Consider the following 115,343-nt stretch of genomic DNA (forward strand, 5'->3'; position numbering starts at 1 on the left):
GTGGGATAGTCGCGTCGTTGCAGAGGGTTGAGCCACTGCAGGCCCACGACCTGTGCCCGGAAGGGAACGTGAGCCGTGGTTGTTGGGAGGCCGTCTTCTTTCTGCGCCGGCTTCACGGCGCAGGCTGTCAATAGCGCAAACATGGAGCTGGCGGCCAGCATGGGCAGCGCGAGGAACTGTTTCATGAAGTCTCCAGGTGAATGGACATGCTGGTGATCGGCATAGCCCGACCAGATGGACCAACATGCCAGGAAAATGACGAAGAGAAATGTGGCGAGGGCCCAGGCCAGTCGCTGGCGCGGCGTGGCAATGAATTTATGCACCGTCAGTCCTCGGCGCAAAGTTGGTGGATGCAGGAAGGTGGTGGCGTTGCGCTTGGGATTGAGGAAACCGTCATCCGTCAATTCGCGCGCGTAGGTGGCGGCCTGCATCTGTCCGGCCGCCGGGCCCGGGATCGCCAGATCCTCGTCGCGGCGTTTCAGGCGCGCATTTAGGCCGGCGCACAGCCCTTGTTCGGCCTGCTCATACCATTCGCCGTCAGAATTGACGCCATGCACGAAGATGACGATGCCGGGACGGGGCAGGCGCGTGACGGCCTGGAGCAGCGCATGGCTGAACAAGGTCGTGCCTTCGGCTTCGGCGAGCAGGATGCAATTGCCAGCTAGCGTAGGGTCGGGCGACATGCGGGCGCTCCGTCAACGTGAAAGATGAAAAGCGGCGCCCAAGCGAACTCAGGCAATCTGCACTGTATGCGGATTGCCTGAGGTGGGACTTGCGTGGTGTCAAGAAAGGAAGCGCGGCGGGCGGGGAATGCCGGGGGAATCAGATCGCGTTCAGCGGTATTTTGAGGTAGCGCACGCCGTTGTCTTCCGGCTCGGGCAGCTTGCCCGCGTTGATGTTGACCTGGATGGCGGGCAGGATCAATGTCGGCATGTCCAGGGTGGCGTCGCGGCTGGTGCGCATGGCCACGAATTGTTCTTCCGTGATGCCGTCGCGCAAGTGAATGTTGCCGGCGCGCTGTTCGGCCACCGTCACTTCCCAGCGCGCCTCGCGGCCGTTGGGCGGGTAGTCGTGGCACATGAACAGCCGGGTCTGCGGCGGCAGCGACAGCAGGCGCTGCGCGGAGCGATACAGCAGCGCAGCGGAGCCGCCGGGGAAGTCGCAGCGGGCCGAGCCCACGTCCGGCATGAACAGGGTGTCGCCGACAAACACGGCGTCGCCGATCTGGTACGCCAGGTCGGCCGGCGTGTGGCCGGGCACATGCAGCGCGCGCACTTCCAATGCGCCGATATGGAATACCTGGTCGGGCGCGAACAGCTGGTCGAACTGCGAGCCGTCGGCCTTGGCCTCGCCCTGGTGGTAGACGGCGGCGAAGGCCTGCTGCACCGTCTGGATGGCGGCGCCGATGGCCACGTCGCCGCCCAACTGCTGCTGCAGGTAGGGCGCGGCGGACAGGTGATCCGCATGCGCATGGGTTTCCAGCAGCCAGCGGCACTGCAAGCCGTGCTCGCGCACGAAGGCGATCACCTTGTCGGCCGAGGCGGTCGAGGTGCGGCCCGCCTTGGGATCGTAGTCGAGCACGGAATCGATGATGGCGCAGTCCCGCCCGTCGGCCTCATACACGATATAGGTGACGGTGGCGGTGGCGGGGTCGAAGAAAGCTTGGATTTGTGGAGTCATCACGGCGGCAAGGGAGGGCAATGGGCGGACAGGGAATGGCATTATATCGCCAGAGTTCGCTAAAAAAATGTTGTAAATTCACATTTAACATGCGAAAAACAAATAAGGGAGCAGGCATGCGGCCGTCACAGCCGTGCGCACCCCGGCGCTTGCAGCATGGTAACCTCATTCTTCCAAGGAGGAATTCATGAACGATATCACTGCACGCAGCGAACAGTACCGCGGTTTTACGATTTCCGTGACCCCGCAAAAGGATAACGACGATTTATGGGATTTTACCTACCGCCTGCAGCGCGAAGGCGAGCCGGAAGCGCAGGCGATCACGCGCAGCCGCACCCTGGGCGGCTACGCGGCCCCCGAAACGGCTTGCACGGCGGGCCTGCAAGTGGCCAGGACGGAAGTCGATAATCTGCTGCGCCCTTGAGCCAGCGTAAATCGTTTAGCCCGAAAGTGAGCCTGACCAAGGCTGGCGCGTGAAACACGTCGCTGCCAGCCGCGCTTCATGCTACGATTTCCACTATTGAGTCAGTCACGAAGGAGGCACCCATGGATAGCAGTTCTAAAATTCACTATAAAGGCTGGGAAATCGTTCCCTTGGCCGTGCCCACCACCGACGGCAAATGGTCGGCCAGTTGCGACATCGAGCGCGCCACGGCCGAAGGCCTGGAAGTATTCGAAGGCTCGACCATGCAATTCGTGCGCGACGACGAGGAGGGCGCCATTGCCGCCGCCTGCGAAGAAGCCGTGCGCCAGATCGACAACATCATCGCCAATCCGCTGGTGCGGCTGGCCTAGTTCTTTATTTTTTTAGTCATCGTGTTCCCGCAGCCGGCATCCGCCGGCTGTTTTTTTTGCGCGCTACCGGCGGCGCGTGTGCCTGTCCCCATCTTTTCAGCCAGCGTTGTTGCATGTTTCAATGTAATGTTTCAAAATGAAATTATGAAACGATAATGAAACATCGTACGGGACAAACGTGACATCGTTGTTCCCTGGCGTGACAGCCCCGGAGCAGCGCTGGCTGGCCCCTTGTCGCCTGTTTTCACTCTGCCGTCACGTGTTGTTCGCCGCGCCGCGCCGGCCTGGCACGGCATTTGCAATACTGATGTTCATAGCCACTCCGTGAAACATTCGGGACCATCCGAAACCCATAAGGTGAACACATGACTCAATACTCCGCAGGTGCCGCATTCCGCAAGGCCGTCCAGGAAGAATCCCCGTTGCAAGTCGTCGGCGCCATCAACGCCAACCACGCCTTGCTGGCCAAGCGCGCCGGCTATAAAGCCATCTACCTGTCCGGCGGCGGCGTCGCGGCAGGCTCGCTGGGCTTGCCCGACCTGGGCATTTCCAGCCTGGACGACGTGCTGACCGACATCCGCCGCATCACCGACGTGTGCGACCTGCCGCTGCTGGTCGACGCCGACACGGGCTTCGGTTCGTCCGCCTTCAACGTGGCGCGCACGGTGAAATCGATGATCAAGTTCGGCGCGGCCGGCCTGCACATCGAAGACCAGGTGGGCGCCAAGCGCTGCGGTCACCGTCCGGGCAAGGAAATCGTGAGCAAGGAAGAAATGGTCGACCGCATCAAGGCGGCCGTCGACGCGCGTACGGACCCGAACTTCGTCATCATGGCGCGCACCGATGCGCTGGCCGTCGATGGCCTGGAAGCGGCGCTGGAACGCGCCGTCGCCTGCGTCGAAGCGGGCGCCGACATGATCTTCCCGGAAGCCATCACGGACCTGGACATGTACGCCACGTTCGCCAAGGCCGTCAACGTGCCGATTTTGGCCAACATCACGGAATTCGGCTCCACGCCGCTGTTCACCTTGGACGAACTGCGCAGCGCCCACGTGGGCCTGGCCCTGTATCCGCTGTCGGCCTTCCGCGCCATGAACAAGGCGGCGGAAAACGTCTATCAGGCGCTGCGCCGCGACGGCACGCAAAAGAACGTCGTCGACACCATGCAGACGCGCATGGAGCTGTATGAATCGATCAATTATCACGATTTCGAGCAAAAGCTCGATGCGCTGTTCGCCGCGCAAAAGAAATAAGTAAAGAAAAGTAAAGAAGCAGGGGCCGCATGCCGGCCCCGCAGTGACGCAACCGAGACTAGTCAATTTTTGGAGAAATCAATGAACGCACCGCAAGCCGCCACTTTCAAGCCTAAAAAATCCGTCGCCCTGTCCGGCGTCACCGCCGGCAATACGGCGCTGTGCTCGGTCGGCAAGACCGGCAACGATTTGCACTATCGCGGCTATGACATCCTGGACGTGGCCGACAGCTGCGAGTTCGAGGAAATCGCCTACCTGCTGGTGCACGGCAAGCTGCCGACAGCCGCTGAACTGAAAGGCTACAAGGCCAAGTTGAAATCCCTGCGCGGCTTGCCGTCGGCAGTGAAACTGGCGCTGGAAGCGCTGCCGGCCGCCGCCCACCCGATGGACGTGATGCGCACGGGCGTGTCCGTGCTGGGCTGCACCCTGCCGGAGAAGGACGACCATAACGCCCCGGGCGCGCGCGACATCGCCGACCGTCTGATGGCGTCGTTCGGCTCCATGCTGCTGTACTGGTACCACTACAGCCATAACGGCAAGCGCATCGAAGTGGAAACGGACGACGACTCGATCGGCGGCCACTTCCTGCACCTGCTGCACGGCGAAAAACCATCGGCGTCGTGGGAAAAAGCCATGCACACGTCGCTGATCCTGTACGCGGAACATGAATTCAATGCATCGACCTTCACCAGCCGGGTCATTGCCGGCACGGGTTCGGACATTCATTCCGCCATCACGGGCGCCATCGGCGCGCTGCGCGGTCCGAAACACGGCGGCGCGAACGAAGTGGCGCTGGATATCCAGAAACGCTACGACAACGCCGATGAAGCGGAAGCGGACATCCGCGAACGCGTGGCCAACAAGGAAGTGGTGATCGGCTTCGGCCACCCCGTCTACACGATTTCGGACCCGCGCAATAAAGTCATCAAGGAAGTGGCCCGTTCGCTGTCGCAGGAAGCCGGTTCCACGAAAATGTTCGACATCGCCGAGCGCCTGGAATCGGTCATGTGGGAAATCAAGAGCATGTTCCCGAACCTGGACTGGTTCTCGGCCGTGTCGTACCACATGATGGGCGTGCCGACGGCGATGTTTACGCCGCTGTTCGTCATCTCGCGTACCTCGGGCTGGGCTGCCCACATCATCGAGCAGCGTATCGACAACAAGATCATCCGCCCGAGCGCCAACTACGTGGGTCCGGAAGACCTGGAATTCGTCCCGATCAAGGACCGTAAATAATGAACGCCAACATGAATACGCTTTACCGCAAGCCCTTGCCGGGCACCCAGCTAGACTACTTCGACACGCGTGCCGCCGTCGATGCGATCCAGCCAGGCGCCTACGCCACCTTGCCCTACACCTCGCGCGTGCTGGCGGAAAACCTCGTGCGCCGTTGCGACCCGGCGACCTTGAACGCTTCGCTGAGCCAATTCATCGAACGCCGCCGCGACCTGGACTTCCCATGGTTCCCCGCGCGCGTCGTCTGCCATGACATCCTGGGCCAGACGGCCCTGGTCGACCTGGCCGGCCTGCGCGACGCCATCGCGGCCCAGGGCGGCGACCCGGCCCTCGTCAACCCCGTCGTGCCGACGCAGCTGGTGGTGGACCACTCGCTGGCCGTCGAATGCGGCGGTTTCGACCCCGACGCCTTCGCCAAGAACCGCGCCATCGAAGACCGCCGCAACGAAGACCGTTTCGACTTCATCGACTGGACCAAGAAGGCCTTCAAGAACGTCGATGTGATTCCGCCGGGCAACGGCATCTTGCACCAGATCAATCTTGAGCGCATGTCGCCCGTGATCCAGGTGCAAAATGGTGTAGCCTATCCCGATACGCTGGTGGGCACGGATTCGCACACGCCGATGGTCGATGCGCTGGGCGTGATCGCCATCGGCGTGGGCGGCCTGGAAGCGGAAAGCGTGATGCTGGGCCGCGCCTCGTGGATGCGCCTGCCGGACATCATCGGCGTCAAGCTGACGGGAAAACCGCAGCCGGGCATCACGGCCACCGATACCGTGCTGGCGCTGACGGAATTCTTGCGCAAGCAGAAGGTCGTCTCGTCCTACCTGGAATTCTTTGGCGAAGGCGCTGCGCACCTGACCCTGGGCGACCGCGCCACGATTTCCAACATGGCGCCGGAGTTCGGCGCCACGGCCGCCATGTTCTACATCGACGCGCAAACCATCAAGTACCTGAAATTGACGGGCCGCGACGACGAACTGGTGAAACTGGTGGAGCTGTACGCCAAAGAGACGGGCCTGTGGGCCGACAGCCTGGTGGACGCGCAGTACGAGCGCGTCTTGAGCTTCGACCTGTCGTCCGTCGTGCGCAATATCGCCGGTCCGTCGAATCCGCACAACCGCGTGCCGACGTCGGAGCTGGCCGCGCGCGGGATTTCCGGCATGGTGGAAAACGAACCGGGCAAGATGCCGGACGGCGCCGTCATCATCGCGGCCATCACCAGCTGCACCAACACGAACAACCCGCGCAACATGATCGCCGCCGGTTTGATCGCGCGCAATGCGAACCGCCTGGGCCTGACCCGCAAGCCGTGGGTGAAATCGTCGCTGGCTCCCGGCTCGAAAACCGTGGAACTGTATCTGCAGGAAGCGGGCCTGATGCCGGAGCTTGAAAACTTGGGCTTTGGCGTCGTGGCGTTTGCCTGCACCTCGTGCAACGGCATGTCGGGCGCGCTCGACCCCGTGATCCAGGATGAAGTGGTGTCGCGCGACCTGTACGCCACGGCCGTCTTGTCGGGCAACCGCAACTTCGACGGACGCATCCACCCGTACGCGAAACAGGCGTTCCTCGCCTCGCCGCCGCTGGTGGTAGCTTACGCGATCGCCGGCACCATCCGCTTCGATATCGAGAAGGATGTGCTGGGCCATGATGCGGATGGCAAGCCGATTCTGCTCAAGGATATCTGGCCGTCGGACGAGGAAATCGACGCCATCGTCGCTTCCAGCGTCAAGCCGGAGCAGTTCCGCAAGGTGTACATTCCGATGTTCGCCGCGCAGGCGGATGACGGCATCAAGGTCAGCCCCCTGTACGACTGGCGTCCGCAGACGACATACATCCGCCGTCCGCCGTACTGGGAAGGCGCGCTGGCTGGCGCGCGTCCCTTGAAAGGCATGCGTCCGCTGGCCGTCCTGGGCGACAACATCACCACCGACCACCTGTCGCCGTCGAACGCCATCATGCTCGATAGCGCGGCCGGCGAATACCTGGCGAAGATGGGCTTGCCCGAGGAAGACTTCAACTCTTACGCCACGCACCGGGGCGACCATCTGACGGCGCAGCGCGCCACGTTTGCCAACCCGACCCTGAAGAACGAGATGGTCATCGAGGATGGCAAAGTGAAAGCGGGTTCGCTCACGCGCATCGAGCCGGAAGGAAAAATCTCGCGCATGTGGGAAGCCATCGAGGTGTATATGGAGCGCAAGCAGCCATTGATCATCATCGCCGGTGCCGACTATGGCCAGGGCTCCTCGCGCGACTGGGCCGCCAAGGGCGTGCGCCTGGCCGGCGTGGAAGCCATCGTGGCCGAAGGTTTCGAACGCATCCACCGCACCAACCTGGTGGGCATGGGCGTGTTGCCGCTGGAATTTTTGGCTGGCGTGAACCGCAAGACCCTGGGCCTGGACGGCAGCGAAACCTATGACGTCGTCGGCGAGCGCACGCCGCGTTCCACCTTGACCTTGGTCATCCACCGCAAGAACGGCGAAACGGTCGAAGTGCCCGTCACCTGCCGTCTCGATACGGCGGAAGAGGTGTCGATCTACGAGGCGGGCGGCGTTCTTCAGCGCTTCGCGCAGGATTTCCTCGAGTCGTCCAAGGCAGCGTAAGCAGTTCGTCATTCACCGGGTGGCGCGCAGGCGCGCGCTGCCCGGCTTTCCAGGAAACCCTATGACCCACGTACCCCAAATCAAAATCCCCGCCACCTACATGCGCGGCGGCACCAGCAAGGGCGTGTTCTTCCGCCTGCAGGATTTGCCGGCCAGTGCGCAAGTGCCGGGCGCCGCGCGCGATGCGCTGCTGCTGCGCGTGATCGGCAGCCCCGACCCCTACGGCAAGCAGATCGACGGCATGGGCGGCGCCACGTCCAGCACCAGCAAGACGGTGATCCTGGCAAAAAGCGCCAAGCTTGACCACGACGTCGACTACCTGTTCGGCCAGGTCTCCATCGACAAGCCTTTCGTCGACTGGAGCGGCAATTGCGGCAACCTGTCGGCCGCCGTCGGCTCGTTCGCCATCGCCAGCGGCCTGGTGGACGCCGCGCGCGTGCCTGCAAACGGCATCGCCACGGTGCGCATCTGGCAAGCCAATATCGGCAAGACCATCATTGCCCACGTGCCCATGACGCATGGCGAAGTGCAGGAAACGGGCGACTTCGAACTCGATGGCGTGACTTTCCCGGCCGCCGAAGTGAAACTGGAATTCCTCGATCCGGCGGCAGACGAGGAGGGCGGCGATGGGGCCAGCTCGGCTATGTTTCCTACCGGCAACCTTGTCGACGACCTGGACGTACCCGGCATCGGTGTTTTAAAGGTCACGATGATCAACGCCGGCATCCCGACGATTTTTGTCGATGCGGACGCCATCGGCTACATGGGCACGGAACTGCAGGACGCCATCAATGGCGATCCGGTGGCGCTGGCCCGCTTCGAAACCATCCGCGCGCATGGTGCCTTGCGCATGGGACTCATCGCGCATCTCGATGAAGCGGCGAAACGCCAGCACACGCCGAAAGTGGCATTTGTCGCCAGGCCTGCCGGCTATGTCTCGTCCAGCGGCAAGCAGGTGGCAGCGGGCGAGATCGACTTGCTGGTGCGCGCCATGTCGATGGGTAAATTACATCATGCCATGATGGGCACGGCCGCTGTCGCCATCGGCACGGCGGCAGCCATTCCCGGCACCCTGGTCAACCTGGCGGCCGGTGGCGGTCCCCGCAACTCGGTGCGCTTCGGCCACCCGTCCGGCACCCTGATGGTGGGGGCGGAAGCGGCGCTCGTCGATGGCGTGTGGAACGTCACCAAGGCCATCATGAGCCGCAGCGCGCGCGTGCTGATGGAAGGGGCCGTGCGCGTTCCCGGCGACGCATTCTAGTCCGCGCAGTACGCACCTGGACTCGGCCTGACCGTGCACCTGCCGATAGATAGATACTTTTGCTGGTAAAAAAACTGAGCGGCAAGGAAAATGGCAGGGCGCCAGCCGCGATGCGCGTTAGCGTGTCGCGGATGTTGGCGGCCTCCCATGCTTCCTGACCGGTGAACAGATGTTATTTAACTCCTACGTCTTCCTTTTTGCTTTTCTACCCATCACGGTGGCGGGATTCTTCATCCTGGGTAGACGCAGCCAACTGGGGGCCGCCGTGTGGCTGGCGGGAGCGTCGCTGTTCTTCTACGGCTATTGGGATTACCGCTACCTGCCGCTGCTGCTGGGCTCTATCCTCTTCAACTACGGTTGTGCGGCCTTGCTCGGCGCCAGCCCGCCATCGGGCCGAAAATGGCTCGTCACCGCCGCCATCGGCGCCAATCTGGGCTTGCTCGCCTATTACAAGTACGCGGGATTCTTTGTCGCCAGCCTGGCGGAATTGACGGCGCAACCGATGCCCGTCCTGCACGTGGTGCTGCCGATCGGGATATCGTTTTTCACGTTTACCCAGATCGCTTTTCTGGTCGACACCTATCAGGGCAAGGCGCAGGAAAACCGCTTTGTCCACTATCTGCTGTTTGTCACGTATTTCCCCCATCTGATCGCCGGCCCCGTATTGCACCACAAGGAGATGATGCCGCAGTTTGCGGACAAGCGCATTTTCCGTCTCTCGGCCAGGAACGTCGCTATCGGCTCGACGATTTTCTTCATCGGCCTGGCCAAGAAAGTACTGATCGCCGACAGCATCGCCCCGTATGCGGCGCCGTTGTTCGACAACCCGGCCGCGCCCTCGCTGCTGGTCGCTTGGGGCGGGGTATTGGCGTATGCCTTCCAGCTGTACTTCGATTTTTCCGGCTATTCCGACATGGCCATTGGCTTGTCGCGCCTGTTCGGCGTGCGCCTTCCCCTGAATTTCGACTCGCCCTATAAATCGCGCAATATCGCGCAATTCTGGCGCCGCTGGCACATGACGCTATCGCGCTTCCTGCGCGATTACCTGTATATCCCGCTGGGCGGCAACCGCTGCGGGCCCGCGCGGCGCTACCTGAACCTGATGATCACGATGGTGCTGGGCGGCTTGTGGCATGGCGCTGGCTGGAATTTCATCGTCTGGGGCTTTTTGCACGGCGCCTACCTGGCCATCCACAAGGCCTGGAGCGCGGTGGCGCAGCGCTTGCGCCTGCCGCTCGATAGCCGCGTCTGGAAAGTCGTGGCCACCCTCGTCACTTTTGCCTCCGTCTGCATTGCCTGGGTCTTTTTCCGCGCGCCGGACATGGCAACGTCGTGGCAGATACTGCAGGGCATGGCGGGCGCCCATGGCGTCGCGGCACCCGACGTGCTGGCCAGCCGTGTGCCGCCGCTGCAGCACCTGCTGGAGGCGACGGGGATGACGTTTTATCTGGGCGGTGGACGCCTGTTCGTCGAAACCTGGACGTGGATCGCCATCGCGGCGCTGCTGGCCTTTGCTTTCCCGAATACGCAGCAGATCATGCGTCGCTGTGGGCCTGCGCTGGACTTCCAGCGTGCCCACCCTGCAGGAATAACAGGCCCTGGCATGACGAGGCTGCTGACTTGGCGCGCTTCACCGGCGTGGGCTGCCGCCATCGCGCTACTGGCACTGGCGAGCATCCTGGCCCTGAACCGGCCCGCCGAATTCTTGTATTTTCAGTTCTAGTGGAGAAGGAAAATGACAAGACCGTCCTATAGGCGCTATCTGTCCACCCTGGTGCTGGTGCTGCTTTCCTGCGCATGCCTGGTCTGCGCCTTCGTGTACATTGTCGACCCCTATAATCTGTATGGCGCGGTCAGGCGCGAAAACTTTAACGCCGTCAAGCCTGGCCTGAGCCGCTACCAGAGCCAGATCAAGCACGCACACGCGCTGCGTCTGCAGCCAAGCTTCATCATCCTGGGTAACTCGCGCGCCGAGATGGGTTTCGATCCGCGTGCCGCCGCATTTGGCGCAATGCAGGGTGATGGCTATAACATGGGGATACCAGGCACTGCGATGGCCACGGCCATCAGCCAGTTCGCCCAACTGACCCAGGCCGGTATCAAGCCGGGGACGGTGATCGTGGGAATTGAGTTCATTGATTTCCTGAAGCCGGCTGTCGCACCTCCGGTGCGCACAGAGGCGTCATCAGGCCATGTTCCGGGATTCTGGCGTTTCGATGCCTTGTTTTCTCTGGCCTCGGTGAAAGACGCCGTGAAGACCCCGTTCATCCAACATGACAGGGCGGCATTCACTATCGCGCCGAGCGGCCTCAATCCCGCGCTCGACTATGGCGCCCATGCGGTCCGCGATGGGTATTACAAGGTATTCAAGCATCGGGCGCAGAAAAGTGCCGCCAGATTTGTGAAAATGTCGAAGGCCGATTTTGCTGACGGCGATTTTCAGGCGATGCATGACTTTTTGGTGGCGATGTCGGCCACGCAAGCCGATATCAAGCTGGTGATCTATCCGTATCACGCACAGATGCTTACCCTGTTCGAAGGGGCTGGCCTGTGGCCCCTGTTCGAGGAGTGGAAACAGCAGGTCGTGCTGGAAGTGGCCTCCGTCAAGAAACAATATCCATCGGCCCGCATCAGCGTGACCGATTTCAGCGGCTTTGGCCTTTACAACTGCGAGCCGATTCCTACCCAACAACAACGCCATGCCAGTACGCGCTGGTACTGGGAAGCAGGACACTTCAAGAGGGCACTGGGCGACATCGTCATGCAGCGTGTGATGACGCAAAAGGATGGGGTGCCGGTGGACGGCCAGTTCGGCATGCTCCTGACCGGTGCCACGCTGGCGGCGAATCGCGACAGGATCGCAGCCGAGCGCAGCGCCTGCGTGGCAGCGCAGCCGGAGATGTTCCTTTTCTCCCAAAAACTGTTCGCAAGACCTTTGGAGGATGCACCAACAGATAACTAATAGTCAGCAGTACGCAAGCAGATAGTCCACATATCAAGGCCGGGCCAGTTCGCCCAAGCCGGAGACAGATTGCACGCACACCGGAGGAGACATGAATTTCGCAGCATTTTATCAACGCTCGATCGACACGCCTGACGCTTTCTGGCGCGAGGAAGCTGGCAAGATAGCCTGGCATGCCCCGTTTTCGCAAGTGCTCGATTATTCGCGGCCGCCGTTCGCCAAGTGGTTCGTTGGCGGTACCACCAATTTGTGCCACAACGCCGTCGACCGCTGGGTCGATAGCCAGGGCGATGCACCCGCCCTGATCGCCATTTCCACCGAAACGAATACGGAGCGCAGCTACAGCTTTCGCGAACTGCAGCGCGAAGTGGAGCGCTGCGCCGCCATCCTGCTGTCGCTGGGCGTGGTCAAGGGAGACCGCGTCCTGATCTACATGCCGATGATCGCCGAGGCGGCGTTCGCCATGCTCGCGTGCGCGCGCATCGGCGCCGTGCATTCCGTGGTGTTCGGCGGCTTTGCGGCCAACAGCCTGGCCAGCCGCATCGACGATGCGCGGCCAAAACTGGTGTTTTCCGCCGATGCCGGTTCGCGCAACGGCAAGGCGATTGCCTACAAGCCGCTGCTCGACGAAGCCATCCGCATCGCCGCGCACAAGCCGCAGCGGGTGCTGCTGGTCGACCGCCAGCTGGTGCCGATGGAACTGACGCCGGGCCGCGACGTCGATTACGCTGTCCTGCGCGAGCAGCACCTGGATGCGCAGGTGCCCGTCACCTGGCTCGAGTCGAACGAACCGTCGTACGTGCTGTACACCTCGGGCACGACGGGCAAGCCGAAGGGCGTGCAGCGCGACGTGGGCGGCTATGCGGTGGCGCTGGCGTCGTCGATGCAGTACACATTTTGCGGCAAGCCCGGCGAAACCTTCTTTGCCACCTCGGATATCGGCTGGGTGGTGGGCCATTCCTACATCGTGTATGGCCCGCTGATCGCCGGCATGGCCACCATCCTGTACGAGGGCTTGCCTATCTGTCCCGATGCGGGCATCTGGTGGAGCATCGTCGAAAAATACAAGGTCACGCGCATGTTCTCGGCGCCGACGGCCATCCGCGTGCTGCGCAAGCACCCGGTGGAACTGATGCGCAAATACGACCTGTCGTCATTGAAGGCGCTGTACCTGGCGGGCGAGCCGCTCGATGAAACCACGTCGCAATGGATCGCCGATGAACTGAAAGTGGACATCATCGACAATTACTGGCAGACGGAGACGGGCTGGCCGATCCTCTCGGTGGCCAAGGGTGTTGCCAACACGCCCACGCGCCTGGGCAGCCCCGGCCTGGCCATGTACGGTTACCAGGTCAAGCTGTTCAACGAGGCGACGGGCGAGGAGTGCGGCGCCAACGAGAAGGGCGTGCTGGTGCTGGAAGGCCCGCTGCCGCCCGGCTGCATGCAAACGGTGTACGGCGACGATGCGCGCTTCGTCGACACCTACTGGTCCACGTTCAGCGGCCGGCAAGTGTATTCGACGTTCGACTGGGGCGTGCGCGATGCGGATGGCTATTACTTCATCCTGGGACGCACCGATGACGTGATCAACGTGGCCGGCCACCGCCTGGGCACGCGCGAAATCGAGGAAAGCATCACCAGCCATCCGAACGTGTCGGAAGTGGCGGTGGTCGGCGTGGAAGACAAGCTCAAAGGCCAGGTGGCGATGGCTTTCGTGATCCTGAAGGACCCGCGGGGCTTCGACAGCGTCGAGGCGAAAGCGCTGCTGGAGCGCGAAGTGATGGCCGTCGTCGACCGCCAGCTGGGCGCCGTGGCACGGCCGGCGCGCGTGCTGTTCGTGCCGCAACTGCCGAAAACGCGCTCGGGCAAGCTGCTGCGTCGCTCGATCCAGGCCATCTGCGAAGGCCGCAGCCCGGGCGACCTGACGTCGATGGACGATCCGGCATCGCTGCAGCAGATCCAGGCGGCGCTGGCGTAAGCACCATGTTGCGAGCGAAGTTTATCAAACGATAAACTTCGCTTTCAAATCCGGTCGCTTTCCTTGCGCACGACCCTGCCCACGATCAGGCATTCATTGCCGCGGCACAGCTTGCGGTGGTATTTGCGCTGGTCCGGGTTGTCCGACGTCAGCCACCATTCGCCGATATCGCGCGCCATGCGCTTGACCACCGGCTCGCCTTCATAATTGATGGCAAACACGATGCCATCGGCCGGCCGGTTGTCTGCCGTATTGATGATCACCACGTCGTCCTCGTACAGGGCCGGCTCCATGCTCTCGCCCTTGACCTTGATCGCCACCAGTTTTTCCGGGTGGTAGCCATTGCGCTCGACCCAGCTGCGCGGCACGCTGATGGTGCTGCCGTCGTGCGTTTCCGGTTCGATGGCAAAGCCCGTGATGCCGGCCGACAGGCGCAGTTTCACCTTGCGGATCGGGTAAAAGCGTTCATCTTCGCCATCTTCCACGACCACCGGCTGCACGCCGGCCAGCGCGCGTGCCGTCAGTGCCGCCTGATCGGGCGCCGCGCCCTGGTCGAAATACATGCCGTCCAGTTGCAGATCCGCTTCCAGCTTGCGCGCGATCTTTTCGCTGAAAGCGCGCCCCTCGCGGTAGGTGGGCGAGAGGATTTGCGAGATGCGCGCCTCGCTCCAGCCGCTGACGTCGGAAATTTTCTTGCGTGTGTTGTCGTAGTGCTCGCGGATCAGGGCCAGCAGGCGGTCGCGTCTGTATTGATACATATTCATCTCCACATTAAACCTGAAATTTACCGTTTGATAAATTACCAAATGCTTGACTTTAACATTAGCGATTGATAAAGTCCACTCGTTGCCTGTCGCAAACGCACTACAGCGTTTGCCTGCGGGCAGCACCACGGGAGGTCAGGCAGATGTTGAACAGCAGTCAATTGGTGGAAAGCAGGACGGCGCCACGGCAGGGGCGCCAGTTACAGGGGCGCAGCAAGAAGTCGCAGCTGCATATCGCCCGCATCGCGCAGTACATCCGCGAGCAGGGCCAGGCCAGCGCGGCGCAATTGTCCGCCTTGCTGGGACTCGATGCGGGCACCATGAGCCGCTATCTGCGCCACATGTGCGGCCTGGGACAGATCCACCTGGCGCAGCGCCATTGCACGGAACCGGGGCGCCAGCGGCCCGCCCTGTACGCGCTGGGGGAGCAGGACGACGACGTCGATGGCTGGGCCGAACTGCCGCCGCAAGTGCGCCGCACGGCCAGCTGGGTACGCGGCGCGGCGCGCCGCGATCCGCTGGTGGCGGCCCTGTTTGGCCCGGCGGGTAACTGAAACAAGAATCAACGAGGAGAAATCATGGGATTTGCAGAAAAATTCATCGCATCGCTGTCGTCGCAGAACCTGCGCGACGATGCCGTCCACCACGACCTGGACGTGATCGCGGCCGCCGCGCTGGCCGGCGACATGGGCGCCTTGCTATGCCGCGTCAAGTACGCGGACGGCACCGTCAGCCGCCTGTTCGAAGGCAATGCGGGCAACCTGGCCCAATTGCTGCGCGCCTGGACGGCGGCCGTGACGCAGAAGGGCCGCGCGCGGCGCTGGGTCAAAGCGCAGACGGCCTGGGATGCGCAGGCGGCCAACACCTTGTATCGCCGCGTGGCCGAAGCGTCGCTCGCGCATTGGCTCGACAGCAAATGCAAGGTCTGCCACGGCACTGGCGTCGTCGCTGCCATGCAGGCCGGTGCACCCGTTGTCTGCCAGGCGTGCCACGGCGCCGGCGAAGCGGCCATCAGCTGCTCCGGCGGCTTCGAGCTCGAACGCATCAAGGATATGGTCAGCGAACTGGAAGCCATCTTCCAGTCGCACGGCGCCCGCGCCATGCGCCGCCTCGGCCACTGAAAATTTTTTGCAATATGCCTGGCGCTGAAAAAAAACCCCCTACAATAGAGTCTCGATCACGCAGCAACGGCAACACAGCTAACACCCGCAGTACACCACATGCTTCTCCACTCGTAATAGACGCGCTTTCGGCGCGACACCGATAGGGGAAATCAGCGCAGCGAACGGCCTTCATGGCCCCTTCGCCCACCTTCCGTCCGGCATGGCCCCGCGCCATCCGGACGCCAGCCCGCCGCCTCACCGCGTGCGGGCTTTTTATTTTCCTGGTTATCGGCAGTTCCCCCTCAAGACCGCAGATGCGGTCTTTTTTTCATCCCACGAAAGGTATTACTTATGGCATCGACAGCAAACGGCATCGACAGCTTGATCGTTATCAGCAAACAAAGCGCCGAAGGCAGCAAGGCTGCCGCCGGCGGCGGCCAGATTTATCCCCGCGTCACGGCCACTTTCGACACGGAAGCGGACAAGTACGCAAGCGCCGAAATCGACGCCAGCCAGCAGCAGGGCGATACCCGCCTGGGTAACTTCCGCACCACGGGCGCCATCAAGGCCGAAGCGGCGTGCGGCACGTATGCGCCGCTGATGGCTGCGCTGCTGCGCCGCGACTTCACGGCAGGCGGCGTGGCTGCCGCGCAAACCACGATCGCCGCCGCCGCCACCGGCCTGACACGCAGCGCCGGCTCCTGGCTGGCGGAAGGTTTCCGTGCCGGCAGCGTGGTGCGCATCACGGGCATGACGGCGCCGGCCGCCGCCAACAATGCGAAGAATTTCTTCGTCACGTCGGTGACGGCCACCAACCTGAATGGCCAGTTCATGGACGGTTCGGCCATGATCGTCAAGGCGGCCGGCGATTCCGTCGGCGTGGCGGCGGTGGGCAAGCGCAGTTTCACCCCGTTGACGGGCCACACCACCGACTGGTTCACGGCCGAAGTGCAGGACCCGAAGATCGGCGTGCACCGCAGCTTCGTCGACCAGCTGGTCAGCAAGATGGATATCGCCGTGCAGCCGAATGGCATCACCAGCCTGGACTTCACCCTGATGGGCAAGGCGGAAGGCCCGACCACGGCCGTGCCGTACTTCCCCACGCCGCTGGCCGCGCCGGGCACCGGTAAATTCTCGGGCGCCACGGCGATGCTGTCCGTGAACGGCATCCCGTCGCAGATCTGCACCGGCATGTCCGTCTCGCTCGACGGCCAGGTCAAGGTCGATCCGGTGATCGGCTCGAAATACGCCACGGCTGCCTCGCGCGGCAAGGTGATGGGTTCGGGCCAGTTCACGGTGCTGCTGCAGGACGCCACCTACCTCGACTACTTCAAGTCCGAGACGGAAATCCCGCTGGCCTACGCCATGGCGTCGGGCACGGCGCCGACCGCCGACGTGCTGGCGTTGGCCATGGGCCGCATCAAGATCACCTCGGCCAAGATCGACGACGGCGAGAAGAACAAGATCGTCACCTGCGCCTTCGACGTCCTGCGCTACAAGGGCGCCGACGCGCAGCACGAAGCGACCACCTTGAGCATCCAGGACAGCGCACTGTAAGCGGCTAGCGCCTGCACCGGGGCCGCCGTGATGGCGGCCCTTTTACTTTTACCCCAATCAAGAAAGAAAAATACATATGAACAACGCACAAATGATCGCCTCGGCTGGTTTCGATATCTCCCTGTTGAATGATGGCAACAAGGCTGTGGACCAGGTTCACCTGGTGTCGGTGTTGTTTGACGAAGACGGCGCGCACAAGGCGGGCTTTGACATCGTCAGCAAAAATTCTGACCAGTATCGTGCCGTGATTCGCGAAACGTCGGTGGTGGCGATCAAACGCTCGGTGCAAAAAAGCAAGCAGATCGATGCGAAGACCGATGAAGGCGCGGCGGAACTGTATGACCTGGCGGAAAACCGCAACATGAAGATCGCCATCGCGGTGGTGGTGGGCATGCCGGGTTTCGTCGACAAAGGCGTCCCGGTACAGCCTTCCCCGGCTTTGCTGAAGGCGATTTTTGAAAAAATGCCGTCCTGGCAGGAAAAAGTGCTGGCTGCACTTGAGGCGGACGGCAATTTTTTGACGGTCTAGCCGCTGCCTTGCTGCTCTTTGCCGACGAACAGTTCGAGCGTTCGGCAAAGGCGGCCGATGGCAATGCGAAAGGCGAGCACCTGGATGCCGCCAAGCGCCATCCACTCTACCGGGAGCCGCAGGCTCCCGTTCGCGCGCAACTGCCGTTTGAACTGGCACATGTGTGGCAGTTTTTCGTGCAGATGAGTCGCAAGCGGCAAAACGGCATGGCGGTCAATCCCTTGAGCAGCCTGGATATCCTGGCATGGCAACTGCGGCATCGTGTCCGTCTGACGGCATGGGAAGAGGAGCTGGTCGATCAGCTCGACGCTGCCTATATCTCCCATCAAAACAGTTCGCTTTAGCCCTGGTTTTGCCCTGATTTTTACAGCAGAGGTGACACGGAAAACACAACAGCCGTCGCGAAGGTGGCCTCGATTGCATGGTCACCTTTGCGGTGGCTTTTTTTATGGGTAAATTATGACCGTTGAAATTGAAACATTACAGATACGCATCGATACGCTCAATGTGCGTATCGCGGCAGATGACCTGGAACGCATGCGCGAGGCCAGCGAGCGGGCTGCCAAGTCGACTTTCAAACTCGAAGATGTCACGAAAAAATACACGGAGATACTCTCCAACCTGGGTATTTCCAACAATATCGGCCAGATCGTCAAACTGTCTGATGAATATACGAAACTGACAGCGCAACTGCGCATGTCGACGAGCACCACACAGGAATATGGCGAGGCGTACGACAATGTCAAGCGCATTGCCGCCTCGGGGCAGACGGACCTTGCCGCTACGGCGGGTCTGTATGCCCAAATGAACGATGCGACCAAGAAACTGGGTATCAGCCAGGCCGAAGTGGCCGGCATCACCGAGGCGCTCAATCTTGGCGTCAAGATCAGCGGCGCCTCGGCGGCCGATTCCGCTACCGCCTTCAAGGGGCTGTCCAACGCCTTCGCCGATGGCGCCCTGAGCAGCCAGCAATTTAACGATGTCAGCCAGGCCGCCCCCGAAGTCATGGCGGCCATGGCCGCCGGCCTGGGCGTGTCGAAAGAAGCGCTCGCCGGGCTTGCTGGCGCAGGATTGATCACTGCCGACGTGATGGCCGTTGCACTGCCGAACGCGCTGGGCGAGTTGCGCAAGGAAGCTGTGCAGTTCGAAACCATCGGTGGCAGCTTTACAGTCCTGAGCAATAACGTGATGGAGTTCACGGCGAGACAGGCGGAGTCGACCGGCGCCGTGCGCCTGATGACGAGCGGCCTCGAATTTCTGTCGAATAACCTGACCCTGGTCGTTGGCGTGCTCGAAACGCTGACCACCGCGAAATTTGGCTCTTGGGCTGCCGGCGTCGTCGTGGCTACGTATAGCAAGGTCACGGCCAACCGGGCCTTGCTGGCATCCACCCTGGCGGCGGCGAATGCCGACGTGACGGCGACCGCCGCCACCTCCGCACTGGCGACCGCACGTGTTGCTGAATTACAAGCGACGATACGCGCCAGCCAGGCCGACGTGGCGCTGGCGCTGACCACCAATGGTCTGATCCCAGCCCAGGCTCGTGCCACAGTTGCCGCCGAAGCCCATGCCGCTGCATTGGTGGCGCAAACGACCGCAACGCGCGCCGCATCGGTGGCTGCAGGAGTGCTGAAGGGCGCCTTGGCATTCATGGGCGGTTATATCGGTTTGCTGGTGACTGTCGTAGGGTTAGGTGTTACTGCCTGGAATATGTGGGGGAGTTCGTCGAAGGACAACGCGGAGAAAGCCGTAGAACCCATGCGCAAGAGCACCAAGGAAATCGTTGCTGAACTCGACAAGCAGATGGTCCAGCTCGCAAAGCGCAATGAGCTGGCAAAGCTGGGCGTGTCGGAGAAAGGACTGAATACCCCGGCTGGCGAACGCATGCTGGAGATTTCGACGGAAATGGATGCCGTGCGCAATCGCACGGGAAAATATCAGTCCCTGGACAAGGCCGGGGTGGACAGCAACCTGGCAAGGCTGCAGGGCGAACTGGATATGGTGCACGGCAAGCTCAAGCAGCTTGAGCAGCAAGAAGCGCCCGGCAAACCGAAGAACGGGTCCGCTACAGGCATGCCGGCGCTTCCCGCTCCGCCCACGCCTTTCGAATCCATGATGAAAGAGATGCACGGCAAGGCCCGCGACCTGAAGCGCGAAGCTGCCGGTTATGCCGAGATGAACGAGGCGCAAAAGTTCGATTTTCAGTTGAAGGAACTCCGCGAGAGTCAGACGAAAAAACTGACTGCGTCGGAGCAGGCGGGATTCGAGGTTGCGCGTAAGGTGCTTCAGGCCCGCGTCGATGAGATCGAGGTGGGCAAGCAAGCCAAGGCTGTGACCGAGCAGGCGCTGGCAGACGCGAAAGCGCTGTCCGATACACGGACACAGGCCGTCGCCGATGCCGTCAAGGAAGCCGAGGCTGGCGAAAAGCTGGTAGCGGTGTATGGCATGAGCAAGACCGCCATCGCGCAAAACGAAATGGCGCTGCTGAAGGAACAGCGCGCCGCGCTGGCGGTGGGCAAGGAAAATGCGGCGCAGATCGAGTATTTGAATGCCTTGATCGATGCCAAGCAGCGCAGCATGACGGCGACGGAAGAATTGGCCGCCAAGGAGGCGTCTGCCGCGGCGGCCAAGAAGGCTTCCGATGACTGGGCCGCCAGCGCCAAGGACATCGAAAAGTCGCTGACTGACGCCTTCATGAACGGCTTCGAAGGCGGCAAGAACCTGGCGACCATGTTCAGGGACAAGTTGAAGAGCATGTTCAACAACCTCGTGCTGCAACCGATCATGTCGCCCATCGCAGCTGGCTTTGCCTCGTTCCTGAATCCGGGCGCGGCGCAGGCGCAGGGCAGTTTGGCCAACGGTGGCGGCATCCAGTCGCTCCTGAGTTCGGCGAAGGGCATCTACGATTCGCTGTCCAGCGGACTTTCCGGTATTGGTACTTCGGTGGCCAATGGCGTGCAGCGTGGCATGAGCATGCTGCAAGGTACCCCATACACGGCCGGGGCCAACGGTGCATTCGCCACCGGTGCGGGCGCGGCGGCAAGCGTTGCCGCCGGCGTCATGGGCGGCGTGTATGGCGGCAAGATGATTTCAGGGGAATATGGCCGTAATGGCATCGTTAATGCTGGCACGGCGATCGGGGCTGTCGTTGGCAGCGTTTTCCCAGTGGTAGGTACTGCCGTGGGTGCGCTGGTGGGCGGCCTGCTGGGCGGCGCGGCGAACCGCCTGTTCGGCATGGGCGAGAAAAAGGTCAGCAGCGCCGGCATTTCCGGCAGCCTCGGTGCCGATGGCTTTACGGGCGAGAGTTATTCGAACTGGACCCAGAAAGGCGGCCTTTTCCGCAAGAATAAGAAAGGTACGGACCGCTCTGAAGTCGATGCTGAGCTGGCGGCATCGCTAGGCGATACGTATGCGCAGATGAAGGCGGTGACGGGCGCCTTCGCCAGCACCTTGGGCGTCAACACGGATAGCCTGGCCACGCGCACGCAGTCGCTCAATATCGTCATGACCAAGGACGACGCGGCGAACCAGAAAGCGATTGCCGATTTCTTTACGGGCGTCGGTGATGCCATGGCAAAGGAACTGGTGCCATCGCTGTCGCAACTGAGCATGAAGGGCGAGTCGGCGAGCGCTGCGCTGCAGCGCCTGGCAGGCCACTACGCTGTCGTTGATGGCGTGCTGGCTACCCTGGGCAGCACCTCGCAGCAGGCATTCGGCGCCGTTGGCGTGGCCTCCCTGGCGGCACGTGAACAGTTGGTCAAGGCTGCCGGTGGCGTTGAAGCACTGGGCAATCGGTCTGCATTCTTTGCCGAAAACTACCTGACCGAAGCCGAGCGCCTGGCGCCCGTGCAAAAACACGTGACGGAACAGATGGCGGCCCTTGGCTATGCGAGCGTGACCACGCGCGCGCAGTTCAAGGATACGGTATTGCAACTGGTCAATTCCGGCGCATTGGCCACCAAGACGGGGGCTGACCAGTATGCGGGCCTGATGGCATTGGCCGATGCGTTTGCGAAGACGCATGCGGCGACGGAAGACTTGACCAAATCGGAGCAGGGCATTGCCGACGAGCGCAAGGGCATCCAGGAAAAGCTCGACCAGATGACGATGACTTCGGCGCAATTGCGTGCCAAGGAGCGTACTGCCGTCGATGCCACCAACCTGGCCTTGTATGACCAGTTGCAGGCGCGGCAGGACATTGCCAGTGCCTATGAAACGGAGTCTTCGGCCCTCAAGTCCACCATCGATCGCCTGAAATCGTTTGGCGACGGCATCCGCTCGTTCAAGGATTCTTTGTTGTTGGGCAGCCTGTCGACGCTGACGCCGATGCAGAAGATGGCCGAGGCGCAGCGTCAGTATGAAGAGACGCTGGCGAAGGCGAAGACGGGCGATGCTGCGGCACAGTCGGCGCTGACAGGTACGGCCACCGCGTATTTGACGGCGAGCCAGGTCGTGAACGCTGCAAGCGCGAGCTATGCGGCCGATGCGGCCAGGGTCCAGGCCGAGCTGGCTGCGCTGGCGGCGATCACGGGCACGCAGTTGAATGACGCGCAAAAGCAGCTGACGGCACTCGATACGCAGGTGGGGCAGTTGATTAACCTGAACAAGACGGCGGTCGGTATCGAGCAAGCGGTCGCTGCGCTGGGTGCGGCGTTGCGGGCAGGCGGGCAGACCGATATCACGGGCGGCCTGCGGTTTTCGCCTGCTGCTGGCATGTCTGTCGCCGCCTCTTTAAGAGAAGCCGCGGTGGAAGCGCCGGCCGTCTTCGACCCCGTGCGCTACTCGTCGGCTGCGAACGTCGGTTCCGACGTCCTGGTCGCCGAAATCCGCGGCCTGCGCGAAGACAACCAGGCCATGCGAGCCGAATTGGAAGGCTTGCGCGCCGACCAGCGGGCGCAGACGGGCGCCACCATCCAGGCCACCTTTGAATCGAACGCCAACGCCGCCAGGACGGTGGTCGATGGCGTGGATAAATCGTCGAGGGCATCCGCCTGGGCCAATGCAGTGAAAGGAGAATACGCATGACCGATGCGCAATTTCAGGAATGGCTGCAAAGCTCGTCGGCCATCCGCATGGTGCTGATCGAGGCGCAGGTGAATGTGGACGGCAGCGAGGTGACGCGGTATATCTCCTCCCGGCCCTACGTCACCGGGCCGGTTGAGGTGCCGGCAAATACTGCGTACCAGCCGCTGGCCAAGGGCGGCCTGGCCTTCACGGAACAGGTCAGCCTGTCCGGCGAGGCGGGGCTGTCGGGCGGCGACATCGAACTCGATAACGCCGACGGGACTCTCGATGGCTGGCTGGATGACGTCTGGATGAACCGGCCGATCAAGGCCTGGGCCGGCGATGCATCGTGGCCGCGCGCCGATTTCCAGCTGGTCTTCGACGGCATCATCGCCGACGTGGCCAGTGCGGGGCGCGAGTCGATCAACCTGGTACTGCGCGACAAGCTGCAGCGCCTGAATACGCCGATCTCCGAAGCCAAGCTGGGGGGGGCGACGTCGAACAAGGACAGCATCCTGCCGATACCGTTTGGCGAGTGCCACAACGTGGCGCCCTTGCTGACCAATCCGGCCACCCTGGAGTACGGTTTTCTCGGCGCGGTCGAATCGACGTTCGAGGTGCGCACCAACGGCAAGCCGATCGCCGTGGCCTTGAATGACCAGGCGGGCCGCTTCAACCTGACCACCGATCCGTTTTCCACGACGATCACGGCCAGCGTGCAGGGTGACAAGGGTGGCGGCTACGCGCCGCGCATCGCCCCGCTGGTGCAGCGCATCGCCACCGCCTATGGCAAGGCGGCCGACCGTTTTACCCTGGCCGACCTGGACCTGGACAACCTGGCCGCCTTCGATGCGGCCCACCCGCAACCGGTGGGACTGTATGTTGCGGACCGCACGAACCAGGCGCAGGCCATCCAGCAACTGGCGGCCAGCGTGGGCGCCCAGGCGATCATGTCGCGCACCGGGCAGCTGCGCCTGGTGCAGATCGCGCTGCCGGCCGCCGGCGTGCCGATGGAAATCGGTCCGGAACAGATGCGCGAGCGCTCACTGCGTCCCGCGCAGCGTGTGCCCGTGACGGCGGCCGTGAAGATCGGCTTCGACCGCAACTACACGCTGCAGGCAGCCCTGACGACCAGCATTCCGCCCGCGCATGCGGATTTGTACGCCACGGAATGGCTGACGGAGACGGTGGTTGAAGAGGCGGTGCGCGCACGCTATCGCCTGAGCGACGACCCGGTGCAGATCGATACGTGCCTCAAGACTCGGGCCGACGCCCGCGCGGAAGCGCAGCGGCGCCTGGCCTTGAACAAGGTGTCGCGCACCATTTATGAATTCGATGGAGAACCCGAGATGATGATGCTGGAACTGGGACAGCCCGTACAACTGCGCGCTGAACGCTTTGGCTTGCAGGGTGGCGTACCGGGCGTGGTGGTGATGCTGTCGCGCTTCTGGCTGACGGGCAGAGTGACGGTGGGGGTGCTCGTATGAGCGCCATAGTGGGGGAGCGCGACAGGCTGCTGCAGGCAACGGCAGAGCGTTTCAGTACCGTTGCCGATGGCAAGGCGATCCTGATGTCCGCCAGCACGCCCGTCTTTCGCGTCAATAGCGCCGGCGAGGGAGCACCCGGCTCGATTGCCATTACCGCCAAGCCGGTCAATGTGGTGGGCGATATCGTGTTTTCCGTATCCGCCGGCACAGCCTTGCAGGTGAACGGCAACGTGGCCACGGTCGATTTTGCCAACATGACCACCGATACGGCGCTGGTGCAGGCACGTATCCGTGAATTCGGCGTCGATTACCTCGCCAATTACATGGTCAGCAAGGTCTTCGACGGCGCCGCCGGCGAGACGGGCCTGGCGGGATTGAACACGGGCCAGGCCTTCGCTTACAAGCGTGCCGCCGCTGCGCCAGCCGATACGCCGGGCGACGTGATCTTTACCTTTGCCACGGCGGCCATCACGACGCCGGCCGGCAACGACCTGGCCAATGGCTGGTCGAAGAATATCCCGGCCGGCACGGCGCCGCTGTACGTGCGCGTGGCAGCCGCCAGTTCGCGCAATACGACGGACAAGATCGCCGCCAATGAGTGGGCGGCGGCGGTGCAACTGGCCAAGGATGGCGTCGACGGTTTGAACGTGATTTCCGTGCCCATCTATCAGCGTGGCGCGACCAATATTGCGCCGCCGCTGCCCACGGCCGTCTGCACGTTTACGTTTGCCACGGGCAAATTGGCGGGACTGAACAATGGCTGGTCGACCCAGGTGCCGTCGGCGGGCGGCGCCTATCTGTTCATGTCCGGCGCCACGGCCGTTTCAAGCGTGGCGACCGATGACATCGCTCCCGGCGAATGGGCCGCTGCTGCGCGCCTGGCCGCCGATGGCGCCCCCGGCCAGCGCGGCACGGTGACGGTGACGGCACCTGGCTATTCCATCTGGTCGGATGCGTCGGCCGTGTACGAGCTGGGGCGTGCAGGCTATGGCGCACCGATCAACCGCGACGTGGTCACCTTGTACGACGCGACGCATGCGGTGACGAAGTTCTACGTTGATGGCGCCTGGATGGTGCTGGGCACGGTGTTGAACGGCAGCTTGCTGGTCGACGGGACTGTGGCGGCGAAGGCGATTGTGGGCGACACGCTTGGCGCCATCAGGGCGAACCTGGGGAGTGTGGTTGCTGGCGATTTGTACGGCACGACGCTGCACGGCGGGCCCGGCTATCCGACCAATTCTTACGCCTGGCCCAGCAATGGAGGTATGGGTTTTCACCTAAGCGAGCAGGGGCTTTTGATTGGAAACCTGCATACCGGTCGCTATGTCCAGATCGCCAGTAGTGGGTATGTGGAAATGCCTGGTCTGGTCGTCAATGAAGGAAAAGCCGAGTTTTCAGGCGAACTTAAGTCGGTGAAGGGAACCTTTTCCGGCGACCTCTCGTCGGCGCGCGTATCAGTCGGCACAACAGACAAAGCAACCGCGTTTTTCGAGCCGGAGTTTCCATCTGTCTCGCTGCAGTCGTCCGCATCCGGGGTATACATCGAGGCTTCGTCGCTCAATTCCGCGGCTGTATTTAGCACGCCGGAAGTACTGTTCAAGCACAACGCGCCAGGGTGGCCTGCCGCGCGCCGTATTCGCTCCGGTCCGGTGTTTTTCTCGATCATTTGTACAGCGGTGGTCGACGATCAGCTGAGCATCTGGTACCGCGTCAATGACGGGGAGTGGATGTGGATGAGTGGTGTTGAGGAACGGCAGGGAGGCGATGCTCCTGCTGCGACTGGCTACGGGCTTACGTTGAATATTGGAGTCGGTGGCACGGTCCAGTTCGGCGTTTCCGCTACCAATGCATCGCTCAGAGCTGCGGACATGAGGAAGCTTTATCTTAAACAATGTCAGGCGACTGTGATCGCAAGGAACTTTTAATGGAAACAATCATCGTTAACAGTGACGGCACTCACACAAACGAGCGCACAGGAAACACGATACCGCCCCAACCCAGCGAGCATCACGAATACGATGCGGTGGCAGACATGTGGATAGATGCAAGAACGCTCGATGGCGTCAAAGTGCGCACTTGGGAGCGCATCAAGGCGGCACGCAGCTTGGCTGAAACCGCAGATTTCATGTGCGGTGGCGTCTTGTACCAAGCGGACAAGGACCGTATCGTGGGGGCCACGCAACTGGCTTTGATGGCGCAGGCTGCCGGCCAGCCATACAGCATCGACTGGACCCTGTCGGATAACACCCATTTGACGCTCGATGCTGCCGGCATGATCGGCGTCGGGGCCGCGCTGGGGGCACACGTTGCCGAGGCGTTCGCTATCGCCCTTCACTTGCGGGGGCAGATCGCCGCCGCCACCTCGTTTGACGCGCTTGACGCCATCGTTTGGCCAGCGCAGGGGGATGCATGAGCAACTTGCGCATTATCTATGACAACGCCGCCGACCGTGCAGTGTTGACGGCATCGAGCCAGGCCGGCACCTTGGGGCCGGCCAATCTGCAGCGCGAGGGAAAGTCTCTGGTAGTGCGCTCAACCGGCGCTGCGCTGACTATCACGGCAACGTGGCCGTCACCGGAAATTGTCGGCGGCGTGGCCCTGCCGTTTTGCAACCTGACTCCAGGGGCGACCATCCGCGCACGCGGCTACATCGAGCCTGGCCACACTGCGCCTGCATTCGATACGGGCCTCATGCCAGCGTGCGAGTATGCGCGGCTGGGCATGTGGGACTGGGGCGCATTGCCGCTGGGCTTGAATGCCTACAGTTACGGCGGCGGTACGTACGCCCGCTGCTGGTTCCAGATGCGCAGCATCAGGAAGCTGGTGATCGACCTGGCCGACCCCGATAATCCAGCCGGCTACATCGAGGCCGCGCGCCTGGTGGCTGGCCCTTACTGGAGTCCCGAGCAGAACGCGTCGTATGGCGCCGGTATCACGCCAATCGATACCAGCAGCCAGTACCGCAACGGCGCAGGCGAACAGAAGGTGGAGCGGGGCGTGATGTACCGCAAGCTGTCGCTGGCGCTTGATCACATGACGCCGCTGGACCGCGCCGAGCTGTGGCGCATCGTGCGCGGCAACGGCCTGTCGCGCCCGCTTTTTGTCAGCCTGTATCCGGATAGCGACGATGTCGAGCTGGAGCAGGCGCACCAGGTGTATGGGCGACTGGCCAACCTGGCCGCCATCACCGCGCCATCTTTCCAGGCATATGCCACCAACATTGAAATTGAGGAGTTGTAATGAGCGATTTTTTTTACTATGGCCAGAAAGACACGATCCAGCGCTTGAATGAACTGGCTGGACGGGGCGCCGTGGTGGCGTCGTATGCGCCAAAGGTGGGCATGTCGCCTCTCGCTGGGCCGAATGGCTATATGAATCCGGCATGGCTTGATCCTGCGATTCCTATCAGATCAGGCGCACCTATCGGTGCTGGAACGACTGCCAAGTATGGCTTTAACTTTTTATCGCAAGGAACTGCGACCACTCGCTGGCTCCTTATCGCCACAATTAACGAAGAAGGTGAAGGGGCATATGCGAATCTTCTTATTCGCGGCGTATTCAATAATCTCTGGGCGGCGTCTACCTCAACCCCATTTACCATATTTATGGGCGTGCGAGGCGGTTTCTACGTGGACTGGCATATTGAAGGTCCGGTAATTTGGCAATCTCGGATTATGGTTGTGCGACGCGCCGATGGAAAACATGATGTTTATGCCTTTTTTGATGGTGGTGTATTTTCAACTATTTCATTCGATTTGACTGGGATAAATACAACAACGTATGCAGTACCTGTTGAGACTAACTCGACGCCAATTGGAACAATAGTATTCGATTCAGCAACACAGCCAGGAAACCCGGTTTACATTGCACCACGGTGGAAGGGCGCAACTAACGGCAAGGGGCTGCAAGTTAGTGAGCAGATTGCGGTAGGTGACGGGTCGATTACTACATCGTTCTTATCTCCGGGTGGCGTTGGTATGGCGGCCGCACAGGCTCGCGATAGCTTACGAATTGGAGTTGGTGGAGTAGCAGGAACTACTTACCCTGGCTGTTTCAGCTGGTTTACATCCGCTGGTAATAACAATGGAACACCAAACAACCTGTACAAAACCAGTTACAGGATGGCTCTAAAGGCATATGACACGGAGTCAAATTACTGGAGTAATGATCTAATATCGGTACTTGGGACAGGTGCAGTATACATTCCATTACTTAAGGCAGGATCGGCTGATACTGGCGGTACACATGTCATTGATCTTGGTGGTGTTCAAAATTCTGATATTTTTACTATCAATACTTCGGTTGGGTTTAGAAAGTGTTCCGGTGATTGGGGCAATACATCTGGTGCGGCGATGATCGTAATGGCTAATACTATTACTGGGCGTAGTAGTAATAACAAGGGCACTGTCAATACAATGGGCAATGACTATGCCGAATACATTTTCAAAAGCTCAATTTGTGGCATCATCGCCCCTGGTCAAATAGTCGGCATCACCGCCGACAATAAAGTCACCGACCAATGGTCCGATGCCGTCATGTTCTCGATCAAATCGACAGCGCCCTCGTTCGTCGGTGGTGATTCCTGGGCCAACGACGTAGGGTCGCGCCCATCGCCCCAGGCAGGGCCAGCACCAAGCCAACCGCTGCGCCGCGAAGACGTGATCACGCAGCAGCCCGTGCCCGGCACCAACCCACCGGAATATGAGGACGTGGTAACCGAACCAGGCGACACCGACGACGAGTGGGCCCAAAAGCAGGCCACCTACACCGCCGCACTGGCCGCCTACAACATCGCCGTGCAGCAGGACGCCGAGGCCATGGCCACCTTCGACGCGGCGCTGGAAGTCGAGCGTCAGAAGGTCGACCGCATCGCCATCGCCGGCCGCGTGCCGGTGAACGTGTTGGGCACGCTGCCGGGCGACTACATCGTGCCGGTGCAGGACGGCGCCGGCATCAAGGGCATCGCCGTGCACGAGGACGATCTCAGCATGAAGCAGTACCTGCATGCAGTCGGCCGCGTGATCTCGATCGAGCCGGACGGCCGGGCTTATGTGATGGTCAAGGCCGTGTGACCAGGCAGTAATCCCTCTCAAACCCGCTTCGGCGGGTTTTTTTATTTCCTTCACCAGTACCGAGATAGTCGAGGCGATGCTGTCGAAGCGGCGCTGGGAATTTGCCGACACCGAGCCTATCGGCGTTGCCACTGGGTTTATTTCACCAATCACTTACCTCATTCTGGAAGGGGCATTGCTGCCATGAGCAATCTTCGCATCATCTACGACAACGCCGCTGACCGCGCGGTGCTGACTGCATCGAGCCAAACCGGCGAACTGGGTCCGGCCAACCTGCAGCGCGACAGCAAGAATGCCGTGCTGCGCGCCAGCGGCACTGCACAGACCATCACCGCCACCTGGCCGACGCAGGAGTCCATCGCCTGCGTAGCGCTGATCTCCACCAACATGACCAGCAGCGCGCGCATGCGCGTGCGCGGCTATGCCCAGCCAGGCGACGCCGTGCCGGTATTCGACACAGGCAGCATCTTCCCGTGCCCGGCTGCCGTGCATGGCTCCTATCCCTGGGGCGTTCTGCCGCTCGGCTGGAACGCCTATCAGTGGGGCGGTGTAAACACTTGGCCGTGCGGCGGCGGCTCCGACGGCGTGACATGGTTTGCCCCTGTGCGCGTGCGCCAGATAGTGATCGACGTGTCTGCGCGACAAAGCCCGGAAGGCTACCTGGAAATCTCGCGGCTGGTGGTGGGCAACTACTGGTCACCGCTATACAACGCCGAGTATGGCGCCCAGTTGCAGGCGCAGGATAGCAGTGAAAATTACCGCACGGGTGCAGGCAACCTGAAAACTGCGCTGGGCGCGAGCAGCGACAAGCTGAGCATCAATCTGGCGCACCTGACACCGATGGACCGCGCGCGCTTCATGCGCATCCTGCGCGAGAACGGCAAGGGCAAGGCGATGCTGTTCAGTTTGTTTCCGGAAAACCCGGATCCGCTGCTGGAGCAGGACTACATGCTGTATGGCAAAGCCAGCAATAGCGATGCGGTAACTACGCCGTACTTTGACACTTATTCTGCACCACTACAAATTGAAGGAATTTAAATGGCTGACAAATTTTATGACGGCATGCCCAACGTCAACGAGAAATTGAATGAAATGGATCGGGCGTTTGCGGCGGGGCCGTACAACGCACTGCCTTTAACTGGCGGCACCATGTCGGGACCGATCACGACGCCGAGCTTCATTACCATGGCGGTGCGTGGTCCTGGTCAGCAACAGAATGTTGGTCTAAGCAATGGCTGGTGGCGTATTGCCAAATTCAATGTGGCCGCCTTGAGCGGCGAAGCCACTATCCGGATTTCCGGCGCGACCTCGTATTCATCCTACGAAGGTTCTTCCAATGGCATCGAAACGGTGATTTTGTTGCGCTGTGATAATGACGGTAAGATTCGCGGCTCCTGGTATAGCACCGGCGATGGCAAGCATGCCGATATCCAGGGAGTAAAGATAGGCAGCGATGGCGTCATTTATGTGGGCGCGGTGCAGTTTTCCACGCTGTCCTGCTATATCGATTCAAATATGTGGTTTCAGCAAAAACTGGAATTCCTTGGTACCGAGCTGCCCAAGGATTCGTGGGATGCCATCGCAGTATATGCGCTGAGCGTTGGCGGCGCACCAGCCATGACAGTAAGGCCGGGAGCCGTCGAATTACAGACTAATTCGACGTTGAATGGCCCTAAAACCATTCATGTAGGTCTACGCGGCGGACAGCAAAGTAGCCTGCTGGTGCCAAACGGCGGCAATCCATTGTTGCCCAACACATATTACGAAGTGGGCGCGTTGGGTGTCGGCGGCATAGCCGGCGCTGCGTTTCCCGGTCGCTTCCTTTGGTCAACTTCCGCAGGAACCGGTAGTCTTTACTATCAAGGCTACAAGATGAATCTGCGGGCCTATGACGAAAGCAGCGGGAATCTCTCCGCACCCTTGCTGGGCGTTACCGGCACGGGCCAGGTGGCGTGGCCGGGCAATATGCGGTGCGGCCCCGCTTCCACGGGCGCGGCGGCGCGTGATCTCCATACGATTTACAAGGATACGATGCCGGCGGGGGAGATACTGTACGTGGGCCGCACTGGCGAACCGGCGACGGCCACCCTGGCGGTGCTGGCTGGCGCCGGTACCGCATCATGGGCAGGGAGCACCGCCGTGCTGTATGTGGGCCTCCAGACCACCGGCCGCAGCATCAATGCCGCCGGCACGATCAATGCCAGTGGCGCCGACTATGCCGAATACATGTTGAAGTCTCCTGCATGCGGCATCGTCGTCGCAGGACAGGTGATAGGCATCGGCGCAGATGGCAAGCTTACCGATCGCTGGGCTGATGCCATCTCGTTTGCCGTGAAATCCACCGATCCCTGCATGGTGGGTGGCGACAAATGGTCGCAGCGGCTCGGTCCCCGTCCGCCATCCGTGACGCGTGTACCCGATAGCGTCGAATCGCAGCTGGTCAGCGAGGCGCAACCTGCTGTCGAAGCCGTCTACGATGGCCTGACCCTGCTCACGCCAGCGATTCCCGCCAAGGCTGCCGTATACCGCGAGGTGCCGCTGGCAGGCGATACGGATGAAGAGTGGGCTGTTCGGCAGGCTCCCGGGCTTGCCTTCGATGCAGCACTCGAAGCGCTGCGCCAGACGGTCGACCGCATCGCTTTCGCCGGTCAGGTGCCATGCAACGTCCTGGGAGCCACTTCCGGACAGTTCATCTTGCCGGTACAGCAAGGCGAGGGCATTGCGGGCATTGCCATCAATGAGGAAGATATGACGCTCCAGCAATACATGCGTGCCATCGGCAAGGTCATCGCCATCGAAGATGATGGACGCGCCCGTGTCATCGTGAAAGTGGCATAAAGATTGCGCTTGCAACATCCCAACCCGCTTCGGCGGGTTTTTTCATTTCCACCACCTGAAAGGCAATCATGGCCCTCGAAACCACCGCCGCCGGCGGCGCATTGATCAAACTGTTTGGCGTGCCCGTGCTGGCCGGCGCCGCCGCCACGTCGCTGGGCTTCATGTTCATGTGGCCCCAGTCCACCAAGGAGGCATTCATTCGTTTTTGTTCCAGCATCATCATTTCCACCTTTCTCGGTCCCGTGCTCGTGGCCGCCGTGCTGTCGTGGTGGCCCAGCCTGTTCGACAGCGCGAAGACCGTGGCGGGCCTGTATGGCGGCGACCCGGCCACGGGGTTTTTGTTCATCGCCGCGCCGCTGATGGTGGCGGCCGGCTTGCCTGCCTGGTGGGTGCTGGGCGCCTGCGTGCGCTGGTTCGACAAGCGGCGCGGCAAGGATATCGGCGAACTGGCGGCCGATGCGGCCGCTACCGTCAAGGATGTGCGGGGCATGCTGTGACAGGCGCCCAATTGATGCAGATCATGCCGTTGGCCGGCCGCCGCGCTATGCTGTTCTTGGCGCCCTTGAATGCGGCGATGGCCGAATTCGGTATTGATACGCCGCTGCGCCAGGCAGCGTTCCTGGCACAGGTGGGCCACGAATCGGGACAGCTGCGCTATGTGCGCGAGCTGGCCAGCGGCGCGGCTTATGAGGGGAGGGCGGATCTGGGCAATGTGATTGCCGGCGATGGCGTGCGCTTCAAGGGGCGCGGCTTGCTGCAGGTGACGGGGCGCGCCAATTATGCGGCGTGCGGCGTGTCGCTGGGCCTGGACTTGCTTGCGGCGCCACAGTTGCTGGAGCAAACGATGTTCGCGTGTCGCTCGGCGGGCTGGTTCTGGCAATCGCGCGGCTTGAACCGCCTGGCCGACGCGGGCGACCAGGAAAGGGTGACGCGCCGCATCAACGGCGGCGTGAACGGCCTGGCCGAACGTCTGGCCTTGTATGCAGCAGCGCGCAAGGTGCTGGCATGAAGCCGTCGTTGAGCATTATGGCCATGCTGCTGTTGTTGGGGGCAGCCGTGTTTTGCGCCCAGCGCTGGGGCCGCGAAGCTGGCCGTGCCGCGTGCGCGGCGCAAGTGCAGGAGGTGCAGGGCCTGTTGGGGCGCCAGACCCAGGCGCTGAATGCGATACGGGAAGAGGGCGCACGCCGGTCGGCACGGGTGCGGCAGGCGCTGGCCACGGCGCAGGCCGGGCAGGCAGATGCGCAAGCGGCAGCGGCGCGCATCCTGGCGCTGCAGCCCGAAGGTGACGCCTGTCGTGCCGCCGAGGCGCTGATCGCCGGCGAAATGCCATGAGGCCGCCGCGTGCGAGTGCGGGGTGGAGTGCGGGGTGGCGGGCCGGGAGGAAGGCAGGGGGGCGGAGTGCCGAGTGCGCCGCCGTGCTGTTGCTGGTGAGTTTATTGACCGGCTGTGCGGCATTGGCGCCGGCATCAAAGGTGGAGACTTGGCCGGTGAGCGTGCCATGCATTGCCACGCGCCCCGCCGCTCCTGCCTTGCCGGCGGTGCCATCCCACGGCATCTTCGAGCAAGTGCAAGCCTTGCTGGCGCGCGAGCAATTGCGTGCCGCCCATGTGCGCCAGCTGGAAACGCTGCTTGATGCCTGCTCTGGTGGCTAAGCGCCTATCCCGGTAGGGAGCGTCTTCTTCCGGCAGCGCATCAGGAGCGCGGACAATACGTGAGGGGGGCGCGTGGCGAGCCACGCGACGAAGATCAATGCAGTCTTCGTTTCCGAGAGGCGCCAGCAGGGGATGTATGCATCTACTGGGATAGGCTCTCAGCACCAGTCGCCAGGTTCCAGCTTCAGACTCCAGCTCCAGCTCCAGCTCCAACTCCAACTCCAACTCGAGCCACTGTGGCCTGCCAGCCCCGTCGCCTTGTGCCGCCTTGTGGTGCAGGCGGGTGGCGGCATGCGAGAAAACGGTGCATCCATCGTCAAATTGCCTGATCTCTGGCGATTTTCGGCACGATTCCTGTATACAATCGGTGCTGGCACGATGCGTGCATGGCATACCTTGGTCGTCCCATCCAAGGAGCTTCGTATGCCTCATCCGCCGCCAGTGTCTTCCTGTCGTCCCGTTTCTCTCTTGCTTTTCCCTTTCAACTGCGTCCATCCGGGCCGCGGTAACCCAGGAAATGGAGCGTAAATGGCCACTCCCCGTCTGAAATCCATCCACCGCAGCGTGCCCGGCACCGTGCCTGCCGCGCCATCGCCCGTCGATGAAATCCTGCCGACCGGCAAACTGTTTACGCTGGGCTTGCAGCACGTGCTCGTCATGTATGCGGGCGCCATCGCCGTCCCGCTGATCGTCGGCCGCGCCCTCAAGCTGCCGCCCGAGCAGGTGGCGGCATTGATCAGTGCCGACCTGTTCTGCTGCGGCCTCGTCACCCTGATCCAGTCCTTGGGAATAGGCAAGTACTTCGGTATCCGCCTGCCCGTCATGATGGGCGTCACCTTTGCCGCCGTCAGTCCCATGCTGGCCATGGCGAACAATCCCGCCCTGGGCATCACCGGCATCTTTGGCTCCGTGATAGGCGCCGGCGTCGTTTCCATGCTGATCGCTCCCTTCATCAGCCGCCTGCTGGCCCTGTTTCCACCCGTGGTCACCGGCAGCATCATCGCCGTGATCGGCGTGTCGCTGATGCGCGTGGGCGTCAACTGGACCATGGGCGGGCCGCCCGCCATGGCGCAGATTGCCGATCCCGCCTTCCTCAAGATGGCCGCTGCCGCCACGGCGGCCGGCTTGCCCGCGCCAGCCGGTCCCGCGCCCCTGATCGCCAATCCCGGCTACGGGGCGCTGGATAACATGGGCATCGCCTTCTTCGTGCTGGCCGTCATCTTGCTGGTGGCCAAATATGGCCGCGGTTTCCTGTCGAATATCGCAGTATTGATCGGCATCATCGCCGGCACGGCCCTGTCGTTTGCGCTGGGCAAGGCCGATTTCGCCAAGGTGGCCGGCGCCAAGGCCTTTGCCATCGTCACGCCGTTCCAGTTCGGCATGCCGACCTTCGACGTGGTCGCCATCGTTACCATGAGCCTGGTGATGATCGTCGTCATGATTGAGTCCTTGGGCATGTTTCTGGCGCTGGGAGAGATGACGGACAAGCGCATCACGCAGGACGACATCAGCCGCGGCTTGCGCGTCGATGGCCTGGGCACCCTGATCGGCGGCATCTTCAATACCTTTCCCTACACCTCGTTTTCGCAAAACGTGGGCCTGGTGGGCGTGACGGGCGTGCGCAGCCGCTGGGTCTGCGTAGCGGCCGGCCTTATCCTGCTCGTCATGGGCGTGATTCCGAAGATCGCGCAGACGGCCGAAGCCGTGCCGGCGTTCGTGCTGGGCGGGGCAGGGCTGGTGATGTTCGGCATGGTCGCCGCCACCGGCATCCGCATCCTGGCCGGCGTCGATTACAAGAGCAACCGCAACAACCTGTTCATCGTGGCCCTGTCTATCGGCTTCGGCATGCTGCCGCTGGTGGCGGAACAGTACGCGCAGCACATGCCGAAGGCCCTGTCACCGCTGCTGCACAGCGGCATATTGCTGGCCGCCATCGTCGCCGTGCTGCTCAATCTGTTCTTCAACGGCTTGGCATCGCAGGAAAAGGCGCGGGAGCAGGCGCGCGAGCACACCCATGGCAGCGAGTGAAGCGCCGTCAGCGCCGTGAAAAAAGGGCGGGTGCCGCATGCGGGTCAGCCAGGCGGCAGAATCCTCAGCACCACGCAATTGCGCCCCGCATCCTTGGCCTGGTACAGCGCGGCATCGGCCAGCCGCAACAGGGCGTCAGGATCGGCGGCGCCCGGTGCCGACTGGACCGCGATGCCGACGCTGATCGTCACCTGCTGCGCTTCCGTACTCGCGTGGACGATGCCCAGGTCTTCGATGGCGCGCCGCAGCGCTTCGCCGATCTGGCGCGCTTCGTCCGCGCCCGTGTTCGGCAACACGATCGAAAACTCTTCGCCGCCGTAACGCGCCGTCAGGTCGCCTGCGCGCCGCATGCCGGCCGCCAGCGCCTGCGCGACCCGGATCAGGCATGCGTCACCGGCCTGGTGGCCGTGGCGGTCGTTAAAGAGCTTGAAGTAGTCGACATCGAGCATGACGACGGCAAGCGGCTGGCCGACGCGCGTGGCACGCGCGCATTCGGTGCGCAGCACGTCGTCGAAATGGCGCCGGTTCGACAGGCCCGTCAGGCCGTCGGTGATGGACAGGGTCGCCAGCTTGCGGTTGGCGTCTTCCAGTTGCCCGGTGCGTTCGGCAACGCGCCGTTCCAGGCTGTCATGCAGTCTGGCGCTGGAGATCGAGATCATCGCCTGCGCGCCAAGCATGCGCAGGAATGCGACGCGTTCCTCCGTAAACGAGGCGTCGGCCAGCCGGTTCTCGAAGTACAGGATGCCGTCGATCCGGCCGCCGTGCCGGATCGGCAGGCACATGACGGCGCGCGGCAGGTGCAGCTGCACGTACGGGTCGGCGGCAAAGCGCGAGGCGCCCGTGATGCAGTCTTCGATCACCTCCGCGCCAGTGCGGATGACGTAGCGCAGCAGCGACAGCGGGAATTGCGGGTCGCTGGCGGCGTTCAGGTCGAGCGGGCGCGCCTGCAGGACGGTGACGCCATCGCCATCGATATTGGCCTCCAGCTGGTAGCTGCCTTCGGACAGCAGCAGCAGGCGCGCTACCTGCCCGCCGGCGTTTTCGCACACGATGGCAATGAGGCGTGTCAGCACGTTGCGCAGGCCGACTTCGTTCGACAGGATTTGTGCCGCCTTCAGCAGCGACACCAGGTCGAGCGCGGAACTGCCGTGCGTGTGGGAGACGGAATGCCGCTGCGTGCCGCGGCCATCCATTCTTGACAGCAGCGCGGCATGGCGCTCCCGCAGCTGCGCCACTTTGCCCTCCGCGCCCCACTGGCCATAATGCGCGATGGCGTCCCCGATGAAGACGGCTGCCACGCGCGGCTGCCCCTGGTCGCACCAGCATTCGCCGCACAGTTCATTGCCCAGCGCTTGCATGTTGACGTAGCCTGCCAGGCCAGCCGCGTCGATCGCCTGCTGGTAAAGGCGCGTGGCCAGCTGCAGATCGTCCCGGTAGCGTGCCATCTCGGCCATCACCAGCAGGTGCTTGGCCGCGCTGTTGTCCGAGCCTTGCCTGGCCCACTCGGCGAGACTCGCTTGCAGCGTGCCGATCACGGCGCACAGATCGCCCGCATCGGCGCGCGCGGGAGCGCGCCGCAAGGCGCGGATCAGGATCAGCGCGGCGTAGAAGCTGCACTCGGCCACTTTGGCCTGGCCGCGCATGATCTGCGTGACGATGCCGAGCTGGCCGGCCAGCTGTTCGGCATCGGCGTTGTCGAACAGGTAGGCGTTGCGGATTTTGCCTTGCAAGAAGTAGGCGCGGTACAGGTGCGAGTCGCCATACCGTGCGAGGAAGCCTGCCTCGCTGAACACCGCATCGTCGTAGCTGTCATGGCGCGGCAAGAGGCCCGTCAGGCACTTGATCGGCTGGACCGCGGCGGCGACGCAGCAATCGGCCATCGCCTGCTGGCCGTTGGCGCGCATCAGCGCCAGGTCGTGCTCGATGTCGTGCATCAGGTGCGGCAGGTAGTCACCGAGGATGATCCGGTCGGTGGCGCGCACGGCGGCCACCACGCCGACCTGCACGAAATCGGCGATTTCCAGCGCCCAGCCAAACGCTTCCTCGTACAGGGCGTCGGAACTGCGCAGCGGCTGCGTCCAGTGGTTGCTGAGCGCGCCGAACATCAGCCCCGTGAGCGTGCGCGTCTGCAGGTTGGCGCGGCGCCTGGCCAGCGCCATCGCCATCGCGCCGAAGTGGTAGCCGCGCGCGATGTCGCCGCTGTACAGCGCCAGCATCATCGCGTAGCCGACATACGCGACAGCGCTGAAATCGCTGTTCCCCCGCTGCATGGACAGGCGCGTCATCGACACCACCATCAGCGCGCTGAGATCCTGCTGGCCGGCGTAGTAGCTGGCCATCCACAGGCCCTGCATCATCTGCATCGCGGCCACCGCGTCCGGCTCGCACATGTCGGCGGCCGCCAGCAAGGTCTCGGGCGCATGCGCGCCGGGCTGCCGCCCGATGTCGGCGAGAATGTCGGCGAAGCGCGCCTTCATGTGCGCCACATCGTGCGGAATGTCGATGTCCAGCTGTGCCAGGCCGTCGCGCTGCACGGTGATGGCGTCGAGCAGGCGGCCCTGCAACTGATACTGGTGCGCCTGGATGGCAATGCAGCGTACCTGCTGCAAGGGGCTCAAGGTATGGGCGCGCACCAGTGGATAGATCGCCTCGGCGGCATCGAACTGGCCACACAGGTAGGCCGCTTCGGCGGCGCCGAGCTGCAGCTCGAGCCAGAGGCCGGCGTGGGTGTTCCATGCGTCCGCCGGCAGCAGGTCGAGACCGATGCGCATGTGCTCCAGGGTGGACTGGAACGCGGCGGAGCGCCGCGCCTTGACGCCGGCCTGGAGATTGAGCGTCGCCAGATGCACGCGCTCGCCCGCCTCGTCGATCAGCGCGCGGCCGGCGTTGAGCTGCTCGACGATGTCGAACAGCGTCTCGTCCTGGCGCTCCGGCGGCGTATGCCGCAGGAGCAGGCGGCCGATGAGAAGATGGTTGGCCGCGCGCGCGCCGGCATCGGCGACCAGGTAGGCTGCCTGCTGCACCCGGTCGTGCAGGAAGCGGTAACTGACGCCGCTGTTGCCCGCGGCGGTGTCGCCATTGACGTATTTGTAGCGTTCGTCGAGCGGCTGGATCAAGCCTGCCCTGAGCGCCGGCCACAGGTCTTGCTGCGATTGCCGGGGAGCGCGGTCCACTGCCAGGGCGAGCGTGTCGAGCGTGAAGCGGTTGCCGCTGGAGGCGGCCAGTTGCAGCAGGTGCTGCGTCACGCCGGGCAGGCGGCGGATTTTCTCCAGCAGCACCTCGACCACGTTGTCGGCGTATCCAGCCTGTTCTATCGCGGGCAAGTCCCAGTCCCAGCAATCGTCGGCGGGCCGGTAGCCCAGGTGGCCCGCCTCGTTGAGCGCAGCGAGGAACTGGTTGAGGAAGAAGGGATTGCCGGCCGTCTTGCGGTAGCAAATGCTGGTCAGTGGCGCGCAGTAAGGCGCCGCCACGCGCACGGTGGCCGACACCATTTGCGCCACCTGCGGCTCGGTCAGTGCGCTCAGTAACAGCGTCGACAGGCGCACGTCACGGGCGAGCAGCTTGTCGCGCAGCGCGCTGAGCGGATGCGCGGGGGCCACTTCATTATCGCGGTACGCGCCGATGAACAGCATGCAGCTCTTGTCGCAGGAGACCATCAGCAGCTCGATCATCCGCAGCGTGGCCGCATCGGCCCATTGCAGGTCGTCGAGGAACAGCACCAGCGGATGCCCGGCGCAGGCGAAGACTTCGACGAAGCGGGGGAAGAGGCGGTCCAGGCGCAGCTGGGCCTGTGCCGGCGCCGAAGCGGGCAGCGGGTCGGTGGGGCCGACGATCAAGGCCAGCTGGGGAATCAGCTCGACGATCACGCCCACGCCGCTGCCCAGGGCTTCGTGCAGTTTTGCGGACCATTGTCGCAGCGTTTCTTCCGGCTGGTCCAGCAACTGGCGCACCAGCCCCTGGAAGGCCTGGATCAGCGAGGCATACGGCACGTCGCGCTGGAGCTGGTCAAATTTGCCGGACAGGAAGCGGCCGCGCCGGGCGATGATGGGCTTTTGCACTTCGTTGACGACCGCCGACTTGCCGATACCCGAATGGCCGGCCACCAGCAGCATCTCGCATGTGCCGGCGGCACTGCGCTCAAACGCCGCCAGCAGCGTGGCGATGGCATCTTCGCGCCCGTGCAGCGTTTGTGGCACGAGGAAGCGGCCGTCGTGGTCGGACAGCTTGAGCGCCTGCGCCGGCTTGTTCGCGCGGCAGGCTTCGAGGTCGCTGCGCAAGCCTTGCAGGCTCTGGTAGCGCTGATCGGCATTTTTTTCCAGCAGCCGCTGGATGATCGGCAGCAGCTGGCCGGGCAGGCTTGCCAGTGCAGGGTGCGACCAGTCCGGACTGCGCGCAATGTGGCAATGCACGAGTTCCATCTCGTCGCCCGTCTCGAACGGCGCCTGGCCGGTCAGCATTTCGTACAAGGTGGCGCCGAGCGCATAGAAATCGGCGCGCCAATCGACCCGCCGGTTCATGCGCCCCGTCTGCTCCGGCGCCATGTAGCGCAGCGTGCCTTCCAGGGTCTGGAGATTGACGATGCCATGGCTTTCGCAGGGCAGTTCACAGGCGATGCCGAAATCGATCAGCTGCAGCAGGCGCCGCTCGGCATTCCACACCAGATTGGAAGGATTGACGTCCTTGTGGATCACGCCCTGACGATGGACCTCGTCCAGCGCCGCGCACAGTTGCAGCGCGATGTCGAAAAAATCGTCCAACTCCAATGCGGGCTGCGACGGCATCCTGCGCTCCGCCACCTGCGCGCGCAACACCTGGTCGAGCGCCAGGCCGCCGGTATCTTCCAGGATCATCGTCCAGCGCCCGCCGTGCAGCTGCAGCGCCAGCGGATGCGCCACGCCCGGATGGCGGCAGCGGCGAGCAATCGCATACTCGCGCTTGAATTGTGCCAGTTGCTGAAAGGAGGGGAACGGCTGATTCGGCATCTTGACGATCAGCGCAGTGCCATCGGCGGCCCGGGCGCGGTAAACCCGCGAGCGCGTACCGCTGTGCAGCTGTTTGATGATCTCGTGGTCGAAAAGGGAGCGCATGGGCAGGGCTTAGCGGTACACAGACGGTTGCGGGAGCCTTGAGGCGCACATCTCGGAGTACTAGTTGATTGCTAGTATTATATCAGTAGGGAGTTGCGGGGGAGGGCGCGGGGCGATGGGGGCTGTTGTAAAAACGTCAGCGGGGGCAGGCACTGAGGGGGAGCGATGAGGGGATGTGGCACCAGCGCAACCTGGAAACTGGATAATGAGCATGATGGCGCACTTTGTACGCCATCGGAAAAAGAATGTGCAGGCTAATGGGCCGAAGCAAATGGTTCGGCTTCCTTTTTTCATGCGTGCTCTGACTCAGCGTGCTCGCGCCCCGCTTACCGGTAAATAGTCAGGTATTTCGCGGGAATGTCGAGCGGGTGGAGCATGCCAGCTAGCGCCAGGTTGATCAGCAGGGCGACCACCAGGCCGACTCCTGCCGGAACGCCGATGGCGAGCCTGCGCACCATTGGCGAGTGCGCTTCGACTTGCCAATATGCGGCACAGCCCAGGTGCGTGAATAGCGCATACACTGCGAAGAAATAATACGGTGCAAACAACAATTCATATGGCATCAGCACAAAACCGGCTGCGGCATAGTAAAAATTGGTGTCGAGCTTGAGCGCGGCGCGGCCAAACAGGACCGCGCCGACATGAAAAAGCAGGAACAGGGCCAGATAGATCCCTGAGCCGGCCTGCAGCCACGCTACGAACCCGCAGCGTTTTTTCCATCCCCGCAGCACCATCCATATTCCGCTGCCACATTGAAACAGCACGCACGCCAACAACACCGACTCGACGACGGCATTTCGATAGAGTGGCCGTGTCGCCTCCATGAAGGCGATGTGCGCATGGGCGCCGGCAATGGCCATCAGGTGATTGACAATATGCAGCAATATATAGGCCGCCAGGACGCATGCCGACAGGCGGTGAAATTTACGAATTGACATATGAATCCATGAGTGAGTGTGATTTTCCCTATGTTGCGCTGGGGCTCCATACCTCATCGAGGGCTACAGATACTGCACCGAAAATTTTCATTTATTAATAAATAAGCAATATCGCGCAAGGCGGACATGGCAGCGGTATTCATCAGACTCCCTCGGTTGGCATCAGATGGAGGTAGTATCGTTTGGTTGCTTAAGCAGGTCTTGAACGTTTGCGACACGCAACAATATTTTCATGACGCTATCGGATGTCGTCCGCCTCGTTGCCTGCGCGTGGCGCTAGCCTCTTGTGTACGAGCCTCGTTGGTGCGCAGCACCGTTTATTTTCCGCCGTTGTGGCCAGCCACCGGTAAAAAGGCGGGGCTTTTGACACGCACTATTTGACAAAAGGACTTGCCGTTCAAGACGGTATCTGACGGATATCCGGCTTGGGCATGGCGGACAGCGAGAGGGTGCGCAGTACTTCCAGGCCTGCCACGAAGGAGTGCCCGCATTCGGGGTTCTGGCACATGTAGGTGATTTCCTTGAACATGGCGGACATCGTGCGGCTTTTGACGGCGCGGACGGTGTTTTCGCAATGCGGGCAGGGCAGGCCGATGACTCTCATTTCAGCTTTCTTTCCACTTGGTACAGGGCGCGACCGCGACCTGTCATGTTTTTCGACTGTATGCGTAAGCGCGACTTGACGAGCCATTCGGCCGCCTGATCGATACTTGCCAGCCCCTGGCGCTGGCGCACGAGTTCCAGAACCGCGCGCTCTTCGTCATTGAGGGTAATTTGATGGTCTGGTATTTTACGTAACTTTAGAGTTGCTCAAAAGTGACTCGGTTTAAACGCTGCGGCGCTGTACGCTGTCGATGGTGGCGTCATCCAAGGCGATCACGGCCAAGGCTTCACGCATCACGATCTGGCGCACCAGCACCGCAAGCTCTTCGCCCTGGTAGTTGGCGATCGAGGAAACAAGCTGGTGCTCGTAATCGTCCAGGCGCAGCATGACGCGGTGGCTGCGGATACGTTTTGCATCGGGGAACATGACGTGGTCCTTAGTGGGTGGGTTTGGATGCGAGTTCGCGCTTGTAATCGGCGAGGCCGCGCAGGATCAGGAAACGTAGAAACCAGGCACGGGAGCGCTCATGTTCCTTTGCGTAGTTCTCGACTTCGTCCACCTCATCAGGCGTCAGACGAACGCCAAGAGGCTTAGTCGTGACGCCCTTGGCAGTGCGCCTCGCTATGGATACGTTTTTCATAATGTTATGATCTGTAATCGCTATGGTATGGCATAACTATAGCTCTCAAATGAGAGCATTGTAAAGAAGAATTTGCGCACAAATGAGATCAATTGGTGAAATACTAAAAGAAGAGCGTCAGCGGTTAGGCATGAATCAAGAGGATTTTGCTGCCGTTGGCGGGCTGAAGCGACGCGCACAAACGCTGTATGAGCAAGACGAGCGCGCCCCGGATGCGCTTTACTTACGAGCGTTGGCTGGGATCGGAGTCGATGTCCACTACATACTTACGGGTGAGCGATTGCAATCAGCCGTTACCGCGGATGAGCGCGAATTGTTGGATGGCTATCGAAGTATGGACGTTCGCGGGAAAGCAGGCGTACTTGGGATGATTGGCGGCATGCGCTCGCCAACGCCTCCAGCATCCCAAGCAGGGAATGCCCCACACGTTGAAACCCACGGCAAGATTGGGCAAAATTTCGTGGGGAATATCATTGGGCCGCAGACTTTTAATGTGGCCGGCAGCGGACGAAAAAAGGAAAAATAGTCTGCAAATGATTCACCTTCTTATGCTTATTGTAATTGCTGCTTGTTTTGTCTGCATACTACGCATACCGATTTGAAGCATGAGGGTGACGATATGATCATGACAAACATAGATGACTTTGGCTCCGCTTTATTGAAAATCGCTGATACGACTAGTGATCCGAGAATGGCGGCCAAGGCAAGGTGTAGTGCGCGTCAACTTCGCACAGTTCATCCCGATGAGCTTGAACAGTTCATTAAATCTGCACGTGATGAACTCGATTGGTATAAATCTGACTACCGAGACTCATTTGACCAGAGTGTTCAAACGCAAAGTGCCATACAAACAGCTTCTGGAGTAGCGAAGCAGGCCATAAACGCAATCATTCGTTTTCGCCAAAACGCATCCTAGGGTTTTACCTGCGAATGGCGGCACTCGGCTGCGGATTCAATCGGTGGTCGCAACACTCTAACCTAAATTCCTAGGTTACAGGAGTGTTGAAGATGAAACAGAAACCACGCATTTATTACACCGAGACGCAGAAGGCCTTGATGTGGGAACGCTGGAAGCAAGGCGACTCTCTGCAGATGATAGCCCAGCTGTTTAATCGGAATCACTCGTCGATACAGCGGATTCTGGCTGAATCTGGTGGCATACGGCCAGCGCAGCGATGCCGTTCCAGACTGGCGCTGACGCTGGCCGAGCGCGAGGAGGTATCGCGTGCCATCGTTACCGGCGTATCCATTCGCGCACTTGCCAGACGCCTCGGACGCGCACCATCGACCATCAGCAGGGAACTCAAGCGCAATGGTGGCCGCGAAGCATATCGTGCAACTCAGGCGGATCAGCATGCTTGGGATCAGACGCGGCGCCCCAAACCTTGTAAGCTGACGAAGAACCGCATGCTGGCCAACATGGTTGCCAGCAAGCTCCAATTGCAGTGGTCGCCGGAACAGATTGCTGGTTGGCTCAAGCAGCTGTTCACGAGCCACGAGGAGTATCACGTGTCGCACGAAACCATTTACCGCAGCCTCTATATCCAGGCCCGAGGCGCCCTAAAGAAGGAGTTACTGGAGCACTTGCGCCGGACGCGTGCCATGCGCCGCTCTCGTCATCACACCCAAAAGACGGACAACCATGGCAGAATTGTCGACGCCGTGCCGATCAGCGAGCGTCCAGCGACGGCAGCGGATCGAGCAGTGCCCGGGCATTGGGAGGGCGACCTGCTCTGCGGCAGCCACAACAGCCAGATCGTGACGTTGGTTGAGCGCCAGACGCGCTATGTCATGCTGATCAAGGTCGCGGCCAAGAATACCGAAACGGTGGTCAACGCATTGATCGACAATGCCCGCAGGCTGCCTCAGGAACTATATAAGTCACTGACCTGGGATCGTGGCAGCGAGCTCGCCGGGCATAAACGCTTTACATTGGCCACCGATATCCAGGTCTACTTCTGCGATCCACAGAATCCATGGCAGCGCGGTTCAAATGAAAATACCAATGGCCTGTTGCGCCAGTATTTCCCCAAGGGGCTGGATATTTCTACTTATTCACAAGAGCAACTCGATGCGGTAGCCAGACGACTCAACGAGCGCCCCAGGAAGACGCTACACTACCAAACACCGGCTCAACGATTTGAACAGTGTGTTGCGTTGACCGATTGAATCTGCAGCCAGAAGCGGCCATTCGAAGCAGCGTGACAATGTGTGAGATTTTCTGATTGGCAATCCGCTATGCTCTGGTGCCGCTACCGGCCAGAAGCGGTCGCTCATACACAAGGCTAAATGTGGCCGGAAGCTGCCATGGAAATTAACACGTGAACTGTATAGCGATCCAAAATCGCGACAAGGAGAAGCTTCATGTCCAGCAAATCTGACACAGACAACCGGTCCAATCAACTAAACCCCAACAACGACGCGTACTACAGTTCTCGTGGCTCTTCGCGATACGGTGATGATGACGACGAACAAAACTACAGACCACCTGCCTCTATGGCGTGCGTTTTCCCGTACATCTCGGAGACACGCTCCGCAACATATGGTTTTGGAGCGGTCTCGATGTCTGGTAAGGCGGCCTATGCCACTGCGAATTTTCATGCGACGACACGACCCTTTTCAATTAATCATGATTTCGATTGCCAGTACAAGTTTGAAATGTACCTAGATGACTTCACTCAACTTGCTCGCGACCATCTGATGTGCCTCCTAGGAAAAGAGGAAATTGCTCTGTTTACCGTCTTCGACTCCTCAACTGGCCGACTGCCATGGCACGTCCATCTGCTGCCAAATGATATTGCGAAGACAAGAGATGGACTCAGCCTCGACAGATGTGAATTTGTTGCGCCTGCCTTGGTCCCATTGGTTCCAGAATCAACGGCATATCAATTGCTCAACGAAGTGCTTTCGAGCAGCACTGGAGTTCTGCCTAAACCCAGCACGCATAAAGAGAAGAAGTTGGACCCTGAACCGTTTATTGAGGCTTTGCGGAAGACACTTAGTTCGGACGCAATGTGTATCGGCGAATTTCAAATTTCTCATACCGGTCGCATTTCGCTCGATGAGAAAAAGGAAATTCACTACCGGTTAACTAAACTTCGGCGCTAACCTCTTCGCTCGGCAGGACCTCAGTGCATGAACTTTCCTGGCTGTTGATAGGCCGCTATGGGGCGGAAGTCACCAACGACAGCAGCCGGCCAGAAGCAGACGGACTACTGGACGTCGATAACATCTCAACTGTAGTGGAGGCGAGAATTCAAAGCTATCTATTCGCATCGTCAAACGAATTAATTGCAACAGCATCTTTGTCCATTGACACCTTGATGGCGGCGACCTGTGCCGAGCTTTTCTCGGTTACGCTCGCCAGTGACGAAGAATTGGAGTTGCTGATGGGATTGCTCGGCATTGAACCATTGCGCTCAATATCGTTGCGGCCTAACACTGAGTTCCTTGCGCTCTTTGATTATTCCGATAAATTTTTACCTCAAATGAATCAGGAAGACTTTGACGTATTTTATGAGAAATGGCTACGCTTAACTCACCGAGATTCAAATATGGATGAGTATGGACAGCTGTTATTTCTTCAAGGGCGGGCTGCTAGCTGGAACCAGATGGCGAGCAGGTTCATACTCCGCGAAGCCCCAATGACATCAGCAGAGTGACTCCAACCGGCTGCAGATTCAATCGGTCAACGCAACACACTGTTCAAATCGTTGAGCCGGTGTTTGGTAGTGTAGCGTCTTCCTGGGGCGCTCGTTGAGTCGTCTGGCTACCGCATCGAGTTGCTCTTGTGAATAAGTAGAAATATCCAGCCCCTTGGGGAAATACTGGCGCAACAGGCCATTGGTATTTTCATTTGAACCGCGCTGCCATGGATTCTGTGGATCGCAGAAGTAGACCTGGATATCGGTGGCCAATGTAAAGCGTTTATGCCCGGCGAGCTCGCTGCCACGATCCCAGGTCAGTGACTTATATAGTTCCTGAGGCAGCCTGCGGGCATTGTCGATCAATGCGTTGACCACCGTTTCGGTATTCTTGGCCGCGACCTTGATCAGCATGACATAGCGCGTCTGGCGCTCAACCAACGTCACGATCTGGCTGTTGTGGCTGCCGCAGAGCAGGTCGCCCTCCCAATGCCCGGGCACTGCTCGATCCGCTGCCGTCGCTGGACGCTCGCTGATCGGCACGGCGTCGACAATTCTGCCATGGTTGTCCGTCTTTTGGGTGTGATGACGAGAGCGGCGCATGGCACGCGTCCGGCGCAAGTGCTCCAGTAACTCCTTCTTTAGGGCGCCTCGGGCCTGGATATAGAGGCTGCGGTAAATGGTTTCGTGCGACACGTGATACTCCTCGTGGCTCGTGAACAGCTGCTTGAGCCAACCAGCAATCTGTTCCGGCGACCACTGCAATTGGAGCTTGCTGGCAACCATGTTGGCCAGCATGCGGTTCTTCGTCAGCTTACAAGGTTTGGGGCGCCGCGTCTGATCCCAAGCATGCTGATCCGCCTGAGTTGCACGATATGCTTCGCGGCCACCATTGCGCTTGAGTTCCCTGCTGATGGTCGATGGTGCGCGTCCGAGGCGTCTGGCAAGTGCGCGAATGGATACGCCGGTAACGATGGCACGCGATACCTCCTCGCGCTCGGCCAGCGTCAGCGCCAGTCTGGAACGGCATCGCTGCGCTGGCCGTATGCCACCAGATTCAGCCAGAATCCGCTGTATCGACGAGTGATTCCGATTAAACAGCTGGGCTATCATCTGCAGAGAGTCGCCTTGCTTCCAGCGTTCCCACATCAAGGCCTTCTGCGTCTCGGTGTAATAAATGCGTGGTTTCTGTTTCATCTTCAACACTCCTGTAACCTAGGAATTTAGGTTAGAGTGTTGCGACCACCGATTGAATCCGCAGCCAGTAGCAGACATTCGGCAGAACTAAGCTTCAGCCACTATAAGATAAAGCAGAATGCGATTAGCAGCACATTACTATGTAGAGTTCGAGACCTTAGGGAAAAAGCCAACTCAATTGGAGTTCAGGTCCCTTAGCGAGGATGATGTTCTGACGTTCTCGATTGTCAATCTGAAGCCTGAATCGGGCCTTTTTGTCGCGTGCCTCGGCGACGGCATCGACTATGGCAATTTTATAATTAACGTAGATGCACAAGGTCGAGCCACGGTACAAGCACACGAGCATCGAGGTTTTTTTGTGGATGGATTGACCGTCGAGACTGCAATAAAAGCACTGAAGTACTGGTTGCCGCTGCAGGTGAGAACACCTGAAATCCAGTGGATGGGCCAATGATTCATCACTAAATTTAGGCGGCATTCGGCCAAGAGCAGACGAAGTAGCAAGGGAATGACTGGATGTACCAATCGAAAAAAATTGAACCGTTGACTGCTTTTTTTCTGACGACGTTAATATCATTAGGCTATGTTTGCCTGATCTTTCCACTGTTGGAACTGTTGCGCGCGCCGCAGATGCTGGGTCATGTCATGAGCGTTTGGTTTCCCTGCTTGCTAGCAGCCTTGGTATTTGTATCACTGACTGGCCGCGTATCGACGACGAAGCTGGCGTTATATCAGCGCACGCTTGCCGCTGCGGTTCTTGCCCCCGCTGCTGCGTGGGCGGTGTACTTTTTTGTTGGTTTCGTCTTCTTAGGTCGGCAGATGTGAATGCGACCGATTACGGCCAGAAGCGGACAGTCGGCAATTGACCAATAAAGCTTTACTCAGAAAGTCAGCATGTCTCACCGTGATCCTTTTGATGTTATTTCATCCACCGTTGATCTGGATGATCCGGTAGAGCACGGTGATGCTCAACGCTTTATGGTTAACGCCCTGGCTCGGGTGATCGAATGTCTACCTGTTACCGCGCAGTCTTCTGTTTTGGCTGCTAAACGATATCTTGAGGGCGCGGCAACGGATAGCGAGGCCATAGCTGTCCGGGTGAGGCTTTGGGAGACCATCCGAGGACGCGATATGTCGGATGACCCTGAGGTGTTGCGTATCAGAACCACGATTTGTGCGCTGCACGGCATGGACGCTGAAGCACCTTACGACAAGTTGGAATACTTTCTGTTTTTTTGGGAGCGCAGCGGCTTAAGCATGGTCGAGCTAGCTGGAGCTATGTTCGACACATACGGCGTTGTTTATCACGACGCTTAATCGGCTGCGGTGGCATATGTCGAATGCGTCAGATCTATGTCTGCTTCGGGTCGAATCCAGCCTGTCGTGGGACGCCCTGGATTTTCGTACTGACGACCTGCTATGCTGAGCTGAACGGCCTGGTTCGGCCAAAAGCGGCCGTTAAATTTATCGAGAAAACATGGAAAATATTCTTCGCCACATTCACGAGGGACACTCCCAAGTCATCGCAGAGCTCAATGCCGCATTCACTGTTTATGGCGCGTCAAGAAGTGAGTTCTCCGACAGTTTTTCGAAAGAAATTGCGGAGAGATTTCTTGCGGGTTCGATTGACTTCGACATTGCTGATTGTGCGATGAATGCACTTTCCGCCTGGACGCCACTTGAAGATTTTCCTTCCTACTCCTGGGCGGTATACCAAGCCTTTGATGAAGGCGAGTATTTGCATCCAGGGCAAGTAATCGGTAGTAATGAAGATGTATATACTCGTCCTTTGCTGCGTAAAGCAATGTCGGATTTCCATCCTCGGGCCTTCAGCTAGCGGCCAGAGGCGGCCATTGCGATAGCCCGAGATTAGCACACCCAAGAAAGGATTCAGATGGCTGCCGACGTAGCTTTCGCTGAAGGACCACTCAAGTTCCAGCTTTGGTTTGCAGAAGTAGACCCGATAGATATTGGCGTCCAGGTCCGGCTTGAAGTTGAGTATTCAAGTGGAAGCCAGAGTTGCAACTGGACTGCCGAGCGCCGTTGGTTTGAGTACGAAGCCCTCACGCAATTCGAAAGTGAACTCCGTGACGGCCGCGACGCAGGACTGCATGACATGAGCGAGTACCCAGTACTTCACTTTGAACGGCATTCATCTCAGGAGTATCTAACGATCAATCCTCGTTCGGAAAGGCAGTCACAAGATGGCGACTGCATCGCAATTCGTCTGAAGATCAATGCCGGGTCAATGCTTGCGCTGTATTCAGCGCTCAACCAGTTCGGCAAATGGTGGTGACGCGATTACGTCTGCTTTGGGGCGAAAGCAGCCGCTGAGCGGGTGCGTAAATGGCACACGCTCATGTTGATTCCGCGTAAGCGTCTTCCCAGCAACGTCTGTACTGTCTGAGCTGTCGGCGGCATGATTGAGTGCGGTCACAAATTGAATTGTGTCCACAACTTCGATTATGGACACAAAAATTCAACCAGTCATTTCAGCGCGCAAACGCGGTCTCTAGACGCCCCGCGCTGATATCTTAAACTCGCAGGTGATGCACAGAATGCTGTAACCGGAGACCAAAGCATTGAACTTCAATTCTCCAGAGCACCAGGGACATTTTTTCCGCGTACGTCCCTTTGCTTCATACTCCGAAAATGCTTCCTCAGCATATAAGACCTCTTCCTCGGTGACCTGCCGTTTAGAGTTAGTACTCATCGTTCCCCTATAAACCGTGTTGAAGAGTGGCTAGGCTAGATACTAGCGCAGATCGGCGACCAGCACGAAGTTCAAGACGGCGCTGAACTGACGCTTACTGCGTAGGCCTCCAAGGTTCCTCCTTGTTTTCGCGGATGATGTCCCGAACCTCCTCAATATGCCGCCACGCGTTTAGCACGGCCCGCTTCGCGGCCTGCTTGCTCTTATAAAGATGCTCCAGCGTCTTAAGCTTGCCCGTTGCGCCGGCCTGCTCCTGCCCCGCCTTTTTCTTCTTTGCCGCCACGTCCTTCCACTTCGCCACGACGCCGGTGATGCCTTCGTCCGGGTCTTTCTCGTCCTCGCGTTCTGCCTCGACCGCTTCCGTCTTTGTTTCAAACTCCACCCGCGTGGTAAAACCGTTGCCGCCCAAGCTGTGCGTGACCTTGACCGATAGCCACTCGGTGGCGTCGATCTCGGGCTTGAAGCCGTTCACCGTCACGGGTGATTGCGGAAACACGGCCGGGTTGCCCAGGGCCAGGCTCATTTCGAAGGTGGCCAGTCCGCGCAGGATGCGCTGCCATTCGGCGACGGCCGCTGCGCGCGCGTCTGTTTCGTTGGCGAAGGTGGCCCGTAGGCGCTTGCTGTTGCCGGGCACGCCGGCCACGACGCTGCGGCGGCGCGCGTAGCGCTCGTCATGCCAGAAGGCGCGTACGCTCGTGTAGGCGTCGCTTTCGGCGCTGTGGTAGCGGTGGCCATCGCCCAGGGCGCGCGTGATGGGGATGATGGGCAGCGCCTTGCCGCTGGCGGTGCGGCTCTGGTTGATGGGGATGAATAGCAGGGTGTCATTCTTGACGGTGGCCACCGCGTCGTATTTCCTGCCCAGCCGGCGCAGGAAGGCCGCATCGCTTTCGTGCGTCTGGTCGATGTGCTCGATGGCGGTATCACGCAGGCGCGCCGACACGCCCGACGCCAGCTCGTTGCGAAAGGCAATCGCCTCGATGATGGCGCCCAGGGTTGTCTTGTGAAAGCTGTGCTCTTGCTGCTGTTTAAACGTGTCGGCTGGTCGGACTGGCCGCAAGCCATTTCCATTCCCTGCGCGCAGTCGTGAAAACGTGAGAAAGCAAGTTCAGCTCGCGATTCACGGTGGCGCCATTGACCTTGCTTTCCCCAGTCATGCGCTGATCGTGCCGGGCGCCGAGCAGTTCATGTGTCACGTTGGCCAGTTTTATATCTTTGATTTTCTGGCCGCCAATGAGCACTTCGCCGATGGCGTTGAGGCGCAGCCTTTCCCGACGACAATGTGACTGTCGGCGCCGCGCCAGATTTCGGTTTCGCGTTCCGACGCCCAGGCCGCAGCTTCGGCCTTGGTGCTGAATGTTTTAGATTCCCGTGTGCCGAGGATGGCGATCTCTGCCCGCCAGCCGCCAACCCGTTTCCTGAATGAAGCCATGCATCCCTCTCGTTGAGGCGTAATCACGGCGTAAATCTGGCGTAATCGCTACTGGTTTTTGTCGGGTTTAATCTGTATCAAGGGAGATGTCGGGACGTAAAAAAAGCCACTAACCCGTTGATTGTATTGGGTTTGATGGCTTTTTTGATGTTTCTGAATTCTGTGCGCTGGTGCCCGGAGCCGGAATCGAACCGGCACGCCCTTACAGGCGGGAGATTTTAAGTCTCCAGTGTCTACCAGTTTCACCATCCGGGCAGCGCGGCGAGATTCTAGCACAGGTGATGCCCATAATGCCATCTTGTGCCTGAGCCAGGCTGTCCGGTTTGCGCCGGACAGCTTGGTTTCATCTGCCTGCCGTCAGAACGTCGCCTTGAACTGCACCCCGTACGTGCGCGGTTCGTTGATGATGCCCGTCAGGTTGTCAAAATCGATGGCGCCCAGCGACTGGATCTGGTTGGTGATGTTGCGGCCGTATGCGGAGATTTCGTATTTGTCCCATTTGTAGCCGACACGCAAGCCGCCTTCCAGCAATTCCTTGGCTTTGTATTCCTTCGCTTCATACAGGAAGAAGTTGTAGCTGGTGCGATAGGCCCAGTCCGTGTAGGCGTAGAACTCGCCATTGGCGACAGGGATGCTGTATTTCAGGGTGAAGTTGGTCTGCCATTCCGGCGCGCGGGGCAGCGGGTTGCCGTCGATGTAGGCCGTGCCCTTGAACGGACCGACGGGGTCGGTGACGGTACAGCCGCTGGCCGGGTTGTTTTGCGCATTGCCGCAACTGAGGACGAACAGCTTCTTGTCCTGGATTTCCGTGTGGTTGTAGCTGCCGCCCAGGGTCATGCTGAGCGAATCGCTGAGATTTGCCTGGAAATCCAGTTCCACGCCGCGGCCGGTGGCCTTGTCGGCGTTGATCAGCTGGTTCATGTTGACGGCGCCGCTGCCGGCCGTCAGTTGCTTGTCCTTCACGCGGTACTGGAACACGGCCACGCTCAGGCGCGCGCGCTTGTCGAACAGGTCTTGCTTGATGCCCGCCTCGACGGACAGCGCCTTTTCGGCGCCCGCAAACGAGGGGCGGTCGGCCAGGCCGTTCAGGCGGCCCTGCATCGACGGCGCGCGGTAGCCGGTGGCGATGCGCGCGTAGGCATTGGTTTCCGGTGTCAGCACATAGGTGCCGCTCAAGTCCCAGCTGACGTTGTGCGAGGTGTCGTGCAAGTTGAATGGGCCGGCCGTGGTCGCTTCCACGCGCTTGGCCGAGAAATCCTTCTTGTCGCTCGTGTAGCGCAGGCCGGCGCGCAGTTTCAGGGCGTCCGAGACCGTGTAGTTGAGCGAGCCGAAGGCCGCGTACGACTTCGAGCTCTGGTTTTGCGTGGCGTAGGCGCTGTTTTGCGGATTGCCGGGCGCCAGGCTGTCAAAGCTGATGCTGTCGATCTGGATATCTTCCTTGAAGTAGAACAGGCCGCCTATCCATTGCAGCGGGCCGCGGGCAGACGATTCGGCGCGGAATTCCTGCGAAATCTGCTTGTGGTTGGGAATCACGTCGGCCGTTTCCACGACGAAGGGGATGAAGCCGGGACCCATCGGCGGGGCGTACACGGCGCCATAGCCGCCGTCGACGTCGGCGCGGCTGAAGAAATCGAGTTTTTCGTAGCCGGTGATCGAATGCAGGGTGACGCCGGGCAAGTCCCATTTCAGGCGCATGCTGCCGCCCTTGGTTTTCAGGTGCTGGCGGTTGATGCCGTCGGTTGGGTAGGAGTTGTAATCGAAATTGTCGACCAGGTCATTCGTGCCCTGTTTCAGGATGTTGGCGCGGAACAAAGTGGCCGTGCCGTCGAGGTTACGCGCATGCACGTTGAACAGGGCGGTGAAGTCGCGCGTGGGCTTGACCAGTACCTGCAGGCGTGCGGCGCTGTCTTCATAGCCTTCGAAGTCGCGCGTGCCGGTGGGGCGCGGGTTGTGCACGCGGTCGTCGCGGCGCTGTGTCTGGCCGGAAAAGCGCAGGGCCACCGTGTCGCTGACGGGCACGTTGAACGCGCCTTCCAGATTCTTCATGCCATCCTTGCCGAAGCCGCCGCTCAGGTAGCCTTCCGTCTTGAAGACGGGCTTGGCGGAATCGAACTTGATCACGCCGGCCGGCGAGTTGCGGCCGAACAAGGTGCCTTGCGGGCCGCGCAGTACCTCGACCTGATCCACGTCAAACACGGGAAAACCCTTCAACATGGCGTTTTCCTGCACCACGTCGTCCATCACCAGGCCCACCGGTTGCGAGGCATTCAGGTCGAAGTCGGTATTGCCCAGGCCGCGAATGTAGAAACGGGGAAAGGTGCGGCCGTAATCCGATTCGACGGAGACGCTGGGCGAACGGCTGTTGAGGAAGCGGATGTCGGCGCCGCCGGCCGTCAGGGTGTCGAGCTTGTCGCCCTTCAGGGTGGCGATGGACATGGGTACGTCCTTGATGTTTTCCGCGCGCCGCTGCGCCGTCACGATCACCGTTTCCAGCTGGCCAGGACCGGCTTGCGCCACCGGAGCGGCAGGCGCGTCGGTGGCTGGCGGCGGGACGCTGTCTTGCGCCATCGCCTGCAGGGGGAAGGCGGCAGTGATTGCCAGGGCAATCAGGGTGTGGCGTATTGTGCTGGCGCGTGTGCTGGCATGCGGTGTCATCATGAAACGGCTCCTGTCGGTGAAGGTTGTTGGGGCGCTGCAAGCTGGCGCTGGCCAACTGGACGAAAAATCATGCTAGCACGGAAAGTTTTGGTATTCATGCCATTTTTCAGGCGCGCTCATTCATATGTTTTTCGACTGAATACGCGAATAAAATCGTATTTGTCGTCAATATTGGGCGGGTGCATAGTGGAGTGCCGGCAGGCTTGCGCGAGCGCAAAGTGGCCTGGCGTGGCGATGGAGGTTTCCTGCGGAAACGCAAACAGAAGGAGGGCTGTTGCCGTGCGGCCCGCGCCCGGGCACTGGAAATACAACAGCTGCCGCGGATTTTTTTCGGCAGGGGCGTGTTGTTGCTGCGCGACAGGGGACGGTGCCCGTGGGGGCCATCCCCAGTGCGGATCAGCCGGGAATCGGCGTGCCCTGGTGAAAAATCATTTGCCAGCGGCCATCGCGCCACTTCCACAGCGAACTGCGCAAGCTGGCGCTGGCGGGCAGGGCGCCGCTGGCGTGGCGCTGCGAGCGGTAGGTCACCAAGGCCACATCCTCGGCCAGCAGGCGGGCTTGAAAATCGCTGATGCTGCGCGGACAAAAATCTTCTGCCGGCAAGTCCGCCAAGGTCGCGGCGCGTGTCCAGAGCTTGCCCGAGCTGCCGAATTCGACGAACTCGTCTGCTAGCAGCGCTGCCAGCCTGGCGCTGTCGGCGCGCACGGCCCGGCTTTGCAGCGCCGCTTCCAGCGCCTGCAACTGCGCCGCCAGGCGTGCGCCGTCCTGCGTCTGATCCTGCGTCTGATCCTGCGCGTGGTCCATTGCCAAGGTCTTCAGATGGGAAACGCGCCCGCGCCCGACACATTCAGGCAGGCGACCTTATCGCTGGAAAAATACTTGATTTGCCCCAGGCCGATGGCGTAGCAGCCGTCGCTGAGTGGGGAAATGGGGCCGGTGAGTTTTTCACCGCTGATCAGGGTCACCACCCAGGGCGTGGTGGCCGGTTTGCCCGCGTGGGCCAGTGCGTGTTGTACCAGGTCTGACATGGAGCCTCCGATGGAAATCAAAGCTCGATGATAGCAGTGCCGCGCAGGCTTGGGCGATGCCGTGCCGGCCTGGCGCGCGGGCTGCGCCATGGTCGCCGCGGCAGGCATGACCGGGAGGTATTATTTATTTGCATAATGGCAATCAAGTGATATAGTTGACAAGCACTCCTGGCGAAAAAGCTTGGCAAGGCAATGTTGATTGATCCTTTTCTGCCGTGCAGCGTTTGTTCCGCCGGCGCCGCGCGCACTACTTTTGAAAGCCGCACCATGTCCAGCCAGTACCCTGACGCCCCGCCCCGCTTTTCCATGCCCCCGCCGCCGGTCACCAATACGCCGCTGGAATTCATGCCCACGCACGATCTGTCCTTCTGGGACAGCGATGTGACGTCGGGCTGCATGGTGTCGCTCGATGCCGCCGTGTCGTTCAAGGATGGCTACCCCTCCTTGCGCATCGACCTGCCGGCCGGCTTGCCTGCCGGTACCGTCGTGAAAGTGGGCACGACAGGCGCTGCCGGCAAGGGCCAGCCGCGCATTCCGTTCAACTGGGATTTGCAACGCTTTTCCTTCGCGCTGCGCTCGACGAATGCCGCCATCATGCAGACGGGGGGCATGATTTACCTGGGCAACAGCGATTACAGCAGTTTCTGGTCCGGCTTCCTGAATGCCTTGCATTACGGCGGTTCCGCCGCCGCCGACACCTTGATGTTCGTCAACAATGAGTGGTGGGTGCCCAAGCTGGCCACGCCGCTCGATAGCGAGGGCACGCCCACGGCACAAAACCTGTCGCGCGGGAAATTTACCGTGCAGCTGACCGCCGCCACGACGCAGCCGGAAACCATCTGGCTGGGCATGGTTGCGGCGTTGCCGAAGCGTAAATTGCCCACCGTCATCTTGTCCTTTGACGATGGTTATGCGTCCTGGGATACGTATCTGATGGAGCGGCTGAAATACTATGATTTGCCGGCCTCGTTTGCCATCGTCACGTCCCTGCTGGGGCAGCCCGATTACATGTCGGCCGAGCGCATGAAGGTGCGCTTCGACGATCCGTCGCGCCTGTTCGACTTTACCCTGCACCAGAGCGTGCACGACAATGTGGCGGTCCAGGGTTCGGCCCAGTACGTCACTGCGCTGCAGGTGGGGCGGGACAAGATGCGCGCTGCCGGTATCGGCGGCGACGGGCCATCGCACCATGCGTGGGTCGAATCGCTGTGGACGAATACGGCCATCAACGCCATGCGCGCCGCCGGTTTCCTGTCGGCGCGCGGCGCCGGCTATACGGCCGAGCGCGGCTTTGACCAGATGTTTTTCACTGGCAACGACAAGGATGCCTACATCCTCAACACTTCCACGGTCAACCTGACAAACGACGCCAGCTTTGCGCAAGTCCAGGCGGCGATCCAGACGGCGGTGGGCGACGACAGCTTTGTGTTTGTCAACGGCCACGATATCGTCAGGACGCCAACGTCCGACTACCAGACTTCGTATGCGGTCATCGATGAATTGCTGGCATGGCTGGCGGGGCAAGTGGCTGCCGGCGCGCTGCAAGTGGTGTCGCATAGCCGCTGGTTTGCCGATACGACGGGCAGGGTGACGGACCGGCGCTGATCGCCCGGAGCAGGGCTGCGCCGGCGCCTCAGGCGTCGGCCAGCAAGTTCTTCGGCAGGGCCACCGATACCAGCTTCCAGTGCCACAGGCCGTCGCGCGCCAGCGTCAGTTCGCCGATATGGCTTTTGCTGTGGGCGCGCTGCACCACGACGCTGTCCCAGGAGGTGTAGCGCAGTTTGTAGTCGGGCTTGGTATTGCGCTTGCGGCCGCTGATGTCGCTGACCTTGGCGAGCGGTTTTTCGTAGCGGTCATTGAGCTTCATCAAGGCGACGATGCCCTCAGGCATCAGCATGGTATCGAGCAAGGGGTCGATGACGTCGGGGCTGATGTCGTCGGCCACTTCGGGCGCCGAAAACAGGGTGTGCAGTTGTTGCCCGAGGCTGCCGCGCAACTGGGGCAGGTCGATATGCGCAGCGAGGGCCTGGGTATCCTCGTCCATCGTTGCCGTGCGAATCTTGTTCATGGTGAAATACGGGCTGCCATAGAAGACGCCGGCCAGCGCGACCAGTGCCACTACAGCGAGAAGCATCATTCTTTTCATCGTGCGATCTCTCGGATGCCTGGCGACCCGGTGCGCCTGAAGTGTTGGCATTCTACATAATATTTCCCAAAATCAATATAGAGGTTTAAGTAAGTGTTGTTTTAGATCAAGTTTCTTCAAAGTAATTCCGGCGGCAAGGTGATGTCCGTCAGTTTCCAGTCCCAGATGCCATGGCGGCGCAGCAAAAACTGGCTGGCGGCGGGCCCGGCGCCGCTGCGCCGCAGCACCACTTCGTTCCATGAGCGGTACGCCATGCCGAAGTCGTGGCGCTTGCCGTCCGCCCCGTGCTTGCCATGCAGGATCAATACTGTGATGCCGGGCGGCGAGACGATGGCGTCGAGCATTTCCTTGAAATCGTCCTCATTGGCCGTTTCGCCGGCCGCCCGCAGCTGGCGCGCCACGCTGGCGCGCACGGCGGGCAGGTCGGCCTGCTGCGCCAGGTTTTCCAGGCGCACGGATTTCGCCGCGATACTGATGCGGTACATGGCGATATAGGGGCTGACCCAGGTGAAGCCGATGGCGGCGACGGCAAAAATGATCGCGGTGGCGTACTTTCTTTTCATGGTCCGTGTTTTTGTATGAGCTGTGCCGCCGTGATTTTACCCGGCCAGGGGCGGCGGATGGTGTAGCATTCGTGCCGGCGCGGACCATCGCGCCGCAATATTGAGGACAACCATGAATATCACTATCAATCAGGTGCTGCAGTCGTATATCGACCCGCTCACCGCCAGCGAGTACGCGGCGCTCGAGCGCAGCCTGCTGGCCGAAGGCTGCCGCGATGCGCTGGTGCTGTGGAACGACGTGCTGATCGACGGGCATAACCGCTACGCCATCTGCCGCCAGCACGGCATCGAATTCAAGACCATCCAGAACACCAGCTTTACCTCGCTCGACGACGTCATGCTGTGGATGATCGACAATCACCTGGCGCGCCGCAGCGTGTCGGACTTCCAGCGCGGCGTGCTGGCCCTGCGCAAGAAGGAAATTGTCGCCGCGCGCAGCCCGGCGCCCGTCAGCGCCCAGGATGCGCCGGACGGCGAAAACGCGCCGAAGCCGCCCATGAGCACGCGCGAAGAGGTGGCCAAGGCGGCGAGATTGAGCAGCAACCAGATCAGCCAGATCGAGAAGATCCAGAAGGCGGCGTCGCCGGAACTGGTGGAAGCCGTCCGTTCGGGCACGATTTCCATCAATGCGGCGGCCACCGTGGCATCCCTGCCGCCGGAAGAACAGGTGGCGGCTGTCGCCGGCGGCAAAAAACTGCTGCGCCAGGCGGCCAAGGAAATCCGCGAACAGCGCGCTGCCACGCGCACGCCGCGCGAGCCGAAGGTGCATGTATCGCAGGATACGCCGGAGACGGGCAACGAGCCGTGGGCGGATAACGCGGCCCAGGCGCCGTCCGAAGCGGAACGCCTGCGCGGCGAGATCGCCAGCCTGAAACAGAAGGTGGCGCAGCTGCAGGCGGAAAATGTGGAGTTGAACCAGCGCATCGCGGCCCTGATTGACGCATCCTGATCTGGAGTTTTGGCATGTTACATAGCAGTGCCCTGTTTGCCTCAGTTGCTGTCGCCAGTATTCCCGTGCTGGCCGCACCCGCTGTTTCTGTCAAGGACATGGCCCGCTGGCAGGCGCAGGCGGCCAATGTCAGCATCGCGCGCGATACGTGGGGCGTGCCCCATGTGACGGGCAAGACGGATGCGGATGCCGTGTTTGGCCTGATGTATGCGCAGGCCGAGGACGATTTCCCCCGCGTGGAACTCAATTACATCAACGCCATGGGGCGCCTGGCGGAAGTGGAAGGGGAACGGGAGCTGTACCGCGACCTGCGCATGAAGCTCTTCATCGACCCGCTTGAGCTGCAGGCGCAGTACCGCGCCAGCCCGGCGTGGCTGCGCAAGTTGATGGACGCCTTTGCCGATGGCCTGAATTTTTACCTGGCCACGCATCCGCACGTCAAACCGCGGCTGATCGCGCATTTCGAGCCATGGATGGCCTTGAGCTTCAGCGAGGGCAGCATCGGCGGCGATATCGAATCGATCAACCTGGCGCAGCTCGAAGCGTTTTACGGCCAGCAGGCCAGTCCTGCCGCCGTGGCGCTGGCCAGCATCGAGACCGGGTTGGACCCCGAGCCCAGCGGCTCGAACGGCTTCGCCATCGCGCCCGCCATCACGAAAAATGGCCATGCGCTCTTGATGATCAACCCGCACACCTCGTTCTACTTCCGTCCCGAAGTGCAGGTCACCAGCGGCGAAGGCTTGAACGCGTACGGCGCCGTCACCTGGGGCCAGTTCTTCGTCTACCAGGGTTTTAACGAGCGCCTGGGCTGGATGCACACCTCGGGCGGCGGCGACGTCATCGACGAATACCTGGAAAGCATCGTCGACAAGGACGGCGCCTGGTTCTACCGCTATGACGGCGGCTTGCGCCCCTTGAAAACCGTGCCCATCACCTTGCCCTACAAACTGGCCGATGGCGGCATGGCATCGAAGACCATCACCGTCCACTACAGCCACCATGGCCCCATCGTGCGCGCGCAGGACGGTAGATGGGTGGCCGTGCGCCTGATGCAGGAACCGTTGAAGGCTTTGATGCAGTCGTACGCGCGCACCAAGGCGCGCGATTATGCTGCGTTTTATCAAACGATGGAATTGCGCACGAATTCTTCGAACAATACGGTGTATGCGGATGCGGATGGCAATATCGCCTACTTTCACGGCAATTTCATCCCCGTGCGCGACCCGCGCTTCAACTGGAAGCAGCCTGTCGACGGCAGCGACCCGGCCACGGAATGGCAAGGGCTGCACACGGTGGCGCAAACCATCACCCTGTTCAATCCGAAGAATGGCTGGATCCAGAATACGAACAACTGGCCGTATTCGGCGGCCGGCGCCAACAGCCCGCGCCAGAGCGACTATCCCGCCTACATGTCCGTGTATGGCGAAAACGCGCGCGGCCTGCATGCCGTCAAGGTTTTCCAGAACAGGACGGGTTTTACCCTGGACAGCCTGATCGCCGCGTCCTACGACAGCGAACTGACGGCGTTCGAAGCGCTGTTGCCGCCCCTGTTCGCGGCATACGATGCGCTGCCGGCGGGCGACGCGAAAAAGCTGGCGCTGGCCGACAAGGTGGCCTTGCTGCGGGCCTGGGACTGGCGCTATGCGCTGGACTCCACCGCCACCTCGCTGGCCGTGTTCTGGGGCCAGGAGCTGGCCGAGCTGGCGGGAAAACAGGCGCGCGAGCAGGGCGTGCCCGTCGTCGATTTTCTGGCGACGGACAAGGTCACGGCGGCGCAGCGGCTGGCTGCGCTGGCGACGGCGGCCGATAAACTGCAGCGCGATTTCGGCAACTGGCAAACGCCGTGGGGCGAGATCAACCGCTTCCAGCGCCTGACGGGGGATGTGGTGCAGCCGTTTGACGATGCGCAAGCCAGCCTGCCCGTGCCTTACGCGTCGGGCAACTGGGGTGCGCTGGCCGCGTATGGACAGAGCAGCAAGAGCACGACGCGACGCATCTATGGCGAGCGCGGCAACAGCTTTGTGGCGGCCGTGGAATTCGGTCCCCGCATCAAGGCGAAAAGCATCCTCGCCGGCGGCCAGAGCGGCGACCCGAAGTCGCCGCACTTCCGGGACCAGGCGGCCATGTATGCGCGCGGCGAATTCAAGGATGTGCTGTTTTATCCCGAGGACGTGGCGAAGCACCTGGAGCGCAGGTACCACCCCGGAAAATAGCCGCCGGGCGTATCAGATCGCGTCCAGCGCCGTGCGCAGGTCATGGCGCAAATCCTCGATATCCTCGATCCCCACCGACAGGCGGATCAAGCCATCGCCGATGCCCAGCCTGGCCCGCTGCCCGGCCGGGATGCTGGCATGCGTCATCAGGGCAGGGTGCTCGATCAGGCTTTCCACGCCGCCCAGGCTTTCGGCCAGGGCGAATACCTCGCAGCGTTCGAGGAAGCGCCGCGCGCCCGCCAGATCCGTATCGAGGTCGATCGAGATGATGCCGCCGAAGCCATCCATCTGGCGCCGCGCCAGCGCGTGCTGCGGGTGCGAGGCCAGTCCCGGATAAAACACCTTGCGCACTTCCTTTTGCTGTTCCAGCCACTGCGCCAGGGCCAGGGCGCTTTCGCAATGGCGCTGCATGCGGATGGCCAGGGTTTTCACCCCGCGCAGGGCCAAAAAGCTGTCGAACGGCCCGGCAATCGCGCCCACGGAGTTTTGCAAAAAGCCCAGCTGCTCGCGCCATTCCGCCTGCCGTTCTTCCGCGCCGACGATGGCGATGCCGCCGATGATGTCCGAGTGGCCGTTCAAATACTTGGTGGTCGAGTGCACGACGATATCGAAGCCGTGCTCCAGCGGGCGTTGCACCAGCGGACTGGCAAACGTGTTGTCCGCCACGGCGAGGATGCCCCGTTCGCGGCAGATGTCGGCAATGGCGCGCAAATCCGCCAGTTTCAGCATCGGGTTGGTGGGCGTTTCCACCCATACCATCTTCGTTTCCGGGCGCAGCGCGGCCAGCAGGTTCTCGGGATTCGTCAGGTCGACATACGTGAAATCATGACCGGCCGAGCGGCGGCGCACGCGCTCGAATAAACGGTAGGTGCCGCCGTACATATCGTCGCCGGCGACGATATGGCTGCCCGCATCCAGCAATTCCAGCACGGACGAGATGGCGGCCAGGCCCGAGGCGAAGGCGAAGGCTGCGCTGCCGCCTTCCAGGTCGGCCACGCAGCGTTCCAGCGCCCAGCGCGTGGGGTTGTGCGAGCGGCCGTAATCGAGTCCCTTGTGCACGCCGGGACTCTCCTGCACGAAGGTGGAGGTGGCGTAAATGGGTGGCATGATGGCGCCCGTCGACGGGTCGGGCGACTGGCCGGCGTGGATGACGCGGGTGGCGAGGCGGCTCTTGCGGGGCGTTTGTTGGCTCAAGATAGTGTCCTGCGTAAGTGGTTGAGAAGGTCGAAGCGGGTGATCAGGCCATAGAAGGCGCTGTCGTCGGCGACGACGGCCGTCAAGCCCCGGTCCAGGGTGGCGCGCAGGGCGGGCAAGCCGCTGGACGGCGCCAGGGTTTCGATCTGCGTCGTCATGGTGGCGCCCACCAGACCCGCGAAATGCGCGGCGTCGCCGGAGACGTGCAGCAGCAAGTCCGATTCGTCGATAATGCCGACCAGCTGGCCGCCGTCGATGACGGGCAGCTGCGCCAGGTCGCTGGCGCGCATGCGGTTGAAGGCCGTGAGCAGGGTGTCGCCCGGCGCCACGCTGACCACGTCGCCCTCGTCGTAGCGGCGTCCGATCAGGTCGCGCAAGTCGCCGGACAAGGCGCGCTGCAACAGGCCCTGGTCGCGCATCCAGCCGTCGTTGTAGACCTTCGACAGGTAGCGCGTCCCCGTGTCGCACACGAAGGTGACGACGCGTTTGGGCGTGCTCTGTTCGCGGCAGTACTTGAGCGCGGCGGCCAGCAGGGTGCCCGTCGACGAGCCCCCTAAAATGCCTTCGGCCAGCAGCAGGGCGCGCGCGGAATCAAAGCTCTCCTGGTCGCTGATGGTGTAGGCCTTGGTGACGCTGTCCATGTCGGCAATCGAGGGAATGAAGTCTTCGCCGATGCCTTCGACGGCCCACGAGCCGCTCGTGTCCGATACCTTGCCCGTGTCGATGTATTCGGTGAGGATGGAGCCTTGCGGGTCGGCCAGCACGAATTCCAGCTTCGGCTGCGCCTTGCGGAAGTAGCGCGTCAGGCCCGTCAGGGTGCCGGAGGAGCCGATGCCGACGACGATGGCGTCCACGTCATGGCCGCTTTGCTCCCAGATTTCGGGCGCCGTCGTCGTTTCGTGGGCCAGCGGATTGGCGGGATTGTTGAACTGGTCGGCAAAGAAGGCGCCCGGCAGTTCGCGCGCCAGGCGCGCCGCGTAATCCTGGTAGTACTCGGGATGGCCCTTGCCCACGTCCGAGCGCGTGGTGTGCACTTCGGCGCCCAGGGCTTTCAGGTGCAGCACTTTTTCCGTCGACATCTTGTCGGGCACGACAAGGATCACGCGGTAGCCCTTGATGCGGCCCACCAGCGCCAGGCCGATGCCGGTGTTGCCGGCTGTCGCCTCGACGATGGTGCCGCCCGGCTGCAAACGGCCGTCGGCTTCGGCCGCTTCGATGATGGACAGGCCGATGCGGTCCTTGATGGAACCGCCGGGATTTTGCGATTCCAGTTTCAGGAACAGCTGGCACAGGCCCGTGTCGAGCCTGGTCACTTCGACCAGCGGGGTGTTGCCGATCAGCTTGTATAGCGCTGGCGGCCGGGATGGGGATGGCATTCGATCATTCATGGTGGCTCCTGTCAGAGAAACAGCCGCTCCGGATTGTGTCCCGAGCCGCCTTCCGTGCCGCGCAGTGTAGGCGGGCGCACGGGTGCGGCGAACGAATGTTTGCATGCTTGCATATGCGGCTTTCGCATATCAGCTGCAGCGCGGCTACAGCGTGCGCGCTTCGAGTATGCGCCGTTTTCAGCCCGCATGCCGCGCCAACGGCACGACTATTAAGCTGCCGCAAGCCCGCCATTGCGATTTATAATCACGCCTCGAAAAGGAACTAAACAGTATCCTGAAAACCAGACAAACAGGGCAGGCGGCAGTGGCAAAACTTTATTTCCGGTATTCCGCGATGAACGCGGGCAAGTCGACGGCCTTGTTGCAGGTCGCGCACAACTATGAAGAGCAGGGCCAGCAGGTGCGCCTGTACACGGCCGCCATCGACAGCCGCTACGGCGTGGGAAGGGTCACTTCGCGCCTGGGCCCGCAGCGCCAGGTCGATATCTTCCATGCCGACACGAATTTCCTCGACGCAATTCCCCAGGTCGCTTGCCTGCTGGTTGACGAAGCGCAATTTCTCAGCACGGCACAAGTGCAACAATTGCACCAGCTGGCGCAAGTGAAGGGCGTGCCCGTCATCTGCTACGGCTTGCGCACGGATTTCAAGGGCGAACCGTTCCCCGGCTCGGCCTATCTGCTGGCGCTGGCCGACGATATCGAGGAATTGAAGAATATCTGCACTTGCGGCAAGAAGGCCACGATGAACATCCGCGTGGATGAGCAGGGCCGCCGCATCAAGGAAGGTGAACAGATCAGTATTGGCGGCAACGAAAGTTACCGCCAGGCGTGCGGACGCTGTTTCTATGCCTGATTTACAACGCCTAGCAAAACCGTAGCGAGCGGAAGGAAGTTGTGGTTGAGAAGCGCAACTGTACGAAGGTACAGTGAGCATCGCAGACCGCAAATTACGACGCGCAGTAGGTTTTGACAGGTGTTCTTATTCGGCGACGGGCGCGCCCACATCGGCATCATCCGCCAGCGCCAGGTCGCCCCGCTCGAAGGCGGCGAGGATGTCATTCGCGCGCGCCACGTCGTGTTCGCGCACCATCACGCGGGCGCCGCCGATGGCGGCCGCCAGCAGCATGTCGGCCTGCATGTGCTGGTCATCCGTCAGCAGCACGTCGATGCCGGCGGCGGCCAGGCAGCCGCGGATGACGTGCGCATCCGTGGGGATCATCAGCCGGGCAATTAAAACGTAGTCATCGTGCATGGTGCCTCCTGGCAAGGTAGATTCATCCCCATCTTAGCACCAGGCTAGCCCTTACAGCTTGAACACGCCCACCACCTGGTTCAGTTCCTGCGCCTGCTCCTGCAGGGCGTCGGCCGCCGCGGCCGCTTCTTCCACGAGGGCCGCGTTCTGCTGGGTCACCTGGTCCATCTGGGCGATGGCCTGGTTGACTTGCTCGATGCCGCTGCGCTGCTCTTCGCTCGCCTGGGCGATTTCAGCCATGATGGTGCTCACTTGCTGCACGCTGGCCACCACCGTGTCCATGGTGGCGCTGGCCTGGCTCACTTGCGCATGGCCCAGGTCCACCGTGCTGGCGGATGCCTGGATCAAATCCTTGATGTCTTTCGCCGCTGCCGTCGAGCGCTGCGCCAGGGTGCGCACTTCCGTGGCGACGACGGCAAAGCCGCGTCCCTGTTCACCGGCGCGTGCCGCTTCCACAGCCGCGTTCAAGGCCAGGATATTCGTCTGGAAGGCGATGCCGTCGATGACGCCGATGATGTCGGCGATCTTGCCCGACGAGCTGCGGATGGCGTCCATGGTGCTGGCCACTTGCGCCACGGCCGCGCCGCCTGCCGCTGCCAGGCTGGACGAGTCATGCGCCAGCCGGCTTGCCTGTTGCGCGTGATCAACGTTCTGGCGCACGGTGGAGCTCAGTTCTTCCATCGAGGCGGCCGTTTCTTCCAGCGAGCTGGCTTGCTGCTCCGTGCGGCTCGACAAATCCAGGTTGCCGCTGGCGATTTCACCGGACGCCGTGGCGATCTGCCCGGCGCTGCCGCGTACATTGCTGACCACTTGCGACAGGTTGTCGCTGATGCGGTTCATGGCCAGCAGCAGGCGGCCGATTTCGTCCAGGCTGCTGGTATCGAGGTGCACCGTCAGGTCGCCGGCGGCGATTTGCGCGGCGGCCGTTTCGGCGGCGGCCAGCGGGCGCGACACGAGGGTGCGCACGAGCCAGTACAGCAGCAGGGCGAAGACGAGCAGGGCGATGAAGCCGGAAATGGCCAGCTGGTTGCGCATCTGGCGCGCTTCCAGGGTGATTTCGTCCGTGAACGTGCCGCCCGCGATGATCCATTGCCAATCCTTGAATTGACGGTAAAACAGCTGCTTTTCGCGCGCGCTGGCAGCTGTTTCGCCCGGCGCCGTCCACGTGTAGCGCATGGCGCCGTCCTTTTGCGCCAGCATTTCCTGGATGAACAATCGGCCGTCGCTGGCCTTGAACTCGAGCGCGCTCTTGCCTTCGCTGTTCGGGTGCAGCACCAGGTGGCCGTAATTGGCGCCGGGCGCCGTGTCGACGATATAGATGTAACCCGTCTGGCCGATCTTGACCTGGCGAATCTTCTCTTTCAGCATGGCCAGATTCTTGCTGATATCGAGGCCGATGAACAGCACGCCCACCACCTTGCCGCCCGCATCGCGCACGGGGTCATATTGCGTGATGTATTGCTTGCCAAACAGTGTTGCCATGCCAACGAAGCGCTGGCCGGCGCGCAGCGGCGCATAGCTGGGGTGGTTGTGGTCGAGCTGCGTGCCGATGGCCCGTTCGCCATCCTGCTTTTTCAGCGAGGTGCTGATGCGCACGAATTCATCGCCATTGGCGGCAAAAATCGTGGCGATCACGCCCGTTTGCGCCGTGTAGCGGTCGACCACGACCGTGTCGAGGTTGAGCACCTTGCCGCCGTTGGCCAGGGCGGGCGTGGCCTTGCCGGCCACGGCCACCATCGCACCCGCGTCGACCGTGAACGGGCCGGGAAATTCGGCAGCGAACAGACGCGCGAAGCTGGCCGCCTCGTTGACCATGGCGGTATGAAATACTTCCGTGGTCGTCATGACGCTATTGAGTTCGCTGGTGACGGCCGCTTCGGCGCGCTGTTCCAGGGCATTGGAGGTGCGGATGCTGATCAGGGTCGTCAGGCTGGCGAGGATCAGGCTGACCAGCGCAAACGTGAAAACGGTAATCTTGCCGCCGACACTCCAGTGGCGGGGGGAGAAGGAAATTGTAGGCATAGTGTGAGTCTGGCAAAGGGTAATCAGCTCGGCCATTCCTGGTCATGACATGACACGCGGGGAGGGGATCTGGTGGGGAATGCGCTTGAAACGGAGGCGCGCCGGCTGTCGGGCCGCGCACAGGCAAGCTGAATTTCAGGGCGCGATGATAGCATGTTGCTTGTCTTTTGTTACTAAGTGTTTCCCGCAGGAATCATTTCTTTTGCGTAAAAACATCACCTGCGTCAAGAATTGCAAAGACTGGCTATTGACTTTTTTGATTTCAATAATGAATGTTTCTGTTCGTCGCTGGCGGATGATGCGATTTTTGTCACGAATGTTTCACTTTGTAATGAATGACGCGCTGCCTTTAATCCGCGTTTAAGCTTCCAGGAAGAAACTGATATTCCATGGGAGACTGCCAGGCCGTATCCTGTAGAATAATATGCAGACCAGTCGTGTATTCCCCTTACTGTCTTGCTGGCTGGCGCATGCCTATCTGCGCCGCCTGGCCTGGAATTGATTCAACTAATTTTCGGAGAAGCCGATGAAGAAGCAAATGATGCTGGTCACCCTGGTGCTTGCCCTGTCAGCCCACGCTGGCGCAGCCCAGACGGACAAGAGCGCCGCTCCTCCGCTACCCATGAAGCCGCTGGCCCAGCAAACGCAGGCCGCCTTGTGGGCATCGCGCGTATTGACACGCGTCCATTACAAGGCCATGCCGCTCGACGACGCCATGTCGGAGAAAATCTTCGATCGCTACTTCAAGTCCCTGGACGCGGAAAAACTGTTTTTCGTGCAAGCCGACGTCGACCGTTTCGCACCGCTGCGCACCAAGCTCGATGACGCCATCATCAATGAAGACTTGACGGCGCCGTTTGCCATCTACAACCTGTACCAGCAGCGTTTCGACGAGCGCATGGCGTATGCGCGTGAATTGCTGAAAACCAAGTTCGACTTCACGGCCGACGAGAGTTACCAACTCGACCGCGAAAAGGCTGCCTGGCCGAAGAATGACGAGGAAGTGCGCGACCTGTGGCGCAAGCGCGTCAAGAACGACTGGCTGCGCCTGAAACTGGCGGGCAAGGAAGACAAGGCCATCCGCGAGACCCTGGACAAGCGCTATGAAAGCTACACGACCCGTTCGCGCAAGCTCAACAGCGAAGACGTGTTCCAGATTTTCATGAATTCGTATGCCATGTCGATCGAGCCGCATACCAATTACCTGGGTCCGCGCGCCTCGGACAACTTCGACATCGCCATGCGGCTGTCGCTCGAAGGCATCGGCGCCGTGCTGCAGACGCGCGACGAATACACGGTGGTGCGCGAAGTCGTGCCGGGCAGCCCGGCCGGCCTGTCGGGCAAGCTGAAAGTGGGCGACCGCATCGTCGGCGTGGGGCAGGGCGAAAGCGGCCCCATCACCGAAGTGCTGGGCATGCGCATCGACGACGTGGTGCAGCTGATCCGCGGCGCCAAGGATTCCGTGGTGCGCCTCGACATCCTGCCGGCCGACGCCGGCCCGGACGCCAAGCACGTGGTCTTGCCGCTGGTGCGCAAGAAAATCAGCATGGAAGAGCAGGCGGCGAAGAAATCGATCATCGAAGTGCGCGACAACGGCGTCAAGCGCCGCATCGGCGTCATTTCCCTGCCGACGTTCTACCAGGACTTCGAAGCGCGCCGCCGCGGCGACAAGGACTTCAAGAGCGCCACGCGCGACGTCAGCCGCTTGCTGGCCGAGTTGAAGAAAGACAAGGTCGACAACGTCCTGATCGACTTGCGCAACAACGGCGGCGGTTCGCTGAACGAAGCCGTCGAACTGACGGGCCTGTTCATCGACAAGGGCCCTGTCGTGATGCAGCGCAATGCCGAAGGCAAGGTCGAAGTGGAAAGCGATACGAATGCCGGCCTGGCCTGGGATGGCCCGATGGGCGTGCTGATCAACCGCGGCTCGGCTTCCGCTTCCGAGATTTTCGCCGCCGCCGTGCAGGACTATGGCCGTGGCGTCATCATCGGCGAAGGCAGCTTCGGCAAGGGCACGGTGCAGACCTTGTTCAACCTTGACCGTTTCGGCGGCAGCGAGAAAGCCCGTTTCGGCGAGCTGAAAATGACCATCGCCCAGTTCTTCCGCATCAATGGCGGCACCACGCAGTTGCGCGGCGTCACGCCAGACATCAAGCTGCCAGCCATGTCGGACGCGGAAAACTTCGGCGAGTCGAGCTATGACAATGCCCTGCCATGGGTCGCGATCAAGCCGGCGCCTTACATACCGACGGGCGACCTGAAGGAGATCGTGCCGCTGCTGGACAAGAAACATGATGCGCGCGTGGCCAAGGACAAGGATTTCCAGTACTTGCTCGATGACATAGCTCTCGTCGTCAAGCAGCGCAAGGAAAACCAGATTTCGCTCAATGAAACCGTGCGCCGCAAGGAGCGCGATGCCCAGGAAGCGCGCGCCAAGGCCCGTGAAAAACGCCTGATCGCGCAGATTTCGAACCCTGCCGACGACCTGGTGGTGATTCCGGATCCGAAAGACGTGCTGAAGGGCGCGAAAGCGGCCAACAAGACGGCCAAGCAGATCGCCGCCGTGAAGGGCGCCTTGCGCACGGACGACGGCTTGCAGGGTGACGAACGGGCGCTGAGTGCCGAACTGGACGCTGAAACGGCCGCGAAGAGCGCCAAGGACGTGCTGCTGAACGAAGCAGCGCGCATCCTGGCCGACGAAGTGGCGCTGATCAAGGCCGATAGCCGCATGGCGTCGAAGGTCTTGCCATATGGCGCGGACAGCAAGGCGACGCCGGTGACGGCAGCGAAATAAGGCTTGTGGTCGCGTAAGAAGCCGGTTCCTTGCGGAGCCGGCTTTTTTTTTGCGCCATCAGTTATCTGTCTGGCGTATTTCTATCATTCCAACAATCAATTGGATTGATATGCCGCGACGCAGCATAATGCACCCGTCTCCTCTATTCTCCTCCAAGAAAATAGATTCAGCCCGCTCCCGCAGCGGGCTTTTTTTTGTCTTGCTTTTTGCGTGGTGCCCGCCGCGTTTCCTCAAGTCTGTCCTCCGCATGCCGCTGCAAGCCTTTAATCCCGACTGAATTTGTCGGGAATCGCTCAGATTTGCTCCGTTATACATTTTCCATTCTTGTTATATTCCCACAAAGAAATTTTCTTTGGCTTTCTGTAATGGCAGCGCGGTCTAGCGCGGCAGCAAAGCGCGTTATCCGCCACGCAGTGCGCTGTCCCATGGCTGCCTGCGCCTGATGCATAGCGCCCGATGCCGGCACCGCATGCTTTTTCCTTCTTTATTCATTCCGTCATGCCGCCAGCGGCGACCGAGAGGCTTATCTTGCGTTGTAAACTTCTTCCCCTGACCCTGCTGCCCTTGCTGGCGCTGATACAGACCGCCTGGGCCGTCGATCCTCCTGGCGCCGGCAGCCAGCTGCAGCAGATTCCCGCCGCCCCCCCGTTGCCGAAAGCGCCGCCCGCCATCCGCGTGCAGCAGGGCAACGTGCCCGCCGCCACGGTGGGCGACACGACGCGCATCGCCGTCCAGCGCCTGCAGGTCGCGGCGCCGCCAGTCTTCACCGAGAGCGAACTGGTGGCCGCCTCGGGGTTTACTGCAGGCAGCGAGCTGACCCTGGGCGAGCTGCGCGCCATGGCGTCCAACATCGCCAGCTATTACCAGAATCGCGGCTATTTCCTCGCGCAAGCCTATCTGCCCGCGCAAGATATCAAGGATGGCGTCGTCACGATCAGCGTGTTGCCAGGCCAGTATGGCCAGGTGCAACTGCGCAACCAGAGCAATCTGTCCGACGGCCTGGCCGGCACCGTGCTGGCGGGCCTGGACGGGCAGGTGATCGCCACGGCGCCGCTGGAACGCCGCTTGCTGCTGCTGTCGGACTTGCCGGGCGTGCAGGTCAGCTCGACGCTGGCGCCGGGCGCCTCGCTGGGGGCGTCCGACCTGATCGTCGACGTGCAGCCGGGCTCGCGCTTCAACGGCAGCATCGACCTGGATAACCAGGGCAACCGCTACACGGGCCGCAACCGCATCGGCGCCACCCTGAATATCAATGAACTGGCCGGCATCGGCGACGTGGCCACCGTGCGCGCGTTCACCTCGGCCGACGGCCTGAACTATGGCCGCCTGGCCTACCAGGGGCAGGCGGGCTTGCTGCGCCTGGGCGGCGCCTACACCTATATGGACTACAAGCTGGGCAAGGAATTTGCCGTGCTCGACGCCAAGGGCACGGCGAAGATCGCCAGCGCCTATGGCAGTTATCCGCTGATCCGCTCGCGCAGCAACAACCTGTATGCACAGGTCAGCTATGACGACAAGACTTTCCAGGACCGCACGGAGTCGACGGGCAGCGTCAACGACAAGAAGGCCAAGGTGTGGATGCTGAATCTGAATGGCGACAGCAAGGATGGCTGGGGCGGTGGCGGCGCCAGCACGTATTCGCTGACCTTTACCACGGGCAAGATCGATATCGAGACGCCGGCAACCTTGGCGCTCGACCGCGCGACGGTGAACAGCAACGGCCACTTCAACAAGCTGGCCTTCAACGCGGCGCGTGTGCAAAGCCTGGGCGGCGAGACGAGCTTGTTCGGCACCGTCAGCGGCCAGGCGGCGTCGAAAAACCTCGATGTGTCGGAAAAGATGGGCATCGGCGGCGTGGGCGGCGTGCGCGCCTATCCGGGCGGCGAAGCGTATGGCGACCAGGGCTATGTGCTGAATGTGGAGCTGCGCCAGAACGTGACGGCGTTCACGGCCTTTCCCGGCCAGCTGCAAGTGCTGGCGTTTGCCGACACGGGCACCGTCAAGCTGAACCGCAATGCCTGGAGCGCCGGCGACAACCGCCGCACCCTGAGCGGCGCGGGCGTGGGCGTGACGTGGACGGGCGCCAACGCGCTCGTGCTGAAGGCGTATTACGCACACAAGCTGGGCAATGCCAAGGCGACTTCCGCCCCCGATGCGGCAGGCCGCTTCTGGCTGCAAGCCGTCAAGTATTTCTAAATTACTACATCAATAAAAACATCAGGACACTGCCATGAACCGCATCTACCGCTCCATCTGGAACCAGGCCACCGGCGCCTACGCCGCCGTTTCCGAAAACGTCAAATCCGCCGGCAAGCGCTCGATGCCGGGCAGCAGCGGGGGCGGCGCGCATTTCGCCCTGACCGGCATGGCGGCGGCGCTGATGCTCGGTTATGGCTCCCTGGCCTTGGCGGGGCCGGCGGGCGGCACGGTGGTGGCGGGCCAGGCTTCCATCAATGGCGCGCCGGGCAATACCGTGATCCAGCAGGGCAGCCAGCATGCCGTCATCAACTGGGCCAGTTTCAATATCGGCAAGGGCGAATCGGTGCAGTTCCAGCAGCCCAACAGCAATGCGGTGGCCCTGAACCGCGTGCTGGGCAGCGACGGCACGACCATCCTGGGCAAGCTGTCGGCCAACGGCAAGGTGTTTATTGTCAATCCGAACGGCGTGCTGTTCGGCCACGGCGCGTCCGTGAACACGGCCGGCCTGGTGGCTTCCACGCTGGATATCAGTAATGCCGACTTCATGGCGGGCAAGTACCAGTTTTCCGGCAATGGCAGCGGTAAAGTCTTGAATCAGGGCAACATCAGCGCGCCGGGCGGCTATGTGGCCTTGCTGGGCGCGAACGTATCGAACGAAGGCATGATCCAGGCGCGCCTGGGTTCGGTGGCCCTGGCGGCAGGTCGTGCCATCACGCTGGACGTGGCGGGCGATGGCTTGCTGAACGTGGCGGTGGACCGGGGCGCCGTGGGCGCGCTGGTGAATAACGGCGGCTTGATCCAGGCCGATGGCGGCAGCGTCGTCCTGACGGCGCAGGCGGCGGGCGACTTGCTGAAAACCGTCGTCAACAACACGGGCGTGATCGAGGCGCACAGCATCGACACGCGCGGCGGCACGATCAAGTTGCTGGGCGACATGCAAAGCGGCACGGTGAACGCGGCCGGCACCCTGGACGCCAGCGCGCCTGCGGGCGGCAATGGCGGCTTCATCGACACCTCGGCCGCGCACGTGAAGATCGACGACGCGCTGAAGGTGAGCACGGCCGCGATGAAGGGCACGACGGGCATGTGGCTGATCGATCCGACCGATTTCACGATCGCGGCATCGGGCGGCAACCAGACCGGCGCGTTTTACAGCAATGCGCTCAAGTCCAGCAATGTCACCATTGCAACGGTCGCCAGCGGCGGCGCCGCAGGCGATATCCATGTCAACGACACGATCAGCTGGTCGGCCAACAAGCTGACCTTGACGGCGCACAATAATATCAATATCAATGCGCCGCTGCGCGGTGCCGGCACGGCCAGCCTGGCGCTCGAGTATGGCCAGCGCGGCGTCGCCGCCGGCAATTTGTCCACCTACAACGTGAAGGCGGAAGTGGACTTGCCATCGGGTAATAACTTCAGCACCAGGCAGGGCACGGATGGCGCAGTCATCAGCTATACGGTGATCAACAGCGTAGGTGCGGCTGGCAGCCTGAGCGCAGCCGATTTGCAGGGCATGAATGCCAACCTGGGAGGCAACTATGCGCTGGGCCGCCATATCGACGCCAGTGCCACGCTCGACTGGGACGGCGGCAAGGGCTTCGTGCCCATCGGCAACACAGGGACGCCATTCCTGGGCAGGGTTGACGGCCTGGGCCATGACGTCACGGGATTGTCCCTCACCCGGCTGACGGACTATGCCGATGTCGGCATGTTTGGCGCCATCGGCGCGTCGGGCGTGGTGCGCAACCTCAATCTCGTCAACACCCGGATACAGGCGCCGGAAGGCAAGTCTGGGCAGATCCGGCTGGGCATGCTGGCGGCAAGAAACGCGGGCTTGATCGATAACGTCAGTGCGTACGGCGAACTGAAGCTGACGGGGTCGATTTATGCAGGGGGCATGGTGGGCGTGAATAGCGGCGTGATCAACAACAGCCGCAGCAGCGGCAGTATCGAGCACACTCCCAATTACGGTGGCGGCGCTGCCGGGCTGGTTGCCCAAAATGAACGTGGCGGCAGCGTCAGCAACAGTAGCAGCAGCATGAAGGTGACCGTAGTCAAGGGCACGGCCGGCGGGCTGGTGCTTGAAAACGCTGGCGCCATCGCGAAGAGCTTTGCCACGGGCGACGTCGCGGGCGATATCTTTGCGGGCGGCCTGGCGGCATTCACGTCAGGCAATATCAGCGACAGCCATGCGACGGGCAGCGTGACGGGCAGTTCCATCGCCGGCGGATTGGCTGGCCGGCTGGGCGGGACGATCAGCAACAGCTATGCGACCGGCAATGTCTACTCTTCCGGCGATGTGCAGTCCGAGCAAGGTTTTGGCGGCCTCGTCGGTGACGTTTATGCGGGCAGGATCAGCAACAGCTATGCCACTGGCAGCGTCAATGCGGGCAACTATGCGGGCGGCATCGTCGGCCGGAACCGGGGGACTGTGGACAATGTCTATTCCTTCGGCGCGGTCAATGCGCAGCACGATAACCGAGGCGGCATCGTTGGCTACAATGATTTCGGTGGCAACGTGAGCAATGCCTATTACAACACCAGCGCCAACCACGGCCTGACGGGCCTGGGCCAAGGCAATGGCAGAACGAGCAATATCGTCGGCTTGACGGACCTTGCAATGGGTGATCCTGCAAGTTATCCAACATTCAATTTCACGACGACGGCTGGCGCCACGGGCAACAATTGGGTGACGGTGGGATCGAACGGCGGCATGAACGGCAAGGGCGGCACGTTGCCGATGTTCAGCGGCGAATACTCGACCACCATCAATTCCGCGCACCAGCTGCAGTTGATGGCGATGGACAAGGCGGCAGCCTATACCCTGGGCAGCAGCTTCAGCGCGGGGGCGACAGCCGGCGGCGATATCTGGCTCGGCAAAGGCTTCGTGCCTGTCGGTGACGCCGCGTCGCCGTTCACGGGCAGCCTCAATGGCGCCGGCCACATCATTTCCGACTTGCGCATCTTCCGGCAGGGGAGCGCTGCAATCGGCCTGATCGGCAGTCTCGGCAAAAATGGCAGTATCTCGGACCTGGGCTTGAGCGACGCCCGGATCACCGGCGGCAGCGATGTGGGCGCGCTCGCCGGCGCGAACGCGGGCAAAATCAGCGGCAGTTTCGTTACCGGCAATGTCACGGGCGATGCGCAGGTCGGCGCCCTCGTGGGCAGCAATACGGGCGAAATTGTCGACAGTTACGCGCTGGGCAGCGCGACGGGTGGCGTGAATGTGGGCGGCCTGGCTGGCGACAGCCGCGGCGGCAGTATCCGTAACAGCTATGCGGCCGTTGCCGTCAGCGGCGCAGCGGGGCTGGGCGGGCTGGCAGGCGGCGCCTCCGCCGCCGATGCCACGGGCAGTTACTGGGATACGCAGATCAGCGGGCAGGCGGGCAGCCAGGGCGGCACGGGCCTGAGTTCGGCCGAGTTGAAAAAACTGGCCAACTACAACGGCAGCAGCGCGGGCAGCCCGGCCTGGGACTTGAACAATACCTGGGTGATTTACGAAGGACAGAGCACGCCATTGCTGCGTTCCTTCCTGACGCCCCTGGTGGTGACGGTGTCGCATAGCAGCAAGGTCTATGATGGCCTCGCCAGCGATCCGGTCACCGTAAGTTATTCCAGGGTGGTCGATCCTTCCCTGCTGCAAGGCTCGTTGACATATGACAATGCGTCCGGTAGCCTGGTCAATGCCGGCAACTATGTGGTGCGGGCCAGCGGCGTGTATTCCACGGCCCAGAATGGCTACCTGATTAGCTATGTCGATGGCGGCGTGACGATTACGCCGCGCCAGATCAGCCTGAATGGCGTTTCGGCGGGCAACAAGGTGTATGACGGCAATACCTCTGCCGTGCTGGCTGGCGGCAGCCTCAGTGGCGTGTTGGGCGATGACGTGGCCAAGCTGAGCTTTTTGCTGTCCGGCTCGTATGCCAGCAAGAATGTCGGCAACAATCTCGCCATTACGGCCAGCGCCACGCTGGGCGGCAGTGCGGCCGGCAACTACACGCTGGCGCCAATCGGCGACTTCAGCGGCGCGATCACCAAGGCCACCATCAGCAGCGTGACGGGCATCAAGGCCGATGACAAGGTGTATGACGGTGGCCTGGGGGCCAGCCTGAGCGGCGCTTCGGCGGTCTTGCATGGCATGGTGAGCGGCGACAGTCTTGCCGTGGTCACTGCCAGAGGCAATTTCGCGGACAAGAATGCGGGCAGCGGCAAAACGGTGTATGTCAGCGATATCGTGCTGGCTGGCGCCGACAGCGGCAACTATACCCTGGCCGCCACGGACGCCGTCATCACGGGCACCATCCGGCCCAAGGCGCTGACGCTCGGCGGCGTCGCCGCGCAAGATAAAGTCTACGATGGCAATGCCGACGCGCGCGTGACGGGCGGCACATTGAGCGGTTTCGTCGGCTCGGAAAACGTGATCTTGTCTGGCCTGAGCGGCTATTTTTCGGACAAGAACGCCGGCAACGGCAAGGCCGTGACGGTGGGCGCCGTGCTGGCCAGCGATACGGGGCTGGCCAGCAACTACACGGTGGCCAACCCGGACGGCTTGACGGCCAGCATCACGCCCAAGGCCCTGACGGTGACGGGCGCGGTGGCGGGCGACAAGGTCTATGACGGCACGCGCCTGGCCAGCGTCAGCGGCGGGGTTCTGTCCGGCCTGGTCGAAGGCGAACGCCTGGACATCGCCGGGATGGCGGCCAGCTTCGGCGACCAGAACGCGGGCAAGGCCAAGGCGGTGACGGTGACGGGCACGACCCTGGCCGACACGGCCAGCGGCTTGGCCAGCAACTACACGGTGGCCAACCCGGACGGCTTGACGGCCAGCATCACGCCGAAGGCCCTGACGGTGACGGGCGCGGTGGCGCTCGACAAGGTCTACGATGGCACGCGCCTGGCCAGCATCAGCGGCGGCGTACTGTCCGGCCTGGTTGAAGGCGAGCGCCTGGACATCGCCGGGATGACGGCCAGCTTCGGCGACAAGAACGCGGGCAAGGCCAAGGCGGTGACGGTGACGGGCACGGCCCTGGTCGACACGGCCAGCGGCTTGGCCGGCAATTACACGGTGACCGATCCGAACGGCCTGACGGCCAGCATCACGCCCAAGGCCTTGACGGTGACGGGGGCGGCGGCGCTCGACAAGGTCTACGACGGCACGCGCCAGGCCAGCGTCAGCGGCGGTGTGCTGTCCGGCCTGGTCGACGGCGAACGCCTGGGCGTGACCGGGATGACGGCCAGCTTCGGTGACAAGAACGCGGGCAATGCCAAGGCGGTGACGGTGACGGGCACGACCCTGGCCGACACGGCCAGCGGTTCGGCCAGCAACTACACGGTGGCGAACCCGGGCGGCTTGACGGCCAGCATCACGCCGGCGGCGCTGACGGTGGGTATCACGGGTATCAACAAGGTTTACGATGCGAGCGTCGCTGCCAGCGTGAACTGGCGCGACGACCGTCTTGCCGGCGACCAGCTGAGCATCAGCAGCAATGCTGCCCAGTTTGCCGACAAGAATGCGGGACAGGGCAAGACGGTGCGCGTGGATGGCATACGCTTGAGCGGGCTGGACGCCGGCAATTATGTGGTCAACACGGCGGCGTCGGCGCGGGCCGATATTACGCAGGCGAAATTGACCGTGACGGTGAACAATGCCGAGAAAGACCAGGGGCGCCCTAATCCCGTCTTTGACGTCGGCTATGCGGGCTTGCTGGGGGGCGACAGCGTGGCATCGGAACTGCGCGGCGAACTACTGTTCAGCACGGAGGCAGGCGCGGGTTCGCCGGCCGGCAACTACAAGGTTGCCGCCGCAGGGCAGACGTCGAACAACTATGCGATCGGCTATGTCGCCGGCAGCTTGAAGGTGAAGCCGGCCGAAGCCTTGCGCAATGCGCTGACGGCAGCGGCCGCTTCCGTCGCCGCCGTGCCGTTGGCGGGCAATATGGTGGTTGCGGAGCATGCCCATGGCGGCAAAGCGGCGGCCGGCCCTGCCGCGCCTGTCGTGGCCGGCGTGGCCGGCCCGACATCCCGCCAGGTGCTGCCGGGCTTGCAATTGAGCGTGCTCGACGGCGGTATTCTGTTGCCGGCCGGCATGACCAGCGGCCCGGCCATGCCGTAACAGCAAGGGCCGTGCTTGCCCCGGCTAGCCGGCCCGTGCGGCAGCCGCCTTGGCAGGCAGCTGCAGATCCATATTGGCTTCGAACAGGGCCGTGATCCAGCCCGCAAACGCCTGCAGCTTGGGCGTGGCCAGCCGGCCTTGCGGCGTCAGCAGCGACATGGGCATCGGTGTCGGCGGGTGATCCGCCAGCACGGCCACCAGGGCGCCGCTGTCGAGGTGCGCGCGCACCTGGTACACGGCCGCCTGCGCCAGTCCCAGCCCTTGCAGCGCGCAAGCGACGCTGGCGTCCGCGTCGTTGACGGCGATGGGGCCGGCCATCGGCACGCGCACCACCTCCTTGCCTTGCAGGAAATCCCAGTCGAAGGCGCGTCCCGTGCGGCCCGAGTAATGCATGATGCCCCGGTGCGCGGCCAGGTCGGTCAGGGTGTGCGGCGTGCCGTGCCGCGCCAGGTAGGCGGGTGAGGCGCACGTGACGAAGCGCATCAGGCCGACCTGTTTGCCGATGAAGGCGGAATCCTGCAAGGTGCCCACGCGCAAGGCGCAATCGATGCCTTCCTGCGTCAGGTCGACCAGGCGGTCAGTCAGGCTCAGCTGCAGTTGCACGTCCGGCCAGGCGGCGTGGAATTGCGCGATATGGGGCATGACGAGGCGCCGGCCCACCGTGTTGGGCAGGTTGATGCGCAGCAAGCCACGGGGTTTTTTCGCGTCCGGACCGCGGAACGCCAGTTCCGCCGTGTCGACGGCTTTTAAAATATCGAGGCAATGGCGGAAGTACTCGGCCCCTTCCGGCGTCAGGGACAAACGGCGCGTAGTGCGCTGCAGCAGTTGCGTGCCCAGGTAGGCTTCCAGCTTTTGCAGGGTGGCCGTCAGCGCGGCGCGCGGCAAATTCAAGGTTTCGGCCGCCTTGGAAAAACTGTTGGCCTCGACGATGCGCACGAAGGTCTGCATGGCCTTGATCTTGTCCATGGGATAGCTTTCATTGTTCATATTATGTGAAAAGTGTAGGGCGATTATGCCCTAATTATCTTTGCCCCGGTTTTGCCTAGAATGGCCACATCCCTACCGAACCGAGGAAACAACATGAACAAGGCCTCACCTTCTGCTCCCCACGACATTGCGCCCGCCATGGTGCTGCTGCTGGCCATCGCTTCCGGCCTGATCGTGGCTAATCTGTATTACGCGCAAACCCTCGTCGGGCCCATCAGCGCCTCCACGGGCCTGTCGGCCAAGGCGGCCGGGCTGATCGTCACCCTGACGCAAGTGGGCTACACGCTGGGCCTGCTGTTTGTCGTGCCGCTGGGCGACTTGCTGGAAAACCGCCGCCTGATCGTCACGGCCTTGCTGGTGACGGCCACGGCCCTCGTGGTGGCGGCCCTCTCCACGGGCGCCATCGTGTTCCTGGCAGCCGCGCTGGCCATCGGCCTCGGGTCCGTGGCGGCGCAAGTGATCGTGCCGTTTGCCGCCCACCTGTCGCAGGAAGCGACGCGGGGCCAGACGGTGGGCAAGGTGGTCAGCGGCCTGTTGCTGGGCATCATGCTGGCCCGTCCCGTGGCCTCGCTGGTGGCGGCCCATGCAAGCTGGCACGTGGTGTTTGGCGGCGCCGCCGTGCTGATGGTCTTGCTGGCGCTGGTGCTGCGCCGCGCCTTGCCCGTGCGCCAGCCCGTGTCGAGCATGCGCTATCCGGCCTTGATGGCCTCGCTGTGGCATTTGCTGCTGGGCACGCCCGTGCTGCGCCGCCGCGCCGCCTATCATGCGGGCCTGTTCGGCGCCTTCAGCCTGTTCTGGACCGTCACGCCGCTGGTGCTGTCCAGCCCCGCGTTCGGCCTGTCGCAAACGGGCATCGCCATCTTCGCCCTGGTGGGCATGGCGGGCGCCGTCGCTTCACCCATCGCCGGCCGCCTGGCCGATGCGGGCCACACCTTGCCCGCCACGGCCGCCGCGCTGGCGCTGGGCGTCGTCGCCTTTGCCTTGCCGATGCTGGCGCCCGAGTCGAAACACGTGGCGCTGGGGCTGCTGGTGGTCGCTTCCATCGTGCTCGACATGGGCGTGGCCGCCAACCTGGTGCTGGGCCAGCGCGCCATCTTCAGCCTGGGCGCGGAAGTGCGCGGCCGCCTGAACGGCCTGTATTTCGCCCTGTTCTTCGCCGGCGGCGCAGCCGGCTCGGCCATCGGCGCCTGGGTGTATGCCAGCTATGGTTGGCAAGCAACTTTGCTGACCGGCATGGCGTTTCCGGGCCTGGCCCTGCTGGTATGGCTGGGAGAATTTCTGCCGCTGGCCGCGCGCCGCACGGCTTGAAACCCTGATGGCGGCTCGTTATCACTAGCGGCTATTTCTATCATCATGAAGATAAAGTGGCGTGATATGCCGCGATGCCGCAAGATGCACTTGTCTCCTCTATCTCCTCCAAGGAAATAGATTCAGCCCGCTTCCGTAGCGGGCTTTTTTTTGTCTTTGCAGATTAAATCACCACCAGATCGAGCGCGCGCATGAAGTTCGCCGCCTGCGCATGCGTGATGACGGCGCCTTTCAGCAAGGACGCTTCGCTCAATTTGAACCCGTCGATATCGGCGCCGCGCAAGTCCGCGCCCTGGAACTTCGCCAGTTTGATGGTGGCGTTGCGCAGGCTGCCCCCTTCGAAGACGGCGTCGCGGAAGTCGCAGCCGGCCAGGTAGGCGTCGGAAAAGTCCAGCTGCTTTAATATTGCCTTGCGGAACGAGAAGCCGCGCAGGTCGGCGCCCACCAGCAGGCTGTCTTCGAAGGTGAGGCCCAGGTGGGCCACTTCCTCGAACGAGGCGCCCGTCAGCTTGCAGCCGCGGTAGGTGGCCGAGGCCAGCTTGGCGCGCCGCCATTTTGTGTTGTTCAGGTCGCAGCCTTCGAAGCTGGCGTCGACGGCGTCGACGGATTCGAAATCGGCGCTGCCCGCGCGGCAGCGGCGCCAGGTGCTGCGCGCCAGTTTGCTGGCGAACAGATTGGTGTCGGCAAAGGTGCAGCGCTCGAAGGTACAGCCCTGCAGATCGAGGCGCGACAAGTCTTCGCCGTCGAACGCGCAATCGATGAAGTGGCGCACGGGCAGGGCCAGCTGCTGCTCGATGCCGGCGCGGTCCAGGGTCATGTTGCTTACTGCGGTATCGTGTGTTGCCATCCGTTTTTATTCCTAATCAAAGCAGGGGAGGGATGGCGCGGCGGGAAAATGCACGAACCAGAACACCTCCCCGGCTGGTGTAACAGCCAAGGGTCAGCGCCGTGGGTCCGCGTGGGCGGGAGCATGCCGGACGGTGCCGGGCACTTACCGGGTTACCAACCGGTGCGCTCATTTTCGATCAGCGCGTATTGTAGCTTGTCCGAATCGGCCTTGCCAGTTCTTGCGAAGCCGGGTTAGTATCGTTGCAGGCGCAGCCACTGCGCCAACGTCGCTCGGACGGATCCGGGCGCTTACGTACAGAGATAACCATGACCGACAGCCAAGCTCCGCGCAGCTTTTCGCGCATCAATCGCCTTCCCCCCTACGTTTTCAATATCACCGCCGAACTCAAGATGGCCGCGCGCCGCCGTGGCGAGGACATCATCGACATGTCGATGGGCAATCCCGATGGCGCCACGCCGGCCCACATCGTGGACAAGCTGGTCGAGACGGTGAAACGCCCCGACACGCACGGCTATTCCGCCTCCAAGGGCATTCCGCGGCTGCGCCGCGCGATTGCCCACTGGTACAAGAAGCGCTACGAGGTCGACATCGACCCGGACAGCGAAGCCATCGTCACCATCGGCTCGAAAGAGGGCCTGGCGCACCTGATGCTGGCGACCCTGGACCGTGGCGACACGGTGCTGGTGCCCAATCCCAGCTATCCGATCCACATCTGGGGCGCCGTCATCGCGGGCGCCGATATCCGCTCCGTGCGCATGGGGCCGGGCGTGGATTTCTTTGCCGAACTGGAACGGGCCATCCGCGAAAGCTACCCGAAACCGAAGATGATGGTGCTGGGCTTCCCGTCCAACCCCACGGCGCAATGCGTGGAGCTGGAATTCTTCGAACGGGTCGTGGCGCTGGCGAAACAGCACAATATCCTGGTGGTGCATGACCTGGCGTATGCCGACATCACCTTCGATGGCTGGAAGGCGCCGTCCATCATGCAGGTGCCTGGCGCGCGCGACGTGGCTGTCGAGTTTTTCACCATGTCGAAAAGCTACAACATGGCGGGCTGGCGCATCGGCTTCATGGTGGGCAATGCGGAACTGGTGGCGGCCTTGGCGCGCATCAAGAGCTACCACGACTACGGCAGTTTTACGCCCGTGCAAGTGGCGGCCATCGCCGCGCTGGAAGGCGACCAAAGTTGCGTGACGGACATCTGCGCCCAGTACCAGCGCCGCCGCGACGTGCTGGTGAAAGGCTTGCATGAGGCGGGTTGGATGGTGGAAAAACCGAAGGCCTCGATGTATATCTGGGCGCATATCCCGCAAGCGTATCGCCACCTGGGTTCGCTGGAATTTGCCAAGCTGCTGCTGCAAAAAGCCAGGGTGAGCGTGTCGCCCGGCATCGGTTTCGGCGAATACGGCGATGAATACGTGCGCTTCGCCCTGATCGAAAACGAGGCGCGCGTCCGGCAAGCCTTGCGCGGCATCAAGAATATGTTGCGTTCCGGCGACGCAAAAACGGAAACGGCAACGTAAAAGTTGCCGTATGGAATTGTCTGTTGCCCGTAATATCACTGCTGCGTATTTCTGACATCACGAATATAAAGTGGTTTTATATGCTGCAACGCGGCATCATTCATTTGTCTCCTCTATCTCCTCCAAGGAAATAGATTCAGCCCGCTCCCGCAGCGGGCTTTTTTTTGCCTGTCATTCCGCGCGGCTATGCGTCGCCGGCACCTGTAAACCGCCGTACCGCCACCTCCCACTGCTGCATCAGGCTGGCCGCCTGGTCGCGGCCGATGGCGGGCAGGAACGTCCTGTCGGCGCGCCAGTGCGATGCCAGCTCGTCCACGCCACGGTACTGGCCGATGGCCAGGCCCGCCAGGTAGGCCGCGCCCAGGGCCGTCGTTTCGATCACTTGCGGGCGCACGACGGGGATGCCCAGCAAGTCGGCCTGGAATTGCAGCAGCAGGTTGTTGGCGCAGGCGCCGCCGTCCACGCGCAGCTCGGTGATGGGCGCTTGCGCGTCGCGCGTCATGGCGCCCAGCAGGGCGGCGCTCTGGAAGGCGATCGCTTCGAGCGCGGCGCGGGCGATGTGGCCCACCGTGCTGCCCCGGCTCAGGCCCAGGATGGCGCCTTTCGCCGAGGGCACCCAGTACGGCGCGCCCAGGCCTGTAAACGAGGGAACGAAGACCACGCCGCCGGAATCGGGCACGGAGGCGGCCAGGCCTTCCGCTTCGCCCGCATGGCCGATGGCACCCAGGCCGTCGCGCAGCCACTGCACCACGGCGCCGCCGATGAAGACGCTGCCTTCGAGCGCATACGCGGGCTGCGCGCCCACCTGGCAGGCGGCCGTGCTGATCAAGCCATGCTGCGATTGTGCGCACTGCTCGCCCGTGTTGAGCAGCAAGAAGCAGCCCGTGCCATAGGTATTCTTGGCCATGCCCGGCGTGAAACAGGTCTGGCCGAACAGCGCCGCCTGCTGGTCGCCGGCGATGCCGCCGATGATGACGGGGCTGCCCAGCACCGCCGCATCCGTTTCGCCATATACGTGGCTCGAAGGGTGGACGGACGGCAGCAGGCTGGCGGGAATGCCCAGCCAGTCGAGCAGCTGGGCGTCCCAGCAGCCTTCATGCAGGTTCCACAGCATGGTGCGCGAAGCGTTGGTGACGTCGCTCACGTGCAGCCGGCCGCCCGTCATCTGCCATGCGAGCCAGGTATCGATGGTGCCGAAGGCCAGTTCGCCGCGCATGGCCCGCGCGCGGACGCCGGGCACGGCGTCGAGTATCCAGCGCAGCTTGGTGCCGGAAAAATACGGGTCGAGCACCAGGCCCGTCTTTGCGTGGATGGCGCCGGCCAGGCCCCGCGCGCGCAAGTCCTCGCACAGCGCCTCCGTGCGGCGGTCTTGCCAGACGATGGCGTTGTAGACGGGTTCGCCCGTGGCGCGGTCCCATACCACCGTCGTTTCGCGCTGGTTGGTGATGCCCAGCGCGCCGAGGGCGTCGGCCTGCAAGCCCGTCTTGGCCAGCACTTCGCGGCAGGTAGCCACCTGGCTGTGCCAGATTTCCATCGGGTCGTGCTCGATCCAGCCCGGCTGCGGGAAGATCTGGCGAAATTCGCGCTGCGCCACGGCGACGATGGCGCCCGTTTCATCGAAGACCATGCTGCGCGAGCTGGAGGTGCCCTGGTCGAGGGCCAGCAAATACGTCATGCCGCCACCTCTTGCGCCGGATGGGCGGCCAGCCATTGCTGCAGGCGTGCCACGTCGGCCGGCGCGCAGCGCAACCCCAGTTTGCTGCGGCGCCACAGGATGTCGTCGCAACTCCTGGCCCATTCCACCTCGACCAGATAGCACGCTTCGGCTTCGTACAGGCCGGGCGCCAGTTGCGCGCCCAGGTCGGCCATCGACGTGGCGCCCGTCAGCAGGCGTGCGGCGCGGCTGCCGTAGGCGCGCGCATAGCGGCGCGCCAGCGCGGCCGGCAGCCAGGCGTGGTCGCGCTGGAAGCGCGCGAGGAAACCGTCGAAATCATGGCTGTCCACGAGTTGATTCACCTGCTGCAGGTCGCCGCCGGGCAGGGGCGCGTGGGCCGTCCAGGCCGGAGAAGCATTGTCCAGCAGGGGCGCCAGCAGGCCCAGCGCCTCCTCGGCCAGCTTGCGGTAGGTGGTGATCTTGCCGCCCCAGATATTGAGCAGGGGCGCGCCCTTTGCTGCTGCGCCGCGCGCCACTTCCAGCAGGTAGTCGCGCGTGACGGCCGACGCGTTCTGCGCGCTGTCGTCGAGCAGGGGGCGCACGCCGGAATACGTCCACACGACGTCGGCGGGGCCGATTTCGCGCTTGAAATAGCGGTTCGCCGCCTGGCACAGGTAATCGATCTCCGCCTGGCTGATCTTCACCTGGCTCACGTCCCCCTTGTATTCCTCGTCGGTGGTGCCGATCAGGGTAAAGTCATCCTGGTAGGGGATGGCGAAGATGATGCGCTGGTCCGGGTTCTGGAAGATGTAGGCGTTCGGATGGTCGAACAGGCGCGGCACGATGATGTGGCTGCCCTTGATCAGGCGCAGTCCCTGCGTCTCGCTGCCGCCGGCCGCGCCGGCAAATTGCGCCGTCCACGGTCCCGCCGCGTTGACGATGGCGCGCGCGCGCAAGGTCTTGCGCTGGCCACCTTCCGCTTGCAGGGTGGCGTGCCAGGCGTCGCCGTCGCGGCGCGCGTCGACGCAGGCCGTGCGGGTGAGGATGTGCGCGCCGTGTTCCTGCGCGTCGAGCGCGTTGAGCACCACCAGGCGCGCATCGTCGACCCAGCCGTCGGAATACACGAAGCCCTTGCGGTAGCCGGCCTTCAGCGGCGCGCCCGCCGCATGGCGGTCCAGCGCGATGCCTTGCGAGGCGGGTAAAAAGGCCCGTTTGGCCAGGTGGTCGTACAGGAACAGGCCCGCGCGTATCATCCAGGAGGGGCGCTGGGCGGCGTCGTGCGGCATGACGAAGCGCATCGGCCACATGATGTGCGGCGCGGCGCGCAGCAGCACTTCGCGTTCCTGCAGCGCCTTGCGCACCAGCTTGAATTCATAGTATTCGAGGTAGCGCAGGCCGCCGTGTATCAGCTTGGTGGAGGCGGACGAGGTGTGCTGCGCCAGGTCGTGCTGTTCGCACAGCACCACGCGCAAGCCGCGGCCGGCCGCGTCGCGCGCGATGCCGGCGCCATTGATGCCGCCGCCGACGACCAGCAGGTCGCAGTCGGCGGGCAGGGAGGAAAAGCGGGAAGCGGACATGGAAGGTTCGTCTCGTAAAAAAGGTAAACAGTGAAAAGGCGCCGCCTCAGGCGGCCAGGGCCAGCACGGGCGGCAGCACCAGGGCCAGGCCGGCGACCAGCAGCAGCACGAAGACGGCGCGGCGCACGTGCTCGATGGGCAGGCGCGAAGGGTGGCGGCGCGCCAGCCACGTCAGCCCCGTCACCAGCGGCAAGGCTTCCAGGGTCAGCCACAGGGCCGTCAGGCTGAACTGGCCGTGCGCCAGCACGAGGGCCAGGCGCAGCACGGCATTCGCGGCAAACAGCACGATCAGCGAATGGCGGATCATGTCGGCCGGCCATGGCTGCCGGTACAGGTGGTACACCATGGGCGGGCCGGCGCTGGCGAACAGGCCGCCCATCACGCCGGACACGCCGCTGAAGAACAGGAAGGCGGGCAGGCCGGATTGCCGCCGGCGCGCGCTGGGGCGCAGCACCAGCATGCATGCGCAGACGACGATGGCGCAGCCGAGCAGGAAGCGCAGCAGGGTCACCTGTTGCGCGCTGAACCAGCCCAACAGGGCCACGCCCGCGCCCACGCCCAGCAGGCTGACGGCCAGCGAAGGGCCGAACACGGGCCAGGCCAGTTGCGGACGCGTGCGGCCAAACGTGATGGCCGCATTCACCAGCACCAGCACGCTGACGACGTTGGCCACGTCGCCCAGGCTGGCCAGGTGCAGCACGGCCGTCAGGCCCAGCAGGATCAGGCCGAAAGCAAAGCCCGTCAGGTTCTGCGCGACGCTGGCCAGCGCCACGCAGGCCAGGAACAGCAAGTGCGACGCCACGCTCATGCCAGGCTCATTTCGCCAGCGACAGGAAGAAATCCTGCTGCGCGCAACCGCGCCGCACGAAGACGGGCGGCTGGCCCATAGGAGCGTCGACTTCCACGCGCTGGCCGCCTTCGAAGACGGCGCCGCTCCACAGGTGGATCCAGGCGTCGCCCTGCGGCAGGTAGGCGCTCCAGCGCGCAGCGCCCGCCGCATGCACGGGCGCCACCAGCAGGTCGGGGCCGAACAGGTACTGGTCCTGGATGGCGTAGGTGGCGCGGTCGTGTTCATAGTGCAGGAACAGGGGGCGCTGCAGCGGCAGGCCGCGCGCCACGGCATCTTCGGCCAGCGCGCGGATGGTGGGCGCCAGTGCCACGTGCAGCCGCGTCATGCGGGCGAAGTGCTGGAACACCTGTTCATCCTGGTAAAACTGGAAGTTTTCGTCCGGGCGGTTGCCTTCGTGCGTGCGCATCATCGACGTGAAGACGGCCATCTCCGTCCAGCGCTGGAACAGTTCCGCCGTGCGCAGGTTGCCGAACAGGCTGGTATAGCCGCCGATGTCGCTGTGGTGGTAGGCGTTGCCCAGGAGGCCGGACGACAGTGCGCCGCAGATCACCGTCTGCAAGCCATCGTGGCGGCTGAAGTCGACCGACTGGTCGCCCGCCCACAGCAGCGGGCAGTGCGCCTGCACGCCCGTGTAGCCGGCGCGCATGAAGAAGGTGGCCTCGCCCGTCTTGCCGGCTGCTTCGATGGCGCGCGCATTGACTTCGGCCCACAGGGTCGGCCAGGCGTTGTGCATCAGGCGCGCATCGACGCCATTGTGCAGGCGCAGGTCGATCGGCAGGTATTCGCCGAAATCGGCCATCCAGCCGGACAGGCCGAAATCGAGCATTTCCTGGCGCAGGATGCGTTCCTCGAACCACAGCGCGGCGGCCGGGTTGGTGAAGTCGACGACGCCGCAATCGAATTCGCCGAAGTCCACCAGGTAGGCGCCGCCATCGGTGGCCGTGGCCAGGAATCCCTGCTGCAGCGCTTCCTGGTACAGGGTGCCGTCGTTGCACAAATACGGATTGACGTAGCCGAGGAAGCGGATGTCCTGCCTGGCCAGGTCCGCGATCCAGTTTTTCAGGTCGGGATAGCGCTGCGGCTGCCAGCGCCAGTCCCAGAACAAACGCTTGCCGAACGAGGTCTGGCGCAAGCCCACCCAGTCTTCGCACCACAGGGCGCTGACGGGCAAGCCGTGTTCCTGCGCCTGCGCGAGGATGGCGCGGGCATGCTCTTCGCCGCCTTTCAGGCCCAGCATGGCGCCATTTTGCAGCCAGGCTGGCAGCTGCGGCTGGCGGCCGAAGCGTTGCGAGACGACGCCGACCAGGTCGACGAAGGAGTCGGCCAGCATGAATTCCAGGCGCTCGGGCATGGCCCAGAATTGCAGCTCGTGGAAGTCCGGCTGGCGGAAATCGAAGTCCGCATACGCCGTCGTCTCGGCATGCAGGCAGTAGCGCTGCGACGAGATGAAGCTCGGTTGCGGATAATTCGTGTGATAGTAGTCGCCGCCCGATTTCGACGTCACGTCGGCCTGCCACGTCAAATGGGTCGACTTGTCGCGGCCCACGCCCGGCTCGGACGTCCACAGGGGGAAGTGGCGGCCGCGCAGGTTGAAGTACGACATTTGCTCGCCGCAGCCCCACACATGCTCGTCCTGTTCTGCTGGCAGGCGCAGCCACAGCCGGTTCCAGCCCGGCGCCGCGTAGCGCACCACCAGGTGCACGCCATGCGGCGCCGCTTGCACGGCCAGCACCAGCTGCGGCGTGTCGCCCGCATGGCGCGCGAAGCTCAGGGTGGCGCCGTCGCCGTCCTGCGTGACGGCCAGCGTGCGCAGGGCGCTGCGCTCTTCGACGTAATCTTCGATGGCGAAGTTACCTCGGTACATTTCCATGCTTTCGCGGCCCTGGCCAACGAACACGCATGGCGCATCGGCGCCGTGGCGCAGCAGCAAGCGGCCGGCGCAGCGCAGGGCGACGCTGTCATTTTCCTGGTGTAGTGTGTACTGCATGACGATCAACTCCTGTGAAAACCGGCCGCCCGCATGGTGGCGTGGGGCGGGCCGGCGGTGCATCAACAAATAAGCACTAAATTAAAAGACGAGGAACATGCCGGCGGTCAGCTCGACGGGGCTGTAGCCGAAGTAGTTATTGTCCCCCCGGAACTGCAATACGCCCAGCTTGGCATGGCTGTTGTTGGCGATGCGCGTGGCATACGCGTAGAACGACAGGGTCGGCTGGAAGTTGTACAGGTAGCCCAGCGAGTAGGCTGTCGACGTGGGCTTGCCTACGCCATCGCCCGTGTTCGTGCCGAAAGCGCCTTTGGCGTTGGCGCCGTCATAGCTGATGTGCGCCAGGCTGCCCTCGATGCGGTGCTTGCCGAGGTCGTAGGCGCCCGAGACGCCGAAAGCGTCGGCCGCATAGCCGCCCGCGTTCGACACGCGGTAGGAGGTGTAGGAGCCGCCCAAGGTAAAATCGTGCCACTTGTAGCGCGCGCCGACGATGTCCGTGACCTGGTTGCGCTTGAGGAAGTTCGGCGTGCCCCCCGTGCTGATGTCGTTGCTCTGCTGGTAATCCATGTGCGCATAGCCGAGGAACAGGTCGCCCTTTTTGTACAGCACGTTGGCGGCCCAGCTGCGGCCATCGTTTTCCAGGTCAGTAGCGGAAGACGCCTGCTGGCCGGCCGAATACGACACTTCCGCCGAAATGTTGTTCCAGGTGGGGCTGCGGTAGCGCAGCGCATTGCCGTAGAACAAGGCCGTGCCCGAGTTGTTGCCGGCCAAACTCGTCGTCTTGCTGGCGTTGCCCGTGACGGGATCCTTCAGGTAGCGGCCCAGGGATTCGGGACGCGTGAGCGAGAACAGGGCGCTGAAGTCGTTGGCGCCGTAATTGTGCGCCGAGGCCAGGTCGGCGCCCAGCGAGACCCAGAACGGCGCCATGTACATGGTGCCGCCTTCGATCGAACCCCAGGTGGTCGAGGCAAAGCCGACGGTGGAGCCCCGGTTGAACAGCACGGACGAGGTGGTGTTGTTTTGCGTGCCGCCGCCCGCATTGCCGTTGAACAGGTTCAAGCCCGTCTCGACGCCGAAGATGGCCTTGTACTCATCGCTGAAGACCCAGGCGCCCGTGAGGCCCAGGCGGCTGGCCATCTCGCCCTGGTTCAGGCGGTGGTTGGTCAGCTGGCGCCCGCTGGCATCCTTGCCGCGCGAAACTGTATAGCCGATGTCGCCACGGCCGTACAGTTTCCAGTTGAAGCCGGTGACCGGTTTCACGGGCGCCGCTGCCGGTGCGGCAGCCATCGCTGCTGCTGGCGCTGCTGGCGCTGGCTGGGCCGCTTTCGCTTCCATCTGCGCCACCCGGTCCTGCAACTGGGCCAGCATGGCCTTCATGTCGCTCAGTTCGTCGGCGCGCGCGTTAGCGCTAACAAATGGTGCCGAGAGAAGCACGCCGGTGATGGCCGCGGCCAGGGTGGTCTTGCGGAATGTCGTTTGCATGATCTTGTCTCCTGTGTTTTTTATGAGTATGGTTGCTGATCCCTGCCTTGCTTACATTGAAATAATCAAATTCCTCCCATGCACAAGTATTTGATATCGAGGAAGTCGTCCATGCCGTAATGCGAGCCTTCGCGGCCCATGCCCGAATGCTTGACGCCGCCGAACGGCGCCATTTCGTTGGCGATCATGCCCGTGTTGATGCCGACCATGCCCACTTCCAGTTCTTCCGCCACGCGCCAGACTCTGCCCAGGTCGCGGCTGTAGAAATAGCCGGCCAGGCCGAACTGCGTGGCGTTGGCCATGGCGACGACTTCCTCTTCGCTGCCGAAGCGGAACAGGGGCGCCAGCGGGGCGAAGGTTTCCTCGGTGGCGACCAGCATGTCGCTGTTCGCTTCCAGCACCACGCTGGGCTCGAAGAAGCTGCCGCCCAGCGCGTGGCGCTTGCCGCCGATGGCCAGCTTGCCGCCCTTGGCCAGTGCGTCGGCGATGTGTTGCTCGATCTTGCGCACGGCGTTTTCATCGATCAGCGGGCCTTGCGTGACGCCTGCTTCGGTGCCGGCCCCCAGTTTCAGCTCGGCCACCTTGGCCACCAGGCGGGCGGCGAAGTCGTCGTAGATGCCGTCCTGCACGTAGATGCGGTTGGCGCAGACGCAGGTCTGGCCGCTGTTGCGGTATTTCGACATCAGCACGCCTTCGACGGCCGCGTCGATATCGGCATCCTCGAAGACGATGAAGGGCGCGTTGCCGCCCAGTTCCAGCGACAGCTTCTTGATCGTGCCGGCCGCCTCGCGCGATAGCCAGGCGCCCACTTCCGTCGACCCCGTAAACGTGATCTTGCGCACCAGGTCGTTAAGGCACAGTTCCGTGCCGATGGCTTGCGCCGCGCCCGTCACCACATTGAACACGCCGGGCGGCACGCTGGCGCGCAGCGCCAGTTCGGCCAGGGCCAGGGCCGACAGCGGCGTTTGCGACGCCGGCTTCAAGACCATGCTGCAGCCGGCCGCCAAGGCGGGGCCGGCCTTGCGCGTGATCATGCCGTTCGGGAAATTCCACGGCGTGATGGCCGCGCACACGCCGATCGGCTGCTTGATGACGACGATGCGCTTGTCGTTCGACGGCGGCGCGATCACGTCGCCATACGCGCGCTTGCCTTCCTCGGCAAACCATTCCAGGTAGGCCGCGTTCGAGACGATCTCGCCCTTGGCTTCCGCCAGCGACTTGCCCTGTTCAGTAGTCAATATCAGCGCCAGGTCGTCCGCGTGCTGCAGGATCAGCGCATGCCAGGCGCGCAGCACCGTGGCGCGCGCCTTGACGGTCTGCTTGCGCCACAGCCGGAAGGCCGCGTGGGCGCTGGCGATGGCGCGCCGCGTCTCGGCGGCACCCATGCGCGGCACGGTGGCGATGACGGCGCCGGTAGCCGGGTTGGTGACATCGATGGTGGCGCCGTCGTCGGCGTCGCACCAGGCGCCGTCGATCAGGCATTGCTGTTTCAAAAGGCTTGCGTCTTGCAGGTTCAACATGAGGGTTCTCCTTGAATGGGGGCTTAGCCAGCTACAGATACTTGCGCGAGGCCGGCATCGACGATGATGTTCTGGCCCGTGATGCCGTCCGAGTCGTCGGCCGCCAGGAACAGGGCCGTGCGGGCCACGTGGCCCGCGTCGAGCCGGTATTTCAGGCATTGCAGTTCGATGAAGCGGCGGTCTTCTTCCGGATCGCGCCACAGCGCGGCCTGGCGGTCCGTGGCGATGGCGCCCGGCGCGATGGCGTTGACGCGGATATTCTGCTCGCCCAGCTCGCGCGCCAGGGTGCGCGACAGGCCCGCGATGCCCGCCTTGGACGTGGTGTAGCCGACCAGGTTGGGGCGCCCGCGCATCCACGAGATCGAGCCCAGGTTGATGATGGAACCGCCGCCGGCGGCCGCCATGCCTGGCGCCACCTGCTGGATGGCGAACACGTGGTGTTTCAAGTTCAGCGCCAGGCAGTTGTCCCAGTATTCGGGCGTCAGTTCGGCCAGCGAATGGCGGTCGTCGCGGCCCGCGTTATTGAGCAGCACGCGGATGGCGCCAAAGCGCGCCTCGACGTCGGCCAGGCTGGCCTGGTAGGCGGCGATGTCGCGGATGTCGCTGTAGACAAAATAGGGCGCGTGCCGGCACAGGGGCGCCAGACGCGCGGCCAGGGCGGCGCTGGCGTCGCCATCGATGTCGCAAAAAGCCACTTGCGCGCCTTGCAGGGCGAAGTGTTCGACCAGCGCGGCGCCGATGCCGGAGCCACCGCCGGAAACGAAGACCACGCGGTCCTGCAGGCTGGGGTAGAGAGTGATGTTGGCGTTCATGCTGTCCTCAGGGTGAAGATCCGGATATCAATCCCGGTAAAGGGGTTCGGGGCGGCCGGCCACGTCCAGGCGCACGGCAAAGAGGCCGCCGGCCTGCGGCTGGCGCGCCAGTTCGTCGTCGTTTGCGCCTTCGCGCGCGCTGGTGATGTACAGGGTGCGCAGGTCGGCGCCGCCAAAGGCGATCATGGTGGGGCGCGTGACGGGCACGCGCACGATGCCGATGATTTCGCCCTGCGGCGAAAAGCGCAGCACCCGGCCGCCTTCGTATTGCGCGCTCCAATAGCAGCCTTCGGCATCGAGCGCCGCGCCATCGGGGCGGCCGCCGTACACGGCGTCCTCTCCCTTGGCGGGCAGGCGGGCAAATACCTTGCGCTGGCCCACCTGGCCGCTGGCCGCGTCAAAGGCGAAACGGTAGATCACGTGGTTCGGCGTGTCGGACTGGAACAGCGACTGGCCATCGGCCGCGAAGGCGAGGCCGTTGCTGACTTTCACGCCAAGATCCTGCTGCGGCCCCCAGCCCAGGCGCGTGGCGCCCCTTTCCAGGCAAAACATGGCAGCCAGTTCCGCCGTGCGCGGTTCGTACATGGCGCCGGCCCAGAAACGCCCGGCGCTGTCGCAGCGGCCATCGTTGAAACGCATGTCGCGGCTGTAGTAGGGGGCGTCGGCCAGCTTGTCGAGCAAGCCTTCCTGCGGATAGAAGCGGTAGAAACCGTCGCGCAGGGCCGCCACCAGGCCGCCCTTTTCAGCCAGGGCGATGCAGCCCGGCTCGCACGGCACCCACCAGACGCGATCGAGGCTTGTGGCCGGATTGTAACGGTGCAGGCGGCGCCCGGCGATATCGATCCAGTACAAACACTGCTCGGCCACGCTCCACAGCGGGCATTCGCCCAGCTGGGCGCGCGCGTCGAGCACGAGTTCGGCTTGCCATTCACGCATGGGTCTCCTCCGCATTTTCCTGTATGGCCAGGCGCATGGCGATGTGCAGACTCTCGCCGGGCGCCAGCAAGCGCATGCCCGTGTCACGCGCGCCGCGCGCGGCCAGCGCAAACGCGTTATTCGCGTGCGTGACGGGTTCGATGGCGATAAAGCTGCGCTCGTCGTTGGGCGCGAAGCATACGAGGTGGCGGCAATTGTCGCTGGCCGACAGCTGCACGCTGTAGTCGCCGTAATCGAGGCTGGCGCGGCCCGTCCAGCCGCTGTAGCAATGGTCGCTGCGCCAGCCGGCCACCGGCTGCGGCGTGGCGAATGGCGACGCTTGCGCCACGGGCGCCAGGCCGGCCGGCAAGTGGTCATCGCCCATGCTCCACACGCCCTCCCATTGCGTTTGCAGGCGCAGGCCGGGCGCCAGCGGAAAGTAGGGGTGAAAACCCAGGCCGGCGGGCATGGCGCGCGTGTCGTCATTGCGCACGGATAAGGTCAGGCGCAAGCCGGCAGCGTCGAGCAGCACGGTTTGCCGCGCTTCGCAGGCGAACGGCCAGTCGGCGTCGCCGGCATGGACCAGCAGCAGTTCGGCGCTGTCGTCCGCACGCGCCGCCACGTGCCAGGCGCGCTGCCAGCCGAAGCCGTGGATGCTGTGCGGCTCGGGCGGGAAGTTGGCGCGCAGCGCATGCGTCTGTTCCTGCGCCTGCAGCACGGCGTTGCCGATGCGGTTCGAATACGGCACCAAAGGGTAGCAGGCCATCTGCCGCACGTCGGCAGCGGCTGGCGCGGCGCGCAGGATGTCGCGCCCGCGCCAGCGGAAAGCCGCCAGCGCGCCACCCGTGGCCGGGTGGACGTTGGCGCGGCAGTCGCCGTGCGCCAGGGTGAAGGGAGACAGGTGGTCCATTCTCAGCCCTTCAAGCCGCCCGAGGTCAGGCCGCTGACGACCTTTTCCTGGAAGATCACGATCAGCACGACGATGGGCACGATGGCCACCACCAGCGCCGCCGAAATGATCGGCCACGGGAAGGCGAACTCGCCCTGGTACAGCTGGATGCCGACGGGCAGGGTGCGGTAGGCCACGGCCGAATTCATCGACAGCGCCAGCAGGAACTCGTCCCAGGAATTTACAAACGCGAGGATGGCGGCCGTCGCCACGCCAGGCGCGGCCAGCGGCAGCACGATGCGCCACAGGGCGCTCAACCGGGTGCAGCCGTCGAGCATGGCCGCGTTCTCGATGTCGCGCGGGATATCCTGGAAAAAGCTCACCATCATCAGGGTGCAGATGGGCAGGTTCAGCACCGTGTACGGCAGCACCAGCGCCCAGTAGGAGTTCAGCAAGCCCAGGCTGCGCATGATTTCGAACAGCGGCACCATCAGGGTCACCAGCGGGAACATCGACACGCCGATGATGGCCGTCAGGATCAGGCCGCGGAAGCGCAGGCGCAAGCGGGCGATCGCATACGCGGCCAGCGCGCTGATGAACAGGCTGAGCAGGGTCGACAGGCCGGCCACGATCAGGCTATTCGTCAGGAACGTCAGCAGCGGCTGGTCCTGGAAGGCGGAGATGAAATTGCCGATGGTCGGTTCGTGCGGCCAGTAGGTGATCGGCTTTTGCGTCAGTTCGCTCTCGGTCTTGAGCGAGGTAAACAGGATCCACAGGGCGGGGAAGACGCCGTTGAGGATGACGATCGCGGCGGCGAACCAGCGCAGGCGCTTCGATGAAAACAGGCCGCTCATTCTTTGTCTCCTCTTACATATTTCAGATACACAAACGTGGTGGCCATCGACAGCAGGAACATGAATACCGCCAGGGTCGAGCCGTAGCCCACGTCGAGGTAATCGACGGTATTGGACTGGATGTACATGGCCAGGGTCTTGGTTTCGTCGCCAGGGCCGGGCATGTTGTACGGAATATCGAAGGACTGGATGGCCGTCAGGGTGCGGAAGATCAGCGCCACCAGCATCGATGGCACCAGCAGCGGCAGGGTCACTTCCGTGAATTGCTTCCACTTGCTGGCGCCGTCCACTTCGGCCGCCTCATACAGCGAGGCGGGGATGGTCTGCAGGCCGGCGAGCAAAATGAGGGCCATGAACGACGAGGTTTTCCAGATGGTCGTGATGCAGATGGCGGCCATGGTCAGCGCGGGCGAATTGAACCAGATCTGCGGTTCCCAGCCCAGGCCGGGGACCAAGAGGTCGATGCGGCGGATGATGTCGTTCACCAGGCCGTATTCGCTGTGGAAGAACCAGGCGAAGATCAGGCCGACGAAGGCCAGCGGCAGTGCCCACGGCAGCAGCAGCGCCAGGCGCACGGGCCAGCGGTACTTGAACGGCATGTTGGCCAGCATGGCCAGGCCCAGGCCCGCCACCAGCGCGCCCGGCACGGTGACGACGGTGATGATGACGGTGTTTTTCAGCGACTTCCAGAACAGCGCGTCTTCCAGCGCCATCTTGTAGTTGTCCAGGCCCACGAAACTGGGCAGGCTGCCGCCGGACAGGCGGATGTCGAAAAAGCTGTTGTAGATCAATTTGCTGACCGGGTAGGCCACGATCAGCAGTAAAAAGAGAATCGCCGGCGTCAGCAGGACCCAGGCCAGCGTTGTTTCGCTGGGGTCCGTGATGCGGCTTTTCAGGGTGCGTTGCCTCATGATTTCCTCGTCTGTTGCGGTGTGCGTATGCGTGTGCCGCCCGCGCCGCCGTCGTGGCGGCACGGGCGTGATCCCCTTAGCGCAGGATGCGCTTGACGCGGTTTTCGATCTCGCCCACGGCCGCCGCCGGCGTCTTCACGCCCGCCATCACGGCATTCGTGTTGACGCGCACGGCTTCGGACACTTCGCTGTAGCGCGGCGTGACGGGGCGCGAGCGGGCGCTTTGCACCACCGGCAGGGCATCGGCGAACCAGCCATTGGCGGCCAGCACTTCCTTGTCCTGGTAGACGGATGGGTAGACGGGCAGGTTGGACGCCTTGATGGCCAGCTGCTTCGACACTTCAGGGCTCGACAGCCAGCGCACCAGCTTGGCGGACGCCTCCTTGTTCTTCGAGAACGAGGACACGGCCCACTGCCAGCCGCCGATGCACGAGGCCGGCTTGCCGCCCGCCATGGCCGGCAGGCTGACGACGCCAACCTTATCTTTCACGCTGCTGTCGGCGCCATCCTGGAAGTGGTTCCAGGCATAGCCCCAGTTGACGGCAAACAAGACATTGCCTGCCTGGAACTCCTTGCGCGTATCGTCGGTGGCCACTTCGGCAATGTTTTTCTTTGCGACACCCTGGTCGACCAGCTTGCGCCACATGGCCAGGCCCGCTTCCGCCTTGGGCTTGTCCAGGGTCAGCTTGCCGTTGGTGACCAGTTCGCCGCCCTGGCTCCAGTACGGTAGCAAAAAGGTGCAGACGGCGCCTTCGATGGCCTTGCCCTGGAAGCTGATGCCTTGCAATTCCGGATTCTTTTCGCCGGCCTGGATGGTGCGCGCCACGCTGGCCAGCTCATCCCAGGTTTTCGGCGCCGCCAGCTTGTACTTGGCCAGCAAGTCCTTGCGGTAATAGAGGAACATGGCGTCGGCAAAGGCGGGCAGGGCCACGACCTTGTTGTCGACCATATTCGCTTGCTTGTAGGCGGGCAAGTACTGGCCCATGATCTTGTCGCGGTCGGCGCCCAGGTATTTGTCCAGGCTTTCGATCCAGCCGGCCGACGCGTACTGGGCCGGGCGGATGATGTCGATCAGGAACACGTCCAGGGTGGTGTCGCCGGCCGACAGCACCGTGTTCAGGTATTTCTGCTGCAGTTCGGACGTGGCGCCGCCCGTTTCCAGGTCGATCTTGACGCCGGGATTGGCGGCCATGAATTTAGCGAACAGTTCGCGCATGACTTCGGGGCGCTCCTGGCCGCCGACGAACACCTTGACGGTTTGCGCGTGCGCGCCGGTGGCAAGGACGAAAGTGGCGCCGAGCGCCAGGACGAGGGATTTGATACGCATGATGTTGTCTCCTGTTTTTTTGGAATGGGTATGCCGGTCGTTCGCGGCTTATCGGGAGGGCAGTACCGCGCCCCCTTGCGGATCGAACAGATGGAATTTTTCCATGTCCAGCTGTACCGTCACTTGCTGTCCCGGCGCCAGGGCAAACGTAGGCGGCAGGCGCGCCGTCAATTCGCCCCCTTCGCACTGGAAGATGACCAGGGTTTCCGCGCCCAGCGGCTCGACCACCACGACTGTCGCGGCCAGGGCGGCGCTGGCGGGACTGGCCGCTTCCAGCGTGATGTCTTCCGGGCGGATGCCGAATTCCACGGCGCGGCCGTCGAGCTTGCCGCATGCGGCCTGGCGCTCCGGCGGCAGGGCCAGGCGCGCCGCGCCCAGCACGACCTCGGCCTGGCCGGCGCCGTTGCGCGCCACCTTGGCGCCGAGGAAGTTCATCGGCGGCGAGCCCGTGAAGCCGGCGACGAATTTCGACACGGGTTCGTTGTAGATCTGGTCCGGCGTGCCGACCTGCATGATGTTGCCGCCGGATAGCACGACGATGCGCTCGGCCAGGGTCATCGCCTCGACCTGGTCATGCGTGACGTAAATGGTGGTGGCGCCTATGCGCTGGTGCAATTTCTTGATTTCCGTGCGCATTTCCGAGCGCAGCAGGGCGTCCAGGTTCGACAGCGGCTCATCGAACAGGAACAGCTTGGCCTGGCGCACGATGGCGCGGCCCATGGCCACGCGCTGGCGCTGGCCGCCGGACAGGGCGCGCGGCTTGCGGTCGAGCAAGTGGTCGATTTTCAGGATGGTGGCGGCGGCGCGCACGCGCTGTTCGATTTCCGCCTTCGGGAACTTGCGCAGTTTCAAGCCAAAGCCCAGGTTGTCGAACACGGACTTGTGCGGGTACAGCGCATAGTCCTGGAACACCATGGCGATGTCGCGCTCGCGCGGCGGCAAGTCGTTGACGACCTGTCCCTCGATGGAGATGGTGCCGCCCGTGATCGATTCCAGGCCCGCCACCATGCGCATCAGTGTTGATTTTCCGCAACCCGAAGGGCCCACGAAGACGACGAACTCGCCTTGCTTGATTTCCAGGTCGATGCCATGAATGACTTCGACGCCGTTGTCGTACTTCTTGACGACCTTTTCCAGTTTTACACCTGACATGCTTGTCTCCAAAAGATGCGAATGACGCGTCTGAGCGCGTTACGTGCGTTGCAACAGTGTGTTGCAACAGAACAATTAGTAGGCGCCCGTGTCGAGGGCTTTCGCCAGCGACGGTTTCAGGGCCGTGATAAAGGCGTTGGCCTGGCGCATCATCATGCCCATGTCCGAGGCGATGGCCACGTAGTCATAGCCGTAATGGATGAAAGTGTGCACCATTTCCGGCGAGGGGCCGACAATGCCGATGGGTTTGCCGATGGCGCGGGCGCGTCGGGCCGCGTCGGCAATGGCTGCCTGCACGTCCGGGTGGCCGATATTGCCGATATGGCCCATGGCGGCCGACAGGTCGCCCGGTCCCACGAACAGGGCGTCGACGCCATCGACGGCGGCGATCTCTTCCAGCTGCGCCAGCGCGGCCGGGGTTTCCAGCTGGATGATGGAAAACACGGCGGCGTTGGCGCGCGTGGCGTAGTCGGGCACGGTGCCGTAGCGGCTGGCGCGGTGCATGGCGGCAAAACCGCGCGTGCCGGGTACGGCCTGGCCCGGCTGCGGATAGCGGGTGGCGGCCACGGCACTGCGCGCTTCGGCGGCGTTTTCCACGAACGGGAACATCAGGGTTTGCGCGCCGATGTCGAGCGCGCGCTTGATCTGCACCAGGTCGTTCCAGGCCAGGCGCACGACGGGGCAGGCCGGCGTGCCGCCGACTGCCTGCAGGATCTGGTAGGCGTCCTGGTAGTCGATGGGCACGTGTTCCATGTCCAGCACCAGCCAGTCGAAGCCGGCGCAGCCCATGGCTTCGGCCGTGACGGGCGTGCCGGCCATCAGCCAGCTGCCCAGCGGTACTGCGTTGTCCGCCAGCAAGGCGCGGAAAGGGTTGTCCAGGATATCCATAGTTGTGCTCTCTATATAGGTAGGGAAGGCGGCGTCAGAAAATCGGCGGCTCCGGCGTGGCGGCGTTGCCCAGCAAGAAGTCCAGGTCGCAGCCCTGGTCCGCCTGCGTCACGTGCTCCATGTACAGCTTGGTGTAGCCGCGCGCATATTTTTGCGCCGGCGCCTGCCACTCGGCGCGGCGGCGCGCCAGTTCCTCGTCCGTCACATCCATGTTCAGGCTGCGCGCGGCGATGTCCAGTTCGATCATGTCGCCGTTGCGCACGAGGGCCAGCGGGCCGCCGACGGCCGCTTCCGGCGTGACGTGCAGCACGCAGGTGCCGTAGTGGGTGCCGCTCATGCGCGCGTCGGAGATGCGCACCATGTCGCGTATGCCCTGCTGCAGCAGCTTTTTCGGCACGGGCAGATTGCCCCATTCCGGCATGCCGGGCGCGCCGATGGGGCCGCCATTGCGCAGGATCAAGACCGTGTTTTCATCGATGTCCAGGTCGGGCGCGTGGATCTGCGCCAGCATCTCGGCGTTCGAGTCGAACACGAGGGCGCGTCCCCGGTGTTTGGCGAACTTCGGATTGGCGGCCGACGGCTTGATGACGGCGCCGCCGGGACACAGGTTGCCGCGCAGCACGGCCAGCGCCGCGCCGTCGGCCACCGGCTGCGACACCTTGCGGATGACGCTGTCGTCCAGGCAGACGGCGTCGGCGATGTTCTCGCCCAAGGTACGGCCCGTCACGGTCAAGGCCGTCAAGTCCAGCTGCGGCATGATTTCCTTGAGCAGGGCCGGCATGCCGCCCGCATAGAAGAAATCTTCCATCAGCTTGTCGCCGGATGGGAACAGGTTGGCGATGACGGGCACTTTTTGCGCCATCGCATCCATTTCATCGAGCGACAGGGCCAGGCCGGCGCGTCCGGCGATGGCGACCAGGTGGATGGCCGCGTTGGTCGAGCCGCCGAGCGCCATGTAGGCCGCCACGCCATTCGACAGCGCGGCGCGGGTGAAGAAGCGCGACGGCTTCAAGTCTTCCCACACCATGCCGACGATGCGCTCGCCGCACTGCGAAGCCATGCGCACGTGGTTGGCGTCCATGGCGGGAATGCTGGTGGCGCCTGGCAAGGTAAAGCCCATGGCTTCAACGATGGACGTCATGGTGGACGCCGTGCCCATGGTGTTGCAGGTGCCGGGCGAGCGCGTCATTTTTGCTTCCAGCTTGATCCACTCGGGCTTGGCGATGTCGCCGGCCACGTAGTCGTCCCAGAATTTCTTGGTATGCGTGCCCGCGCCCACGCTTTGGCCACGGTAGCGGTCGTTGAGCATGGGGCCGGCAGGACAAAAGATGGCGGGGATGTCCATGCTGATGGCGCCCATCAGCATGCCGGGCGTCGTCTTGTCGCAGCCGCCGAGCAGCACGGCGCCGTCGATGGGTAGCGAGCGCAGCAGTTCTTCCGTTTCCATGGCGAGGAAGTTGCGGTAGATCATGGTGGTGGGCTTGACCATCACTTCGCCCAGCGACAGGGCCGGCAGTTCGACGGGGAAGCCGCCGGCCAGCAGGATGCCCCGTTTGACGGCTTCGGCCCGTTCGCGCAGGTGCGAGTGGCACGGCGACAGGTCGCTCCAGGTATTGATGATGGCGATGACTGGGCGGTCGAGGAATTCCTCGCGGCGCAGGCCCATCTGCTGCAGGCGCTGGCGGTGGGCGAACGAGCGCATGTCGTCTGGGGCCAGCCAGCGCTGGCTGCGCAGGGATTCCAGCGTGCGGCGGGAGGTAGCGGAGCTCAATGTGTGTCCTTTTTGGTTGCCTGGCGCGCTGCGTATGGCGTTCCAGTGCTGCTGTCTCGGGTCTTGCCTGCCGCCTTTGTTAGCGCTAACATTGCAAGTACAGCGAAATATAATTTGAATCGCAGGGGACTGTCAACAGATTTAATGCAGGGAGATTGCGCGCCGGCTGGCATCTTGCCGCGCACAGCCATTACACTATCGGCATGATTTCATTGGCACCAATTTCCACAGTGGAATTTCTGCGGCCCGGCCGGTACGCCACGGCGCAGCGGCGCCACGCTGGCATCCCCTGTGCCGCCGGCCATGGCATGATGCATGGTGATCACCGATTTTTGAGAAGGCAGTACCCATGAACGACCCAGTACGCAAGCGGCGTGGCCTTGGCCGCAGCACCGTATTCGATGTGGCCAAATTGGCACAGACCTCGGCCATTTCCGTGTCGCGCTATTTCAAGGAGCCGGACCGCGTGTCGCAGGAAACACGCGAGCGCATCAAGAGCGCCATCGACCAGCTCGGCTACATCCGCAACGAGGCGGCCGGCGGCCTGGCGTCGACCCAGGGCCGCATCGTGGGCGCCATCGTGCCCAGCGTGTCGAACTCCATCTTTGCGGAAACTATCCAGGGCTTGTCGACCACCTTGTCGCAGCACAATTACCAGTTGCTGCTGGCCACCCACGATTACTCGATCGAGACGGAAGAGAAGGTGGTGCGCGCCTTTCTCGGCTGGTCGCCGCGCGCGCTGGTGCTGACGGGCGCCGACCACAGCGCCGCCACGGAAACCTTGCTGGCCGGCTTGCAGATTCCCGTCATCGAAACGTGGGATATCCGCCCCGAGCGGCCGTATCCGCAAATCGGTTTTTCGCATATCGCCACGGGGCGCGACATGACCTTGTATTTGCACGCGCAAGGCTACCGGCGCATCGTCTACGTCGACAGCGGCATCGGCAGCGATTTCCGCGCGCGCAAGCGGGCCCAGGGCTATGAGGAAACCATGCAGCAGCTGGGTTTGCGTCCGGAAATCGTGCAAGCGTCGGTGACGGCGCCGCTCGATGCGGGCGGGCAGGTATTCAGCGAGCAAATGGCGCGCGCCGAGCGGCCCGACGCCCTGTTTTTTGCCAACGACAACATGGCGGCCGGCGCCATCTATGAAGCGGCGCGCCTGGGCATCCGCATTCCCGAGCAATGCGCGGTGGCGGGCTTTGGCGACTTCCCGTTCTCGGAAAAACTCATGCCGGCGCTGACGACGATCCGCGTGCCCCGCTATGACATCGGCCGGCTGGCCGCGCAAGCCATCCTGCAGCGCCTGGGCGAAGTGGACGAGGGCGCCGCGCCGCCGGCCTTGGCGCCGCTGGCCTACCAGCTGATCGCGCGGGCCAGCGCCTGAGATGCCCTGGCTGCGACAGATATTGATGAATCATATTTCCATCATCACAACATGCAATTGGCTTGATATGCTGCGATGCGGCATCATTCATCTGTCTCCTCTACTTCCTCACAGGAATTAGATTCAGCCCGCTCCCGCAGCGGGCTTTTTTTTTGCCCCGCCTGTATTCGAGCATGTATTCACATGAGTATTAATAATGGATGTATGAAGTTTTACCATTATTTTTCATGGATGAAAGCCTCTATGATGTATTCATACTTCACTAGGAGGCACTACCGCCATGACCGTCACGACACATAATCTGGGCTACCCGCGCATCGGCGCCAAACGCGAACTGAAATTCGCCCTGGAAGATTACTGGAAGGGCGGCAGCAGCTTGGCCGCGCTGGAAGGGCAAGGCGCCGAATTGCGCCAGCGCCACTGGCAAGACCAGGACGCGCTGGACCTGGCGCCCGTGGGCGACTTTTCCTTCTACGACCAGGTGCTGGACTTGAGCTTTACGCTCGGCAACCTGCCGCAGCGCGTGCGCCACCTGACTGGCGCGGCGCTCGATAACTATTTCCGCGTGGCCCGCGGCCGCTCGGCCAGCGACAGCGATTGCAGCTGCGTCCACGCCGGCGAAATGACGAAATGGTTCGACACCAATTACCATTACATCGTGCCGGAATTTTCGGCCGGCACGCAATTCAAGCTCGACAGCAGCCGCCTGTTGCAGCAACTGGCGCAGGCGCGCCAGCTGAATGTAAGGGCCAAGCCCGTGCTGATCGGGCCCGTCACCTATTTGTGGCTGGGCAAGGCCAAGGACGACTCCGACAAGCTGGCGCTGCTGCAAGGCTTGCTGCCCGTCTACGTGCAACTGCTGCAGGAACTGGCCGCGCAGGGCGTGGAGTGGGTGCAGATCGACGAGCCGATACTCGTCACGGAACTGGACGGCGCCTGGCAGCAGGCGCTCGTCACGGCCTACGACGCCTTGAGCAAGGTCAATCATGTCAAACTGCTGCTGGCCACGTACTTCGGCAAGCTGCAAGACAACCTGGCGCTGGCGTGCACGCTGCCCGTGCAAGGCTTGCACCTGGACGCCGTCAATGCCCGCGAGGAAGTCGAGCAAGTGATCGCGCAATTGCCAAGTTCCAGCGTCCTGTCGCTGGGCGTGGTAAATGGCCGCAATATCTGGAAGACGGATTTGAACGAGGTGCTGGCGTGGCTGGAACCCGTGCACGCCAGGCTGCAGTCGCGCCTGTGGATCGCGCCGTCGTGCTCCCTGCTGCACGTGCCCGTCGACCTGGACAGCGAACAAAAGCTCGATGCGGAGATCAAATCCTGGCTGGCCTTTGCCCGTCAAAAGCTCGATGAAGTACACACCATCGCAGGCGCCCTGAACCAGGGCCGCGCCTCCGTGCAAGCGGCGCTGGACGCGAATTTCGCCGCCGTGCAAGCGCGCCGCCAGTCGCCGCGCGTGCATAATCCCCAAGTCAAGGCGGCCGTGGCCCGCATCGATGCCAGCCTGGGCCAGCGCGCCAGCGGCTATGCCGAGCGCGCCGCCAAGCAAGCCGCGCTGCTGCAACTGCCGCTGTACCCGACGACGACCATCGGCTCGTTTCCGCAGACGGCGGCAATCCGCCAGGCCCGCAGCCAGCTCCGCAGCGGGCAGCTGGACGAAGCCGGCTATAAACATCTGATGCAGGCGGAAATCGCCCATTGCGTGCAGGAACAGGAAAGCCTGGGCCTGGACGTCTTCGTGCATGGCGAGGCGGAACGCAACGACATGGTGGAGTACTTCGGCGAACAGCTGGATGGCTACGCCTTCAGCCAGTTCGGCTGGGTGCAATCCTACGGTTCGCGCTGCGTGAAACCGCCCATTTTGTTCGGCGACATCAGCCGCCCGCGCGCCATGACGGTCGAGTGGAGCACCTATGCCCAGTCGCTGACGGACAAGCCGATGAAAGGCATGCTGACGGGCCCCGTCACCATCCTGAACTGGTCGTTCGTGCGCGACGACCAGCCCCGTTCCGTGTCGTGCCACCAGCTGGCGCTGGCCATGCGCGCCGAAGTGCAGGACCTGGAACAGGCCGGCATCCGCGTGATACAGATCGATGAAGCGGCATTGCGCGAGGGCTTGCCGCTGCGCAAATCGCAATGGGCCGAGTACCTGCGCTGGGCCGTCGAATCGTTCCGCATCACGGCCAATGGCGTGGCCGATGAAACGCAGATCCACACGCACATGTGCTATTCGGAATTCAACGATATCATCGCGCAGATCGCTGACATGGATGCGGACGTCATCACGATCGAAACGTCGCGCTCCGACATGGAATTGCTGGATGCCTTCGATGATTTTAATTACCCGAACGAAATCGGCCCCGGCGTCTACGATATCCACTCGCCCAACATTCCGAGCCAGGAACAGATGGTCAAGCTGATGCGCAAGGCGGCCGAACGCATCCCCGCGCACCGCCTGTGGGTCAACCCCGATTGCGGCCTCAAGACGCGCGGCTGGAAAGAGGTCATTCCCGCGCTGGCCAATATGGTGGCGGCGGCGAAAACCTTGCGCGGCGACAAGGTCTGAGGATGGCGGGGCAGGGGAGGCCTGTAGAGATATAGCGGGATCGTATTTCTATCATCACAACATGCAATTGGATAATGATGCTGCGATGCGGCATCATTCTCCTGTCTCCTCTATCTCCTCCAAGGAAATAGATTCAGCCCGCTTCCGTAGCGGGCTTTTTTTTGCCCGTTTCCATCGGCTTATCGCTTACCATACCTTCACGTAATCCTACCCTCAAGAAGGAAACCGCCCGATGATGCCTCTGTTACGCGCCGCCGGCATGCTCGCGCTGATGGCGCTCGGCGCCTGTTCGGCGGAAAAGCACCCGTTCGACCGCCATCTGGCCCAGTTGCGCCCGGTCACGGTCGCAGCGTTGCCCGACATGGGATGGCCGGCCGGCACGGCGCTGTGCCCGCTGGGTATTTATCAGAGCGAGCTGAGCGAATCGGCGCCTCATGCAGACCGCGTCAACGCGTTCCTGAAGCAAAAGCAGTTTCTGGGGGATGAAGGCCATTGGTCGCTCATCGTCGTCAAGCCGTTGCCAGCGGGAGACGCCGGTATCGAGCAACTGTTTTTCACGCGTGCAGACTATGACGTGCTTAATGATCCGCAAGTCATCGCGCGCGATGCGCAGACCGTGCCGGCAGGGTTTGCGCCGCAGACTTGCGTAAGCGTGGAGCAAGCCCGCGTGCTGGTGACGCGCGAACAACGATCGCAGCGAAAACTCCTCATTTTCGGAACGTCCCAGGTCAGATATTGATGAAACATATTTCCATCATCACAACATGCAATTGGATTTATATGTTGCCATGCGGCATCATTGCACCTGTCTCCTCTACTTCCTCACAGGAATTAGATTCAGCCCGCTCCCGCAGCGGGCTTTTTTTTGCCCATTTTTCATGCACAAAGCTGCGCACGCTTGCTTGCCATCATCGCCATCGTGTTGCTTTTGTGCATGCTAAACTGGGCCTTCCCCAGACCAAGGTTGCCTGATGCTTCAATTATTTCGCCACACGCTGGAGTCCACGCCCATCCTCGCCCTGTTTCTCGTCATCGGCGCCGGTTATGCGCTGGGGCGCATCAGCGTGTTCGGCTTTTCGCTGGGCGTGGGCGGCGTGCTGTTCGCGGGGCTGGCGCTGGGCGCGTTTGCTCCCGGCGCCGTGCCGCCGCCGATGGTTGGCTCCATCGGCTTGCTGCTGTTTCTGTATGGCATAGGCGTGCAGTATGGCGTGCAGTTTTTCGCCGGCTTGCGCGGCGCGGGGCAGAAACATAACCTGATCGCCTTTGCCGCCGTCATGGGCGGCCTGGCCGTGTCCGTCTGGGGCGGGCAGTGGATCGATATCTCGCTGCGCATGGCCAGCGGCGTGTTTGCCGGCGCCATGACCAGCACGGCCGCCCTGCAGGCGGCGCTGGAAGCGTCGCACGGCAATGGCGACGCGGCCGTCGGCTATGCCGTCGCGTATCCGTTCGGCGTCGTCGGCCCCATGCTGGGCCTGTACCTGGCGGGGCGTATATTAAAACCCGTGCTGACGCCGCCGCCGGCACCCATCGTCGTGTCCGAAATTACCATCGATGAAGCCAAATTGGCGGGGGCGGCCCTGTCCGAACTGGCCGATGGCCCCCTGGCGGGCGTGCAGGTGATCGGCGTGCGCCAGGGCCACCAGAACCGCTTGCCCGATCCGGGCCTCGTGCTCGGCGTGGGCGATGCGCTGATGGTGTCGGGCACGGTAGCGGGCGTGGAAGCGGCACGCACGGCGCTGGGCCACCTGGATCCGGGCCGCCTGATGAAGGACCGCAGCGCGTTCGATGGCACGGAAGTGTTCGTGTCGGACGCGGAAATCGTCGGCGTGCCCCTGGGAGAATTGAACTTGGGCAAGGATTTTCCCTTGCAGATCGCCTTCATACGCCGCGGCGACGCCATGATCCTGCCGCACCCGTTCCTGACCCTGGAATTCGGCGACAGGGTGATGGCCATTGCACCGGCGAAACATGCAGCCGACGTGCGCAAGCTGTTCGGCAATTCCATCACGGCCACGGCCGAGTTCAGCTATGTCTCGCTGGGCATGGGCATGGTATTGGGTGTATTGCTGGGCCTGGTGCCTATCCCCTTGCCGTGGATAGGCTCGTTCAGCCTGGGCCTGGCGGGCGGTCCGCTGGTGATGGCGCTGATCCTGGGGCGCCTGGGCAGGGTCGGCAAGATCAGCTGGCGCTTGCCGCTGTCGGCCAACCTGGTGATGCGCAACTATGGCTTGACGATTTTCCTCGCCTCCGTCGGCATGGCGTCCGGCTTGCCCTTCGTGCAGCAGGTGGGCGCCGATGGCTTGCCCATGCTGGCGCTGGGGGCCGTGACGGTGCTGGTGGTGGTGGCCCTCGTCGTGATCCTGGGCAAGATATTCCTGCGCCTGCCGTTTCCCGAGCTGCTGGGCATCGCGGCCGGCGCCACGGGCAACCCGGCCGTGCTGGTGTTCGCCAACCGCCTGGCCAAGTCCGACCGCCCGAACCTGGGCTACGCGATGATTTTCCCCAGCATGACCATCGTCAAGATCGTTGCCGTGCAGGTGCTGCTGCATCTGTACGGGTGATGGCGGCCAGCGTCAATCGCTTGCAGGGCGAAGTTGCTTGTTGGCTTCAATAAAACGGATGCCAAAAGACAGCAGCAAGGCGGCTGCGGCGCATCCTGCGGCAAGCCACAGGTTGGCTGAGAGGCCCAGCCTGTCCACTGCCTGGCCACCGGTCCACGCACCGAGCGCAATGCCGATATTGAAGACACCGACATACAGCGCGGCGACGATCTCCACGGCCCGGGGCGCCGCCTTCAGCAGCAAGGTCATCAGGCCGACCGATACGCCGCCGTAGGCCAGTCCCCAGGCCAGCAATACCATGCCGCCACCGATGCCGGAATCGCCGATCGCCAGGAACAGCAGCGGCGTGAGCAGAAGGCCGCCCGAGATGGCGATGATGGTAGTCGCCGTGCGCCGCACGGCAACCACGCCCACCAGGAAGTTTCCAATGATGCCCGCGCAGCCATAGGCAAACAGCAGTGCGCCCAGCCATTGCGCATCAAACCCCGAAATCGACAGCAGTAGCGGGCGCACGAAGGTAAAGGCCATGAAATGGCTACTCACCAGCAACAGAGTCAGAAGCAGCCCCGCCTGCAACTGCCTGTTGCGCAGCTGTTTGCCGAATTGGCGCCAGGTCGCCGCACCGGCCGCGGGCAGGGCGGGAATGACGGCCAGATGCAGCGCCAGTACCAGGCTGCTGAACAGCGCCATGACGCCGAAGGCCCAGCGCCATCCTGCAACGTCGCCGATTTGTGCGCCTAGCGGCACGCCCAGCACGGAAGCTGCCGCCACGCCACCGAAGATGATCGACGTTGCCAGGCCGGTCGAGCGGGCAGGAACCAGGCGGGAAGCGAGGCCGCCGGCGATGGCCCAGATGCCGCCCATGCAAAAACCGACGAGCACACGGGCAGCCAGCATCCACGCCATATTCTGCGCCAGGGCCGAGGCAATGTTCGCGATCACCAACAGACTCAGCAAACCACAGAGAATCATGCGCCGGTCCAGGCTGCCCGATGCGACCACGACCAGCGGCGCAAACAAGGCCGCCAGCAATGCTGGCAGCGAGATCATCAGGCCGGCGGTTCCCGTGGAGGTGTGCAGCGTGTCTGCAATCGGCGTCAACAGGCCGACCGGGAGCATTTCCGTCGTCACGACCGAAAAGGTGGCCATGCCGACAGCGCCGACCGCCAGCCATGGGTGGCGGACAGCGGTTTCTGTGGCAACGTTGGGAGACGTACTCATGGTTCATTTCCTTCATGTGATCATTCGATATACGGCGCATGCCCTGCTTGCAACGGAGGGGCATCAAAGTGATAATACATACAGCGCGTATGAATAGTATATATACATACGTAATGAATGTAAATAATCATACGCTGCGTATGTAAGGAGAGAGCAATGGTTCGCCGCACCCGTGTGGAAATGGAAGAAACCCGTGCATCGTTGCTGGCCACGGCCCGCAAAGTATTCAGCGAGCGCGGCTATGCCGACACATCGATGGACGACCTCACGGCGCAGGCAGGGCTGACGCGTGGTGCGCTGTATCATCATTTCGGCGACAAGAAGGGCTTGCTGCTGGCCGTGGTGGAGCAGCTCGACGCGGAAATGGATGGCCGCCTGCAAGCCATCTCCGACAGCGCCGCAGACTCGTGGGAAGGCTTTCGCCAGCGCTGCCGTGCCTATCTGGAGATGGCCCTGGAGCCGGAAATTCAGCGCATCGTCTTGCGCGATGCCAGGGCGGTTTTAGGCGGCGCCTCACCGGATTCGCAGCGCCATTGCCTCGAATCGATGCAAGGGCTGATCCAGCAGCTGATTCAGCAAGGCATCGTGGTCGACGCTTGCCCACAGGCATTGGCTTCGTTGATCTACGGCAGCCTGGCAGAAGCGGCGTTCTGGATCGCAGACGGTGACGAAGGCAATGCGCGCCTGATAAAAGCAATCGCGGCTTTGGAATTGCTGCTGCGGGGGATGTTGCTTCAAAGGTAATTGTGTACAGTGGCAATCTCGCCAGAAGCGGACACGTCTGGAGACGTGGATGACGATATTGAGCAGGGTTGGACTTATATAGACATGGAGGAAAAATATGCAAGTCAAGCGTATCGTTGCAAATTTCCCGGCGTCGGATCCGGGCCTGGCGCGGACGTTTTACGAGGACGTGCTGGGTCTGAGCCTGTTGATGGATCATGGCTGGATCATGACGTATGGTTCGCAAAGCGAGATGAGCGTGCAAGTGAGCTTCGCGACGCAAGGCGGCTCGAACACCGCTGTGCCCGATCTTTCCATAGAAGTCGATGACGTGGATGCCGCATTGGCACGCATGCGTGTGGCGGGGTTTCCCATTGAATATGGTCCTGTCGATGAACCTTGGGGTGTCAGGCGGTTTTTCGTGCGCGACCCTTTCGGCAAGCTCATTAATATCCTGTCGCACATATAGGCGAAGTACCTGCGGCAGCAGGCAATCAATTCCGCCCGCTTCCCTTGCGCGCCAGCCTTTGTAAAACCCCTGGCGCCGCTCCCAATCTGTTGTACAATCCTTGAGAACGGTCGTGCTTTTTTGTGCGCTGAGCTTCCTTGCGTGCAGTCATCACGGCAACCGATAAGAACAAGGAGACAGACATGGACCTGCATTACACGGCCGGGGAGACGGCGTTCCGCGACACGGTGCGCGCCTTCCTCGACACCCATTTGCCGGCGGACTTGCAGCGCAAGGTGCGCCAGCATCTGCGCCTGAACCGCGACGATTATGTGCGCTGGCACAAGATTGTCGCAAAGCAAGGCTGGGCCGCGCCGGCCTGGCCCGTCGAACATGGCGGCACGGGCTGGACGGCCGTGCAGCGCCACATCTGGGAAGATGAGTGCGCGCGCGCCGCCACGCCGCCCATCCTGCCCTTCGGCGTCAACATGGTGGCGCCCGTCATCATGGCCTTCGCCAACGCCGAACAAAAAGCCTATTATCTGCCGCGCATCCTCAACTGCGACGACTGGTGGTGCCAGGGCTACTCCGAGCCGGGCGCCGGTTCCGACCTCGCTTCCCTGAAAACCACGGCCCAGCGCGATGGCGACCATTACATCGTCAACGGCCAGAAAACCTGGACGACCCTGGGCCAGCACGCGGACATGATCTTTTGCCTGGTGCGCACGGATAGCACGGTGCGCAAGCAGGAAGGCATCAGTTTCCTGTTGATCGACATGAAAACGCCGGGCATCACCGTGCGTCCCATCATCATGCTCGATGAAGAACATGAAGTGAACGAAGTCTTCTTCGGCAACGTGCGCGTGCCCGTCAGCAATCTGGTAGGACAGGAAAACAAGGGCTGGACCTATGCCAAGTATCTGCTGGGACATGAGCGCACGGGCATCGCCGCCGTCGGCCGCTCCAAACGCGAATTGACTTTCCTCAAGCAACTGGCCATGCAGCAAACCAAGCGCGGCGCGCCGCTGCTGCACGATCCCGCTTTCGCGGCCAAGGTCGCGACCCTGGAAATCGAATTGATGGCGCTGGAAATGACGGTCTTGCGCGTCATCAGCGATGAAGGCAAGGGGCCGGGACCGCAGGCGTCGATGCTGAAGGTGCGCGGTTCGGAATTGCAGCAGCAACTGACGGAACTGATGGTGGAAGCCATCGGCCCGCAAGCCTTGCCCTTCGATCCTGCTTTCCTCGATGGCGGCGCGCAGCACAGTGCTGGCGGCGACGACCTGGCAGCGCCCTTGGCCGCGTATTACTTCAATTACCGCAAGACATCGATCTATGGCGGCTCGAATGAAATCCAGAAAAATATCATCACGCAGATGATCCTGGGCCTGTAAGCCAGAAGGAGACGACATGGACTTCCATTTTAATCAGGAACAGCAGCAATTCGCCGACGCGCTCCGGCGCTGGGTCGACAAGGATTACTCGTTTGAAACGCGCAAGCAGATCGTCCACTCGGCCACGGGCGTCTCAAGCGCTGCCTGGGCCACCCTGGCCGAGCTGGGCATGACGGCCTTGCCGCTGCCGGCCGCGGCGGGCGGCTTCGACGGCACGGCCGTGGACATGCTGCTGGTGATGCAGGAACTGGGGCGCGGCCTCGTGGTCGAACCGTATTTCGCCACGGTGCTGGGGGCGCGCTTCCTGACCCTGGCGGGCGGTCATGACGCCGTGCTGGAGCAGGTGGCCAGCGGCAGCCTGAAGCTCGCGTGCGCGCTGGGCGAACGCCAGTCGCGCCATGATCTGCATGACATCGCCACCACGGCAACCGCCAGCGGCGACGGTTTCGTGCTGGACGGCGAGAAAACCGTCGTCATCCACGGCGCGCAGGCGGGCGCCCTGATCGTTTCCGCGCGCAGCGGCGGCGGCCAGGACGGCACGGACGGCATTTCTCTGTTCCTCGTGCCCGCCGATGCGCCGGGCGTGACCGTGCGCGACTGCCGCACCATCGACGGCCAGCGCGCCGCCACCGTCACCCTCGTGCAAGTGGTGCTGGGGCATGACGCGCTGATCGGCCAGGCGGGGCAGGGCTGGCCCGTGCTGGACGCGGCCGTCGATTACGGCGCCGCCCTGCTGTGCGCGGAAGCCGTGGGCGCCATGGATGCCATCTTCGCCGCCACGCTCGAGTATCTGAAAACGCGCCAGCAGTTCGGCGCGCCCATCGGCAAGTTCCAGGCCTTGCAGCACCGCATGGCCGACATGTTCATCCACCTGGAGCAGGCGCGCTCGATTGCCATGCTGGCCGCCGCCAAGGCCGACAGCGCCGACGCGGCCGAGCGGCGCCGCACGGTCTCTGCCGCCAAGGCGAGGGTGGGCCTTGCCGCCACCTTTGTCGGGCAGCAAGCCGTGCAATTGCATGGCGGCATGGGTGTGACGGATGAATTGCCCGCCGCCCACCATTTCAAGCGCCTCTCCATGATCGGCCTGACCCTGGGCGACGTGGAGCACCATATCGAGCGCTTTATCGCCCAGCCGGGCTTTTTGCCGACGGAGACCGCATGACCGCATTGACCGGAATCAAACCCAAGCACTGGTATTTCGAAGATTTTACGCAAGGCCTGGAAATCGACCTGGGCCAGCGCCACGTGACGGAGCGGGAAATCATCGCCTTCGCCACGGATTTCGATCCGCAGCCGTTCCACGTCGACCATGCGGCCGCCGAAAAAACCATCTTCAAGGGCGTCATCGCCAGCGGCTGGCACACGTGCGGCATGATGATGCGCCTGGTGGTGGATAACCTGCTCAAGCATTCGTCCAGCATGGGCTCGCCCGGCCTGGACAGCATCCGCTGGCTCAAGCCCGTGCGCGCGGGCGACACCTTGCAGCTGACCTACCAGGTCAAGGAAGTGCGCCCATCCACGTCGAAACCGGACCGCGGCATCGTCATTTCCGTGTGGAGCGTGCGCAACCAGCACGGCGAAGTGGTGACGACGGTGGAGGGCATGGGCATGTTCGGCCGCCGCCCGGCGGAGCCAGCGGAGCAACACCATGCGTGATATCGCCGGCATCGCTGGTTTCCAGGCCCTGGCGGGACAGCACGTGGCCGTTTCCGACTGGCTGACCATTACCCAGCAGCGCATCGACACCTTTGCCGACGCGACGGACGACCATCAGTGGATCCACGTCGATGCGGAGCGCTGCGCGCGCGAGTCGCCGTATGGCTGCACCGTGGCGCACGGTTTCTTGACCTTGTCCCTGTTGCCCGCCATGCTGCAGGGGGCCTTGCACATGGCCGGCATCCGCATGGCTATCAATTATGGGCTCAACAAGGTGCGCTTCCCCGCGCCCGTACCCGTGAACAGCCGCCTGCGCGCGCGCCTCGACATCGTCTCCGTCGACGACTTGCCGGAAGGGGCGCAAGTCAACTGGGCCGTCACCATGGAGCGGGAAGGCGACACGAAACCCGTGTGCGTGGCGGAGTTTTTGATGCGGTGTTATCCGTAACAGTTGCTAGCAGTAGTTCGTCGACAATATGCATTATCGTGAAAAGCCAGCCTTCAATGTACAACATTGAAGGCTGGCTTTTTATCGGAGGCATGGTGGCGAATTTACTTTTGTTGAAATTTGAAATAGAAATTTCACGAAATGTTTGAGTTTGACAAATGATTTTCCTCTGATTAGTTAATAGTCTTATTTTCAATCTGTAATTGTGATAGTATTAAAAATATTTCATGTTTAATTTTGCAACCTTTATGTAAAAGTCGAGCGATGAATGGGGATTTAGTGAAAAAACATAGCGACCTCTTGCAGTTGGTGGCGTTATTGCGCCGCAGCGTACCGAATACCGCGCGTTTTAATCTTTTCTTGGCTCTTCGCGGAGCGGGGGATGAAGTGCGACTCCATTCACGATTTATTGGTGCTTTGCTTGATCCTGCATACCATGTTTTAGGGTATGAGCTATTGATTGATTTCCTAAGAGAAATTGAAGTGCCGATCACTGGACCGGAGAGTTTTTCTCTTCTTGGGCTGAAAGTCCAGGTGGAACATATGGGAATCGATCTGCTGATTACCAATGCGGATCGTCAGGCCGTATTGATTGAAAATAAAATATTTGCTGGCGACCAAGAAAAACAATTACGTCGTTATTATGATGAACTGTTGGCACGAAACTTCGGCCCAATTTTTGTGCGTTATCTTACACTTGATGGCCATGAGGCATCAGAAGATAGTTTGTCGGGCTTGAATAAGGAGCTTCAAGATAAGGGCTATCAGTGCATCAGCTATGCCAAACACATACGTGGGTGGTTGGAAAGTGGCGAACGTATGGCGACACGGGATATCCCTGTTAGAGAAAGTATTTCGCAATACCTGGCAGTCATTAACAGCTTAACCGGAAGTGATCAAGAAGAGACATATATGAACGGACTCGTTGAAACATTGCTCATTGGTGAAAATATGCGGTTGGCACGAGATGTCCGTGCTGCATACATGCATGGCCTCGTGGAATTGCAAGATAGGCTGTGGACTGATATCGAGGCTGCATTGAAAGATGTCGATTCTGAAATTACTGAATATCCGGGAAATTATTCGTTAAATGTGTTGGTTGAGCGA

At 62.3% G+C, this 115,343-nt stretch carries 96 protein-coding genes and 1 tRNA gene (2 of these 97 running past the window's edge); 59 read left to right on the forward strand and 38 right to left on the reverse strand.

What is annotated here, in order from left to right; genetic code table 11:
• Nucleotides 1-683, reverse strand: the 5' portion of a protein-coding gene (locus tag CLU94_RS23745; RefSeq protein ID WP_257218966.1) for a T6SS effector phospholipase Tle3 domain-containing protein. Its footprint begins 1,144 nt before the window's first position; 683 of the gene's 1,827 nt are visible here — the first part of the coding sequence; it begins with the start codon at nucleotides 681-683; the stop codon falls past the left edge of the window.
• A 139-nt stretch (nucleotides 684-822) separates the two neighbouring features.
• Nucleotides 823-1,680, reverse strand: coding sequence for an MBL fold metallo-hydrolase (locus CLU94_RS23755; protein ID WP_099667424.1), 858 nt, complete (start codon nucleotides 1,678-1,680; stop codon nucleotides 823-825).
• Between the two features lie 187 nt (nucleotides 1,681-1,867).
• On the opposite strand from CLU94_RS23755, the gene CLU94_RS23760 reads away from it, so the two are divergent.
• The 9 genes from CLU94_RS23760 (at nucleotide 1,868) to CLU94_RS23800 (ending at nucleotide 13,771) form a co-directional block, all read left to right on the forward strand.
• Nucleotides 1,868-2,104 carry a hypothetical protein gene (locus tag CLU94_RS23760; RefSeq protein WP_099667425.1) on the forward strand — a complete coding sequence of 79 codons (237 nt, stop codon included), beginning with the start codon at nucleotides 1,868-1,870 and terminating at the stop codon, nucleotides 2,102-2,104.
• Nucleotides 2,105-2,226: 122 nt separating this feature from the next.
• Entirely contained in the window at nucleotides 2,227-2,475 is a 249-nt protein-coding gene (locus tag CLU94_RS23765) for a hypothetical protein (protein WP_034783948.1), read from the forward strand.
• A 365-nt stretch (nucleotides 2,476-2,840) separates the two neighbouring features.
• Nucleotides 2,841-3,728, forward strand: coding sequence for a methylisocitrate lyase (gene prpB, locus CLU94_RS23770; protein ID WP_034783951.1), 888 nt, complete (start codon nucleotides 2,841-2,843; stop codon nucleotides 3,726-3,728).
• An 81-nt stretch (nucleotides 3,729-3,809) separates the two neighbouring features.
• Nucleotides 3,810-4,964 carry a bifunctional 2-methylcitrate synthase/citrate synthase gene (prpC, locus tag CLU94_RS23775; protein WP_099667426.1) on the forward strand — a complete coding sequence of 385 codons (1,155 nt, stop codon included), beginning with the start codon at nucleotides 3,810-3,812 and terminating at the stop codon, nucleotides 4,962-4,964.
• An 11-nt stretch (nucleotides 4,965-4,975) separates the two neighbouring features.
• Nucleotides 4,976-7,570 carry a Fe/S-dependent 2-methylisocitrate dehydratase AcnD gene (gene acnD / locus CLU94_RS23780; protein ID WP_099668466.1) on the forward strand — a complete coding sequence of 865 codons (2,595 nt, stop codon included), beginning with the start codon at nucleotides 4,976-4,978 and terminating at the stop codon, nucleotides 7,568-7,570.
• A gap of 61 nt (nucleotides 7,571-7,631) precedes the next feature.
• Nucleotides 7,632-8,831, forward strand: coding sequence for a 2-methylaconitate cis-trans isomerase PrpF (gene prpF, locus CLU94_RS23785; RefSeq protein ID WP_099667427.1), 1,200 nt, complete (start codon nucleotides 7,632-7,634; stop codon nucleotides 8,829-8,831).
• Nucleotides 8,832-9,000: 169 nt separating this feature from the next.
• Complete coding sequence (locus tag CLU94_RS23790) at nucleotides 9,001-10,554, forward strand: MBOAT family O-acyltransferase (protein ID WP_099667428.1); 1,554 nt, start codon at nucleotides 9,001-9,003, stop codon at nucleotides 10,552-10,554.
• A gap of 12 nt (nucleotides 10,555-10,566) precedes the next feature.
• The gene (locus tag CLU94_RS23795) at nucleotides 10,567-11,793 is read left to right on the forward strand and encodes a hypothetical protein (RefSeq protein WP_143451518.1); all 1,227 of its coding nucleotides are present in this window, start codon (nucleotides 10,567-10,569) and stop codon (nucleotides 11,791-11,793) included.
• 91 nt (nucleotides 11,794-11,884) lie between these two features.
• Nucleotides 11,885-13,771 carry a propionate--CoA ligase gene (locus CLU94_RS23800; protein ID WP_099667430.1) on the forward strand — a complete coding sequence of 629 codons (1,887 nt, stop codon included), beginning with the start codon at nucleotides 11,885-11,887 and terminating at the stop codon, nucleotides 13,769-13,771.
• A 44-nt stretch (nucleotides 13,772-13,815) separates the two neighbouring features.
• Here CLU94_RS23800 and CLU94_RS23805 read toward each other — a convergent pair whose 3' ends face one another.
• Nucleotides 13,816-14,529, reverse strand: coding sequence for a S24 family peptidase (locus tag CLU94_RS23805; protein ID WP_099667431.1), 714 nt, complete (start codon nucleotides 14,527-14,529; stop codon nucleotides 13,816-13,818).
• Nucleotides 14,530-14,678: 149 nt separating this feature from the next.
• On the opposite strand from CLU94_RS23805, the gene CLU94_RS23810 reads away from it, so the two are divergent.
• The 18 genes from CLU94_RS23810 to CLU94_RS23890 all read left to right on the forward strand — a co-directional run bounded on the left by CLU94_RS23810 (nucleotide 14,679) and on the right by CLU94_RS23890 (nucleotide 35,805).
• Complete coding sequence (locus tag CLU94_RS23810; RefSeq protein WP_099667432.1) at nucleotides 14,679-15,089, forward strand: hypothetical protein; 411 nt, start codon at nucleotides 14,679-14,681, stop codon at nucleotides 15,087-15,089.
• Between the two features lie 24 nt (nucleotides 15,090-15,113).
• Nucleotides 15,114-15,656 carry a zinc finger-like domain-containing protein gene (locus CLU94_RS23815; protein WP_099667433.1) on the forward strand — a complete coding sequence of 181 codons (543 nt, stop codon included), beginning with the start codon at nucleotides 15,114-15,116 and terminating at the stop codon, nucleotides 15,654-15,656.
• Between the two features lie 333 nt (nucleotides 15,657-15,989).
• A complete protein-coding gene (locus CLU94_RS23820) occupies nucleotides 15,990-17,195 on the forward strand; it encodes a phage tail tube protein (RefSeq protein ID WP_099667434.1) in 1,206 nt (401 codons plus the stop codon).
• Between the two features lie 76 nt (nucleotides 17,196-17,271).
• Nucleotides 17,272-17,724, forward strand: a complete 453-nt coding sequence (locus tag CLU94_RS23825) for a hypothetical protein (RefSeq protein ID WP_099667435.1) — start codon at nucleotides 17,272-17,274, stop codon at nucleotides 17,722-17,724.
• 8 nt (nucleotides 17,725-17,732) lie between these two features.
• Nucleotides 17,733-18,068, forward strand: coding sequence for a phage tail assembly chaperone (locus CLU94_RS23830; RefSeq protein WP_099667436.1), 336 nt, complete (start codon nucleotides 17,733-17,735; stop codon nucleotides 18,066-18,068).
• A gap of 115 nt (nucleotides 18,069-18,183) precedes the next feature.
• Nucleotides 18,184-22,749, forward strand: a complete 4,566-nt coding sequence (locus CLU94_RS23835) for a tape measure protein (RefSeq protein WP_099667437.1) — start codon at nucleotides 18,184-18,186, stop codon at nucleotides 22,747-22,749.
• Nucleotides 22,746-24,215, forward strand: coding sequence for a hypothetical protein (locus CLU94_RS23840; RefSeq protein WP_099667438.1), 1,470 nt, complete (start codon nucleotides 22,746-22,748; stop codon nucleotides 24,213-24,215). Before CLU94_RS23835 ends, CLU94_RS23840 begins: the two co-directional genes overlap by 4 nt.
• The gene (locus CLU94_RS23845; RefSeq protein ID WP_099667439.1) at nucleotides 24,212-26,140 is read left to right on the forward strand and encodes a hypothetical protein; all 1,929 of its coding nucleotides are present in this window, start codon (nucleotides 24,212-24,214) and stop codon (nucleotides 26,138-26,140) included. Before CLU94_RS23840 ends, CLU94_RS23845 begins: the two co-directional genes overlap by 4 nt.
• The gene (locus CLU94_RS23850) at nucleotides 26,140-26,628 is read left to right on the forward strand and encodes a DUF4376 domain-containing protein (RefSeq protein ID WP_180278750.1); all 489 of its coding nucleotides are present in this window, start codon (nucleotides 26,140-26,142) and stop codon (nucleotides 26,626-26,628) included. The genes CLU94_RS23845 and CLU94_RS23850 overlap by 1 nt, the downstream gene beginning before the upstream one ends.
• Nucleotides 26,625-27,455 carry a hypothetical protein gene (locus CLU94_RS23855; RefSeq protein ID WP_099667441.1) on the forward strand — a complete coding sequence of 277 codons (831 nt, stop codon included), beginning with the start codon at nucleotides 26,625-26,627 and terminating at the stop codon, nucleotides 27,453-27,455. The genes CLU94_RS23850 and CLU94_RS23855 overlap by 4 nt, the downstream gene beginning before the upstream one ends.
• Entirely contained in the window at nucleotides 27,455-29,287 is a 1,833-nt protein-coding gene (locus CLU94_RS28145) for a hypothetical protein (protein WP_143451519.1), read from the forward strand. Before CLU94_RS23855 ends, CLU94_RS28145 begins: the two co-directional genes overlap by 1 nt.
• A gap of 183 nt (nucleotides 29,288-29,470) precedes the next feature.
• Nucleotides 29,471-30,325: a hypothetical protein gene (locus CLU94_RS23865; protein ID WP_099667443.1), complete on the forward strand. Its 855-nt coding sequence runs from the start codon at nucleotides 29,471-29,473 to the stop codon at nucleotides 30,323-30,325.
• Nucleotides 30,326-32,125, forward strand: coding sequence for a hypothetical protein (locus CLU94_RS23870; protein ID WP_099667444.1), 1,800 nt, complete (start codon nucleotides 30,326-30,328; stop codon nucleotides 32,123-32,125). It begins immediately after the preceding gene.
• Nucleotides 32,126-32,193: 68 nt separating this feature from the next.
• Nucleotides 32,194-32,622, forward strand: a complete 429-nt coding sequence (locus tag CLU94_RS23875) for a hypothetical protein (protein WP_099667445.1) — start codon at nucleotides 32,194-32,196, stop codon at nucleotides 32,620-32,622.
• A 14-nt stretch (nucleotides 32,623-32,636) separates the two neighbouring features.
• Nucleotides 32,637-33,134 (forward strand): glycoside hydrolase family 19 protein, encoded by a 498-nt coding sequence (locus CLU94_RS23880; RefSeq protein WP_099668467.1) that lies wholly within the window; start codon nucleotides 32,637-32,639, stop codon nucleotides 33,132-33,134.
• A complete protein-coding gene (locus CLU94_RS23885; RefSeq protein WP_099667446.1) occupies nucleotides 33,131-33,457 on the forward strand; it encodes a hypothetical protein in 327 nt (108 codons plus the stop codon). The genes CLU94_RS23880 and CLU94_RS23885 overlap by 4 nt, the downstream gene beginning before the upstream one ends.
• Nucleotides 33,458-33,612: 155 nt before the next feature.
• On the forward strand, nucleotides 33,613-33,777 hold the full coding sequence (locus CLU94_RS28480) for a hypothetical protein (protein WP_180278751.1): 165 nt from the start codon (nucleotides 33,613-33,615) through the stop codon (nucleotides 33,775-33,777).
• Nucleotides 33,778-34,305: 528 nt separating this feature from the next.
• Nucleotides 34,306-35,805, forward strand: coding sequence for a nucleobase:cation symporter-2 family protein (locus CLU94_RS23890; protein WP_257218972.1), 1,500 nt, complete (start codon nucleotides 34,306-34,308; stop codon nucleotides 35,803-35,805).
• A 44-nt stretch (nucleotides 35,806-35,849) separates the two neighbouring features.
• Here CLU94_RS23890 and CLU94_RS23895 read toward each other — a convergent pair whose 3' ends face one another.
• From CLU94_RS23895 to CLU94_RS23920, 5 genes are all read right to left on the reverse strand, one after another.
• Nucleotides 35,850-40,892 carry a diguanylate cyclase domain-containing protein gene (locus tag CLU94_RS23895; RefSeq protein ID WP_099667447.1) on the reverse strand — a complete coding sequence of 1,681 codons (5,043 nt, stop codon included), beginning with the start codon at nucleotides 40,890-40,892 and terminating at the stop codon, nucleotides 35,850-35,852.
• Between the two features lie 326 nt (nucleotides 40,893-41,218).
• Nucleotides 41,219-41,830, reverse strand: a complete 612-nt coding sequence (locus CLU94_RS23900) for a hypothetical protein (protein ID WP_099667448.1) — start codon at nucleotides 41,828-41,830, stop codon at nucleotides 41,219-41,221.
• A gap of 397 nt (nucleotides 41,831-42,227) precedes the next feature.
• Nucleotides 42,228-42,434 (reverse strand): ogr/Delta-like zinc finger family protein, encoded by a 207-nt coding sequence (locus CLU94_RS23905; protein WP_099667449.1) that lies wholly within the window; start codon nucleotides 42,432-42,434, stop codon nucleotides 42,228-42,230.
• A 222-nt stretch (nucleotides 42,435-42,656) separates the two neighbouring features.
• On the reverse strand, nucleotides 42,657-42,860 hold the full coding sequence (locus CLU94_RS23915) for a hypothetical protein (RefSeq protein ID WP_099667451.1): 204 nt from the start codon (nucleotides 42,858-42,860) through the stop codon (nucleotides 42,657-42,659).
• Nucleotides 42,861-42,870: 10 nt separating this feature from the next.
• The gene (locus CLU94_RS23920; protein ID WP_099667452.1) at nucleotides 42,871-43,074 is read right to left on the reverse strand and encodes a hypothetical protein; all 204 of its coding nucleotides are present in this window, start codon (nucleotides 43,072-43,074) and stop codon (nucleotides 42,871-42,873) included.
• A gap of 82 nt (nucleotides 43,075-43,156) precedes the next feature.
• On the opposite strand from CLU94_RS23920, the gene CLU94_RS23925 reads away from it, so the two are divergent.
• The 5 genes from CLU94_RS23925 to CLU94_RS23940 all read left to right on the forward strand — a co-directional run bounded on the left by CLU94_RS23925 (nucleotide 43,157) and on the right by CLU94_RS23940 (nucleotide 46,736).
• A complete protein-coding gene (locus CLU94_RS23925) occupies nucleotides 43,157-43,600 on the forward strand; it encodes a helix-turn-helix domain-containing protein (protein WP_099667453.1) in 444 nt (147 codons plus the stop codon).
• A 99-nt stretch (nucleotides 43,601-43,699) separates the two neighbouring features.
• Entirely contained in the window at nucleotides 43,700-43,990 is a 291-nt protein-coding gene (locus tag CLU94_RS28150) for a hypothetical protein (protein ID WP_143451520.1), read from the forward strand.
• A gap of 92 nt (nucleotides 43,991-44,082) precedes the next feature.
• Nucleotides 44,083-45,243, forward strand: coding sequence for an IS30 family transposase (locus tag CLU94_RS23930; RefSeq protein ID WP_099667454.1), 1,161 nt, complete (start codon nucleotides 44,083-44,085; stop codon nucleotides 45,241-45,243).
• A gap of 195 nt (nucleotides 45,244-45,438) precedes the next feature.
• The gene (locus CLU94_RS23935; protein ID WP_099667455.1) at nucleotides 45,439-46,182 is read left to right on the forward strand and encodes a hypothetical protein; all 744 of its coding nucleotides are present in this window, start codon (nucleotides 45,439-45,441) and stop codon (nucleotides 46,180-46,182) included.
• Nucleotides 46,183-46,205: 23 nt separating this feature from the next.
• Nucleotides 46,206-46,736, forward strand: coding sequence for a hypothetical protein (locus CLU94_RS23940; RefSeq protein ID WP_143451521.1), 531 nt, complete (start codon nucleotides 46,206-46,208; stop codon nucleotides 46,734-46,736).
• 18 nt (nucleotides 46,737-46,754) lie between these two features.
• Here CLU94_RS23940 and CLU94_RS23945 read toward each other — a convergent pair whose 3' ends face one another.
• Nucleotides 46,755-47,915 carry an IS30 family transposase gene (locus tag CLU94_RS23945; protein ID WP_099667454.1) on the reverse strand — a complete coding sequence of 387 codons (1,161 nt, stop codon included), beginning with the start codon at nucleotides 47,913-47,915 and terminating at the stop codon, nucleotides 46,755-46,757.
• A 118-nt stretch (nucleotides 47,916-48,033) separates the two neighbouring features.
• Between CLU94_RS23945 and CLU94_RS23950 the strand changes: the two genes are divergently transcribed.
• The 5 genes from CLU94_RS23950 to CLU94_RS23965 all read left to right on the forward strand — a co-directional run bounded on the left by CLU94_RS23950 (nucleotide 48,034) and on the right by CLU94_RS23965 (nucleotide 50,211).
• Entirely contained in the window at nucleotides 48,034-48,369 is a 336-nt protein-coding gene (locus CLU94_RS23950; protein WP_143451522.1) for a hypothetical protein, read from the forward strand.
• Between the two features lie 62 nt (nucleotides 48,370-48,431).
• A complete protein-coding gene (locus tag CLU94_RS23955) occupies nucleotides 48,432-48,740 on the forward strand; it encodes a hypothetical protein (protein WP_099667458.1) in 309 nt (102 codons plus the stop codon).
• Between the two features lie 69 nt (nucleotides 48,741-48,809).
• On the forward strand, nucleotides 48,810-49,232 hold the full coding sequence (locus CLU94_RS23960; RefSeq protein ID WP_099667459.1) for a hypothetical protein: 423 nt from the start codon (nucleotides 48,810-48,812) through the stop codon (nucleotides 49,230-49,232).
• 160 nt (nucleotides 49,233-49,392) lie between these two features.
• A complete protein-coding gene (locus CLU94_RS28155; protein WP_143451523.1) occupies nucleotides 49,393-49,752 on the forward strand; it encodes a hypothetical protein in 360 nt (119 codons plus the stop codon).
• Nucleotides 49,753-49,809: 57 nt separating this feature from the next.
• Complete coding sequence (locus tag CLU94_RS23965) at nucleotides 49,810-50,211, forward strand: hypothetical protein (protein ID WP_099667460.1); 402 nt, start codon at nucleotides 49,810-49,812, stop codon at nucleotides 50,209-50,211.
• 511 nt (nucleotides 50,212-50,722) lie between these two features.
• On the opposite strand, the gene CLU94_RS23970 is transcribed toward CLU94_RS23965, so the two are convergent.
• A complete protein-coding gene (locus tag CLU94_RS23970; protein WP_257218973.1) occupies nucleotides 50,723-51,685 on the reverse strand; it encodes a contractile injection system protein, VgrG/Pvc8 family in 963 nt (320 codons plus the stop codon).
• A gap of 34 nt (nucleotides 51,686-51,719) precedes the next feature.
• Between CLU94_RS23970 and CLU94_RS23975 the strand changes: the two genes are divergently transcribed.
• The gene (locus CLU94_RS23975; RefSeq protein WP_099667462.1) at nucleotides 51,720-51,911 is read left to right on the forward strand and encodes a hypothetical protein; all 192 of its coding nucleotides are present in this window, start codon (nucleotides 51,720-51,722) and stop codon (nucleotides 51,909-51,911) included.
• A 314-nt stretch (nucleotides 51,912-52,225) separates the two neighbouring features.
• Here the strand turns inward: CLU94_RS23975 and CLU94_RS23980 are convergent.
• From CLU94_RS23980 to CLU94_RS23995, 4 genes are all read right to left on the reverse strand, one after another.
• Nucleotides 52,226-52,312 (reverse strand) — tRNA-Leu (locus CLU94_RS23980).
• Nucleotides 52,313-52,414: 102 nt separating this feature from the next.
• Complete coding sequence (locus CLU94_RS23985; RefSeq protein WP_099668469.1) at nucleotides 52,415-54,712, reverse strand: TonB-dependent receptor; 2,298 nt, start codon at nucleotides 54,710-54,712, stop codon at nucleotides 52,415-52,417.
• Between the two features lie 399 nt (nucleotides 54,713-55,111).
• The gene (locus CLU94_RS23990) at nucleotides 55,112-55,519 is read right to left on the reverse strand and encodes a nuclear transport factor 2 family protein (protein ID WP_099667463.1); all 408 of its coding nucleotides are present in this window, start codon (nucleotides 55,517-55,519) and stop codon (nucleotides 55,112-55,114) included.
• Between the two features lie 11 nt (nucleotides 55,520-55,530).
• The gene (locus CLU94_RS23995; protein WP_010399127.1) at nucleotides 55,531-55,743 is read right to left on the reverse strand and encodes a hypothetical protein; all 213 of its coding nucleotides are present in this window, start codon (nucleotides 55,741-55,743) and stop codon (nucleotides 55,531-55,533) included.
• A gap of 267 nt (nucleotides 55,744-56,010) precedes the next feature.
• Between CLU94_RS23995 and CLU94_RS24000 the strand changes: the two genes are divergently transcribed.
• Nucleotides 56,011-57,348 carry a polysaccharide deacetylase family protein gene (locus tag CLU94_RS24000; RefSeq protein ID WP_180278752.1) on the forward strand — a complete coding sequence of 446 codons (1,338 nt, stop codon included), beginning with the start codon at nucleotides 56,011-56,013 and terminating at the stop codon, nucleotides 57,346-57,348.
• Between the two features lie 28 nt (nucleotides 57,349-57,376).
• On the opposite strand, the gene CLU94_RS24005 is transcribed toward CLU94_RS24000, so the two are convergent.
• Both CLU94_RS24005 and CLU94_RS24010 read right to left on the reverse strand, forming a co-directional pair.
• Entirely contained in the window at nucleotides 57,377-57,880 is a 504-nt protein-coding gene (locus CLU94_RS24005; protein ID WP_180278753.1) for a DUF2939 domain-containing protein, read from the reverse strand.
• Nucleotides 57,881-58,005: 125 nt separating this feature from the next.
• Nucleotides 58,006-58,452 carry a DUF2939 domain-containing protein gene (locus tag CLU94_RS24010; RefSeq protein WP_099667467.1) on the reverse strand — a complete coding sequence of 149 codons (447 nt, stop codon included), beginning with the start codon at nucleotides 58,450-58,452 and terminating at the stop codon, nucleotides 58,006-58,008.
• Nucleotides 58,453-58,564: 112 nt separating this feature from the next.
• On the opposite strand from CLU94_RS24010, the gene CLU94_RS24015 reads away from it, so the two are divergent.
• Nucleotides 58,565-59,401, forward strand: a complete 837-nt coding sequence (locus CLU94_RS24015) for a hypothetical protein (protein ID WP_099667468.1) — start codon at nucleotides 58,565-58,567, stop codon at nucleotides 59,399-59,401.
• A 14-nt stretch (nucleotides 59,402-59,415) separates the two neighbouring features.
• Nucleotides 59,416-61,614, forward strand: coding sequence for an acylase (locus CLU94_RS24020; protein ID WP_099667469.1), 2,199 nt, complete (start codon nucleotides 59,416-59,418; stop codon nucleotides 61,612-61,614).
• Nucleotides 61,615-61,626: 12 nt separating this feature from the next.
• Here the strand turns inward: CLU94_RS24020 and CLU94_RS24025 are convergent, their stop codons facing one another.
• Together CLU94_RS24025 and CLU94_RS24030 are read right to left on the reverse strand one after the other, a co-directional pair.
• Nucleotides 61,627-62,808, reverse strand: coding sequence for a trans-sulfuration enzyme family protein (locus CLU94_RS24025; RefSeq protein WP_099667470.1), 1,182 nt, complete (start codon nucleotides 62,806-62,808; stop codon nucleotides 61,627-61,629).
• On the reverse strand, nucleotides 62,805-64,196 hold the full coding sequence (locus CLU94_RS24030; protein WP_373610404.1) for a pyridoxal-phosphate dependent enzyme: 1,392 nt from the start codon (nucleotides 64,194-64,196) through the stop codon (nucleotides 62,805-62,807). The genes CLU94_RS24025 and CLU94_RS24030 overlap by 4 nt, the downstream gene beginning before the upstream one ends.
• Nucleotides 64,197-64,500: 304 nt before the next feature.
• On the opposite strand from CLU94_RS24030, the gene CLU94_RS24035 reads away from it, so the two are divergent.
• The gene (locus CLU94_RS24035; RefSeq protein ID WP_099667472.1) at nucleotides 64,501-65,049 is read left to right on the forward strand and encodes a thymidine kinase; all 549 of its coding nucleotides are present in this window, start codon (nucleotides 64,501-64,503) and stop codon (nucleotides 65,047-65,049) included.
• 126 nt (nucleotides 65,050-65,175) lie between these two features.
• On the opposite strand, the gene CLU94_RS24040 is transcribed toward CLU94_RS24035, so the two are convergent.
• Both CLU94_RS24040 and CLU94_RS24045 read right to left on the reverse strand, forming a co-directional pair.
• Entirely contained in the window at nucleotides 65,176-65,448 is a 273-nt protein-coding gene (locus CLU94_RS24040; RefSeq protein WP_099667473.1) for a putative signal transducing protein, read from the reverse strand.
• Nucleotides 65,449-65,499: 51 nt separating this feature from the next.
• Nucleotides 65,500-67,470 (reverse strand): methyl-accepting chemotaxis protein, encoded by a 1,971-nt coding sequence (locus CLU94_RS24045; protein ID WP_180278754.1) that lies wholly within the window; start codon nucleotides 67,468-67,470, stop codon nucleotides 65,500-65,502.
• A gap of 526 nt (nucleotides 67,471-67,996) precedes the next feature.
• Here CLU94_RS24045 and CLU94_RS24050 point away from each other — a divergent pair.
• The 3 genes from CLU94_RS24050 (at nucleotide 67,997) to CLU94_RS24060 (ending at nucleotide 78,578) form a co-directional block, all read left to right on the forward strand.
• Complete coding sequence (locus CLU94_RS24050; protein ID WP_099667474.1) at nucleotides 67,997-70,264, forward strand: carboxy terminal-processing peptidase; 2,268 nt, start codon at nucleotides 67,997-67,999, stop codon at nucleotides 70,262-70,264.
• Nucleotides 70,265-70,792: 528 nt separating this feature from the next.
• Nucleotides 70,793-72,460, forward strand: coding sequence for a ShlB/FhaC/HecB family hemolysin secretion/activation protein (locus CLU94_RS24055; protein ID WP_257218974.1), 1,668 nt, complete (start codon nucleotides 70,793-70,795; stop codon nucleotides 72,458-72,460).
• A gap of 34 nt (nucleotides 72,461-72,494) precedes the next feature.
• Entirely contained in the window at nucleotides 72,495-78,578 is a 6,084-nt protein-coding gene (locus tag CLU94_RS24060; protein ID WP_099668472.1) for a YDG domain-containing protein, read from the forward strand.
• Between the two features lie 24 nt (nucleotides 78,579-78,602).
• Here the strand turns inward: CLU94_RS24060 and CLU94_RS24065 are convergent, their stop codons facing one another.
• Complete coding sequence (locus CLU94_RS24065; protein WP_099667475.1) at nucleotides 78,603-79,544, reverse strand: LysR family transcriptional regulator; 942 nt, start codon at nucleotides 79,542-79,544, stop codon at nucleotides 78,603-78,605.
• A gap of 114 nt (nucleotides 79,545-79,658) precedes the next feature.
• On the opposite strand from CLU94_RS24065, the gene CLU94_RS24070 reads away from it, so the two are divergent.
• On the forward strand, nucleotides 79,659-80,873 hold the full coding sequence (locus CLU94_RS24070; RefSeq protein ID WP_099667476.1) for an MFS transporter: 1,215 nt from the start codon (nucleotides 79,659-79,661) through the stop codon (nucleotides 80,871-80,873).
• 163 nt (nucleotides 80,874-81,036) lie between these two features.
• On the opposite strand, the gene CLU94_RS24075 is transcribed toward CLU94_RS24070, so the two are convergent.
• A complete protein-coding gene (locus tag CLU94_RS24075) occupies nucleotides 81,037-81,720 on the reverse strand; it encodes a pentapeptide repeat-containing protein (RefSeq protein WP_257218975.1) in 684 nt (227 codons plus the stop codon).
• 308 nt (nucleotides 81,721-82,028) lie between these two features.
• Here CLU94_RS24075 and alaC point away from each other — a divergent pair, with 308 nt between their 5' ends.
• On the forward strand, nucleotides 82,029-83,246 hold the full coding sequence (gene alaC / locus CLU94_RS24080; protein WP_099667478.1) for an alanine transaminase: 1,218 nt from the start codon (nucleotides 82,029-82,031) through the stop codon (nucleotides 83,244-83,246).
• 184 nt (nucleotides 83,247-83,430) lie between these two features.
• On the opposite strand, the gene glpK is transcribed toward alaC, so the two are convergent.
• The 15 genes from glpK to araD all read right to left on the reverse strand — a co-directional run bounded on the left by glpK (nucleotide 83,431) and on the right by araD (nucleotide 101,766).
• Nucleotides 83,431-84,921 carry a glycerol kinase GlpK gene (gene glpK / locus CLU94_RS24085; RefSeq protein ID WP_099667479.1) on the reverse strand — a complete coding sequence of 497 codons (1,491 nt, stop codon included), beginning with the start codon at nucleotides 84,919-84,921 and terminating at the stop codon, nucleotides 83,431-83,433.
• Nucleotides 84,918-86,477 carry a glycerol-3-phosphate dehydrogenase gene (gene glpD / locus CLU94_RS24090; RefSeq protein WP_099667480.1) on the reverse strand — a complete coding sequence of 520 codons (1,560 nt, stop codon included), beginning with the start codon at nucleotides 86,475-86,477 and terminating at the stop codon, nucleotides 84,918-84,920. The genes glpK and glpD overlap by 4 nt, the downstream gene beginning before the upstream one ends.
• A gap of 46 nt (nucleotides 86,478-86,523) precedes the next feature.
• On the reverse strand, nucleotides 86,524-87,285 hold the full coding sequence (locus tag CLU94_RS24095) for a TSUP family transporter (RefSeq protein ID WP_099667481.1): 762 nt from the start codon (nucleotides 87,283-87,285) through the stop codon (nucleotides 86,524-86,526).
• Between the two features lie 7 nt (nucleotides 87,286-87,292).
• Entirely contained in the window at nucleotides 87,293-89,314 is a 2,022-nt protein-coding gene (locus CLU94_RS24100; RefSeq protein WP_099667482.1) for an alpha-glucosidase, read from the reverse strand.
• A gap of 81 nt (nucleotides 89,315-89,395) precedes the next feature.
• Entirely contained in the window at nucleotides 89,396-90,796 is a 1,401-nt protein-coding gene (locus CLU94_RS24105) for a porin (protein WP_099667483.1), read from the reverse strand.
• Nucleotides 90,797-90,861: 65 nt separating this feature from the next.
• Nucleotides 90,862-92,316: an NAD-dependent succinate-semialdehyde dehydrogenase gene (locus CLU94_RS24110; protein WP_099667484.1), complete on the reverse strand. Its 1,455-nt coding sequence runs from the start codon at nucleotides 92,314-92,316 to the stop codon at nucleotides 90,862-90,864.
• A 23-nt stretch (nucleotides 92,317-92,339) separates the two neighbouring features.
• The gene (locus tag CLU94_RS24115; RefSeq protein ID WP_092605534.1) at nucleotides 92,340-93,128 is read right to left on the reverse strand and encodes an SDR family NAD(P)-dependent oxidoreductase; all 789 of its coding nucleotides are present in this window, start codon (nucleotides 93,126-93,128) and stop codon (nucleotides 92,340-92,342) included.
• 27 nt (nucleotides 93,129-93,155) lie between these two features.
• Nucleotides 93,156-94,064, reverse strand: coding sequence for an SMP-30/gluconolactonase/LRE family protein (locus CLU94_RS24120; RefSeq protein WP_099667485.1), 909 nt, complete (start codon nucleotides 94,062-94,064; stop codon nucleotides 93,156-93,158).
• Complete coding sequence (locus tag CLU94_RS24125) at nucleotides 94,057-94,953, reverse strand: aldose 1-epimerase (RefSeq protein WP_099667486.1); 897 nt, start codon at nucleotides 94,951-94,953, stop codon at nucleotides 94,057-94,059. Before CLU94_RS24125 ends, CLU94_RS24120 begins: the two co-directional genes overlap by 8 nt.
• A gap of 2 nt (nucleotides 94,954-94,955) precedes the next feature.
• Complete coding sequence (locus tag CLU94_RS24130) at nucleotides 94,956-95,786, reverse strand: carbohydrate ABC transporter permease (protein WP_034755232.1); 831 nt, start codon at nucleotides 95,784-95,786, stop codon at nucleotides 94,956-94,958.
• Nucleotides 95,783-96,697, reverse strand: coding sequence for a carbohydrate ABC transporter permease (locus CLU94_RS24135; RefSeq protein ID WP_099667487.1), 915 nt, complete (start codon nucleotides 96,695-96,697; stop codon nucleotides 95,783-95,785). Before CLU94_RS24135 ends, CLU94_RS24130 begins: the two co-directional genes overlap by 4 nt.
• Nucleotides 96,698-96,773: 76 nt before the next feature.
• Entirely contained in the window at nucleotides 96,774-98,024 is a 1,251-nt protein-coding gene (locus tag CLU94_RS24140; protein WP_099667488.1) for an ABC transporter substrate-binding protein, read from the reverse strand.
• Between the two features lie 48 nt (nucleotides 98,025-98,072).
• Nucleotides 98,073-99,176: an ABC transporter ATP-binding protein gene (locus tag CLU94_RS24145; RefSeq protein WP_099667489.1), complete on the reverse strand. Its 1,104-nt coding sequence runs from the start codon at nucleotides 99,174-99,176 to the stop codon at nucleotides 98,073-98,075.
• Nucleotides 99,177-99,251: 75 nt separating this feature from the next.
• Nucleotides 99,252-100,064 carry an HpcH/HpaI aldolase family protein gene (locus CLU94_RS24150; protein WP_099667490.1) on the reverse strand — a complete coding sequence of 271 codons (813 nt, stop codon included), beginning with the start codon at nucleotides 100,062-100,064 and terminating at the stop codon, nucleotides 99,252-99,254.
• A gap of 34 nt (nucleotides 100,065-100,098) precedes the next feature.
• Nucleotides 100,099-101,766, reverse strand: a complete 1,668-nt coding sequence (araD, locus tag CLU94_RS24155; RefSeq protein ID WP_369811582.1) for an L-arabinonate dehydratase — start codon at nucleotides 101,764-101,766, stop codon at nucleotides 100,099-100,101.
• A 418-nt stretch (nucleotides 101,767-102,184) separates the two neighbouring features.
• Between araD and CLU94_RS24160 the strand changes: the two genes are divergently transcribed.
• The 5 genes from CLU94_RS24160 to CLU94_RS24175 all read left to right on the forward strand — a co-directional run bounded on the left by CLU94_RS24160 (nucleotide 102,185) and on the right by CLU94_RS24175 (nucleotide 108,346).
• Nucleotides 102,185-103,219 carry a LacI family DNA-binding transcriptional regulator gene (locus tag CLU94_RS24160; RefSeq protein WP_099667492.1) on the forward strand — a complete coding sequence of 345 codons (1,035 nt, stop codon included), beginning with the start codon at nucleotides 102,185-102,187 and terminating at the stop codon, nucleotides 103,217-103,219.
• Nucleotides 103,220-103,499: 280 nt separating this feature from the next.
• Nucleotides 103,500-105,785: a 5-methyltetrahydropteroyltriglutamate--homocysteine S-methyltransferase gene (metE, locus tag CLU94_RS24165; protein WP_099667493.1), complete on the forward strand. Its 2,286-nt coding sequence runs from the start codon at nucleotides 103,500-103,502 to the stop codon at nucleotides 105,783-105,785.
• Between the two features lie 232 nt (nucleotides 105,786-106,017).
• Nucleotides 106,018-106,524, forward strand: coding sequence for a hypothetical protein (locus CLU94_RS24170; RefSeq protein ID WP_099667494.1), 507 nt, complete (start codon nucleotides 106,018-106,020; stop codon nucleotides 106,522-106,524).
• A complete protein-coding gene (locus CLU94_RS28160) occupies nucleotides 106,524-106,757 on the forward strand; it encodes a hypothetical protein (RefSeq protein WP_143451524.1) in 234 nt (77 codons plus the stop codon). The genes CLU94_RS24170 and CLU94_RS28160 overlap by 1 nt, the downstream gene beginning before the upstream one ends.
• On the forward strand, nucleotides 106,757-108,346 hold the full coding sequence (locus CLU94_RS24175; RefSeq protein ID WP_099667495.1) for an aspartate:alanine exchanger family transporter: 1,590 nt from the start codon (nucleotides 106,757-106,759) through the stop codon (nucleotides 108,344-108,346). The genes CLU94_RS28160 and CLU94_RS24175 overlap by 1 nt, the downstream gene beginning before the upstream one ends.
• Nucleotides 108,347-108,358: 12 nt before the next feature.
• Here the strand turns inward: CLU94_RS24175 and CLU94_RS24180 are convergent, their stop codons facing one another.
• A complete protein-coding gene (locus CLU94_RS24180) occupies nucleotides 108,359-109,567 on the reverse strand; it encodes an MFS transporter (protein ID WP_099667496.1) in 1,209 nt (402 codons plus the stop codon).
• Between the two features lie 156 nt (nucleotides 109,568-109,723).
• Here CLU94_RS24180 and CLU94_RS24185 point away from each other — a divergent pair, with 156 nt between their 5' ends.
• The 7 genes from CLU94_RS24185 to CLU94_RS24215 form a co-directional block, all read left to right on the forward strand.
• Complete coding sequence (locus CLU94_RS24185; RefSeq protein ID WP_099667497.1) at nucleotides 109,724-110,311, forward strand: TetR/AcrR family transcriptional regulator; 588 nt, start codon at nucleotides 109,724-109,726, stop codon at nucleotides 110,309-110,311.
• Nucleotides 110,312-110,408: 97 nt separating this feature from the next.
• The gene (locus CLU94_RS24190) at nucleotides 110,409-110,759 is read left to right on the forward strand and encodes a VOC family protein (RefSeq protein WP_099667498.1); all 351 of its coding nucleotides are present in this window, start codon (nucleotides 110,409-110,411) and stop codon (nucleotides 110,757-110,759) included.
• 182 nt (nucleotides 110,760-110,941) lie between these two features.
• Nucleotides 110,942-112,132 (forward strand): acyl-CoA dehydrogenase family protein, encoded by a 1,191-nt coding sequence (locus CLU94_RS24195; protein WP_099667499.1) that lies wholly within the window; start codon nucleotides 110,942-110,944, stop codon nucleotides 112,130-112,132.
• Between the two features lie 16 nt (nucleotides 112,133-112,148).
• The gene (locus CLU94_RS24200) at nucleotides 112,149-113,294 is read left to right on the forward strand and encodes an acyl-CoA dehydrogenase family protein (protein ID WP_099667500.1); all 1,146 of its coding nucleotides are present in this window, start codon (nucleotides 112,149-112,151) and stop codon (nucleotides 113,292-113,294) included.
• Nucleotides 113,291-113,788, forward strand: coding sequence for a MaoC family dehydratase (locus CLU94_RS24205; RefSeq protein ID WP_099667501.1), 498 nt, complete (start codon nucleotides 113,291-113,293; stop codon nucleotides 113,786-113,788). Before CLU94_RS24200 ends, CLU94_RS24205 begins: the two co-directional genes overlap by 4 nt.
• Nucleotides 113,781-114,236 carry a MaoC family dehydratase gene (locus CLU94_RS24210; RefSeq protein WP_099667502.1) on the forward strand — a complete coding sequence of 152 codons (456 nt, stop codon included), beginning with the start codon at nucleotides 113,781-113,783 and terminating at the stop codon, nucleotides 114,234-114,236. Before CLU94_RS24205 ends, CLU94_RS24210 begins: the two co-directional genes overlap by 8 nt.
• A gap of 279 nt (nucleotides 114,237-114,515) precedes the next feature.
• Nucleotides 114,516-115,343 carry the 5' portion of a PDDEXK-like family protein gene (locus CLU94_RS24215; protein ID WP_180278755.1) on the forward strand. Its footprint extends 381 nt past the window's final position, so the window shows 828 of its 1,209 coding nt (coding positions 1-828); its start codon is at nucleotides 114,516-114,518; its stop codon lies beyond the right edge, outside the window.

Source organism: Janthinobacterium sp. 13, from assembly GCF_002749695.1.
In the GTDB taxonomy this organism is placed as follows: domain Bacteria; phylum Pseudomonadota; class Gammaproteobacteria; order Burkholderiales; family Burkholderiaceae_D; genus Janthinobacterium; species Janthinobacterium kumbetense.

Bases quoted from the DNA above. Each gene is read 5' to 3' on its own strand.
- CLU94_RS23755 (WP_099667424.1), bottom strand. From the start codon at position 1,680: ATGACTCCACAAATCCAAGCTTTCTTCGACCCCGCCACCGCCACCGTC.
- CLU94_RS23760 (WP_099667425.1), top strand. From the start codon at position 1,868: ATGAACGATATCACTGCACGCAGCGAACAGTACCGCGGTTTTACGATT.
- CLU94_RS23765 (WP_034783948.1), top strand. From the start codon at position 2,227: ATGGATAGCAGTTCTAAAATTCACTATAAAGGCTGGGAAATCGTTCCC.
- prpB (WP_034783951.1), top strand. From the start codon at position 2,841: ATGACTCAATACTCCGCAGGTGCCGCATTCCGCAAGGCCGTCCAGGAA.
- prpC (WP_099667426.1), top strand. From the start codon at position 3,810: ATGAACGCACCGCAAGCCGCCACTTTCAAGCCTAAAAAATCCGTCGCC.
- acnD (WP_099668466.1), top strand. From the start codon at position 4,976: ATGAATACGCTTTACCGCAAGCCCTTGCCGGGCACCCAGCTAGACTAC.
- prpF (WP_099667427.1), top strand. From the start codon at position 7,632: ATGACCCACGTACCCCAAATCAAAATCCCCGCCACCTACATGCGCGGC.
- CLU94_RS23790 (WP_099667428.1), top strand. From the start codon at position 9,001: ATGTTATTTAACTCCTACGTCTTCCTTTTTGCTTTTCTACCCATCACG.
- CLU94_RS23795 (WP_143451518.1), top strand. From the start codon at position 10,567: ATGACAAGACCGTCCTATAGGCGCTATCTGTCCACCCTGGTGCTGGTG.
- CLU94_RS23800 (WP_099667430.1), top strand. From the start codon at position 11,885: ATGAATTTCGCAGCATTTTATCAACGCTCGATCGACACGCCTGACGCT.
- CLU94_RS23805 (WP_099667431.1), bottom strand. From the start codon at position 14,529: ATGTATCAATACAGACGCGACCGCCTGCTGGCCCTGATCCGCGAGCAC.
- CLU94_RS23810 (WP_099667432.1), top strand. From the start codon at position 14,679: ATGTTGAACAGCAGTCAATTGGTGGAAAGCAGGACGGCGCCACGGCAG.
- CLU94_RS23815 (WP_099667433.1), top strand. From the start codon at position 15,114: ATGGGATTTGCAGAAAAATTCATCGCATCGCTGTCGTCGCAGAACCTG.
- CLU94_RS23820 (WP_099667434.1), top strand. From the start codon at position 15,990: ATGGCATCGACAGCAAACGGCATCGACAGCTTGATCGTTATCAGCAAA.
- CLU94_RS23825 (WP_099667435.1), top strand. From the start codon at position 17,272: ATGAACAACGCACAAATGATCGCCTCGGCTGGTTTCGATATCTCCCTG.
- CLU94_RS23835 (WP_099667437.1), top strand. From the start codon at position 18,184: ATGACCGTTGAAATTGAAACATTACAGATACGCATCGATACGCTCAAT.
- CLU94_RS23840 (WP_099667438.1), top strand. From the start codon at position 22,746: ATGACCGATGCGCAATTTCAGGAATGGCTGCAAAGCTCGTCGGCCATC.
- CLU94_RS23845 (WP_099667439.1), top strand. From the start codon at position 24,212: ATGAGCGCCATAGTGGGGGAGCGCGACAGGCTGCTGCAGGCAACGGCA.
- CLU94_RS23850 (WP_180278750.1), top strand. From the start codon at position 26,140: ATGGAAACAATCATCGTTAACAGTGACGGCACTCACACAAACGAGCGC.
- CLU94_RS23855 (WP_099667441.1), top strand. From the start codon at position 26,625: ATGAGCAACTTGCGCATTATCTATGACAACGCCGCCGACCGTGCAGTG.
- CLU94_RS28145 (WP_143451519.1), top strand. From the start codon at position 27,455: ATGAGCGATTTTTTTTACTATGGCCAGAAAGACACGATCCAGCGCTTG.
- CLU94_RS23865 (WP_099667443.1), top strand. From the start codon at position 29,471: ATGAGCAATCTTCGCATCATCTACGACAACGCCGCTGACCGCGCGGTG.
- CLU94_RS23870 (WP_099667444.1), top strand. From the start codon at position 30,326: ATGGCTGACAAATTTTATGACGGCATGCCCAACGTCAACGAGAAATTG.
- CLU94_RS23875 (WP_099667445.1), top strand. From the start codon at position 32,194: ATGGCCCTCGAAACCACCGCCGCCGGCGGCGCATTGATCAAACTGTTT.
- CLU94_RS23880 (WP_099668467.1), top strand. From the start codon at position 32,637: ATGCAGATCATGCCGTTGGCCGGCCGCCGCGCTATGCTGTTCTTGGCG.
- CLU94_RS23885 (WP_099667446.1), top strand. From the start codon at position 33,131: ATGAAGCCGTCGTTGAGCATTATGGCCATGCTGCTGTTGTTGGGGGCA.
- CLU94_RS23890 (WP_257218972.1), top strand. From the start codon at position 34,306: ATGGCCACTCCCCGTCTGAAATCCATCCACCGCAGCGTGCCCGGCACC.
- CLU94_RS23895 (WP_099667447.1), bottom strand. From the start codon at position 40,892: ATGCGCTCCCTTTTCGACCACGAGATCATCAAACAGCTGCACAGCGGT.
- CLU94_RS23900 (WP_099667448.1), bottom strand. From the start codon at position 41,830: ATGTCAATTCGTAAATTTCACCGCCTGTCGGCATGCGTCCTGGCGGCC.
- CLU94_RS23905 (WP_099667449.1), bottom strand. From the start codon at position 42,434: ATGAGAGTCATCGGCCTGCCCTGCCCGCATTGCGAAAACACCGTCCGC.
- CLU94_RS23915 (WP_099667451.1), bottom strand. From the start codon at position 42,860: ATGTTCCCCGATGCAAAACGTATCCGCAGCCACCGCGTCATGCTGCGC.
- CLU94_RS23920 (WP_099667452.1), bottom strand. From the start codon at position 43,074: ATGAAAAACGTATCCATAGCGAGGCGCACTGCCAAGGGCGTCACGACT.
- CLU94_RS23925 (WP_099667453.1), top strand. From the start codon at position 43,157: ATGAGATCAATTGGTGAAATACTAAAAGAAGAGCGTCAGCGGTTAGGC.
- CLU94_RS28150 (WP_143451520.1), top strand. From the start codon at position 43,700: ATGACAAACATAGATGACTTTGGCTCCGCTTTATTGAAAATCGCTGAT.
- CLU94_RS23930 (WP_099667454.1), top strand. From the start codon at position 44,083: ATGAAACAGAAACCACGCATTTATTACACCGAGACGCAGAAGGCCTTG.
- CLU94_RS23935 (WP_099667455.1), top strand. From the start codon at position 45,439: ATGTCCAGCAAATCTGACACAGACAACCGGTCCAATCAACTAAACCCC.
- CLU94_RS23945 (WP_099667454.1), bottom strand. From the start codon at position 47,915: ATGAAACAGAAACCACGCATTTATTACACCGAGACGCAGAAGGCCTTG.
- CLU94_RS23950 (WP_143451522.1), top strand. From the start codon at position 48,034: ATGCGATTAGCAGCACATTACTATGTAGAGTTCGAGACCTTAGGGAAA.
- CLU94_RS23955 (WP_099667458.1), top strand. From the start codon at position 48,432: ATGTACCAATCGAAAAAAATTGAACCGTTGACTGCTTTTTTTCTGACG.
- CLU94_RS23960 (WP_099667459.1), top strand. From the start codon at position 48,810: ATGTCTCACCGTGATCCTTTTGATGTTATTTCATCCACCGTTGATCTG.
- CLU94_RS28155 (WP_143451523.1), top strand. From the start codon at position 49,393: ATGGAAAATATTCTTCGCCACATTCACGAGGGACACTCCCAAGTCATC.
- CLU94_RS23965 (WP_099667460.1), top strand. From the start codon at position 49,810: ATGGCTGCCGACGTAGCTTTCGCTGAAGGACCACTCAAGTTCCAGCTT.
- CLU94_RS23985 (WP_099668469.1), bottom strand. From the start codon at position 54,712: ATGACACCGCATGCCAGCACACGCGCCAGCACAATACGCCACACCCTG.
- CLU94_RS23990 (WP_099667463.1), bottom strand. From the start codon at position 55,519: ATGGACCACGCGCAGGATCAGACGCAGGATCAGACGCAGGACGGCGCA.
- CLU94_RS23995 (WP_010399127.1), bottom strand. From the start codon at position 55,743: ATGTCAGACCTGGTACAACACGCACTGGCCCACGCGGGCAAACCGGCC.
- CLU94_RS24000 (WP_180278752.1), top strand. From the start codon at position 56,011: ATGTCCAGCCAGTACCCTGACGCCCCGCCCCGCTTTTCCATGCCCCCG.
- CLU94_RS24005 (WP_180278753.1), bottom strand. From the start codon at position 57,880: ATGATGCTTCTCGCTGTAGTGGCACTGGTCGCGCTGGCCGGCGTCTTC.
- CLU94_RS24010 (WP_099667467.1), bottom strand. From the start codon at position 58,452: ATGAAAAGAAAGTACGCCACCGCGATCATTTTTGCCGTCGCCGCCATC.
- CLU94_RS24015 (WP_099667468.1), top strand. From the start codon at position 58,565: ATGAATATCACTATCAATCAGGTGCTGCAGTCGTATATCGACCCGCTC.
- CLU94_RS24020 (WP_099667469.1), top strand. From the start codon at position 59,416: ATGTTACATAGCAGTGCCCTGTTTGCCTCAGTTGCTGTCGCCAGTATT.
- CLU94_RS24030 (WP_373610404.1), bottom strand. From the start codon at position 64,196: ATGAATGATCGAATGCCATCCCCATCCCGGCCGCCAGCGCTATACAAG.
- CLU94_RS24040 (WP_099667473.1), bottom strand. From the start codon at position 65,448: ATGCACGATGACTACGTTTTAATTGCCCGGCTGATGATCCCCACGGAT.
- CLU94_RS24045 (WP_180278754.1), bottom strand. From the start codon at position 67,470: ATGCCTACAATTTCCTTCTCCCCCCGCCACTGGAGTGTCGGCGGCAAG.
- CLU94_RS24050 (WP_099667474.1), top strand. From the start codon at position 67,997: ATGAAGAAGCAAATGATGCTGGTCACCCTGGTGCTTGCCCTGTCAGCC.
- CLU94_RS24060 (WP_099668472.1), top strand. From the start codon at position 72,495: ATGAACCGCATCTACCGCTCCATCTGGAACCAGGCCACCGGCGCCTAC.
- CLU94_RS24065 (WP_099667475.1), bottom strand. From the start codon at position 79,544: ATGGACAAGATCAAGGCCATGCAGACCTTCGTGCGCATCGTCGAGGCC.
- CLU94_RS24070 (WP_099667476.1), top strand. From the start codon at position 79,659: ATGAACAAGGCCTCACCTTCTGCTCCCCACGACATTGCGCCCGCCATG.
- CLU94_RS24075 (WP_257218975.1), bottom strand. From the start codon at position 81,720: ATGGCAACACACGATACCGCAGTAAGCAACATGACCCTGGACCGCGCC.
- alaC (WP_099667478.1), top strand. From the start codon at position 82,029: ATGACCGACAGCCAAGCTCCGCGCAGCTTTTCGCGCATCAATCGCCTT.
- glpK (WP_099667479.1), bottom strand. From the start codon at position 84,921: ATGACGTATTTGCTGGCCCTCGACCAGGGCACCTCCAGCTCGCGCAGC.
- glpD (WP_099667480.1), bottom strand. From the start codon at position 86,477: ATGTCCGCTTCCCGCTTTTCCTCCCTGCCCGCCGACTGCGACCTGCTG.
- CLU94_RS24095 (WP_099667481.1), bottom strand. From the start codon at position 87,285: ATGAGCGTGGCGTCGCACTTGCTGTTCCTGGCCTGCGTGGCGCTGGCC.
- CLU94_RS24100 (WP_099667482.1), bottom strand. From the start codon at position 89,314: ATGCAGTACACACTACACCAGGAAAATGACAGCGTCGCCCTGCGCTGC.
- CLU94_RS24105 (WP_099667483.1), bottom strand. From the start codon at position 90,796: ATGCAAACGACATTCCGCAAGACCACCCTGGCCGCGGCCATCACCGGC.
- CLU94_RS24110 (WP_099667484.1), bottom strand. From the start codon at position 92,316: ATGTTGAACCTGCAAGACGCAAGCCTTTTGAAACAGCAATGCCTGATC.
- CLU94_RS24115 (WP_092605534.1), bottom strand. From the start codon at position 93,128: ATGAACGCCAACATCACTCTCTACCCCAGCCTGCAGGACCGCGTGGTC.
- CLU94_RS24120 (WP_099667485.1), bottom strand. From the start codon at position 94,064: ATGCGTGAATGGCAAGCCGAACTCGTGCTCGACGCGCGCGCCCAGCTG.
- CLU94_RS24125 (WP_099667486.1), bottom strand. From the start codon at position 94,953: ATGGACCACCTGTCTCCCTTCACCCTGGCGCACGGCGACTGCCGCGCC.
- CLU94_RS24130 (WP_034755232.1), bottom strand. From the start codon at position 95,786: ATGAGCGGCCTGTTTTCATCGAAGCGCCTGCGCTGGTTCGCCGCCGCG.
- CLU94_RS24135 (WP_099667487.1), bottom strand. From the start codon at position 96,697: ATGAGGCAACGCACCCTGAAAAGCCGCATCACGGACCCCAGCGAAACA.
- CLU94_RS24140 (WP_099667488.1), bottom strand. From the start codon at position 98,024: ATGCGTATCAAATCCCTCGTCCTGGCGCTCGGCGCCACTTTCGTCCTT.
- CLU94_RS24145 (WP_099667489.1), bottom strand. From the start codon at position 99,176: ATGTCAGGTGTAAAACTGGAAAAGGTCGTCAAGAAGTACGACAACGGC.
- CLU94_RS24150 (WP_099667490.1), bottom strand. From the start codon at position 100,064: ATGGATATCCTGGACAACCCTTTCCGCGCCTTGCTGGCGGACAACGCA.
- araD (WP_369811582.1), bottom strand. From the start codon at position 101,766: ATGCGCTCGTTCGCCCACCGCCAGCGCCTGCAGCAGATGGGCCTGCGC.
- CLU94_RS24160 (WP_099667492.1), top strand. From the start codon at position 102,185: ATGAACGACCCAGTACGCAAGCGGCGTGGCCTTGGCCGCAGCACCGTA.
- metE (WP_099667493.1), top strand. From the start codon at position 103,500: ATGACCGTCACGACACATAATCTGGGCTACCCGCGCATCGGCGCCAAA.
- CLU94_RS24170 (WP_099667494.1), top strand. From the start codon at position 106,018: ATGATGCCTCTGTTACGCGCCGCCGGCATGCTCGCGCTGATGGCGCTC.
- CLU94_RS28160 (WP_143451524.1), top strand. From the start codon at position 106,524: ATGAAACATATTTCCATCATCACAACATGCAATTGGATTTATATGTTG.
- CLU94_RS24175 (WP_099667495.1), top strand. From the start codon at position 106,757: ATGCTTCAATTATTTCGCCACACGCTGGAGTCCACGCCCATCCTCGCC.
- CLU94_RS24180 (WP_099667496.1), bottom strand. From the start codon at position 109,567: ATGAGTACGTCTCCCAACGTTGCCACAGAAACCGCTGTCCGCCACCCA.
- CLU94_RS24185 (WP_099667497.1), top strand. From the start codon at position 109,724: ATGGTTCGCCGCACCCGTGTGGAAATGGAAGAAACCCGTGCATCGTTG.
- CLU94_RS24190 (WP_099667498.1), top strand. From the start codon at position 110,409: ATGCAAGTCAAGCGTATCGTTGCAAATTTCCCGGCGTCGGATCCGGGC.
- CLU94_RS24195 (WP_099667499.1), top strand. From the start codon at position 110,942: ATGGACCTGCATTACACGGCCGGGGAGACGGCGTTCCGCGACACGGTG.
- CLU94_RS24200 (WP_099667500.1), top strand. From the start codon at position 112,149: ATGGACTTCCATTTTAATCAGGAACAGCAGCAATTCGCCGACGCGCTC.
- CLU94_RS24205 (WP_099667501.1), top strand. From the start codon at position 113,291: ATGACCGCATTGACCGGAATCAAACCCAAGCACTGGTATTTCGAAGAT.
- CLU94_RS24210 (WP_099667502.1), top strand. From the start codon at position 113,781: ATGCGTGATATCGCCGGCATCGCTGGTTTCCAGGCCCTGGCGGGACAG.